This window comes from Paenibacillus sp. MDV22-iso6 (assembly GCF_058408365.1).
On the sequence record NZ_JBZVDZ010000004.1, the window covers coordinates 519,042 to 634,384 of the forward strand.

A 115,343-nucleotide genomic window follows, 5' to 3' on the forward strand; every position below is an offset into this window, starting at 1 on the left:
CGTTTACTCTCCGACTTTGCTCTGGACACCACTGTCCTGACCGCTCTGCTTTGCGCAATGCTTTTTGCGTTTGTGTACGTGCCATGATAATTGAACACACTCCCTTGGTTGGTATGCACTCAATATATCATGTGCAGGCAGACAAGTGAAGGTGATTAACGTGGAACTCTTTTTCGCCGTGATTGCCATTTTTCCACAGGTTCCTGATCGTCTTCCTCAATCAATTCCAGTGCTTCTTCCATTCTTCTGGATTTAAACAGCATGATCAGGTCCATCAGATCTTCACGGTCCAGCAGCTTCACCCCGTTGACCGCTGCTAGCGTCCGGCATGCTTCCGTATATCTGGCTGAGGTGAGCACGATGGATCGATCTGCTTCATAATAACGCATGGACGTGTAAATCTCCTGTACTGCGCTGAGTCCAACCGGATGATTTGCTCCGTAACGCTTGGCCTGAATGACATTACGTCTGCCTGCTCTATCCACAAATACAAGGTCCGCACCAAAATCACGGCTGCTTGTAGTCTTATGTACTTCGGCATAACCGAGTTGTTGGAATAAATGATACAGGTACAGTTCAAATTCCGATCCATCCTGCATTTTATCGATATCCTTAATCGTAATCTTACGCGGATTGGCCTCACTTCGTATGCGCTGCCCTCGCCGAATTACACGGCGAATGATCCAGGCAATGAGCAGTAAAAGGACGATAACGCCTATACCCACAGTGGTCATATTTTCATTCCAGTTCATGTCTGTTCTCCTTGTCGTTCCTCTAATCTGTCAGGCTAATCTCCCTCTTAGCCCTCGTCACCCGACTAAATATAGCAGACTTCTCTCGTAACAGAAAGAAGATGAATTCCCTGTAACCCTCGAAATTCTCCAAACAACATTAATATTACACCTCAATCATAAAAGGTTACAGACACTCAGGTTGAATTTCACATGTGTGAAATGGTAGAATTCAACAATCGGTTCTATTTTGAATCGAAGAAAGGTGGTTTATAACTTGCATACATCCAACAAACGAAAGTCCAAAACATGGGCTGCGCTTCTTCTCAGTGGCACGCTCCTCTTCAGCCTGCATACACCAAGCTACGCGGCCGCAGAACAAAATGCACCCTTGCCTAAGCCTTCATGGACATCATCTTCTCTCTCACTCACCCAAGTGAATACGGAGAAAGACGTTATCGTCAACGAAGTGAACGCAGTACCTGCGAAAAATCTGGTGTATGTGCATTCTTCCCAGCCCGTGACCAAAACAAGCAGCAATACGAAGCTGGATTGGCAGCTAGATTCGCTTCAGGCGCTGGATGCCACGACCGGACAATTGAAATGGAACGTTATTTTCCATGAGAAAAGTGGTCCTTATACAACCTACTCCAATTCGCTATATACCAGCAACGGCACAGCTTACGTATATATGGAATATTCGGATGGAACCAAAAAGGTATACTCGTTCAATACTTCCGGCAAAACCAACTGGGTCAAAAACGTGAGTAATTCATCATCCATGTACCTTCTGGACGACGATACGTTATTGATCGCTTCGAGCCCTGGTGTTCAATCGAACGGTTCCGTTCGTTCAGCCATCTCGCTGTATGACAAAAAGGGAAAACTGATTACGGAAAAAACAATCAACGGTGCTGTACTCAAAGCAGGCAGTGATCGAATCGTAGTCGATGCAAGCAAACAAACCAAAGTGGGCAGCTTCTGGCAGCAGGCCGCTAATCCCAAAGTGGTAATTTACGATCGTACGCTGAATCGTCTTTCCTTCTATCAGTTCCCGAGCAATGCCAACACTCTGGGAGACGGTGGCGGTGAATCACTGGCCATTCTGGAAGATGGCTCCGTGATCATGCGTGCCAATTTTGCCAACACGGGTAACAAGCTGATGGGCTTTGGCACCGATGGCAAACTCGCCTGGGGCCGTGCGATTGCCGGTGATGCCTATGTTCAGACCGCAGGCAACAGTTACACTCTGTTTACAGGCCAAAAGCTGGAGCTGTACACCATGAAAGGCCAAGTGACTGAACGTACATTTAAGGAAGAGCAGCCTATTCTCATGCAGGTTGATCGTACACAGGACGGGCAGTATAAACTTGATTTCGCCAAAAAAGGTTATATTCTCGATCCGCAAACATTGGATACAGTACATGAATATACGTTTGCATCCTCTCCTGGATTGCTCGATGGGTATTCAACGTACAACGATCATATTATTTATCAGATCAATGACGATGCATTATCCAAGTATGTATTGAAGACAGCCTCAGCTAAATAGTAAATGGAGCGCTCTGGTTGACCGACTAACGGTTAACAGGGCGCTCTGTTATTTCACACAACGATGTAGAGTTCTCCCAACAACGCAGAGAACGTAGATAAGTTCTGTAGCCATTGAGATAACATTCTCTTAATCATTGAACAATCAAAAAAAGCTGGGGAAGTTCCTGTTGGAACTCTCCCGGCTTTTTCAATAAGATCTGATGCAATTTGATCTAATGTAATGGAATTAATTATTCCAGTTTTCTTCAATAAATTCATCCCGTCCGGATTCCGCACGGTCTTCTTTGTAATGCTTCTCATTTTTCTTGTGGTAATCCTGGTGATAATCTTCTGCCGGATAGAACACAACTGCATCCCGAATCTCCGTCACAATCGGTTGATTGAACCGCCCGCTTGCTGCCAGCTCCTGCTTGGACTGCTCTGCGAGCTCACGTTGACGTTCATTATGGACAAAGATCGCTGTCCGGTACTGACTGCCACGATCCTGAAATTGCCCTCCATCATCGGTAGGGTCCGTCTGGGGCCAGTATAGCTCCAACAAACGTTCATACGGAAATACCTCTGGATCAAATGTGATTTCAACGACCTCGACATGACCGGTCTCCCCGGTTTTGACCTGCTCATATGTTGGATTATCGACGTGACCGCCGGTATAGCCTGATACAATACCATGAATGCCTGGTTGCTCTTCAAATGGTGTAACCATACACCAGAAGCATCCGCCGGCAAATGTAGCTTTTTCCATGCACACTCATCCCTTTCTGTTGTACCTATATCTTAAAACAAAAAGAGGTTGATGGAAAGCCACGTCCGTGGACTTCCATCAACCTCTTCAGAAGCATCTGTTATATCAACAGTTATTCAAAGTGCGTGTTGCCGACTAACTGTATATTCAAGAATTCTTGAATTCGTTACCCGCGGCTTCGGCCCATAGAACGGAAGATCAAGCTCACGATTGCTACAAGTACGATGGCACCGATTAATGCCGGTACTATGTAGAATCCGCCCATTTCTGGACCCATATCTCCCAGGATTACTCCACCTAACCATCCGCCGATAAAACCGGCAATGATGTTACCGATAACGCCGCCGGGAATGTCACGACCAACAATCAGACCTGCCAACCATCCAATGATACCACCGATAATTAATGACCATAACCAACCCATATCATTCACCTCTAATTAAAGTTTTTGTTGTTGTCTGTCTACTATTAACCGCTACAGAAGCATTTAAACAATTGGCATGAAAATTGTTGTATATTACCTTTTGTTCATATGCCCTTTTCTCTGTTCTACAGCCTATAACAAGGCATTATAAACAGATTGCGTCACTTCCGGGCATCTTACACAGTTCAAGACTGCGTTATGTACCTCCCAAAAGTCATTGTATGTTGATTCAGACAGCCTTAGTATAACCAATTGAGGTGAGAATATTTTAATGGTTATATTCGATTAATAAAAACCTGCACGGCCTTTACCTGGCTGAGCCAGCCAGTTATGTTTATGGCTCTTGTCCAACTCTCCTCGCATCGACTGAATGATCTGCACAATGTCTGTCTGGCCATTCTGGTGCCATTCCAGCGCTGCGCTGACATACAGCTCTCCAAGTTGAGCAAGAGAAAAGGTATCCGTCAATCGTGCAGCTTCCAGCGTACCTTCTTCCCCTGCGAAGACATCAAAGCCGCGTTGGTTCAAATATTGCAGGCGCAGCCCTTCGTCCGGTAGCGGTATTTCATAAGCCCGATCAAACCGACCGGCACGGTTCATGAGCCCTGGGTCTATTTTCTCCGGATAATTCGTGGTGCCAATTAGAAAAATGCCCTCTTTGGACGTTGCCCCATCCAATGTATTCAGGAAAAAGGAACGAACTTCATCTGGCATGGAATCGATATCCTCAATAATCAGTACCATGGGAGCCAAACGTTTGGCTGCTTCGAACACTTCACGCACCGATTCACTGTTTGTGTATTCGGTAATTTGCCAATATGCCGCAGGCCCCGGTATGCTTCCCGCAATGGATTTTACGAGGGTCGTTTTTCCGTTTCCAGGATGGCCGTACAGCAGGATGCCACGTTTGTAAGGAATATCATAGTCCCGATAAAAGGAACGATCTGCCTCGAAAAACTGGTCCAACGAACGGAAAATATCCTGTTTAATTTGCGGAGAAAGCACGACCTCATCCCGCCCCACAGAGCGGGTAATGGATTCCACATGACGATCACTGCCATTGCGAGCATCTGTGTACACCGTGACTTTTTTCATATTTTGCTGCCGTTCCCGTTCCCTTACACTGCCCAGAAATTGCTTCAATTCCTCTTCTCCTGTAGCAAAAACAAAATCCTCATTGTATATCCCATTCTCCCGGAAGAAAGGAATGCGGACGAGAGCCACGCCCCACTGCGGATAGGCAAATACATTGTTGCGAATCGAATAATGTACCCCATAGGTTGGTGCATCTCCATCATCCTCATAATGCAGTGTACGCAGCTCCAGATCTTCGAAAATCCGGGCAACCAATTCCACTTCCGTACTGTTGCTTTGCAGATCTTCTTTTAACAGATCCCAGTATTCACTGTTTGGATCATCGCTTGCATAGAGTTCATAACGAACGCCGTATCGATTGCCAAGCGCTTCAATGATGCCGCGAATCAAGCGGGCATATATGGCATAGCCTTCGTTTCGGATTTGACTGTCTTGTTGCTCCTCATAGGAATAGATGACTCTATTATGATTCAATTGTTCTTTCTCTATCGTCATTACTTAGCTCCCTTCACAGCGGCAAGTGGTTTACATTTGGCTACAACTTGAGCCAGACCTGCGCCGGTAACACTATCAATAATTTCATCGACATTTTTATAAGCTTGCGGCGATTCATCAATAATCGATTCAAGCGAACGCTGGTTCACCACAATCTCATCTTCAGTTCCCACGCCCAGCGCCGAGGCAAAATCCTCCACGGTAACCAGGCGCTTCGTTGCTGTACGCGAACGAATGCGTCCTGCCCCATGACAAATCGAATAATAGTTATCCTTCCCCTCGGGTTGACCTACCATGATATACGAAGCCGTCCCCATTGAACCGGGTATAAGCGCGGGATGACCTGTTGCCAGATATGGCTTCGGATTATCCGGATGACCAGCAGGTAATGCACGTGTAGCTCCTTTGCGGTGTACAAAAACGGAACCTTGATCCGAGTGCGATTCCTCCCATGCATAATTGTGCATCAGATCATAGAGGGTTCGAAATTCGCATTTTGGACCAAACACATCCCGAAAAGCTTCGCGAATTGCATAAGCAATCAGATGGCGGTTCACCACAGCATAATTCAGTGCAGAATACATCATATTGACGTAATGGAGACCTTCCGCATGTTCAAGCGGAGCAAAAACCAGTCTTGGATCGGATGTCCCCAGACCATTTCGCTGCATCACTTTCGCAATCGCTGATGAACTAGTTTGGCTTACATACCCACCCCAAGCCCGGGAACCGGAATGAATCATGACAACAATTTGTCCATCATACAGACCCCAGGCTTCCGCAATCTCCCGATTTTCCTCCGCAATCTCAATCGCTTGAATCTCGGCAAAATGATTGCCTCCACCCAAAGTTCCTAACTGGCGATGAGCCCGATGCCAAGTCATATCCGGTACCAGATTCAACACTTCCTCATCAAAGGCAAATTTGCTGCTCTCTACATGAGTGATGGAAGTTGATTTTTTGGGTGTATAGCTGTCCGGGATATATTTTTTAGGTAATCCATGCAGACCCTTTCGCACAATATGCTCCAAACGAATGTCCGAGTAATGACCGCGCTGATTTGCCTCCATCGGCAGCACTTTCTCAATGGCTTTCACGAGTTTACGGCGCAGCTTCACATCCTTCAGGTCGTCCTTATGCAAATTGGTCATATGCACCCGCATGCCACAGCCGATATCACTGCCTACGATGGATGGAGATACATAGCCACTCTTGGCATCCCATACCGCCGTTGTACCGATGCAGGTGCCTACACCGACATGCACGTCAGGCGTATAGCTCATATAGGAGATGCCCGGGATTTGAAGATTGTTGTTCGCCATCTCAAACACCTTATAGTCCAATGACGAGAATAGTTGTTGTGCCGCATATACCGTTAAGTCCCCAGCAGGCAATTTGACTTCATGTCGGTAGCCACCTGTGAGTTCATTTTGAGTCGTAAATAAATTAGGTTGTGTATTCATAAATGTTTATTATTCCTTCCTGTACGTTCAGCTAATTCGGTTCATTTCAAAATTGAACCTAACGTTATTCCGAATTCATATCCATATTCAGTACAACAAAAAAGAAGCCACGGACAGTTCGCCCGTGACTTCTTCATGACAATAACAGAAAACAAAAGCAGCATGAACATGCCGCATCTGTTCTCCATTGCTATATACGCCGAGAGTAGCATATCGATTAATAACGTTCCAAGGATAAACGATATGCATCTTCCCCTATGTCGCCCGTATGAGGCCAAAGAGACGATGAACTGGATATACAATTGTGTCTGTGCTTCGTAGTGTCTTTGTGAATTTCAAATCATAACCAACCATCATATCTCTCGACCTCCCTTCATTAATATTATGTTTATATTAAGCGGACTCGTTTCGATGTGTCAACCCTTTTCTTGGAAAATTCCCTATTTTTCATATGCATTAGATTTAACTTCGTGCCAATAACTTATATAAAAAAAGCAGGGTCTGTAAGGAACAGACCCTGCTTACTCATGCATATCATGAGATTAGATATCGATTATTGATGGTACATGTTTTGACAGATTTGAATTTGCATCTTATCATTTCCCTGCTTGTTTTTCCAATTCTTCCACAGGATTTTCATCTTCTTTTTCAGGCACCTTGGAAGACAGGAACCAACCGCATACTGCAATCGTAATCAGCACAATGTAGAATCCAAATTTCCAAATTTTATTTTCCGGGAAATGCTCATCCAGAACGCCCAGTGAAGGGTGTGCAAGTGTAATAACAGCCAACTTAACCCCAACCCAGCCGACGATAACGAAGGCTGCAACTTCAAGCCCTGGACGGGAATGAAGCAACTTAACGAAGAAGGAAGCCGCAAATCTCATGATGACGAGACCGATAAATCCGCCGAGGAAGATGACGATAAACTGGCCACCGTCAAGTCCACCGATCGGAGGAAGACCACTTGGCGGCAAGGCAACAGCCAGCGCCACAGCTGCGAGAATGGAATCGACCGCGAACGCGATATCTGCCACTTCCACCTTGAATACAGTCATCCAGAAACCAGATTGTTTTTTTTGTTTTTTGGGAGCGGAATCAGCCGCTTCATCTGTTTTGTTTCGGCTACCCAACACCTTTTTGACAATGTGGTTAATGGAGATGTACAACAGGTACAGGGCACCAATCGCTTGAACCTGCCATACGTCCACGAGGAACGAGATCAGGAACAACGAACCCAATCGGAAAATAAACGCTCCCATCAAACCATAAAATAACGCCTTTTTGCGTTTATCATCAGGTAAATGCTTAACCATAATGGCAAGAACCAATGCATTATCCGCTGCAAGCAATCCCTCCAGGACTACTAATACGACGAGAACCCACCCATACTCCAATAATAATGACAAATCCAAAATTGACTCCTCCTTAGTATCCTTATGATGTACAAAAAAAAGGACCTTTACCATTACTGGTAAGGTCCTTTTTATTCACAAAAAGAGACCTTTACCCAGTATGAAAACTTGGTAAAGGTCTCGCTAACAACAAAATTGCTGCCAATAAAGCCGGGGATATAATCCCGAACTGACGACTTTACTGTGAAAGCTACTCCCCTTTAACATCAGGAATATTTAGTTTTAAGTTGAAACAAGTTCAATAATCTGTTCTCATCATATTCATAACGATAAGCAAAGTCAAGCTTTATTTGCCTGACTACGATCCAGCTTGCGAAAGACCAGCAAATCATAGATGAAATTGCCTAGCGGGATAAATGAGACAAAAAACAAAGCAATTGGACGACGTAAACGCCATTTTTGCGTGGTATAAAGACTGACCATAAATAATAAATACATCAGAAATAAAAAGCCATAGATGTTGCCAAACCACGTGACTGCCTGAGGCATGATTCCTGATTCCCTTAATGGAAAAGCAACAAATAACAACAGCACATATGAAAGCCCCTGCAACCACAACAGCAGTCGAAAGCGGCTGAGTGTTGAATGTAACATTTTTTTCCTCCTGCTTCTAAATACGCGCAACGATTTCACTGCACCCCGTACAGTATATCACAAAAACGAAATTTCCCCTCACGCGTAGTTCCACAGGAGCCAAATCCACCCGATGCACATAGGATATATGACCAAAGTAGATTGTTACGAATATGGACAAGGAGGAGCCTGTTGATGAAAATAGCCCTGATAGCGCCTGAAAAATTGCCAGTCCCAGGTAACGGATCAGTCGAAATCTGCCTCCTCGGCATTGCTCGCGAACTTGCACTCCGTCACCAGGTGACGATCTTAAGTCGTCAGATGCCCGGCCTTGCCATCACAGAGCAATTAGATGGCATTACGATCCGTCGTGTACCAGCAACCAGTCCCAGCGAGTACACAAGGGCAGTGATCCGTTTTCTGAAAATTCAGCCCTTCGATTTGATCCAGGTAGACAACAGACCTCATAGTATGGCTGCAATTAAACGCGCCTTCCCTTCGTTACCTGTGGTGCTCTATCTTCACTCGTTAACCTTTGCACAACCAGGTCCTGCAAGATTAGCGCTGTTAAAAAAAGCGAACTGGATTGCCGTCAACAGTCAATCTCTCAGACAAAGGCTGGGTCGCCGATTTCCATCCTTGAAACGACGGATGGGTGTTGTACCACTTGGCGTGGACCTAAGCCGCTTTTTGCCTGCAGCTAAAGGAGAGCAGCAGCAGCTACGGAAGCAGTTCGGTATTTCAGGGCCATTCTCCATTCTGTATGTAGGCCGACTGATTCCGGGCAAAGGGGTGGATGTGCTGATTCGTGCCGTAGCTCTTATTCAGCAGCAGGTACCCATGCAACTGATCATTGCAGGGAAAGGACCTCCAGTTTACGTCAGCAAACTGCGACAGCTTGCCCGAAAATTAAAGGTTGATGCCACCTTCCGAGGTCAAATCGCCCATGAACGTATTGACCGTTTGTACAGGGCTGTGGACTGTCTGGTGTGCCCTTCCCAACAACATGAGGCCTTCGGGCTAGTTAATGTTGAAGCTATGGCTTCAGGACTACCCGTCATTGCTTCAGACAATGGAGGCATTCGTGAAATCATTGTATCGGGGACTAATGGATACCTTGTGAGACAGTATCACAACCCCCGAAGTTTCGCTGCTTACCTGTCTAAACTCGCAGACAATCCTTCTCTCGCTCGTTCGCTTGGAGAAGCTGGCCGTGCCAGTGCAGTTGAACAGTTCAGTTGGGCCCAGACAGCCATGCATCTTGAAGCAGCTTATACAAGACTCATCCGCGCATAAATCTTGTTGCGCTTGTGATTTCGTTAGGCTTTTTCACGTGACTGCCAGTCTGCAATAAAACTATCCATATGCGGAACAGGAACGTACATCATTTCAATTAACTCCACAATAATCATATCTTTCATGGCAAACCTCACTTTAGCGCAGGTTTGTTGGCGGAAAGCATCATAGATTCCCGAGCCTGTCCAGCAACCATGAGGAGCGAGCAGCGGATTATTAACAATATATCCAACCGTCCCAATGGGTGGAACCACTACCTTGATGGCTCGAGAGTCCACCCGATTGTCGGGGTCTTTGACCAGAAACAGGATATCGCCTACATTTAAAGCTTCTACACCATGATAATGTTCCATTCCATACATGGCTGCAAATAATTTGGTACTCATCGAAAAAGCTCCTTTTACACATTTTTTTGATTTTAGAAGGGTTGAAATTATTGATCTTCCGCATAATGCTTCATCCACTCTATGAGTTGTTTACGAATTTCTTTACGATATTCGCGGGGTTCAAGAACCTCCGCTTCGGGGCCAAATTGATATAACCATTTCAGGAATTCACGACTACTGTTCAGCGTTACTTCAAATAACAATCCGCCATCAGGCAAATCAGTCATTCGTGGACGAACAAACATTTCTTCTTCTTTTATGTAGGGGGCCACCTCTTTACTGAACCTTACTTTAAAATGAATCAGTTTATCCCCACGATCAATGGACCACGTATTTTTCATGAACTGCGTTATGTTGAAATCACCCATAACAAAATGGGTATTGGTCTGGATAACGTCCAGAAAGCGACTGATCCGAAACAAACGTACTTTCTTCAGCAAGTGGCAATAACCAATCAAGTAGAAACGCTGATCGCGCGGAATGAGGTAATAGGGGTCAATGTCGCGGACCGTTATTTCATTTTTCGTAAGCGTATGATATTGGGTTCGAATCGTTTGTTGATCCAGAATGGCTTCAATGACTGGAATAAGTAAATTGGGATACTTCCCTTCTTCCCGGTATGCAGGTGTACCCATACGAATAATGCCTGCAATATTTTCTACAATGTCACTGTTTCTCGATTTCATTTTGGTATGAGCTGTCATCACCTTGTCAAAAGCTGAATCAAATTCAGCCGGGAGTTGCGAAGTATCCACCACGGATGGAAGCATCGAGAATACCATCGCTTCCTGTTCGGTAAAATCCAGAGGATACATGGCAAATTCACCAATGAACCGATATCCCTTGCCATAACCTTCATTCATGATAGGGGCAACCCTGTCCAAAATTCGGAGATCGCGATAAATCGTGCGCACAGTGGTACCGCATTTCAACGCCAATTCTTTGGCGGAAATTCCGGGATTCGCTTGTATAGCCTGAAGTATACGCAGAAGACGAATTAATTTCTCTGTCATGTAGTTTCTCCCCTTCGATATTTTATCGGCAAGGAAAACTAGTTCCTTTAGTCCGGTACTAAATCTTTAGTCCCAAACTCACTTTCGCAATTTCACCTTATGTATATAGTTCAATCGCACTTATTCGGCTTATTAAATATACTTTCTCTTACTTGCTTGCGTAAAATATTAACCTCAAGTCCTTATACCTACGCCTGATAGCCTATTTGGCATTCAAAAAAAAAATAAAAAAGTCTTGTCTCTTTGAGCAGAGACAAGACTTTTTCGCTTGGTTATTTGTGCAAATGCAATAATTTAGTCAGCACATTGACCATATGGTCGCACAGATCAGGGATATCTCCCATCTGATCTTCATTCACACTACGGTCAAAATGTACTTCAGCAGTGACGGCGTAAGTTGCTGGCTGATCTTCAAATATATAATGAATATGCTGCAATTTTCGTTGTTCCGGCCAGCTCTCTTGTAATATGGGGCTAATCGCCGGACATTGAGTCTCAGGCTCCTTAACAACCATTCTGAACCGCAGCCGCAAACGGCAACCTGATGGACCACCTGGTGTCTCCAAAATCTCAGCCGCGAGATCCTCAAGCGATGTGCTCAGTACCACTTCGCCAGTTACCTCAGGACAATCTCTCAGGCAGAATTGCAGCACGAACTCTCTGGACATACGAGCCATCTCAAGCTGATCCTTCCGATCTGTTATGGAAATAAGTTCATCCAAATTATCGAGATCATATAGGTAATTTTCGAAGCCTACTTTCAAATTGTCATAAATCGTCGGATCAAACATGTTGCGAAACCTGCTTTCTTGTGCAAATTATTCCAAAGTGCATTGTTGCTGCTCCGAATCATAGTATACTGTAACGCTACTTCACGCAAACAGGCAACGTTATCATACCGAATAGCTCGACTATGTAGCCATCTGTCATAAGTCAAAACGACATTCATTATCGCGCATCTCCAGCGACTCCACTTGTCCATTTCCAATATAAAAAAGCCCGGTCGTGATGACCGGGCTTGGTTGAGATACAGAATAATAAATATTCTGACTCCCTATTCTTCTTTAGCTGGTTCTTCTGGTGCTGCTGGTGCTGCTTCATCAGCAGAAGCCGTAGGCTCTTCCTCAGCCGCTTGTGGCGGCATCACGGAAGCGATGATGGAATCACCTGACGTCACCAGAGTCAGACCTTTTTCGAGCTTGATATCTCCAGCTGTCAAACGATCACCAATTTCCAGTCCGCTAACATCCACCTCAATGGAGGTTGGCAGATCAGCCGGAAGTCCTTCGACCTCCAGTTGAGTTTCCTGTGTCTGGAACACACCGCCTGCCTTGGAGCCGGCTGCGGTACCTTGGAAGTCGATCGATACACTAACGCTGATCGGCTTGTTCTTCGAAATTTGCAGGAAGTCCACGTGCAGCAGACGTCCGTTACGTTCCTGCTGATCCTTGATCAGCACTGGAACCGTTTTGCCACCCTCAAGATTGAGGTTGAACATCTCGGAGCGACCTGTACGTGCTACTTTCAGCACTTCTTTTTCATCTACATGTATCGCGGCACCTTCTAATCCCGGGCCATAAACGACAGCCGGAACACGTCCGCCTTGTCTTAACAGGCGCAATGCTGCACCTTTCTTTTCAGTTCTTGGTGTTGCCGTAAGTTGAGCCATTTTTCCGTTGGATTTCATGATTGAACATCCTCCTTCAAGGGATCCTTACTTTATATTTGTTAGGAAGCGATAAGCTTCTCTCTTAGACCAGAATGGCCTTTTCGTGCGTGGCCGAATCTGGGGCCATATCTATATTTACCCCAATGAAAGACCATCTCAAACACTAACATGTACAGTTTTTTTTATTTTTCGGGTGAAAATGGTTCTTTCTGATGAACAAAAAAGCAGCCGGAATACCTTCCGACCGCTTGTTAAGCCTATATTTTTCAACCATTTGTATGAAGTTATAACCTGGCCAGCTAAGCGCTGTTACGATCATCCTCTACATCACTTTCACGGATAACCTGCATCTGATCCGACCCACTCTGAACGATAATGTGCACATCTCCGTCTTCAGGACCGATATCAACATAACGATCTCCGCAGGTATCTTTGGCTTCCCATTCATTCAGCCGAATGATTAAGCCCAGATGATGCAGTCCTGCAGCCACCCGAAAACGGGCTTCTGCTGCATTGCCTACTCGCTCAAAGGAGACCGCTCCATCCTCCATGCCTGTGCCCCATACCCAGACATCCCATCCCTCATAATGCTGATCTTCCCGTTCATATCGGAGAGTCACGATTCGCGATATTGGTTTGTGGATTTTGATATTCAGCGATGCCTGAATTCCTCCAGCCTCCGCGATAATCTGGGTAGATCCTGGTGTTAAAGCACGCACAATGCCTGCTGTACTAACAGCTGCATGATCCAGATGAGATGAGCTCCACCGTATATTCATACCTTGCAAAGGCTGGCCGAATTGATCCAGAACCAAGGCGCGGAATCGACTGACACGTGTTGTGTACATCACGGATTCCCCGATAATTTCAATTCGTTCCGGATGGAGATGATCAACCTGCAGCGTACACTCTGTGGTAATCGTGCCACATTGGACGCTAATCGTGGCTTCTCCGGTCTCCCCCGTATGAATTGTCCCATCGGATTGAATCGCAATAATCTGTGGGTTCGAAGAGCCCCAGGTCACAGATGCGTTCTCCACCACATTACCAAAATGGTCTCTGACCGATGCTCGCAAACCGGCAATCTCTCCGACACTGTACACAAGACGCGGCGAATGAATCTCAATCACAGCGGGTTCAGCACCGCCAGCATACTCCGTGTCGTACATTACCATCAGTGACCATCGTTCTACCATTGCGGTTCCGCTCACCGTCTCAATGAGATCTGTACCTGCCTGGTGATCATTCACCACGATATGCCAGTCACCCTCCGGCAGACTCACTTGCTGCTGCTGACCTGTTCCGTTGTAGATCACCACGATCTGATTCCAGGTATCCTGATTCGCTCCGTGATCCAGTGTAAATGCAACCACATTTCCTTCTGCTCGCATCATGCGAAGATGATTCCTTACCTGCTCGGCGTTAATCATGCGAAAAGCCGGATGTGTGCGGCGTAGATGAATCAGGCCCCGATAATAGTCAAAAACAGGTCTGAATCGAGCTTTGTTAGCCCAAGTGATCGTATTCACGGCGTCCCCGCTGCGATAACTATTGTGATCTCCTGCTTTGGATCTCAGCATCTCATCTCCTGCATGAAGAAATGGAATCCCCTGTGAGGTAAGTAGAACCCCTGTTGAGAGCAAGGAACGACGGACCATCTCATGATCAAGTACATCATCCGCATCGACATAACGATAAGGGTCCGCCGCTTTAACCGCCGATTCCGCACTGCCTCCTTCTACGGGCTGCCCGTCTCTCCATACCGGGTAACCGAGATCATGCCTGAGGTACATCGTTGTTGCGATTTTGTCCCACAGGTTGAGATTATCATGTGCCGTCACATAATTGACGGATTCCACTGGTGAAGATGTAAAATCATCCAGCGCTCCTGCTACACCCATGGCAATTTCGTACTCCCTACCGTCTGCTCCGGTAACAAAACCTTTGCCGATACCATCACTATCCCCTTTGATGGCACTGCGGAAATGATCGTTAAATACAGCAAATCCCTGACCGCGTTGTGTTCCTTTTAACGTTTTCCGATCCAGAGGTGAATCTCCGCCTGTCCACGGCTCCCCGTAGATCAGAAAAGCCGAATCAATCTGTTCTCTCAGCTCACGGGTCACTTCGTTCATCGTGTCTGTATCAATCAGACCCATGAGGTCGAATCGAAACCCGTCCACATGATATTCCTCTGCCCAATACAGGAGAGAGTCCAAAATATATTTTCGTACCATGGGGCGCTCCGTAGCCAGTTCATTGCCTACACCCGAGCCATTGCTCAATGTGCCGTCCTCACGGTAACGATAATAATAACTTGGTACAATTCGTTCAAAAGGTCCATCATCCACGCTGTACGTATGGTTATAAACCACATCAAGCACGACACGAATGCCTTGTCGGTGCAAGGAATGAATGAGAGCCTTGAACTCCCGAATTCGAACCGCAGGATCACGTGGATTGGTGGCATAGGAACCCTCCGGCACGTTATAGTGCTGCGGATCATACCCCCAGTTGTATGGCAATTTGGCATTCGAACCGGCGTCCGTTGTCGATGCCAATTCATCCACCGTCTGATAATCCGCTACAGGCAGAAGATGCACATGCGTGATGCCGAGTTCGACAAGATGATCTACTCCGATGGAGTTGCCGCCTCTGTCCGTCAACCCGGAAGCTGTAAATGCCAAATATTTGCCCTTATACGGAATATCGGCATGGGGGTCGGAGGAGAAGTCACGCACATGTAATTCATATAGAACTGCATCTGCCGGACGTAGAAATACGGGCTTCACATCCTCTTCCCAGTCCACAGGATTGGTTGTATCCAGATCAATTATGGCTGTTCGCTGTCCGTTCGCCGATACAGCACGAGCGTAAGGATCGGGTGCCACTGCAATATGCTGATCATCATGCGTAATGTAATACATATAATAATGTCCGGCCCAATCCCCTTCAAGCTGCACACTCCATATTCCATCCGGGTCACGGGTCATCGACCGTTGCTGTCCGTCATCATGTTCGGTTACTTTACCACTTTCATCATAATGTCCCTCATCATCAAAAATGAGTATAGAAACCTGCTGAGCTGTAGGTGCCCACAGCTTAAATGTGCTTGCTGTACGCGTATATGTTAAGCCAAGATCGTTGCCTTCATAACGAAAAGATGTCCATTCCGGCATCGTTCCCACCGCCTTTATATCCATTGATTTCGTGTTGTCCCGATGTTACGGAGCGAGACGTCATTTGTCAACCCGGGGTTGTCTGTACTCAACATATCGGTTGAGCAGAGGCTTTCAATTAGCATATTGAATGTGATGCAAATCTACATAGCAATCGCTTTCAAGATACAGCATATGTAAACAAGCGCCATAGATTGACAGCATTTGTACCTGTCCTGATGAAAAAAAGACGGGAGAAAACAAAACACCCTCGTCCCACAATGGAGAAAGGGTGCAATAACGTTCATTCACCTGAATACATAACTGTCATGGATATAGCGGGAATGCTGACCTGACCGTCCTTGGCCGTACGCAGCGTCTCGGTACCAGCCTGCCCCTGCTCTACGACCACATTCCATGTACCTGAAGGAACGGAGGTTGTACGGATTTCTTTGGAAGCATTATATATAACGATTATCCGTCCCCATGAATCTCCGACAGCCGTTCCTGCCAGTTCATAGGCCAACAGCCCTTTTCCTTTTTCAAGCAATCGAACATGGTGCTCAATCTCTTCCCGGGTGCGAAGACGAAAAGCAGGATGCTCGCGCCGAAGACGGATCAGACCACGATAATAATCATGAACAGGTTTAAACTGCTGCTTTTGCTCCCACCGAATGGCATTGACTGAATCCCCACTCTCATGACTGTTGGCATCACCATATTTACTTCGCAGAAATTCATCTCCAGCCGCAAGCAAAGGAACCCCCTGGGAAGTCAATACGATGCCATTAGCAAGTAGACAACGCCGGACCGTTTCGTTCTCCAGTATACGATCCGGGTCAACGTGCAAATACGGCTTCGCCTGCTGTACAGCCTCTTCCACGTTGGCGCTGCCTTTCACACGACCATCCTCACTATATGTGATAAATCCCAGTGTATCGTGCAATCCTTGTGTCTGGGCGACTTTGTCCCACAGGTTGAGATTATCATGTACGGTTACATAATTAATTGTTTCAGATGGGTTATCCGTAAAATCAGTAATGGCTCCCCGTACGCCTGTCCATATATCATCTTCCTTTCCCTCCGCTCCAGTAGCAAATCCGGTTCCCGTTCCATCACTATCGCCTTTGATCGTTCCACGGAGGTTATCGTTAAATACAGCAAATCCGGCTTTACGCTGTGCTCCCTTAAGTGTCATTTGATCCCCAAGGGGTGATTCCAACGCTCCCCAGGGTTCACCGTATAAGAGAATGGATGGAGAAACCTCGGCATGCAGTTCTGCTGCGAGCTCTTTCATTGTTGTCGTGTCGATCAGACCCATCAGGTCAAAACGAAACCCGTCCACATGGTATTCCTCTGCCCAGTATCGTACGGAGTCGATAATGAACTTACGCACCATCGGGCGCTCCGTAGCCACTTCATTGCCTGTACCAGATCCATTGCTGTACGTGCCATCCGGATTCTGACGGTAGTAATATCCTGGAACAAGCTTCTCAAATGAACTGGCTGCCGTATCAAACGTATGATTGTACACCACATCCATAATGACTCCGATCCCCTTCTCATGAAGGGCGAGTACCATCGATTTGAACTCTCGAATTCTTGTCTCCGGCTCATCTGCACGGGATGCATAAGAACCTTCTGGAACGTTGTAGTGGAGCGGATCATAGCCCCAGTTATAACGTGAGCAATCGGAAGTCCCGTCATCTTCCTTCGATTCGTCCACTGTCGCAAAATCAAAAACCGGTAGCAGATGTACATGAGTAATTCCCAGCTCAGCCAAATGATCGATCCCCAGTGTATTCCCGTTTGAATCGTGCAAACCTGTCTCGGTAAAAGCAAGATACTTTCCTTTATGCCTCATGCCGGATGACTCATGGATCGAGAAATCGCGCACATGCAGCTCATATAAGACCGCATCTACCGGGCTCGCCAGTTTTGGACGAATATCCTCATTCCAGCCATTCGGGTGGGTCTGTTCCAGCCTGACGATGACTCCCATTTCTCCATTCATGGTCACAGCCCGTGCATAGGGGTCAACCGCTATCTCCTGCCGTCCGTCCTCAAAGGTGGCTCTGTACATATAACGATAACCGCTCCACTCACCTTCGAGCTTTAGGGACCAGATGCCCTGATCCTGTTTGTTCATTGGTATTTCTTTCTGTTCGTCCTGATTCTTCTGTTCATTGGGACTTCCCCCTGTTGAAGGCGGGTAAATCAGCACATCCACCTGCTTTGCGGCAGGAGTCCACACTTTGAAACCACAGGCTTGTGGTTCCATCGTGACACCCAGATCTCTTCCTTGGTATGTATCTAATACGTTTAATACGTCTAACTTGTGATGGTCATCAATCATGCTGTATATTCCCCTCTCGATGAGCAATAAAATGAATGTGAACAAATGCTCCTTACCTTTTATACCCCTTCTGTCACCTAACCATAATCTCGGGGATGAAAAAGAACATAAAAAACAAGCCATGCTTCACGTCATTTCACGCAAAACACAGCTTGTTCTTCAAATTACTTCCCGTTTAGCTGGGCATAAGACGCTTCAAATTCGGAAATGAGCTGTTCGCCACCGGATTTTCTCCAGTTCGCCACTTCCTGCTCCCATCCAGCATCATCGATTTTGCCCATAATGTATTTGGTCTGTGCATCCCAGATCATCTGGTCCAGCTCCTGGCCGCGCTCAGTATAGATGGCAGAAGACAAGGTCAGCGCCGGATTTGGAATGGCATACTTCTCATTCTCACGTGCCATCTTCGTGCCCTTCATACCGATCGGTACATCGACAAGCTCAGGCACGTTATAACCTTCAATGCTTAACAGATTGTCACGATAAGGCTTCACTTCACGCTGATACCCGTCGAAGTCCTTGAACTCGGTTTTGCCATCCGAAGTCTTCGTATAGTGCACGTCTTCCAGACCACGCAGCTGAAGCGTACTCAGTGGTTCGTCCATCAGTTGATCCAGGAACGTCAGCACCTGTTTTAACTGTTCTTCGTCCGGTACGGAAGCTTTGGGAATGACAAGCATGCCATAGTTCCCTGGTTCCCCGGCAATTCGAATGCCATCCGGTCCTTGGAACGGAGCCACATCAATCTCGCCATCAGGCACGTTTGGTGTCAGCCGCTGTTGAAACGACTTTCCGTTCTGAGCAACACCGTTCAGCTTCATAGCTACAAGACCCGAGTCGATTTTTTTGTCCGCATCAGAAGGGTCCAGCGCTGGGAAGTCACTGTTGATCAATCCCTCACTGAACAGACGCTTGAACAGCTTCATCGTGTCCACATATTCTGTGGTGAGGAATTCAGGGGTAAGTTTACCCGCATCGTCCACACCCCACTTGTTCACCCCACCAATACTTACGGCGATCCGTGTCAGCGGAGAGGATACACCTTCGTTGTACTTTTTGAACAATACTGTTCCATACGTATCTTCCTTGCCGTTACCATCAGGATCATCCTTGCGAATGGAGCGCATCACTTCGTACCAGTCATCCAGCGTTTTTGGTACATCCAGCTTCAGTTTGTCAAACCAGTCCTTGCGGTACACCATGGCTGTACGCCCAATATCGCGGAAGTTGGGTACCCCGTAGACCTTTCCTTCGATCTTGATATTGTCAAAATATGCCTCGGATTGGGCAGACAGGTTCTTATAATCCTTCAGATAGGGTCCAATTTCCCAGAACAGCCCCGTTTTGGCTGCGTTAAATGTTGTGGGTACATAATTCACACGCATGATGGTCGGCATCTCGCCCGAAGCTACCATGACATTCACTTTATCATCAAAAGCAGACTGCGGAATCCACTGTACACTGACATCCGTATTCGTATATTCCTCAATCTTTTGTTCAATCCCATTCTCCTTGGCCGGCACATCACCAACCTGCATCAAAGAAATCGAAATGGGAAGCTTGCCTTCCCCTGCCGCAGGCGCTTTTTCTCCCCCACAGCCTGCAAGCAGCCCGGCGGACATTGCACCAACCACGACCAATCCGCCTAAACGGGACATCCGACCTTTTGGACTCATGAACCATCTCTCCTTTGGTTAACCAAATTGTTCACATTTTGCCTCATTTGATTAAATCGCTACGGGTACACAATATAGACGGACTGAACCGTTCCGACCTATATTGTGCTGATTTGAAGTCGCTCCTTGGATTGATGCAAAACGCCCCATGAATGCGCTATCATAAATAAGTCTGAAGAAAAGAACTAGCGTGTCGCCAGTTCTATCTCCACTCCTGCCAAAATAAATGGAGCAACCGATTTCGGATCATTAATCCGAATGGATTCAGTTACATAATACTCGTACGACCCGTCACGATACGGGGTACCGCCCAGACCTGCCCCACCGTTACACTGCGTCAGGGACAATACACCTTCACGGTCCGTTTGCAGCAGATGCAGCAGCAGACCCTGATACCCCTTTTTTGCGATAGCTTTAAACTTGCCACTCAGATAACCCTTACGTACGCCCTTCGCAAGTGCATACACAAACATTGAGGTTCCCGAAGCCTCCAAATAATTACGCTCACGCCCCGGCTGATCGAGCAAATGAGGCCATAACCCGGACTGTTGGTCCTGTACATGTACAAGTGCATTCGCTACACGTTCGAAAATCCCCACAATCTGACCCCGCTGCTCATGATCTACAGGCAGATGATCCAATGTATCCACTACCGCCATCACATACCAGCCCATCGCCCGGCTCCATACATGCGGAGAGCATCCGGTTTCTCCCGAGCTCCAGCGCTGTTCCCTGCTCTCATCCCAGGCATGGTACAGTAGACCGCTGCGTGGATCACGTGTACGTTTCTCCACCAGCAGTAGCTGTAATGCCGCCTTGTCAAACCACTTCTCCTCACCAGTAACCGCACCATATTGCGTCTGGAACGGCGTGGCCATATACAGCCCATCCAGCCACATCTGAAACGGGTAGACCTTCTTGTGCCAGAATCCGCCTTCACTCGTACGAGGCTGTCCCTTAAGCTGTACCATGAGCAAATCCGCGGCTTTACGGTACTTTTCTTCGCCCGTTTTGTCCAGCAATAGGAACAGCGATTTCCCCTGGTTAATCTGGTCCAGGTTATATTCCTCAACCGCATAGGAACGAATCGAGCCATCTTCCTGAATGAAGTTATCCATCAGTTCATGAATGTAATCGAAATATTTCTGTTCTCCGGTATGGGTGTACAGCTCTTCCAGCGCTTTCAGTAGACAACCATTTTCATAATGCCAGGTAGGGTACAACTCATGATTGCGATAACTTCCCATGAACTGTTCAGCCATCCGTACCGGTGTGAATTGCAGGGTTTCTTTCATGATGTTCCTCCGCTTCCGGCTTTTTATTTAGCCTGTTTTTTGTAGTCTTCGGCATATTCCTCACGAATTTTGGTACCGCCCGCATTGCCCCAATTCTCGATCTCCTGTTTCCAGCCATTTTCATCGATTTTGCCCATAATATATTTGGTCTGCGCATCTGCAATCATCTGATCCAGATCTGCCCCACGATCGCCATAAGTAGACGAATACAAGGTTAATGCAGGGTTTGGCACAGCATGTTCCGCCAGTTCTTTGGCAAGTTCCGTACCCTTTTCACCGAGTTCGGTATCTTTCAATTTCGGTACGTTGTAACCTTCTACGTAAGGCAAGTTATCACGATATGGCTTCACTTCACGCTGGAACGCATCGAAGTCGCTCATCTCCACCTGGTCCTCGCCAGCCTTCTTATAATGTTTGTCTTCAATACCACGCATCAGCAGCGTTGCCATCTCCGGGTCCATCAATTTATCCAGGAAAGACAACAGGTTTTTCAGCTCTTCTTCCGATTTCACCGTCGCTTTCGGGAAGGCCAGAATACCGGAGTTACCCGTCTGCCCCGCCACACGGTCGCCATTCACACCAAGCAAACCTGCAATGTCTACTACGCCATCCGGGTCATTCTTAGAAAGACGCTCTTGCTGGCTCTTCCCGTTCTGGGCGACACCGATACGCATGCCGACAACACCTGTATCATATTTCTTCTCCGCTTCTGTGGAGTCAAATACGGCAAAGTCCTGATTCAGCAGTTTCTCGCTATACAAACGTTTCAGCAAATCCAGCACCTGCATATATTCCGGTGTCATGAATTCCGGCGTAAAACTGCCGTCATCTTCTACCTTCCACTTGTTTGGTGCACCAAAACTTACGCCAAGACGTGTAGTGAAGGAATATTGATCCTCGTTATACTTTTTGAAAAGCATGAGTCCAAACGTATTATCCTGACCGTCTCCATCCAAATCGGAGGTCGCCAGCGTCTTGATCGTTTCATACCATTCATCCGGTGTCGTTGGTACCTTGAGATTCAGCTTATCAAACCAGTCTTTACGGTAAATCACCGTTGCACGGGCAATATCAGAGAATACGGGTACCCCGTAGATTTTGCCTTCCACCTTGATATTGTCAAAGAAACGCTCGTTCTGTGCAGACAGATTTTTATAATCCTTCAACAAAGGTCCAACTTCCCAGAATACATCGTTACGCATCGCACTCGTTACGGTTGGGTTATACTGCACTTTCACAATTTTGGGCATATCGCTGGATGCAATCATGACATTGATTTTGTCATTATAAGCCGAAGCCGGAATCCACTGAATGTCTAGTTTGGTGTTCGTATACGTCTCAATCTTTTGCTGGACCTCATTGCCTTTGCTCGGTACGTCGCCCACCTGTGCTATTGCAATGGACACATTCTGCACGCCGCCCTCGGCATCCTGACCTTCATCCGATCCGCATCCTGCCAGCAGGCCTGTTACCAATGCCAGTGTGCTCAAGACAGCTACGGCTTTCTTTTTTGTTGCTTTCATTAAACGAAAACCTCCCCTTTTTTATACAGTCATGAACCCGTTTTGATGTACAACCATGCGCAATTTCAACCTTTTACCGATCCCAGCATCACTCCTTTGGCAAAGTGTTTTTGCAGGAATGGATACACCAGCATGATTGGAATCGTGGAGAACACGATAACGGCCATGCGTATGGTGAGCGGCTGAATCTCGGTCTCTTCGATACTGGTATCCCCGATCCGGCTCTGAGCCAGGATGACAATCTCACGCAGCCACACTTGTACGGGCCACTTTTCACTATCGTTGATATAAATGACAGCGTTGAAGAAGCTGTTCCAATGAGCCACCGCGTAAAAGAGAGAGAATGTAGCCATTGCTGGCATCGACAAAGGCAAAACAATACGGAACAATACGCCCACATCGTTACATCCATCGATTTTGGCGGCATCCTCCAGTTCATCCGGAATGGCTTGGAAGAAGTTCTTAAGTACGATCAGGTTGAACGCACTAATCGCGGTAGGCAGCATCAAAGACCATAATGTATCCGTCAGGTGCAATGATTTTACGACAAAGTAGGTTGGAATCATCCCACCGCTGAACAGCATGGTGAACAGTACACCCAGCAAGATCGGCTGGCGTCCACGCAAGTATCTTCTGGAAAGCGGATACGCCATAAGCGAAGTGAACAACAGGTTAAGCAGTGTTCCGATTACAGTGATATAAATGGATACACCCAGACTGCGAATCAATGTGTCTGTAGAGAAGATGTAACGGTAAGCGGCGAGGGAGAATTCTTTTGGAAAAAGAATGAATCCTCCCTTGGCCACTTCATGCGGACTCGTAAACGAGACGGCCAAAATATAAATGAACGGGATAACGGTCACGATTCCGATCAAAAGTAGAAAACCATGATTGAGGATATCAAAGATCCGGTTGCCCCACGTTTTATCCTGTTGCATCTTAATGTTCACTCCTGTCTGGTGAAGAACGTCTGCTGCCAAGCGTTAGTAGACGCCTTCCTCCCCGAATTTTTTGGCCATCGTGTTGGCACCCAGTACAAGTGCCAGTCCGACCACCGACTTGAACAAACCAACAGCAGCACTATAACTGTACTGTGCCTGTGTGAGACCTTTGGTGTAGACGTAGGTATCAAATACCTCACCCACATCCCGGTTCGTCGGCGTGAGCATCAGGAAGATCTGTTCAAAGCCTGTATCCAGGAAGTTACCCAGACGCAGAATGAGCAAAATAATGATTGTACTGCGGATGGCAGGCAACGTAATATGCCATGTCTGACGCCAGCGATTGGCACCATCCATCCGTGCAGCTTCATAGAGCTGTGTATCTACACCGGAGAGTGCCGCTAGGAAAATAATCGTGCCCCAACCTACCTCTTTCCAGATGGATTGTCCAACAATCATCGTTCGAAACCAGCCAGGCTCAAGCAGGAAAGCCACTTTTTGTCCCGTCAGGTTATAAAGTAATTCGTTAATAGCGCCGCCCTCGGTTGTGAACAGCATGTAGAACACACCAACCACAACAACCCAGGAAACAAAGTGCGGAACATATACCAGCGTCTGTACAAAGCGTTTGAATCGTTCACGGCGAACTTCATTCATCATGAGTGCCAATACAATTGGCAGTGGGAAGAAGAACACCATATTATAAATCGCTAGCAAAAACGTATTCCGGAACAAAGTCCAGAACTGCGGTTCCCCGAAGAAACGCTGGAAGTGCTTAAACCCTACCCAGTCGCTGCCCAGAATGCCCTTGTAAGGCGTGTAATCCTGAAAAGCCATCGTAATACCGTACATGGGTATGTATTTGAAAATAACAAAGTAAAGCACGCCCGGTATCAACATAATATAGAGCCACCGGTTTTTGATGATGTCCCTCCACAGCAGGTTTTTGTCACTGCGGGTAGCGGGTCGTGTCCGAGCCGCCGTTTCGGCTTTCATAGTGTCTTCCTCCCCACATTGGAAACGATTACAAAATATCACTTCCTGAATTCATGTCTTCATTGTGGAGGATAAATGGGTAACTGGCTATCGTCTCATTTTAGCTTCTTGTTTTCCCTTATGCAGCAAGGGTTTAAGGCATTTGTAATTCTGGAATGCTCCCCTGAATGAACCACATTTAACCTCCGATATTCCTGTCTTAACTCTGCTGCAAACGCAGAATAAAGGCTGACCTTGAAACAAAGAAAAACCTGCCTGCCATGGCAGGCAGAGCAGGTTGCTTTTATCGCTGCTGCTCCCGGTATTTTCCGGGGGTAGTTCCCGTAATTTTACGAAATGTACGGATAAAAGCAGTAGGGTTGGTGTAATTGAGTTTCTCGGCAATCTCCGATATTTTCAGGTTGGTCGTCTGCAGCCAGGTTTTGGCTTTTTCCATCCGGTATTCGGCAAGGTATTCCGTAAAGTTCACACCAGCCTCCTTCTTGAACACACGGCTCAGATAGACTGGATGAAAATTCAGTTCTTCTGCGCAAGCTTCCAGCGACAATTCGCGATCATATCGCTCCTCGATCAGCCGAATCATGCGCCGGGCAATATTCAGATATTGAGATTCTTCCTGTTCACGCCAGAATCGAATGACAGGGTGAAATAAACATTTGCGGAACCAGTTCGTCATTTCATCCAATGTGGATAACTTGAGTAGTCGAGCCATAGAGGCCTTTTCGCCCAACACTTCCGCAACATTCCCACCCTGCTCCTGTACAAGCTGATACACACGGGACAACAGTTGAACCATGATAACGGGGTATTCGCTGAAGTGCAGCTTCTTGTCTGCAAGCAGACCGAGGTATTGCTTAAAGTACGCATCGGTTTTCTCCTCGTCCCCTTGCTTGAGTGCAGAAGCCAACTGGTCTTCAATCATCCTGAGCTGTGTATATAACGCTGCCTCCGTCTGACCTCGCGGCTGAATATCCTCGTAATGCAAAATAATACGGCTGCCCAGACTTACCCTGCCTTGCAGAGCCTCACGACTCTCCTGGTAAGCCCGTGGCGAATCACCTATTGCAGAATAGGAACGACTAATACCGATACTTACAGGCAGATTCAGATAGGTCACAACCCGCTCACGGATCAATTCCGCTTGAGTGTGCATCCACTCTTTTAGCTGTACTTCATCATCCAACACGGATGCCAATACCGTAACCTGGGCGTCATCAATCATGACAGGTGCAAAACGAATATCAGAGGGCAGCAGCTCACCGACCATATTGTTTAACGCAAACAGCAGCAGATCCCGGTCCTGCTCCTCATACCTTGTCCCTTCAAGGGTATCGATCTGAAGTGTAAGTAGCCCAAGTCTGGACCATGAGGTTGGAAAATCGTATAACTGACCCTGATATCTGAAGTCATCTTCCGATATTTTGCCTGTAAGCAGTTTTGTCATAAAAAATTCCTGCAAATGAACATGCTGGCCCTTCATCTGCTCACGCATCGTCTTTTCCGAGCTGAACAAGGTCGATAATCGCTCTTCGATGTATATAAATTCATCCTGACGGCGTCCCGACGGAGCCAATGGAGAATCCAGTCCTTTTGTAAACTGCAGAAGTCTGGAAATGGGAGAATACATCTTGCGACTGCCGTAGATGGCTACTAATCCCGTCAAACATAACATGACTAATGTAGCCACTCCCGTAACCAATGCAATTTTCTGCGATTGGGCGGTTATCTGACTCAGCGATACAACGGATACATACAACCAACCATTGAGTGGGGACTGCCTGTAGCTAACTGCCACCTGACTTCCCTCGACCTCTGCACTGAAGAAACCCTCCGACTGTCCTGTCGTTTGTACCTTTTCATGGATTTCCTGATTTAGCGTGTCGTATTTCCCGTCTTGTTCTGTATCGTTGAGAAAATATTTTTGCTCCCGATCAAGGACGTACATATCCCCTGAATTCGGATTTCGACTTAGAAATGTACTTAGCTCTGTATCGGCTATGTCTATAACCAAAAATCCCTTGGGTTTCACATTCGTTGGTATCATCGGAATCTTGAATACCATGCTTACCACGTTGTCGGATGAAATAAGAGTAGGTGCGTGTTCTGGCGTTGCTTCACCAACTCCCGCCGATACCGGCACACTTTCTTTGGTTGAACTCACATTTTGCGTTACCCAGAACAGGCTGTTTGTATATTTCAAATAAGAGCCTATCCGGTCCCGAATACTGAAATCATCCAATTTTCCAAAGGAACGCATCGAAACGACCCAGTCTTCATCCAGATTCACGAGATAGGCCTGATCGATATTAGTAACCGATTGCAGATTATTAAATCCGGAAGTCAGATCACGAATTTCCTGAAATTCGCTGCTGTCCAGCGGTTTTTTCATCGCTTGTAATACCAGTGGAGAATTCACATATTGGATGGACGATAATTGCAGGCTGCGCAATACTTGCTCTACCCGCATTTGGGTCTGATGCAGAATCTGCAAATTACTCTCCCGGACCTTCTGTTCAATGTCACGTGAAGCAATCGAATAGGAGACTGAACCAATAACAATGACCGGAAGGGCTCCGAGAATCATGGTAAAACAGAGCAAACGCAGCAGGTATTTAGGCAAAAAGAGCATCCTCCTTTGTGCATTTTGCGTTATTTGATCGAGAACGATTTCGGAATCACTACCCGATCTAATGCAAAACGTATGTATAATATCGCTTTCATTGGATTAATTTACTATTGTTATTTTAAAACCCATTGTTATTCAAGTCCACTATTTATTATTGAAGGTTGACTTCAAGGCAATTTCCAGTTTATATTGGTTGCATATTCCTCAATCAAAGGAGAGATTTTGATGTCGGTGAGCGTTCTTAACTAACTAGTTTCATATTCAGGAGTTTGGCCTTCGATTCACTTGTGCCTTGTGGCATACGTGTATTTCATGATGCGCCATTACCCTGTACTTAGTTAAGAACAGCGGATATCATAAATCGCCTCCGGGATTGTACGTGTCCGGGTCTATTTCCGCGCTGTGTTCAGCGTGGATTTTTTTGTATAGACCTATAACGGGCCCTACTTTCCCGTACGTTAAGGGCGGAGAATGACGTTTGTTCATTCTCCGCCCTTTTTGCGTTTTCCGGGAATATGTCCCATCGCTTTAACCGAAATTCCATTTTATATCCAAGGAGAGATCAAGCATGAATGAAAAAACGTTAACCAGTCTGGGTTATCCCCAAATTCAAAAAAACGTTGCAGCCTGTGCCCTATCCTATTTGGGCAAACGTTACGCAAGAGACATGAAGCCAATGGTGGACGCTTCTCTGATTCAAATGCGGCTGGAAGAGACCGCTGAAGCGGCTGCTTTGATTCGTTACGGTGCCAGTGTGCCCATTCCTTCACTGGATGGCATGGAGACCATCATGGATCTGCTCGGCACCGGTTATTTATTTACGGAACGTGATTTCAGCAATCTCGCCCAATTTCTGCGCAGCTGCGCACAGCTTATGAAATACATGGAGGGCAAATCCGAAGTGGCCCCCACAGTTAGTCGCTACGCTTCATCCATGATATGGATGGAATCCCTGCTCAGCGAGATTGAACGCTGTATCCATAGTGGACGCATTCAGGATCAGGCGAGCAAGGAGCTGATACGTATTCGTAAAAAAATGACGGTGAATGAGGAACGCATGAAGCGCAAGCTGGATTCTCTAATAAGCAAACACCGCTCCATCATGCAGGAAAATGTGATTAGTCAGCGTGGTGGAAGAACCGTGCTGCCCATTAAGAAAGAATTCCGCAAACACGTTAAAGGCAGTGTGCTGGATGAATCAGGAAGTGGCCAAACCGTATATATTGAACCTGCTGAATTAGTAGGTCTGCAAATGGAGCTGTCTTCACTGCAAGCCGAGGAATCACGGGAGGAGATGAAAATTCTCGGTGACTTAACCTCCTTGGCAGAGTCTTATAATCGTGAAATTTCGTTAAATACGGAAACGGTAGGGATTCTGGATTTCCTGTTCGCCAAAGCGAAATATGCAGCGACCATGGACGGACGAACTGTAAGCGTCAATGCCATTGGACGTGTTCGGCTTCATCATGCCCGCCATCCGTTTATGGGTGCATCCATGGTTCCGCTTGATTTTGCGATTGGTCAGACTTATTCCTCGCTAATCATTACCGGGCCGAATACGGGTGGCAAAACGGTTGCACTCAAAACATTGGGTCTGCTCACATTGATGATGCAATCTGGTCTGCTTGTGCCTGTCGCTGAAGATGGCGAGATGGCCGTGTATCATGAAATTGCTGTTGATATCGGCGATGGACAGAGCCTGGAGCAAGCACTCAGTACCTTTTCTGCACATATTCGCAACATGATTGGCATCCTGGAGCAAGCCGATTCATCGACACTTGTGCTTATTGACGAGATGGCCTCCGGTACCGATCCCGGTGAGGGAGTGGGACTCTCGATCGCCATGCTGGAGGAGCTGCACAGCCGTGGAGCTACCGTTATCGCTACAACCCATTTTGGGGAAATCAAACATTTTGCAGCATCCACGCCTGGATTTGAGAATGCAAGAATGGAATTTGATACGGTCTCTCTTCAACCTCTTTATCGATTGCGGATCGGAGAAGCCGGGGACAGCTATGCCTATTCCATTGCACTGAAATTGGGTATGCCACAGCGTATTATTGAGCGCTCCAAGCTCATTTCAGATCAGGGTGTCTCGCAAAGTGTCTCTTCCACCTCCTCTCCATCCGTGCCTAACGTAAGTTCAACGTCATCGCAAATAAACAGCACGGTTGAACAAGAACAATTGAATGAAGCAAGGAACACGATAAAACCTATCAGCCCGTCCGTACAGACTGGAACTAGAAAGCAATCTGCTGATCGGCCTGAAACATTAGAACCCGCGCCCCCTGCCAAAGCATTCCGAAAAGGGGATCGCGTCTATGCAGCTTATCTGAACCAGTCAGGCATCGTATGTGATGTGGAGGACAGTCGCGGAAATATCGGAGTCATGCTGCGTGGACGTAAAGTCAAAATTCATAAGAAACGTCTAACTCTGCACATCTCCGCAGATGAACTATATCCGGGTGACTATGACCTCGACATTGTGCTGGAGTCCAAAGAGAACCGAAAGAAACGCAAACTGATGAGTCGCAAGCATGTGGAAGGACTGAAAATTGAATTGCCCCCTGAAGAATAACCACAGGATTGATATAATGGGTTGAGTTGCTATACTTTAATAAACCTATCGATCGTTCGTGGTTAGAAATTTATCGGGGAAGGAAGACTCGTATGTCTGTTGAGCAGGATACAAAGAAAGTCACTCCAGAAGTTCTTGTATGTCCTTTATGCGGTGAGGCCAATGGCTGCTCCTATGCGGCTGGTCGTCCTCATTCAGAATGCTGGTGTAACCGGGCTGTGTTCCCAGAAGGGGTATTTGACCCCATTCCGGCAGAACAGCGCAGGAAGTCCTGCATCTGCGAGGCATGTCTGGATACGTATAAAAAGAAGACAGAGCAAAATAAAGAGCCCCACAGTTAACCCTGTGAGGCTCTTCTTCAATCAATATTATTTTGTATTGAAATACAGAACGTTACTTCTGCATTTGTTGATAATGCGCTACAGCCTGCTTCAGTACAGGATGACTCTCATCCATGGACGTATACTGGCTGAGTGCTGCTTCAATCCCTTTTTGCTGGATCGTAGTCTGGAGTTCCACCGCTTCCGGGTCTTCGGATACGTCAAACTTGCAGGCAGCGGCCATACCCATCGCCAAAAGTGTTGTCTCCGTTCCATACTCGTAAGCCTGGAGAGCTGGGCGAACCAGACGGTCATTCGGGGACAGTTTCCGCAGTGGAGAACGTCCTACACGAGTTACCTCATCCGTCAGATGCGGGTTAACGAACCGTTCCAATATTTTGGCAATGTACAACTGATGATCGTCGGCATTGAATCCAAAACGCTTCACCAAAACGGCTCCGGTTTCCTGCAAGGCACCATATACGATGGATTTGACTTTTTCATCGGCAATAGCCTTCTGAATTGTATCAAACCCATTCACATATCCAATATAAGCGGCAATACAGTGTCCCGTATTTACGGTAAACAGCTTCCGTTCGATATAAGGCTCCAGATCATCCACATACATTACACCCTCAACCGGTTTGAACGCAGGGGCCATTTGTGAACGGTCAACAACCCATTCATAGAAAGGCTCTACCTGTACATGCAATGAATCTTCATGATGCTGAATCGGCACAATCCGATCTACGGCAGAGTCCGGGAAATACACGTACTGATCCGCAAGCAGGCGAGTCCGCTCATCAAGCAGGCCATATACATGTTCTTTCAGCTGAGTGCTGGCTCCAATTGCATTTTCACAGGCAATAATGTGAAGGGGCTGGAAGACATCGCCCGTTCCCAATCTGGACGTAAGTCCTTTGGCAATACCGGGAGCAATATGTTTCAGAATGTTCACGCCCACTGCAGTTGTGATCAGTTCAGCTTCTGCAACATTCTGAGCAACGGTATCCAAATTGGTTCCATCGATTGCACTCACACCGGTAACTGTCTCCAGGTCTTTGGCCTCGTTAGCCAGTTCAACCGTATACTCTCCACGCTGCTCTAGAGCCTTAACCAGCTCCTGATTAACGTCGGAGAAAACAACATTGTAGCCTGCACGGGACAGAATCAAACCGATAAAGCCACGTCCAATATTACCTGCTCCAAAGTGAAGGGCCTTCATAGTTCCATTTCACTTTCCAAAATAGTGATGACTTCTTCGGCGGTTTGAGCATGACGCAAAGCTTCCATGTTCTCTTCCTCGGCGCAGATGACTGCGATGCTGGTCAGGATCTCCATATGTTCTCCACCTTGAGCGGCGATACCAATGACCATATACGCTTTTTCTTCCCCAAAATCAACACCTTGCGGGAACTGAATGACGGAAATGCCTGTGGACAGGATGAATGATTTGGATTCCTTCGTGCCGTGTGGAATCGCAAGTCCGTTGCCGACATACGTGGAGACAATCTCTTCACGCTCCAGCATTTTGTCGATGTATTCAGCGGTGATATGTCCCGCGTCTTTCAAAATTTGACCTGCCATACGAATCGCTTCGTATTTGTCCTGAGCCGTTGCATTCATGATGACTTTATCTTTAGTTAACACACTCATGTTTGAATACCTCCAATTTCGGTTTTGCTGCGGTAAAATCCCGCAAGTTCTTGGGACAAGTAATGAATAAGATCATCCCGGTTGCCTTTTTCAAGTAATGCAATCATTTCTTCCTGCAACAATAGCGCACTGATTTCACTCAGTACCTCCAAACTTTCCTTCGATAACTGTCTGGGTCCAAGCATCAAGAGCACATGGCTGACACCTGCCGGGTCTTCCGGCGTGCGTAGAAGCGGCTCTGTCAATTGGAACAGCGTAATTGAAGGACTGTGAATGCCATCACTGCGTGTATGAAACAGAGCGAGGGAAGTTCCGGGAATCTTCTGACTTCCAACAGCTTCACGCTCCTCCAGCAGCCTGGCAATCTCATCTGGATTATTCAATACACCGGATTGATGCAAAACGCTGCACATGGCGTAAGCCGTTTCTAAAAATCCGATCTCCTGATTATCCAGCGGGAACACCTGAAACTTGCCGATTATCTGTACGATTTCAATCAGGGTCGCTTCCAGTCCAACCGGATCGGAAATTCGTCCTGTTGTCCCTGAGTCTGCTTCAGGTGGGGGACTATGTTCCCGCTGAAGCGTCGTTGTCCTGATGAAGTTTCTTAAACGTTCACTTTCTTCTGCCGTCAGCAGTGGGCTTACCTTGTAGTATTGATGTTTATCCATCGGCAGATCCACGGTAGAGAGAACCAGATCATATTCCGTCTTCGGTATACGTGCGGCTTCATACCAGGACACGCTGTCCACAATCCGAATTTCGGGAATTTCCTTGGACAGACGGCTCGATAACATCCGTGAAGATCCAATCCCACTCGTACAGACGACGACAGCCCTGATTTCACGCTTCAGCACCCGCAGCCGTTCAATGGAAGCACCGAAGTGCATTACCAAAAATCCGATCTCCTCATCCGGCACATCCGTATTGGGCCAAGCCTCTCGCACGGCTTTCTTTACATCCTCAAACAGTGATTCATAATCCTTGCGGATCTGCTGAAGCAACGGATTACGGATGAGCTGCCGCCCATCCATTCGTTCCAGCACCGGCTCTATATGGGCAATCAGACCTTCACGAAGCAGACGATCCTCATGGAACGAATAATGAGTTTTCTCCTGCATTCGATCTGTAAGAGAACGAACCATGTCGAGTAAGACCAGATCGTCTATGGGCAGAAGACGCGAGGAATGAATCGATTGCTCGATTTCAACTAGCAGCCTGTGAAAATAAGCCTGCTCCTCGCCGACAAACTCCAGCCCAAGCTGGGCAGATAGAACGCCGCACAACCGTGAAGCCAAATATTCCGGCACCTTCCGCTCATCTTGCAGTGGATTCCCAACGTCATTTTTGTCCTGTTGTGTGCCCCGACCTATGCCAAAACCTTTGCGAATCCGCACAACCGCTACAGACAATTGGATCAGCAGCTTCATGTATTGACGTTCCGGGATATTTTCCAACCACTCAATATCCGGCTGCCATAATGCATTTTCGACCGTAAGTACATCCTCATGCCCTATCATTTCCAGAAGTTTGCTGTTTACTTTGGAAACTCCCTGCTCCGCTTGTCTACCGAATAAATCGGATTCATCCAGATATTCAAGAGCGAGCGCGGAAATAGCCATGCGATGAGCCAGCTCGCTTCCATTGATCTTGACCCCATATCCACGTCTGCGAACCAGCTTCAATCCAGCCAGCTGAATGCGTGGTTCCAGATCGTCCAGATCATTGCTTGCCGTAGACACGGTTACCTTCAGATCTGAGGCCAATGCAAGCAGCTTCACAGGCTCGGATTCATCCAGCAAAATACAAAGCATGAAGAGTTTACGCTCTTCGGGCGTAAACTCCACATATTCGTTAAGCTCAAGTTGTTGACGCAATACGGCCAAATCATCGGAACCGGGATCAATTCGAACCCCGGTTCCCGATTTTTTTTCCAATCTCATGCCAAGGGGCTCAAGCCATTGTTCAATCATCTGCAACTCTCGATGTACGGTACGAGTGCTTACTTTGACCACAACAGCTATATCGCCAGCAGTTACCTCATGAGGATGCTCCAGCAGGAACTCCACGATCTCACGCTGTCTCCTTGTAATATTACTCATCAGGAGTCGGATTTGAGGCGCTCCACCAGTGCCTCATATTCAGGACTCTTCAGGAAGTTATCGATGGAAATATGCTCTGCATTTGGAGCCACGGATTTGGCCCGGTCAGTCAATGTTTTCTGTGTGATGACGATGTCGGCATCTTGTGGAATCTCACTGATCGCCGTGTTGGTTACAGCGACATCCACACCGGCTGCCTTCATTTTCTTCCGCAGAATCGAGGCACCCATGGCACTCGAACCCATACCTGCATCACAGGAGAATACAATTTTATTGATATCCGTTTTTACTGCCGAAGAAGCAATATCGGCTGCACGGTCAGCTTCACGATTGTCTTTATCAACGGTGAGGTTACCCGTTTTGCCCTGATTTTTCATATCTTTCATGCGGCTGGAAGCACTATCCAGATCTTCGTCATCCTTCTGTTTACCTGTTTTGAGCAGTATGGATGCCACGAGGAAGGAGATAACCGCAGCTACGGCTACCCCGGCAAACATACCAAGATATCCGCCCTTAGGTGTTAACAATGAGTAGGCAATGATACTTCCCGGTGACGGTGCAGATACCAAACCAGCTCCTGTCAGCATGAAGGTCAATGTACCCGCCACACCACCAGCCATCGCAGCCAGAATCAGTATCGGTCTCATCAGAATGTAAGGGAAATAAATCTCGTGAATCCCGCCAAAGAAATGAATGATTACAGCACCTGGAGCGGAAGATTTGGCTGATCCGCGACCGAAGAAGCAGTATGCCAGCAAAATGCCGAGTCCAGGTCCTGGGTTGGATTCAAGCATGAATAATACGGATTGCCCCAGTTCTCTTGCTTGATCCGTACCAATCGGTGTCAGAATCCCATGGTTGATGGCATTGTTCAGGAATAATACTTTTCCTGGCTCAATGATCAGGTTGACCAGCGGGAGAAGACCAGCGTTCATCAAAGCTTCTACCCCAGCCGATAACACCTTGCTAATCGCTTCAACGAAAGGCCCGATGCCTTTAAGGGCTAGAAGGGCCAAAATCCCACCAATAATACCAGCGGAGAAGTTGTTAACCAGCATCTCAAACCCTGATTTGATTTTGCCATCGACAGCTTTGTCAAATTTCTTAATGACCCAAGCTCCCAATGGTCCGGCAATCATGGCGCCAAGGAACATTGGAATGTCACTGCCGACAATAACCCCGATGGTCATTATTGCACCGACTACACCACCACGTTGGCCGTGTACCATGGTACCGCCTGTGTAACCGATAAGCAAAGGCAGCAAATATTTGATCATTGGATCAACCAGCAATGCAAAATCTGCGTTAGGGAACCATCCTTTTGGAATGAACAATGCCGTAATCAAACCCCAGGCGATAAATGCACCCATGTTCGGCATAACCATACCACTCAGGAAACGTCCAAACTTCTGAACGCCGACCCGTATTCCTCCGCTTTTTTCGGACTTTGCGTCCACTGAACTCATATTGAAAACCTCCTCAACATATTAAACCTTAATTCCACTGAATTTTGACAACGATGATCCAGACGAACAAAGGTACAAATCTTCAATAAATCTTAATTTACAACCATATCGTAAATGAAAACGGTATCTTCTACAACGAAATGAAAACCTACTTCCGTCATGAACGTTGATGACAAGATTTAAATTTAAAGGATTGTCCCATGTTTGAACCTTGTATATGGAATGGAACCTGTTATTCCCTTTCATGTATCATACCCACGAAATGCCCCATTTTAATGACAAACGAAATTGTAAATTTATTCTATTTGAACGAGCTGTTTCTATCTCAATTAGAAATATTGATGAAACACGTTAATTGATATTCATTCCATCCCTTTCGTCTGTTAACAACGAAAAAGCGCAATTGCCTCACCCTGTCCCAGGTGAGGCAATTGCGCCTAAGTATTCTCCGAATGAGCTGTATCACCATCCGGATCTATAATCAATCGATTCATTTTTATTACGTTAAACGAACTTTTCCATTAAGCTGAAACTCCGTATCTAGCGGAAATTTGCACCTTAATATTATTCCGTATGTTTACGATACGCATCCGCGTTCATCAATGTGGAAAGTGCTGCTGTGAGGTCGCCCTCAACACGAATCTCGATCATCCAGCCTTCCTCATATGGGGAGTTGTTAACCAGCTCCGGGGAATCCTGCAATGCATCATTCACAGCAATAATCGTTCCACTGACAGGAGAAAACAAATCCGAAACGGTTTTGACGGATTCAATCGTTCCAATGCCGTCTTCCGCTTTTACATCCGATTCAAGGTCAGGCAATTCTACAAACACAATGTCACCCAGCTGATGCTGCGCGAACTCGGTAATGCCAATACGTACGGTATCCTCCCCTACGGTCTGCACCCATTCGTGCTCTTCACTGTACAGGAAATCACTTTTCAATTCGCTCATCGATATCCGCCTCGCTTTTCATTAATGAGTGCATGCGTTTCTTTGACCTTAACCTTTTTCCCAGAACATAGCGTATGATATTTTCGATTCAAATGTCAAGATACCTCACAATTTATTTGTTTTTCTTCCTTATATGCCTGTAACTCAAATGGACCCTCCCTACATATAATGGTGAATATTAGAAAAGTAAGCGCACTCTTTATAAATAGACGTACATTTTAATGTTAATTAAAAATTTCATTCGGATTTTTTGTTCATATCTATGATATCGTTCTTGACATCAATAGACGATTCAGGCTTTAATGAGAGTAGTAAATGTGTTTAATTGGTCTATGCAATACCCGCGGATGAATGTAAAGGGAGAGATTACCCTTGACACCCGAATCAGGGTGTACATGCGGTAACGCCGAAGGAGTAAGCCACCGACAAGCGGAGGTGAATCTCTCAGGCAAAAGGACTTTTACGGGACGCAACTCTGGAGAGCATCTAATCGCCCTGTATGGGCGTTATGATCACCCAAGGGGAAACCTGCTGCATCATTCGGCGGGGTAACTCTCAGGTACCAAGGACAGAGCCTAAGAATACAGCGTGCTTCTGGCATGCCGATTCTTTGGCCTGTCCTTTTCCTTTTTCCCAAAAAAACGAAAACAGGTTATAGAGCGGCGCTGCCTATAGCGTCCTTACCTTACTTTTATAATAAAATATGATGCCAGATTCATTGATCCACGGTTACACACTCGGCCGGTTGACGGCCCATGACGAGGTGATTGGATGTCCGATTTGCTTAGAACCCCACTCTTTCCACTCTATCAGCAATATGAAGGCGTACGATGCATTGATTTTGGTGGCTGGGAGCTCCCGGTACAATTCAGTGGAATTCAGAAAGAGCACGAAGCGGTAAGAGAACGTGCCGGATTATTTGATGTATCCCACATGGGTGAATTCACCGTACAAGGTGAACACGCAGAAGCTTTTTTACAGTACATGACCACCAATGATATAACAACACTCGTTCCCGGTCAGGCCCAATACACGTTAATGTGTTATCCGGATGGCGGCGTGGTCGATGATCTGCTGATCTATAAACTGAAAGACCAGCATTATATGCTGGTAGTTAACGCCTCCAACATCGACAAGGACTGGGCATGGCTGCAACAGCACATGACGCCAGGCGTAACGATGACCAATGATTCGGATCAAACGGCGCTGCTTGCCCTGCAAGGTCCGCTGGCAGTCGATATTCTCGGAACGGTGACAGATACCGATGTGTCTTCGATTGAGCCTTTCCGATTTGTAGCAAATGCGAAGGTATGTGGCGTTACATTGCTGTTATCCCGCACCGGATATACCGGTGAAGATGGCTTTGAGCTCTATGTTCCTGCGGAACAAGCCGCTGCGGTCTGGAACGGATTGATGCAAGCCGGAGAAGGTCACGGACTCGTTCCGACTGGACTAGGCGCCCGGGATACGCTGCGCTTTGAAGCCAAGCTGCCCCTGTATGGACAGGAATTGTCTGCAACCATCTCACCGCTGGAGGCTGGCGTAAGTATGTTTGTGAAGCTAAATGCAGGACCGTTTATCGGACATGAAGCCTTGTTGCAGCAAAAAAATGATGGGCCTGCCCGAAAGCTGGTCGGCATCGAAGTGCTGGAGCGCGGCATCCCTCGCCCTCATTATCCCATTTACGCCGAAGGCGTGCAGATTGGTGAAGTGACCACAGGCACTCAGTCGCCTACGTTGAAACGCAATCTGGGGCTGGCCTTGATTGATAGCAAATATGCTGCACTGGGTACCCCGCTGGAGATTGAGATTCGTGGCAAGAAATTGAAAGCCGAGGTTGTGAAGACCCCTTTTCATAAACGGACACGTGCGCCAAAGACACCTACTCAAGGAGCTGATCAAGCATGAGCAAGCATCGCTACATTCCCATGACCGAGCAGGATCAGAGTGCCATGCTGGCAACCATCGGCGTGGAAACGATTGAGGATCTGTTCCATGACATTCCACAGGAGATTCGCTATCAGGGCGAACTGCCTGTTTCCTCCAAACTGGATGAATACGCACTGACACGTCATATGTCGAAGCAAGCGGCAGCGAATGCCAACTTCGAGACACACGCCAGTTTCCTGGGTGCAGGCATTTATGATCACCACGTTCCCTCCGTCATTAATCATGTCATCTCCCGTTCCGAGTTCTATACAGCCTATACACCTTATCAACCCGAGATCAGCCAAGGAGAATTGCAGGCGATTTTCGAGTTTCAATCCTACATCTGTGAGTTGACAGGCATGGCTGTAGCCAATGCCAGCATGTACGATGGTGCAACTGCATTTGCGGAAGCAGGCAATCTGGCCGCAGCGGCAACCCGCCGCAAACAACTGATTGTGTCACGTACCGTGCACCCCGAATCCCGTCAGGTATTGCAAGCTTATGCTCACGGCCTCAATCTGGAGATTGTTGAGATTGGATATCAAAATGGTGTAACAGACTGGGATGCCCTGCAAGCCGCCGTGTCCGATGACACCGCAGCCGTCATGATTCAAAGCCCGAACTTCTTCGGCGCCGTGGAAAATGTAAAACAGGCCGCAGACCTTGCGCATGCGCACAAGAGCCTGCTCGTGGTCAGCGCCAACCCGCTATCGCTGGGTCTGCTGGAAGCCCCAGGCAAGCTGGGTGCTGACATCGTCGTTGGCGACGCGCAGCCCCTTGGCATCGCCGCTTCACTCGGCGGCCCAACATGCGGATACTTCGCCGTATCCCAGGCTCATATGCGCCGAATTCCTGGCCGAATTGTAGGCCAGACAACGGACCGCAACGGCAAGCGTGGTTTTGTACTCACGCTGCAAGCACGGGAACAGCATATCCGCCGTGAAAAGGCGACGTCCAACATCTGTTCCAACCAGGCGTTGCTCGCGCTGAGCGCCTCTGTATATATGTCCATTATGGGTAAACAAGGCATGATCGACGTTGCTGATTTGAATTTGCAAAAGAGCCATTATGCCCTTAATACGTTTACCGCAATTCCAGGCGTCTCTCTTACGTTTACCGCCCCTACGTTCAATGAGTTTGTTATCCAACTGCCTGAAGGAACAAATGTGGAACCACTGCAACTGAAATTGCTCGATGCAGGTTTCATTGGCGGGTATGAACTTGGCCGTGATTATCCCGAGCTCGCCGGACATATGCTGATTGCAGTTACTGAACGACGCAGCAAGGAAGAGATCGACGAATTCGCACGTGTATTGGAGGGATCGCTGTGACTCAGGAAACGACAACAAAGACAACTACGACGACATCAGCACAAGGACAATCGGAAACGGTAACCTCTATCTCCACTTCGGGCCAACCTGAAACTATCACAACAGACACTAACCAGGCTGCCTCTCCAGCACCGGAGCAATCGTTGATTTTTGAACTCAGCAGTCCGGGTCGGGTCGCTTATTCGTTGCCCGAATGCGACGTTCCCCGTCAAGCTGTGGATTCCCTGATTCCCCGGGAAATGCTTCGGTCGGAAGCAGCAGCATTGCCTGAGGTTTTTGAAGTTGACGTCATTCGCCATTACACTGCCCTGTCTCGTCGTAATTTCGGGATAGATAACGGATTCTATCCGCTGGGCTCTTGTACGATGAAATATAATCCGAAGATTAATGAGGATGTGGCCCGTTACAACGGGTTCGCCAAAATTCATCCATATCAGCATGAATCCAGCATTCAAGGTGCACTTGAACTGCTCTACACGTTGCAAAATGACCTTGCCGGACTTACCGGGATGGACGCCGTTACGCTGCAACCGGCCGCTGGTGCACATGGCGAATGGACCGGGCTCATGATGATCCGTGCTTACCACGAAGGTCGTGGTGAACGGCGTACGAAAGTCATCGTACCCGATTCTTCTCATGGGACCAACCCGGCAAGTGCAACCGTAGCAGGTTTCGAAACGGTAACGATTCCTTCCCGCGCAGACGGTCTGGTAGATCTTGACGCACTTCGCGCAGCTGTTGGTTCGGACACCGCAGCGCTCATGCTGACTAACCCGAATACACTCGGACTCTTTGAAAAAGACATTCAGGAGATTGCCTCCATTGTGCATCAGGCAGGTGGCTTGCTGTACTACGATGGAGCCAACTCCAATGCCATTATGGGCATCACCCGACCTGGCGATATGGGCTTCGACGTGGTGCATCTGAACTTGCATAAAACGATGAGTACTCCGCACGGCGGAGGTGGACCTGGTGCCGGCCCGGTTGGTGTGAAGAGCCGCTTGATTCCATTTCTGCCGAAACCGATGGTCATCAAAAATGATGAGGGTATATATGCATTGGATCGCGAAGGTGATCAATCCATTGGCCGGGTCAAAGCTTACTATGGTAACTTCGGTATTCTGGTCCGCGCCTATGCCTACATTCGTACTTATGGACCTGAAGGCTTACGCCGGGTATCTGAATGTGCGGTGCTCAACGCCAACTACATGATGGCCCGTCTCGCACCTTACTACGAGATTCCGTATCCAGGCGTGTGCAAACATGAATTCGTTATGTCTGGCCGGGGGTTGAAACAGTATGGTGTACGTACACTGGATGTTGCCAAACGATTGCTTGATTTTGGGTATCACCCGCCAACCGTGTACTTCCCGCTGAACGTCGAGGAGTGCATCATGATCGAACCAACCGAAACCGAGAGCAAAGAAACCCTTGATGGGTTTGTCGATACGATGATTCGCATTGCCAAGGAAGCAGAAGAAACGCCTGAACTGGTACTCAATGCCCCTTACGGCACACCGGTTACCCGTCTGGATGAAACAACAGCAGCCCGTAAACCTGTACTGAACTGTGCTTGCAGTTAAAAGCTAACCTCTAATAAACTAATGAAAACATATTCAGTCGTTGATAATCATTAATAAATGCCAAAAACAGCCGCATTTTGCTTTCTGCGCGGCTGTTTTCTTTATTGCTTATTAACCTGTCAGCTTTATTTTATCTTCTCCGGTCTAGGGCTTCCAATTGGCCCGTTCCTTCTTGCCCAATCGCGGACAGGTGTAACAATAGGAGCGACCTTGTCGTAAATATTGCAAGCAACAGACGTTTTTGATCGCAAGTCTCTTCGTAGGCTCCAGCGGATGATCAATCATCCGAACCCTGACACGAAGCGGATTCTTGGCCAGACCAAATACATCAGCTTCCAGACCATTTTGCAGCACCAGTTCATCAGCGGCAAACTGACGCAAGAGAGCTTCATCGTCTTGATACGTATTATGAATATTCTCCCTGTAGTTTTGCAGAGCCGTTGGCAACTGCCCCCACAACATGCTGACATGCAACCCAGAAGCTTTGGACAAACACTCCATGAGGGGACGTGCAGTCTGACTGTAAAAACGTCTTAATTCTGCTTCAAGCCAGACCGTTCTTTCCTCCGAATCCTTCGGAGCGAGAGTGACATCCATGTTCTCAAGTTGAAAAGCAATTCGTGTATACCCGGTTTCCTTCATCAAATGTATACTCAGATTGGCTAGCGAAAAATTCGGAGCTGAATCATGGACGGATACGGTATATTGCAGCGCAGCTGCCACATCCCCGAACCAACTGGTGAAATAGGCTGCGGCAACCGTTAGATCCTGTCCCTCGATTAACTGTTGATAGGCGGACAAAAAGCTTCTCATTGCCTCCGGATCAACAATAGATTCTCCACATAGCGATGCCACGGGTACACCATTCAGTTCCTGTACAAGATTAAAGTGCTTCCCCAGTTCCTCACGAATCCGGTCATTCATCATTCGCCGAACAAACGATTCAGGTCATCCAGCATGGAAGTAGCCGCATTGGGTCCATACCCGCCAAACCACGAATCTGAAGCCACCTGGAATACCTGATTATTTTTAACAGCCTTCATGTTTTTCCAAATCCCCAAGGTCTGCAGATTGTTATAGATCTCTTCATTATCATTGATAAGGATAATGTAATCCGGATCGATTTCTGGCAACTTTTCATTAGACAATACTTCATAGCGACTTTCAGCGCTTGTCACGGGGAAAACAGCCGGTCTGGAGAAACCGAAATCATCATAAAGCCATTTGTAGTCCATGTCTCCGTAATACCGAATATCATTTCTTATCCGCAATACCATGAGTGTCTTACCCTCTGCTTTGGCGTGAACTTTTTGGATCGCCTCAGCTTTATGCGTTTCATAGGTTTTTATCACTTCTTCTGCCTTTTCGTTCAGACCAAAGGCCGCCGCGGTAGCTCGAAATGCCGTCTGCCAATCAGGTGCCACATATCCATTCTCAAGCATGGCCGTTGGAGCAATTTTGGCATAATTCTCGTATTGCTCTTTGCTGTTCGTATCCGTCACAATCAGATCTGGTCCAAGAGAGAGCATTTTCTCTACACTGACCTTACCTTGATCACCGATGATAGCCACATCATTCAAGAATGGCTTCAAATATAACGGAAAATCTTCGTTCTGTGATTTTACTGTAGCTTGTGGCGTCATGCCAAGTGCAATCAGGTGATCCGTCAAATATGTCACTGTGGAAGCGATATTTTCTGGCTTTTGTGGTAATGTCTGCTCACCATTTGTATCCTTAAATGTAAACGTGGCATCTTGGGACTCTTCCGAAGCCGCTTGTTCCTGTTTCGTCGGTTCTGCCTCAGACGAACCTGACTTCTCTTTGTTGCCACAGGCCACAATCAATAATAGCACCGCAAGCAAAACTGCTGTTAACGTGAAGTAGCGTTGATTTCGTTGTTTCATTTTCTACAGATCCCCTTATTCATTCGTTATTCTGTTATTTTGTCTTCTGCCGTTCTCTCATTTCTCATTACACGTGTGCTTGTGATCCAGCCCTTTTCATTTCTTAGATTCATAAAAAACGAACTTCCATGCTGTGGAAGACGTATGAGCGCTTTGCAGTTCGTTGTATCCAACGAAGCAGGGATGGACTCCCATCTTGCGGTTCTCCAATTGCGATCATCCACGCACCAATAAAGATTGGCCTCCAGGACAGGAAGGCATGAATCATACCGAACGACAAACCAACCGTCCTCGTGCTTCTCCTCACATATTTCAATAAGCGCAGGTTTCGCTTTAACGATACTGTCTGCAAAAGCGAAGACCCCCTCGCATGCCCATGCCTCCTTATAAGAATGTCCAAGACCCGGATGAAGGCTTAGTCTGCTTTTGTTGTTCGGATGGCACTCCAGATGCTGCTCAAAAGACTTGTTAAATATGGTCAACGGAAAATGGGTATCATTACTACCGTTAAGCCATAACATCGGCAAGCTGCTTTCCGACAGATATGTGGATGGATCCCATAATAGACGAACACGTTCTGCCTCTGCCTCCGGCATCGATGCAAAGCTAAGCCCATAATAGGAACCCGGTTCATGCAAATACCCACAGCCATAAACGGGCATGGCAAAAGAAAGCCTGGTGTCTAACCCCGCAACCAAACTTGTGATGATGCCTCCCCATGAAATTCCTGTTATACCTATGCTCTGCTTGTCTACACCCGGAAAAGAGCGGAGCAATGAATGAGCCAATATTACAGCGGCTACGGCATGATACATCCATTGATCTTCAACAGGCTGTTCGTAATCTGCAAATACACCCTGTTTCTCAGGACCACTCCATGAATGTGAAGGCCATTCCATCCGTTCGGTGTGCTCCTCATCCCCGAATGGAACATGCCCTTCCAGATCCATGGCTATCGCAGCATACCCTCGTGCCATCCATTCTTTCACCCAACTGCTAAAAGCTGTTCCCGCACCACCGTGAACCAAAATTACCGCGGGAACTTCCTCGTTAGGAGAGACCGGACGCGGGATGCCGTAGTAGCCAAATATGCGAGTAGCACGACCTTTATATGACACACCCTCATAGAAGCAAGCATGTACGCCGGTATGTTGATCTTCGGAAACCGGGTATAATCGAGGTGCTTTAAACAATTGCTCTAGATTCCAAGGCGGCTTTCCAGAAATGGAATGTCACCTCCTCTTTACACTGATAATGATTTTCTTTCTCAATACGTATCATATCATTCATTGCTTCAGCTAAACATGGATATATAAACGGAGTGAACTGGACTTTAGTCAGCCAAATAACCGCATAAAATAGGATAGCGCCCGATCATGCGACCAAGCTGAATACTCAAACAATTTTTCTGTCCCCACCTCGTACACATGTCCATGCCGAACCGCTGTCAAACGATGCCACTGCTCACTGGCCTGAAGCGCCTTCCATTCCCGGGCCGCCTGCTGCGTGGAATCTACCATGATAATCAGCATATCTGCGTCGTATTTTTCCAGAGCTTCTTTAGTCACCGATTCAAAAACATTGATGTCATCGAGACGATGCGTAGCTGCCAATCTAAAATCATCATAAAGGACCGCGCCAGCATTGCGTTTGCCATATATCCGATATTCCGAATCCGTGATACGCCATATGTTGACGGTAGCTCCACCGATGTTACGTCTTACTTTGCGGTAGACCGCTTCCGCCTTGCCATCATATTCTGACAGCCACACCTCCGCCTCTGCCCGATGCTCCATGACTTCTGCAATCATTCGAAGCTGCTCGCGCCAGTCTGCGGATAACCAAGGGATGGCAACTGTCGGCGCAATCTGCTCCAGCTCTTTTCGCGCCCGCTCGCCCAGAATGTCAGTGCAGAAAATAAGCTCCGGCTCCGACGCACGCAATCGATCCACATTTTCTTGCCAGATCTGCCCTTCCCCCAGCTCATAAGAATGCAGACGAGTCATTCGGTTGTATAATTCGTGATTTGGATAAAAGGCAGCAGCTTTCGGAAGCAGGCCAAGTGCCAGTAAACTGCCCGAGATTGGATCAGAGACACTTGCGATACTATATCTGCGGCTTTTGACAAAAGCATTAGGCGAAAGTCCCATCTTCTGTTTGAATCTGCGGCTAAAATAAAATTCATCTTCATAGCCGACTCGGACCGCGGTCTCTTTTACACCATCACCTGACAAAAGGAGCTCCTTGGCCCGTTTCATTCTGACATCCATCAGATAGGCCGTCGGGGTCTTTCCTGTATATTGCTGAAATGCCCACGAAAAATACCCTGGACTCAGGCCAGCAAGCTTGGACAATTCATCTCGTTTTAACTCATGATCCAGATGTTCATTCATATAATCGGCAACACGGGCAATCGCAGAAGCGGTAGACTCAACGCTTTCCGGCTTGGCCTCCGCTTGAACAAGTGAAGTCATCAAACCGTATAATGCGGCCTGTCTATTGAAGTGTTCCTCGTCACCAGCGACCTCCAGTTGAAGCAATCGATCACAAGAGAGCGCGAGTTGATGCGGATCTTTGCACCAAAACAAACCCTCCATGAAAGCATGGGTAGCGGTCATCTGCTGTTCTCCGCCATATTCGTATACTTCGAAACGGACCATACAGCCTTTTAACGCCTGCTCATCTGCCGCCAGCTTGAACCTCTGTCCAGGAGCCAGCAAATAGACTTCCCCTTCATTCAATCGGGATATGTGTTCGTTCGATACCAAAGTTCCTGAGCCACTTGTACAAAGAATAGCGAAGTGTTCCGCTGTCGCTGCATGAACAATTTCTCCATTCCAGGACACTTCAAACGAATCGATACTGCTATATTTAAGCATCTTGCCTGCCTTTTTTTCATTGACCTTCATGGTAACCCTACTTTCTCCCTCAGCATGATGTCCATTGATTGAATTGTTCGAATATCTTAATGATAATGATTTTCAACCAAGATACAAACGGAAAAATGTAACTTCTCTGCAGAATAGTGATATCGGCCCAAAACAAAAAAAGCCGGTATCTGCTGTAACAACAGATACCGGCAAAATCGCTGCAAGACTGCAGCTTTTTTATCGGAAAAAGAAACCCTTAAAATCGGGTGGAACCCCCGTAAAATTACATTACGCTTGAATGCTTTGAACCAATTCAACGACTTGTTCAGCCGTTTGCATATCGAGTGCTTTGGCAGCAAGTTCTTGCATGTCTGCACGGGACAGCTTGGTGATCTGACTGCGAGCTGGCAGAATAGATGTTGCGCTCATGCTGAACTCATCCAGTCCGAGACCGAGTAGCAATGGAATTGCTGTTTCGTCTCCGGCCATCTCACCACACATGCCAACCCATTTACCTTCACGATGCGCTGCATCGATAACCATTTTAACCAAACGCAAAATAGCTGGGTTGTAAGGTTGGTACAGATATGCCACTCGTTCGTTCATACGGTCAGCAGCCATCGTGTATTGAATCAGATCGTTCGTTCCGATACTGAAGAAATCCACTTCTTTGGCAAACTGATCCGCCAGAACTGCAGTCGAAGGAATTTCGACCATAATTCCGAGTTGAATGCTGTCAGAAACAGCAATACCTTCAGCAACCAGCTTCTCTTTCTCTTCGAGCAAGACAGCTTTCGCTTCACGGAATTCACCAAGTGTTGCGATCATAGGGAACATGACACGCAGGTTACCATGTACGCTTGCACGCAGCAATGCACGCAATTGAGTACGGAAAATGTCCAGACGGTCCAGACACAGACGAACTGCGCGGAAACCGAGGAATGGATTCATTTCTTTTGGCAGGTCCAGATATGGAAGCTCTTTGTCTCCACCGATGTCGAGTGTACGAACAACAACAGGTTTGCCTTCCATTTTTTCCAGTACAGCCTTGTAAGCATTATACTGAATGTCCTCGGAAGGAAGCTTGTCTCTGCCCATGTACAGGAACTCGGTACGGTACAGGCCTACAGCCTCGCCGCCATTCTCCAGAACACCAGCAACATCATTCGGTGTACCAATGTTGGCTGCCAGTTCCACATGAACGTTGTCCACCGTTACCGTTGGCTCATCACGCAGTTTTCTCCACTCCGCACGTTGTGCATCGTATTGCTCCTGTTTGGAACGATACTCAGCAATAACATCATCCGTTGGATTAACCAGTACGTGACCGTCCAAACCGTCAACGATAATCATGTCACCTTGTTTCGCTTGAGCCAGAATGTCCTTGGTTCCAACGACAGCCGGAATTTCAAGCGAACGAGCCATGATTGCAGAGTGAGAAGTACGTCCACCAATATTGGTTGCAAAACCTTTAACATATTGACGGTTCAGTTGAGCCGTGTCGGAAGGCGTAAGATCCTCCGCAAGCACGATCACTTCTTCACTGATCTCAGCAGGACTCATGAATTCGATACCAAGCAAGTGATTTAGCACACGTTTGGTTACATCACGCATATCCGCAGCACGTTCCTGCAGGTAAGCACTCTTCATGTTTTCGAACATTTCAATAAATTGCGTTGCTGTTTCGTTCAATGCGAATTCCGCATTAATCTTATCATCTGCAATTTTCGCCTTAACCGGATCAATCAGTTCCGGGTCATTCAGAATGAGCAAATGCGAAGCAAAAATCTCAGCTTTTTTCTCGCCAAGCTCTTGTAAAGTACGCTCTTTGATCGCCTCAAGCTCAGCCTGGGACTTGCCCAGAGCTGAGTCGAGTTTCGCGATCTCTGCGTCAACGTCGTTGATTTCGCGTTTTTCTACAGAGTAATTGGGATGCTCCAAGATAAACGCCTTGGCGATAGCAATACCCGCCGAAGCCGCGATCCCAGAGACATTAAGCATTAATTTCGCCCAGCCCTTCGTTAACCATAACGTCTGTCAGAGCTTGAAGAGCTTCAGCTTCTCCTTCGCCTTCAACGATGATGTTGATGGTGTCGCCTTGTTCCAGACCAAGGGAAAGTACACCCAGGATGGATTTCAAAGTTACTTTTTTACCGTTAGCTTCTGCAAAGGATTCTGCACCTTTGAATTTGTTTGCTGTATTAACCAGGGCTGTCGCCGGACGTGCGTGGATACCATCTTCGTCTGTAATTCTAAATGTTTGTTGCATCACAATCATCTCACTTTCAATAATTTAATTTAGGCATTGCATATATTTACACTTGCTTGCCATCGTCGTAACACTTCTTATTTTATCTCAATAATCGGCTGATCGCCAATTTTCAGTAACCCACTTTTCGTTAGCGTTACTGTCGAGCCTTCTGGCAGGTTGGTGAAAATGATCGGAGAGATGATCGACGGAGCATTAGCTTTCACATACTCCAGATCCACTTCCATAATCGGCTGTCCTGCCGATACCAGGTCGCCTTCCTGCACAAGCACGTTAAAGCCCTGGCCTTTCAGCTTCACCGTGTTGACACCTATATGAACAAGCACTTCCTTGCCTCCGTCAGACATAATGCCCACGGCATGTTTGCTTGGAAATACGTTAAACACCTTACCATATACAGGAGAAGTAATCTTGCCATCATGAGGCAGAACAGCAAAGCCATCGCCTGTCATTTTCTCAGCAAAGACCGGATCAGGAACGTTTGTGATATCCATCAATTCGCCGTTAACTGGCATAACGATGTCTTCCGCAATAATACGTTCACCTTCTTCACCTTGCGCCTTTTCCTGTTCAGGAGCTGGCTTAGCCACAGCTGCTGGAGCTGGTGCCGGTGTCCGTCCTGCAATGATATCCTGCATTTGAGATTTAATCGTATCTGAACGTGTACCGAAGATGGCCTGTACATTATTACCCACTTCAAGTACGCCAGATGCACCCAATTGTTTCAAACGATCTTTATTTACACTGGATTTCTCATTTACTTCAATCCGCAAACGAGTAATGCAGGCATCCAGATGTTTGATATTATCTTGCCCGCCGAATGCAGCAAGAATATTGTGAGGCAGATCATCCGTTGAACCTGAGCCTCCACCGCCCGAAGCAGTTTCAGGAGTTGCCTCTTCACGACCTGGTGTTTTCAGGTTGAATTTGCGAATGATCAATCGGAATCCGAAATAGTAGATCACTGCAAGAATCAAACCTACGATGATAACATCCCACCAAGGCGTGCGGTTCGGGATAATCCCGAAAATCAGGAAGTCAATGAATCCACCGGAGAATGTCATCCCGATTTTGACTCCAAGAATTTGCATCGTCATGAAAGACAAACCTGCAAAGATACAGTGTACTGCAAACAGGATTGGCGCTACAAACAGGAATGAGAACTCCAGTGGTTCTGTAATCCCTGTGAGGAACGAAGTCAGCGCAGCTGATCCCATGATCCCTGCAACATACTTTTTGTGCTCCGGTCTTGCTTCATGGTACATCGCAAGCGCCGCAGCTGGCAAACCGAACATCATGAACGGGAATTTACCAACTTGGAACGTTCCCGCTGTAAGGTTCACACCATCACGCAGTTGATTGAAGAAGATTTGCTGGTCTCCACGAATGACATCTCCAGCTTTGTTCACATATTCACCGAACTCAAACCAGAATGGTGAATAGAAAATGTGATGCAGACCGAACGGAATAAGTGACCGTTCTACCACTCCGAAAATGAACGCCGATAATGTCGGACTTGTATCTACCATGAAGTGAGATACAGCATTCAGCCCATTTTGAATTGGAGGCCAGATGATCACCAGAAGCAACCCGATTAAGAGGGAAACGACTGAAGTGATAATTGGGACAAAGCGTTTACCTGCAAAGAAACCAAGGTAAGACGGCAGTTCGATTTTGAAAAATCGATTGTAACATAGCGCGGCGGTAATACCTATGATAATACCTCCGAACACGCCAGTACTCAATGTAGGGATACCCAAGATGCTGGCATAACCGGGTACTTCACCGATCATGGCCGGCGTAACACCAACAGCCGTACCCAAAGTCACATTCATGACCAGGTAACCGATGATGGCCGCAAGACCTGCGACACCTTCGCCTCCGGCCAGCCCGACAGCTACACCGACAGCGAATAGTAATGCCAGATTATCAAATACGATCTGACCCGCATTCATCATAATCGTCGCGATCGAGCTTACCCATGGGGTATCTAGCGCTGTAGCATATTGCAGAAAATCCGGATTTACAAGCATGTTACCGATCCCGAGCAACAAACCTGCTGCTGGAAGAATCGCTACGGGCAACATGAGAGCTTTACCTACTCTTTGCAATACACCAAAAAGCTTTTTAAACATTGCGTCGTATCCACCCTTTCTTTTAAATTTTTATGTTGTGAAGCAAGCAAGGGAAAACAAAAAAGGCACGAGTTAACAAAGCAAATTGGTCCAACCTTCGGGTATAGCATACCCGGTATAAGGTAAGAACAATCACGCTCTAGATAACTCATGCCTGATCGAATCAGTAACACGTCGTTTGTGTTTATTCAGTTGCTTGATTACGGAGACCATTGTAGCACCACTTCAAAAACGATGCAAGCCTTTACACGAAATTTGTCGAATCAGAATTCCAATGATGGAATTTTTTCACTTACTCTCTTCTTCTTTCCTTTGATTCAAGCGCTGCAAATGAATGGTCAAATAACCTACTTCCGCAGGATACACTGGGAGATTCAACCTTTTTTCCATCACCTTCGTTAGCTTCCATGCAAGCGAGTACATTCCAGGATATTCCAACTTCAACAGGGAATCCAATTTGTGGATTTCTTCCACTTTGTCTCCCCGACGGACACGCTCTAAGGCAAACCGAAGATGAGTCAGTAACCGGGAATAATCCAGTGACTCGGTCTCAAACGAATAATCCAGTTGGGTGGACACCAGGCTCACCAAATCAGTTATCAATTGCGAGTGCTCGCGAACTTGGGAAATATTTTGGTTGGTCATGGCACTGTAGATGTGAAGCGCAATAAAACCGATTTCATCCATTCCCAGATCTACGCCCAGTTTTTCTTTAATCAAACGAACCGCATATTCACCCATACGATATTCGTCAGGATAAATTTCACGGGTCTCATATAGAAACGGATTCTGGATAACAATCCCTTGTTCTTTCCGTTTTAATGCAAAAGAAATATGGTCGGTCAGTGCGATATGAATATGTTCGTTTAAAGGAACGTCCGTACGTTCTGCAATATACGTAATGACTTCGTTAATAATTTCGATCAATGCTTCATCCACTTGTGGAAGAAGCTGTTTATACTGCTCCTGCTCCTGCTGGTTTCTCAAAATGAACATCTTCTCCACAGCCATCAGAGGAATAATATCATTCGTTTTCCGATTGAAGCCGATGCCTTTACCAATCACGACAACTTCTCCATGTTCAGGATGCTGTGCAATAATTACATTATTATTTAGCGCTTTGGCTACTTGCAGGCTACTCAATATTTGCACCTCTTTTTCACACCATCTTAGGTGTGATTCAGTCACACCCTAGTAAGAAAGAAAAGACATCCGGAAGCGGGCAAACCGCGCCGGACGTCTCGCTTAAAAAGTAACAAAAATTCGCCTTAAGGTCAATAGAGCATGACTGCTTTATAATTCGTTGTCTTACTCGTCAACTCCAGCTTTTTCCACAATCTTATCGATTATAGAGGGAGTCGTTACAGGTTCACTCTGTTGGATAGCAACCGGTGCTGTTGTTTTAGGTTTGGTGAGGCCTTTAATTAACTGCTCCACATCAATGCCGGAAACGCTTTTGAGCATCTCAGGGGCCGTCGCCATGAGCTCAGTTACATAATTGCTTACACGAGTGGCGCCTTCACCTTTACCTGTGTCCACAACAGTCAGTTTATCAATCGCAGAGATCGGCTCCGCAATTTTACCAGCAAGTTCAGGCAGCATTTTGACGATGATATCGAGCACGGCAGCTTCGCCGAACTTTTGGAACGCCTCGGCCAGTTTTTCCTTCGCTTCCGCTTCTGCAAGTCCTCTCAGACGAATAACTTCTGAATCCGCTGTACCTTTAGCGAGTTCTGCATCCGCCATAGCCTGCCCTTCAAGACGCTTCTGCTCCGCAGTAGCTTTCGCATGCGTTTCAATGGAGTACTGTACTGCATCGGCTTCACGCATTCTTTTGGCTTTATCCGCTTCGGCAGCCTGCTCCACCGCATAACGATCCGCTTCTGCCTTTTTCTTCACTTCAGCATCATACTGCTTCTCACGTACGATAATTTCTTTCTCTTGCAGATCAATCTCACGTTCTTTACGAACGAGTTCAACTTTCATTTCTTCCTCCACCACGGTTTGTCTCGCACGCGCTTCGTGGATATGGTAAGCCTGATCCGCTTCTGCTTTAGCAGTATCCTGATCCCGCTTAAACGTCGCTACTTTCAGTTCCTTCTCTTTTGCAGCTTCAGCGATATTCGTATCACGCAGCAACTCGGCTTTTTGCCCTTGCTCTTCTGCATTGGCCTTCTGAATACGTGCATCCCGCATCGCTTCCGCTTCCGCAATTTCAGCATCACGCTTGACGGCTGCTATCCTCGGTTTACCGAGGGCATCCAGATAACCTTGTTTGTCACGAACATCTTTGATGGTAAAAGAGACAATTTGCAGTCCCATTTTTTTCAGATCCCTGGCAGCTACACCTTGAACCTCTTGCGCGAAGCGATCGCGGTTACGGTATACTTCTTCCACCGTCATCGTTCCGAGGATGGCCCGCAAATGCCCTTCCAGAACTTCCTGTGCTTCGCCTCTTAACGATTCTACCGGCTTACCAATGAATTGCTCGGCTGCAGTAGCCACGTCTTCTATTGAGCTTCCGACCTTGATAATGGCGACACCATCGGCAATGACCGGTACGCCTTGTTCCGTGTATACTTCCGGTGTGGAAACGTCCAGCTTATGGGACAACAGTGAGATAAACTCTGACTGCTGGAATACTGGCAAGATAAATGCGCCGCCTCCACGAACAATTTTAATTTTGCGTCCGGAGTCATCGTCGGAAATATTTTTACTTCCAAGGAATGAACCCGTAACGATCATGGCTTCATCCGGCCCAACCGTCTTGTACCTCGCCCAGAACGCCAAACCAAGAATCAGAATTACACCGACAACAATTGCAGGAACCAACAACACATCCAAATCCAGATTATTCATTCCACATCTCTCCCCTTATTTATACATGACTGCTTACACTGCTAACGGCGGTTAAACTACCTTAAACATCTTTAAGTACATCTTCATCCCATTCCGATACACGCAGCACACCTTCGGTTACATCCACAACTACAACACGCGCTCCCGCCGCAATGGGACGATGTTCAAAGCTGGATGCCGTGTGCACCGTATTACCGGCAGCAATCTTGATCATGACTTCACCAAAACCTTTTTCTGGTACCGGAATGGTGATTTCTCCAATTTTCCCGGATAGCTCTTTCATGGAAAACGCAATGGAAACGTCACTGTTACGCATCGGCTTGATATATGCAAAGAATACCAGCATGGCTGCAGCAATACCTATAAGCAGGGATAGTATCAGTGCCGAAATCGCACTTATCGAGCTATAACGTGTCAGCATAATACCGGCTCCGCCAAAGGTTGTTATAGAACCAGCCAGCACAACAGGTTTGAAAAAATCAAGGCCTGGCAATTCAAAGGCCCCGTCCAGCAAGCCATCAATCAAGTCACCTAGCACAAGGCTGACGACTGCAAATATGGCCCCTCCGATTAGACACCCCCAATAGATTGACTCCATTCCCCGTTCCTCCTCTCTTTTGCCGCAATTCCATCCAACTGGGCATTCCTCATGTAAATAAATACGTAGCAAGGTGCTGTTATGTTTCAAAATCTTTCCTCATTTGGTTCCTAGACCCGATAATGGTTATTCTGGTTGCAAAATGGTCCAGTTCCTGGAACATTCTCCAATTCGCTCTTATTCACAACAAAAAAACCGCAAATCTCCGTTAAAGGAGACGTGCGGTTCCAGAACACATCGCTGTGTTTTTATGTTTTATTCTTATAGAGAAGCCTTGTAGATAGATACAACGTCTTCACGTTGCAATTTTTTGAAGTTACCAAATGGGCCGAAGAGCATGGCTTTGTCAGCCATCACTTCGATTTGGCTGTCATCGATATCATAATCAGCCAGACGGTTAGGCGCACCAATGGATGTCCAGAATTTGCTCAACGCTTCGATGCCTTCTTCAGCAATCTGTTTGTCCGATTTACCTTCAGGATTAACTTCGAACACATTGATCGCGAGACGTTTGAAACGATCCACATTGACGTCCACATTATGCTTCATCCAATGCGGGAACAGAATCGCGAGCCCTCCGCCATGCGGAATGTCATACACTGCGGATACCGCGTGTTCGATATTGTGAGTAGCCCAGTCACCAGCGAGACCCATGTTCAGTACACCATTCAATGCCATCGTTCCGCAGTACAGAATCGTTTCACGCAGTTCATAGTTCTCCAGGTCTTCAACCAAACGAGGGGCTGCATCCATAACTGTGCGCAGAATCGTCTCACAGAATCCGAGTTGAACCGGTGTGTTGGCATCCAGATGGAAGTAATGCTCCAGTACGTGGGACATCATATCAACCATGCCATAAACCGTTTGGTCCAGAGGAACGGTATATGTATTTACCGGATCAAGAATTGAGAACGCAGGGAACGAATACGCGCTGCCCCAGCCCAACTTCTCCTGTGTATCCTGATTCGTGATAACCGAACCGGCATTCATTTCCGAGCCAGTTGCAGCCATTGTCAGCACGGTTCCGAGTGGAAGAGCATCCTGTGCTACGGCTTTGCGCTGAGCAAAGTCCCACATGTCGCCGTCATATTTAGCACCTACGGCAATCGCTTTGGCACAGTCCAGTACACTGCCGCCGCCTACAGCGAGGATCAGGTCAATGTTATTCGTTTTGCAAAGGTCTACGCCTTTGTGAACCGTCGAAAGACGTGGGTTCGGTTCTACACCAGCCAACTCCGTAACCTCAGCTCCAACTTCCTCCAGCAAACCGATCACCTGATCGTACAAACCGCTGCGTTTGATACTGCCGCCACCATATACAAGCAGAACCCGTTTGCCGTATTTCGGTACTTCGGTTTTCAGTGCTTCCAGCTGACCTTTACCGAAAATCAATCGGGTTGGATTATAAAATTGAAATGATCTCATATCTATGTCGCCTCCAATGGAGTTTAGAATTTTTTAGTGCAACTCCAATTATAGTACCCCGTTTATAGAAAAACAAATCCATAGTCACTCACTTTATAACAACCCGTTAATCTGCAAGTGGGCTCGAAACATCTCGCTTGTTGAAGGCAAATCTTCAGCATCCACCCAGGTTTCTGAGGCCCATAATCCAGCCTGTTTGAATGCCCGCGGACAATGGATAAAGCACTCTTCCACATCCACAATGACAGCCGCACCAATCGTTTTACCGGTCCAGCCCATACTCGCGATAAATTCTTCATCCTTGGTAATGGACGCTGTACCATTAATGCGCAGCACTTCATTCAGACCCGGAATCAAAAAGAGCATGCCAATACCAGGGTTAGTCAAAATGTTCAACAAGGAGTCTATCCGCCGATTGCCTGGGCGTTCGGGATAGATGAGCCGGTATGTATCATAAACTTTTACGAATCCCGCTCCATCGCCCCGGGGTGACACATCACTTTTCCCATCACGATCGGACGTGGAGAGGAAAAATAATGGTGATATGGATAGAAAGTTCTGAACATGTGAATCCACAAATGAGATTGCCTTGTTACGCACATGTTCATGCGGTTCACCCACCATGCCTTGCAGTTCCTCAGCATCTGTGATCAACGGAATATCCAATGCCTTCTTTTCCATATTATTAACCCCATTTCCTCAATTCATTGTGGTACTCTAGGACTTCCCTCTATTATAACTGGCTCGGTAGTTCATTCCAATGCACACAAATGTCAAGAACGACAAGAACACCCGCTCATGATTGGGCGGGTGTTTTGGTTAGTTGACTACTATTCGGTGTATCCCATGCTGCTTACAAAACGACGGAAGGCTTGACGTCCTGCCTCATCATATTTGTATACACCTGCATGCTCCAGTATCTCGGCGAATTTCAGGCCTACTTCCTGCTGCACGAGCGCGACAGCTTGCTCCTTGTTCAGGTTGGGACCGAAACGTTCGATCAGTTCTTCTGCCCAGCCCAGATGTTTGTTCAACACATGTTCGGAAGCTTTGGCCGCCTCAGCAAGTTTGGTATCCCCAGCAAGAATATCCGCGATGCTGTCCAGCTCTTCTTTCAAACGACCTGGCAGAATTGCAAGGCCCATCACTTCGATGAGTCCAATGTTCTCTTTTTTCAAATGATGCATTTCACGATGCGGATGGAAAATCCCTTCGGGATGTTCATCATTCGTACGATTGTTCCGCAGAACGAGGTCCATCTCATATCCTCCGTCTGCACTGCGACGAACGATTGGAGTCACTGTATTGTGTGGAATCTGTTCTCCGTCAACCTCACTGAAGGCCTCAATCTCCACCGTAGAATCGCTGTACACCTTCCATGCTTCATAAACGGCATTCCCCGCTTCGAGCAACTCTGCAGGATCGTGTGAAGCCAGCCGCAGAACGGACATTGGCCATTTCACAAGACTAAGCGTAAGCCCCGGCGAACCAGCATGGCGGAATACCGCCTCTGGCTTCGCATTTTGAATGGCAAAGGTATGGCGTCCACCCTGGAAGTGGTCATGAGTCAGGATGGAGCCGCCAACGATAGGCAGATCGGCATTGGAACCGATAAAGTAATGCGGATATTCCCCCACGAAAGCCAGCAGCCTACGCAGCGTATCCTTGGTTAATTTCATCGGCACATGATCGTGATGGAAAATAATGCAGTGCTCGTTGTAGTACACGTATGGCGAGTATTGGAAGAACCAAGGTTCGCCGTTCAATTCCAAAGGAATGACACGTAGGTTTTGACGGGCCGGGTGGTTGACCCGTCCCGCATAGCCCACATTTTCACGACAAAGTTGGCATTTCGGATATACCGGAGGCGGAAGCAGCTTTGCCATCGCGATTTCCTTTGGACTTTTCTCCGGCTTGGACAGGTTGATTGTAATCTCCATATCTCCATAAGCTGTATCCTGTGTCCAATACACATTCTTGGAGATACGGTCCATCCGAATGTAGTTGGAATGAATTGAAAGCTCATAAAATTGCGAGGTAGCCGCCTCAATGCCTTCAGTCTGCTCCGTATGACGGAATGCGCGCACCACCTCAGATGGACGTGCCATCAATTGACCCATAATTTTTGCATCGAGCAAATCACGGAACGTATCGCTATTTTCAGGAATAAGTCCAATGGTGAACCCATAATCAATTAACGTATCCAGCAATGGTTGGGGTCCATCCAACACCGTCTCGTTCAATACTCCAGCATACGGCTCGGAGAAACCAAACTGTTCTAGCAGTAGATTACGGCTGTAATCCCGATCCGCTTCTTCAATCAATTTGTTCTGCAAGGAAAATGCTACCAGACGTTCAATGGCATGCAGTGCTTCCTGCTGCTCCGGTGTCCGCTCTGTGGCACCTGCTGCAAGTTGAGTCTGTGACATATCGATGTTCGCCTCCTAGTTTTTTCCGTAGCCGTTAGGGTGGGACTGATGCCAGCTCCATGCGCTTTGAATGACATCTTCCAGATTGGTCCATTTTGGATTCCAACCCAGTACGGATCTTGCTTTGGCAGACGAAGCCACCAGTACAGCTGGATCACCCGCACGACGTGGTTCCTGTACAACCGGAATATCCAGTCCGGTTACTTTCTTAGCCGTCTCAATAACCTGTTTAACAGAGAAGCCTTGACCGTTGCCCAGGTTGAACACGTTGCTGTTCTCCCCTTTACGGAGATAATCTACGGCCCGCAGATGCGCATCCGCCAGATCACTTACGTGGATGTAATCACGTACACAGGTTCCGTCTTCTGTCGCGTAGTCGTCACCGAACACGGCGATGTGTGGACGTTGTTTCAATGCCGTTTGCAGTACGAGTGGGATAAGATGACTCTCCGGCTGGTGATCTTCACCGATTTTGCCGCTATCATGGGCTCCGGCAGCATTGAAGTAACGAAGGGAGACGTATTTGATTTCCTGTACTTTATCGAACCAGGACATCATGCGCTCCATCATCAGCTTGGTTTCACCATATACGTTCGTAGGCTCTGTGCGATCGCTCTCTTCAATCGGCACTTTCTCCGGCTCGCCGTAAGTAGCAGCCGTGGAGGAGAAGACGATGCGACGTACATTCGCTGCATTCATCGCTTCCAGCAGGCACAATGTCCCAAACACGTTGTTGTCATAGTATTTCACGGGATCTTTCATACTCTCGCCAACCAGTGAGTTAGCCGCAAAGTGGATGACTGCATCAATGGAGTTCTCAGCGAACAGCTTCGCCAGAAGTTCCTTGTCACGCAGATCACCTTCATACAATTTTCCGCCCAGCAGAGCTTCACGATGCCCTGTCTGCAAGTTATCCAGTACAACTACCTCTTCGCCACGCTCCAACAAAGCCGCTACCGTATGAGAACCAATATATCCTGCTCCACCTGTCACCAAAATCGCCATCTTACTTCGCCTCCTTCAATTCTTTAACGCCATCGCCTACTCCGCATACATAGAACTCGCCTTTGAGACTGGTACGTGCTTCATATGCCGCTCCAACTTCGCTTACAAAACGCTCTACATCGTCTTCATGCACAAGAGATACCGTACATCCACCGAATCCTGCACCAGTCATCCGAGCACCCAGAGTGCCTGGAATACGTTGAGCCTCTTCAACCATCACGTCCAGTTCTTCGCAGCTCACTTCATATAGATAACGAAGGGATTCATGAGAAGCATTCATCAGCTTGCCGAAGGTTTCCAGATCGTTATCACGCAGTGCATCCACCGATGCAAGTACACGTGCATTCTCTTCCACGACGTGCTGGGCACGCTGTCTTACCTTCTCATCTTTGATGTGATCCTGCAGTGTAACGAATTGTTCAGGTGTAAGTTGCGCCAGATAGTTCAGTGCAGGCAGTTGTTCTTTCAAAATGGCAAGTCCTTGCTCACATTGGGAGCGACGTTCGTTATAAGCCGAGTCCACCAACCCCCGACGTTTGTTCGTGTTACCAATGACCAGCTTGTAGGCGCCGGTACGGAATGGCACTTTTTCATATTCAAGGGTGTCACACATCAGCAGGATCGCATGATCCTCTGCTCCATTAGCTACAGCGAACTGGTCCATGATGCCACAGTTGACGCCAACGAATTCGTTCTCTGCCTTTTGGGACAGCAGCGCAAGTTGAACCGTATCAATATCATTCACACCTTCAAGCGACTGGATAGCAAACCCGGTAAGAACCTCCAGCGATGCGGAAGAGGAAAGTCCTGCGCCGTTCGGAATTTCTCCATGATAGAGGAAGTCATAACCTTTGGTTACTTTTATGCCTTTGCCTTGCAGTTCAACCATGACGCCTACCGGGTAATCCGTCCATTCCCCTGTTTTCTCTTTTCCAATCGAGGGCGTATCCAGCGTTCCTTCATAGGACATATTCGTGGAAGCCAACTGCAACTTGTTGTCCTCACGCTCACGGATAATCAAAGTGGTACCGAATTCAAGCGCTGCCGGAAGCACGTACCCCCCGTTATAGTCAATGTGCTCACCGATCAGATTCACCCGCCCAGGGGCATGGAACACACGGATGTCCGCTCCACTCTCTCCGTACTTGTCAATAAACTTTTGTTTCAATTCATTTATGTTCATTGCTGCTGCACCCCATCTCAATGTTGTTGGTTTTCTTAATGTTATTATACAAGAAGGCGGTTCCTCTTGAAATGCAACCATGTGTGTTCCATATGGATAAATGTGACCTTTCGACGTATAATGAATGGAACATCTAGGAAGGAAAGGAATGTCATCATGACTGAACAACGTAAGGAAGGTCTAACGGGGGATCCGATAAAACAAATTCCGGAAACCTCTGGCAAAAGTGGAGCACTCAGCTACTCGGTTGCCTCCAATCCTGTTTATTATGAAAAAGGGGCATTGCATGTCCTCTTTGCAGGGGCAAGCCAGACCCTTCCCGGTCACGCCCTTGGCCCGAAGCTATACGATTATTATCTATTGCATTATGTAGAAAAAGGAGCCGGTACGTTCCGTACTGAACTACATACCTACGAACTATCCGCAGGAGATTGTTTCCTTATTCAACCAGGGCAGCTTGTAAGCTACCAATCCCATGCCCGGAATCCCTGGCAATACCGCTGGATGGCCTTTACCGGCAGCCAGACTGCCAAACATATAGAGGAAGCAGGTTTCCGTCCGGAAAAATCCGTCTTTCATGCCGGTCCTTCCTGCGGTATTTCCGATTGGTTATCCGTGATGCAGACGGCTTTTGCCGAGCGAAAAGAAAGCTCTCATTTTACATCGCTGGGTACGTTATATATGATTCTAGCCGAGGCACAAAATCACCTTTCTCAGGGGCAAACCTTAGTACCAGGTGAATCTTCCATACGACGAACTGTAAAACAGATGATTCAATACATGTCTACTCAATATGCCTACCCTGTCTCGATTGAGCAAATGTCGGCCAGTCTTGGCTATAACCGTGCTTACCTGTCCCGCATTTTCAAACAGGAAACCGGACTATCACCAGTTACCTACCTGCTTAAACTGAGGATCGATAAATCGCGCCAACTGCTGCGGGAACGTCCGGATCTGTCCATTGAACAGGTATCGGCCTCCGTGGGGTTGCCAGATGCGCTGTATTTCTCCAAACAGTTCAAGCGATTCCATGGGGAAGCCCCTAGTCTGTACCGGGAGAACATTCTTAACAGGCCCTTGCATCAAGCGACACGCCAAGTACCACCGAACCAGCGATAATACTGTAATCAAAAGTAGGATCTCCTATCGCCTAGGTCAGCATAAATAATAAAAGACAAAAAAGGTGCATCCCGCCATTATGGCTAAGATGCACCTTTTGAACTTTATTTATGATCCGGTTCCGGACGAAGAATCGATTCAATGCGCTCCAATTCCTCTGAGGAGAATTCCAACTGGCTGAGAGCAGCCACATTCTCTTCAATCTGCGAAGGACGACTTGCACCAATCAGCGCAGAGGTTACTTTGCCATCACGCAATACCCAGGCCAGAGCAAATTGGGCCAGACTCTGACCACGTGATGCTGCAATCTGGTTCAGAGCACGCACTTTGCGCAATGTCTCTGGCGAGATGTTGTTCTCATTCAGAAACACAGACGGGCCCTTGGCACGTGAATCTTCTGGAATACCGTTCAGATATTTGTTGGTGAGCACGCCTTGTGCCAATGGACAAAAAGCGATGCTGCCTGTTCCATACTCATCAAGTACATCCTGCAGCCCATCCTCAATCCAGCGATCCAGCATTGAATATTTGGGTTGATGAATCAACAGAGGTGTACCCAGACCTTTGAGAATCTCGGCCGCCTGCTTCGTCTGTTCTGCAGGATAGTTGGAGATGCCGACATACAATGCTTTGCCGGAACGAACAATATGGTCCAGCGCCATCATGGTTTCTTCCAGAGGTGTTTCGGGATCATAACGATGAGAATAAAAGATGTCTACGTAATCGAGACCCATGCGCTTCAAGCTCTGATTGAGACTGGAAACCAGGTTTTTACGAGAACCCCACTCACCGTAAGGTCCAGGCCACATATAGTACCCGGCTTTGGTGGAGATGACGAGTTCATCTCGATATGGCTTCAGATCCTGTGCCAATACCTGACCGAATAACTGCTCTGCCGAACCTGCCGGCGGACCATAATTGTTGGCAAGGTCAAAATGCGTAATGCCCAGATCAAACGAACGGGTAATCATATTTCGGCCGTTCTCCGCATTATTAATGCCACCAAAATTATGCCATAACCCAAGTGAAATCGCTGGCAGTTTCAAACCTGAACGTCCAACGCGGTTGTATTTCATTGTTTCGTAGCGTGCATCGCTGGCTACGTAGACCATCATGAATCCCTTCTTTCCCCAGGTTCCGCCTCTAGTTCCCGGTCCGTATGCCGGAGAATGCGGTTATTCGGACAATGTCGACTTACGTTTAACCAAAAAGCTGGTCCACCTTATTCATTACCTCACCAATAGGGTCTGTAATCAGCAAATCAGCTCGCCTGTCGTAAGCCGTAGGTGTAGCGTTCAGCAAGACCGTGTGTTTCCCTTGAAAGTACGTAATCAATTGTGCGGCAGGATACACCGTTAGTGAAGTTCCACCAACCAGCAGCAAATCTGCCGAGGACAGTGCGTCAACCGAACGATATAATATCGTCTGGTCCAGTTCTTCTTCATACAGCACGACGTCCGGCTTGATCACGCCACCACATTCAGTGCAACGAGGAACCGTATCTTTTGCCGTAATAATGTCATCCAACCCGTAAAATCTCTTGCAATCCATACAAGCGTTTCGATGGATCGAACCATGAAGCTCCAGGACATTGCTGCTGCCAGCCTTCTGGTGCAACCCGTCGATATTTTGCGTGATAACCGCCTGAAGTTTTCCTTCCTGCTCCAATCTGGCGAGCAGTCGATGGCAGCCGTTGGGCATCGCATTGGGATGAAGCATTTTGCCTCGATAAAAATCATAAAAAATATCAGCATGCTGATCAAAAAAATGTCGGCTCAGCAGCTCTTCCGGTGGGTAGGGTGAATGCTGCTCTGTCTGGTATAAGCCAGCGGCAGAGCGGAAGTCGGGAATCCCGCTTTCCGTTGAAGTTCCGGCCCCTCCGAAAAAAACAATATTTGAACTTTCCTTAATCCAGGCAGCCAGTTGTTCTGTTGCGTTCATCCTCTCTCCTCCTTTATGAGATCACCCCTGTGAAGAATATTCAGAGATGATTTTTAACTCATCATAATTTTGGATAATTGCATTGGCGTCATGTAAATAGTGGCTTCTCTGGATTTCTGGACAGAAACCAATTCTATAGGACACCCCTGCGTTACGTCCCATCTGCATATCCCCATTGCTGTCACCGATCACCACACCCTCCTCAGGAAGAATATGTAATTCCCGGCAAGCCAGAACCGCAGCCTCTCCATCCGGTTTGCCCCGAGTCACCCGGTCACTGCCAACAATCGATGTAAAATATGACCGGATTCCCATCCACTCCAGATGTTCCTCGGCAGCAGCTGTGCTGTCCGAAGTGACCACTGCCATCGGAATCGATGCTTTCTGGCAGCTCTGCAAAAATGCATTTAATCCAGGCAGTGGTTCAGCCATTTTTCTCTGCCGTACCTCATCCATGGCGACACTGGAAAAATGGCGGATCGTAGTGATTGCTTCGTTCCACGGCATGCCTGCGGCATACAACTGCCCAGCAAGCAAACCGTTGCTCTCGTCCACCGTGGCAATAGCTAATGGCCCTTGAAGATCATATCCGATCAGCTGACCTTCGCGATTGCGGACCGTACCGAGAACTTGCTCACGCTCCACCGTGAACGAGGCACCAAGCTCTGACAGCTGTGATTCCAACTGATTCAGCAAAGACTCCGCCCACGGCCCCCATAGCTGTAAGAAATCCAGCAGCGTTCCATCCTTATCAAAAAGAATACCTCGGCAGGTAACTTGCTTACCACGGATTTGAAGCATAGACATACGTATCACCCCCAGTTCCCATCTGCTATGGATTCGTTCCATTCACCGTTGAAATTGCAGCTTACTTGATTGTATCCAGCCAGCCCACAGTCGTTTTAACCGTTTGAGACAGTTGTTCCTCTTCACTGACCCCAGCTTCGCCGTCACCGCTCTGGTGGCCATAGTCACCAAACTGCGAATGGTTACCACCTTCAATGGTGTAATACACCGTATCTTCTGGCAAATATGCCCGACCATTCTGATACTTTGTTGCATTCACAACTTCGTCATTCGTACCCAAGATGGATAACGCGGGTATCCCCAGTGACTTCACACTGCCTTTTTCATCCGGATAAGATGCGAGGAAAAAGATGCCCTGAAGTGCATCTGGATGGGAAGCCGCATAACGTGCTGCCATTGATCCACCAAGAGAATGCCCTCCCATAACAAATTGTTCATCTGGATAGGCTTTAATAATATCATCTGCAAGATTCTGCTTGATTACCGCCAGATTAAAAGGCATTTTTGCAATTATGGTATGATGTCCTGCTGCCGCAAGTTCATGGGCAAGAGGTGCATAACTTTCCGGTTTAACCAATCCACCTGGATAAAAAATAACACTCACCCCAACAGATTTGTCCGGTACAAAATCAATCCAGTTGTCTTTTTCAGTTACAGTCACCTGATTTGCAGTTTCCATGGCTGTCTGAGCCATCTCCTGTGGTCCATAAGGCGTAAACAGCTTCCAGGCCACAAACCCACATCCAATGACAATGAGCGCCAGAAGAACGAGCAGGAATTTCCCGATGCCCCTCTTCTTGCGCCCTGTATTATATCGGTTTCTCAACGTTCATCACCTTTCTGCACTTCCGCAGGTGCCGCGGCTTGCAGAACGGGAGCCTTCATTCCTGAGGCTCCCCTTCTTCATCATTCATCGCTATTCAGCCTTGGCCTTGCGGTAAGCATCCATATATTGTTCCGCTTTGCGGCGAACATGACTCAAGTCCCCCGTCTTCACTGCTTCCGCTGTAAGGTCCGAGCCAATACCTACAGCAACGGCGCCTCCCTTAATCCAGTCACCTAGATTGGACAAGGACACCCCACCAGTCGGCATGAAATTCGCTTGTGGCATAGGTCCCTTCATCGTTTTGATAATGGACGGATCGTAGAGATTACCGGGAAACAACTTCACAATATCCACGCCAAGTTCCAATGCACGTTGAACATCCGCAATGGTCATCACCCCTGGAAGAATCGGAATCCGGTACAGGTTGCAGATTTTCACAGTGTCCGGGTTCAGGGAAGGACCCACAACAAACTCGGCACCTGACATAATCGCGGCACGCGCTGTCTGAGGTTCAAGTACTGTTCCAGCTCCAATAATGGCAAATTTCTCTGGATCTTGTGTGTTCCAATGGTATACACGGCTTAATTTCTCGATGGCTTTGAGGGCACTAGGCACCGTCATCGTAATCTCGATAATCTTGATGCCACCCGCGATGGCTTGTTCGGCCATGGCGATAACCTGATCAGCAGAATCTGCACGCAGAACCGCAACAACCCCACTGTCCGTTATTTTTTGTAGCAGCTGAAGCTTCTTCATTTCATTCTCTCCCTTGTCAATGTGGTTGTCTATTACAAGCCTTACATTAAAGAACGAAGATGAGACATATATGATATCAGCAGCGACTAGCGCTCAACATGAGCTACATTGTTCAGCTTGGCCTCGACCTGCTCCCACGTCGGGAGCGCCTCCCAATCGCCAACAGCCTGTATTACCATGGAACCGGTCAAATTCCCGAGACGGGTCGCCTCCTGCGGAGAATATCCTTTAATAAGGCCGGACAAAAAGCCCGCACAGAATCCATCTCCTGCCCCAACCGTATCCAGGACATGATCTGCCTTGAAGTACGGAACTTCCGTTAGGGTACCATTCACCAATACGTAGGTCAAATCAGGGCCGCCCTTCACGATACAGACTGCATTCATAGCGGACAAACGCTCAAGGACTTTTTGATCATCTTCTTCGTTATACAGAAGTTTCATCTCGTCCAGACCCGGCAAGAAATAATCCGCTTGCTCAGCCAGACGAAGCAGAACAGGACGCGCTTCTTCAGCTGACCACAGTTTAAGACGCAGATTCGGATCAAAACTCACTTTCACACCAGCCTGCTTAGCTATATGTATAGCAGCTTCAACAGTAGCAAGTCCCGACGCGCTTATTGCTGCGGTGATGCCTGTAACGTGAAGGATTTGCGCACCCGCAATATAATCCGTGTCCAGGTCTTCAGGAGTAATCGCACTTGCAGCGGATAGCTTCCTATAATAGTGCACCGAGGCTTTCCCGGAAGCGTTCTCACGAATCATCAAACCAGTGGGCTCTTTGTCGCTCATCCTTGCTCTGGATACATCTACACCTTCACCACGAATTGCCTTCAAGATCATGTTACCGATCGGATCATTACCCAGGCGGCCAAACCAGCCGCTGGTATGCCCAAGCCGGGATACACCAATAGCCAGATTACTCTCTGCGCCGCCAAATGATTTGTCTAAAGTCGCTGCATATTCGAGACCTCTTGTATCCTTTGCTGTCAGCAAACCCATGCTTTCGCCAAACGTAACAATTTCAGGGCTAGGGCGGGTATTCGTCGACATGAATTCTCCCCTCCTTATATTTACAATTTCTCATCTTCTTTCCCCATTGTCAGCCTCTATGCAACCGTTGTCAATCCCGGAGCGTTCATTTTGTTGTCACAGCTTTGAGAAAGGATAGCGCTTACTCTTGTGAAATATATCACAATTAATGTTACACATCCATATTACCCTTATTACAGAAGCAGATTGCAATCGCCAAGGGTTATCAGGGGGGCTACAACATGAACAAACCGACCATCATTCACAAAGATCAGGATTCCTTTTTTTACAACTTGCGCTTCATGCTCATTGTCTGTGTACTAGCAGGCAATGCTCTCGAACCAATCAATACGCGTTTTGCAGGAGCAGAGGCTCTGTTTCTGTGGATATATACGTTTCACATGCCGCTGTTTGTATGGGTAACCGGCTACTTCGCCAGACATTCACTCAAAGGTACATCTGGCCGTAACGTGCTTAAGCAGATTGCATTACAATACCTTCTGTTTCAGTCTCTGTATGCAGTAATGGATTTCACCGTATTCCACACACCGCATATGCGTTTGTCTTTCTTTGCACCTTATCTATTGCTCTGGTTTCTGGCAAGTCATTTCTGCTGGCGGCTTTTGCTTCGTCTTACACTCTCCTGGAAGCCGATCTATAGATTACTGGGTGCCGTGATGCTGGGAGTATGTGCCGGATATTTACCCTTTGATGGTTTCTGGTTGAGCTTCAGCCGAACGTTTGTGTTCCTTCCTTTCTTTGTTATCGGGTATGACTACGGAGCGTCCATCCGCTCCCATTTGCGATCCGGCTGGGGCCGAAGAATTGCAGCTACGTTATCTGCTGCTCTTCTTGGTTGGATTGGACTCGGAGGGTTCAGCATTTCACCTGGCTGGTTACTGGGAAGCATGACTTATGCAGAGCTTGGACATCATGAGTGGTTTGCAGGAATTTACCGCCTCGGAATCTATGCACTTGAAATTGGATCAGGATCATTATTTCTCGCCTGGGTCCCTTCATTAACATCCAGATTGACTGAATTGGGACGACGCACTCTGTATGTGTTCCTTTTACATGGATTTCTCGTTCGCTTGGCGGTCTGGTCCGGGGTTTACAACTATCTGGAGACCAGCTTGTATATTCCGGTGATTGTCTCCATTGCGTTACTGTTCGCTATAACGCTGGCCCACCCAGCCGTCCGTCATGCCTTTCGCCCTCTCATTGAGCCCGATATTTCCCGCTTTCACTTCAACCATCAGGGGGTATTAAAACGTTCAGCATCCTGGTTTAGATAAACTGAAATCCTGCTCCTTTCCATTCAAATCGACTTGTTTCAGGCTGGAAATGTTGTGGTAAGTAGGAATACGCGCTACAACAATCTACTTATGATATAAGGAGTGATTTGTAATGGCACGTCCACAGACGTCTGAACACAAAATGAGTCGCGAGGAAGCGGGTAGATTAGGTGGCAAGGCTACATCCAAAAAGCATGATCGGAGCTTCTACCAAATGATAGGTAAAAAAGGTGGAGAATCGACTTCAGATGCGCATGATTCTCAGTTCTATAAGGAAATTGGACGCAAGGGTGGAGAAGCAACTTCAGAAACTCATAATAAAGAATTCTATCGGGAGATTGGCCGCAAAGGCGGGAGCAGTTAGTCTATCCCCATAGGTAGCGGTGAAAGATCACCTGATGCAGTGCATCAAATCAAGAAAGCTTCATTCCACTAATGGATTGAAGCTTCTTTCTATTGAATTGTAGAATTATGACGACGGTTGTGATAGACTCTATAGAAAAACCGGGTTGTTCACGGGTTTAAAGCAGCAAAGAACTTCACAAACTACGGGAAGCTCGAAACCAGTATCACTGGTCAATTTTTTTAGAGTACGGATGAAATTAAACGACAGATGCACTGCCATTTATATTTCCATTCATGTTGCTCAATATTATAAATTTGGGGGGAAATACACCATGTCAGCCAAGAAGATGCGTTCCGATATGATCAAAAAAGGTTTTGACCGTGCACCGCACCGCAGTTTGCTCCGCGCAGCGGGCGTTAAAGAAGAGGACTTTGGCAAACCATTTATTGCCGTTTGTAACTCTTACATCGATATCGTGCCCGGCCATGTCCACCTGCAGGAATTCGGTAAAATTGTAAAGGAAGCTATTCGTGAAGCCGGTGGCGTTCCATTCGAATTCAACACCATCGGAGTTGACGACGGAATCGCCATGGGACACATTGGTATGCGTTACTCGCTGCCAAGCCGTGACATTATTGCGGATTCCGTGGAAACCGTTGTATCTGCACACTGGTTCGACGGCATGGTATGTATCCCGAACTGTGACAAAATCACACCAGGTATGATGATGGGCGCACTCCGCTGTAATATCCCTACCGTGTTTGTCAGCGGCGGTCCAATGAAGGCAGGTCGTGACAGCAATGGTAAAGCTCTGTCCTTGACCTCCGTTTTTGAAGGCGTAGGTGCTTATCAAGCTGGTAAAATCGATGATAAGAGCTTGCTTGAACTTGAACAGTTCGGCTGTCCAACATGTGGATCATGCTCCGGTATGTTCACTGCGAACTCCATGAACTGTCTGGCTGAAGCGATGGGACTGGCTATGCCAGGTAACGGAACCATCCTGGCTGTTGCTCCTGAGCGTCGTGAGTTTGTTAAACAATCCGCTAAACAACTGATGGAACTCATCAAATTGGATCTGAAACCACGCGATATCGTTACTGTAGAAGCCATCGACAATGCTTTTGCACTGGATATGGCTATGGGTGGTTCCACGAATACGGTACTTCATACATTGGCACTGGCTCATGAAGCAGGCATCGAGTATCCAATCGAGCGAATCAATGAAGTTGCTAACCGCGTTCCTCACTTGGCCAAATTGGCACCTGCTTCCGATCTTCACATCGAAGACGTTCACAATGCGGGTGGCGTAAGTGCAGTTCTGAACGAATTGCTCAAGAAACCAGGTGCAATTCATGGCGACTGTATCACGGTAACAGGTAAAACGATCCGTGAGAACGTTGAAGGTCAGGAAATCCAAGATACCAATGTCATCCACCACCTGGATAACCCGCATTCCGAAAAAGGCGGCTTGGCTGTATTGTTTGGTAACCTTGCACCACAAGGCGCCATCATCAAGGTTGGTGCTGTTGACGCTTCGGTTGGTGGATATCACAAAGGTCCTGCTATTTGCTTCGACTCCCAGGAACAAGCGCTCGAAGGCATTGCAAACGGCAAGGTAAAAGAAGGACATGTTGTCGTTATCCGTTATGAAGGACCAAAAGGCGGACCAGGTATGCCTGAGATGCTCGCTCCTACTTCCCAAATCGTAGGTATGGGCCTTGGTGCCAAAGTAGGTCTGATCACCGACGGACGCTTCTCTGGCGCATCCCGCGGAATCAGTATCGGACATATCTCTCCAGAAGCTGCTGAAGGCGGTCCAATCGCTTTTGTTGAAGAAGGAGACATCATTGAACTTGATCTGAACAACCGCATCATCGAATTGCATATCAGTGACGAAGAATTCGAACGTCGTCGCGCAGGTTGGAAAGGCTTTGAACCGAAAGTAAAAACCGGTTACCTCGCTCGTTATTCCAAACTGGTAACGAATGCAAGCAACGGCGGCGTACTGAGTATCTAATTCAAGTATGAGATATCCGGTGAATTTCTATATCGGAAACATAAATAAAGGGTTGCTCTTCAGCCGACTTCGGCGAAGGGCAACCCTTTTCTTTATTCATTTCGCAATCAGTTTCGTTCAGGTACAAGATCCTGTTCAGGAACCAACAATTCCTCAGAGGGATGTTCCGCCGTTGCAGCTACCAATGCGTGCTGACCATATCGATCCAGCAACACGTCAAGAGGCATGGCAATCATTTTTGGAACCAATTGTTCGGATCGCTGCTTCAGACGTTTCGTTCCTGCCGGATGAATGACGCTTAGCAGCAGTTTCAGATACACTTTGGATGCAGAACTGAACGGCCCAGGAGCCAACTCCCGAACCGTAAACCCGAATTTCTCCGGTCCCCGGTTAATCATGCTCACACCGTATAGAGCCTTGGCTGAACGAAGTTCAGGTTCAAGTGCGACCTGCCGGGCCAAATCAGGAAGTTGCTGTTCCATGGCCCGAATCATGCGAATGGCCAGATGCATACTTGAGCGTGAAGTCATACCTAGATCGAAAAGCTTTTTATTATCAAAATGAAGTTCAATAACCGGATCTCCGTTACGAATCACATGCCCGTCATTCATTTCAACCAATGCTCCATGATATACGCGGGAGCGGTAATGCAGCAATGGGTCCTCCGGTGACGCTGTATGCAGATGGTATACCCAATGAAACAACTTCTCCCACCCTAGCCACAAAGCAACAACCATCCGTTTCCAAGGTGATAAATGTGTTTGTGGTTGATTTGTACTTTTAGGTTCGCTCACCGTAACGCCTCCCATCAACGTATCGATGCGTACACTGTGCAACTGCTGCCTGTTTGCCTCCTGCAATACGACTTCGAGCGCCTGGAGCATCTGCTCCGGCGCGTGTGCATCAGCGCCGAGGGTAGTCCCTCGATCATGCAGCAACATGACCTCTCCGCCCCTTAGCTCCTTCAACATTCGTTCTGTCAATTTCTCAACGCCTACACTACTTCTCCAGTCCTCAAACATGGACGACCACAGAATAATCCGACGATCTTTTTTACTGAAAAAATCAAACAGATTCATAATCCCCCACGGTGGACGATAATAACAAGTTCTTACCCCCGTAACCTCCTGAATAATCTGACCTGTTCGTTGAATCTGATCTCGAACCGTACGCGGTCGCATCAACCAATTCGTTTTGTGAATATAATTATGAATTCCGAGAAGATGACCTTCCTCATGTATACGCTGAATGAGTTCGGGATGACGGGCTGCATGCTCCCCGACTACAAAAAACGTTGCCTTTGCCCCATACTGGTGTAGTAAATCAAGCAATCTGGGTGTGTATTCCGGGTCCGGCCCATCATCAAAGGTTAAGGAAAACTCCGTCTCACTTCTCCCGCGCCTGAACACACGAAAACCGAAAAATCTGCTAACTAAACTCGGAATAAAGGCGTAAAACGATGAAATGTACAATAACCACAGTAATATGCTCTGAAGTAAATTTGTCATGCTACAAACTCCCCGCTTCTCTTGCTGAATTACCGTGCCATAATATAGCACTAACCAAAATAAACCGCCTTTAATTTTATCATAATTCAGCCTTTTCTTGAATCCTCTTTTCCCAAAAAGATAGCTATCGTGTACAATAAATGCATCCTAATTTTTACCTTAATGACCAACAAAGGAGCCCTGCCCATGCTGCCGCTTTACAAAAAATATGGGCGCACCGTCTTTGACATTGCGCTGCTCGTATTAACCGTGTACTTTATCATGTACGGATTCAGTCGATTATATCAATTGGCTGCGCCAGTTTTTCTTTCATTTATAGTGTATTGGATGATCGAACCCCTGGCAAGATTTCTGCACCGCAAAGGATTGCCCAAAACCTTGGGCGCCGCTATTTCGGTTTTGTTGTTTCTTGCTGTTATTGTTGCTGCCTTTTTTGGATTGGGATTAATTATCGTATCCCAAATTTCTAATTTGCAGGATAATTTTCCTTATTATATCGAGATGGTCCAGCGTGAATTCACCAATCTGGTTTATTTTATTCAGGACAAGTCCGATGCTTTACCTGACGGAATAATCGAGAAGGTTAGTGACTATTTTGCTACACTGACCGGATTTCTGTCCAAATGGGTGACCAGTGGTGCACAAATCGTCATCGGTTTTCTCAGTTCATTTTCTTCCTTTATTACTAATTTCGGGATTGCCATTATTCTCGCGTTCTTTCTCAGTATCGAGATTGAATCCTGGCGGAAATTTGCCCGGGCCAAAACACCAAAAACGTTGAAGCTGGCTCTTGAATTTATGCGTAATCATGTGTTCAAGACGATCCGTTCGTATTTGAAGGCCCAAATGATTATGATGCTGATTACTTTTGTATTGATTTATGCAGGCTTGTTGATTCTTGGAACTGCCAATGCCTTCACCATCGCAGCCATCTGCGCCGTTTTTGACCTTGTGCCTTTGCTGGGTGTTCCAGTTATATTCATTCCGTGGATTGTGTATCTGTTCATTGTGGGGAATAGTAGCCTTGCGATTGGCTTAATTGTAGTCCTTGCTGTAACCATGCTGACACGCCAACTGCTGGAGCCCAAAATATCGGGTAATTCAATCGGAGTCTCTTCCGCATACTTGATGCTTTCTTTTATGCTGATCTCGCTCTCCGTCTTTGGTCTGGCCGGTGTGGTATTGTCTCCGGTGCTGCTGATTCTGCTCAAAGAACTACTGCAACAAGGATATCTCCAGCAATGGATTCACTTGCCGAAGGATGAATTCGAATCCTCCCCATTAGTGATGGACACACCGGGTAGCACCACCTCTGGTATGAATACTGAGCCTTCGGTGCAAGAACCTGCTCCTCCCGGTAATCATGAGGATTCAGCCAAATAGTCCATCACTTTTCTGAACATCGCCGTTGCTTGATGACGGCTGCTTGGAGCAACGTTTTGGACAAGGACAGCTACAGCATATTTGGGTTGTTCCGTAGGTCCATACCCGATAAACCATTGATGGTTACGTTTCTCTCCATGCTGCTGTACCTGTGCTGTGCCTGACTTCCCTGCCACCTGCCACCGTGCATGTTGCAGGGATTTTCCCGTTCCGTCACTGACAACCTTCTTCATCCAAGATAACAGTTGATGCGCCGTAGCTGGAGAGATCCGTCCTGCCGAAGATGGTGAATCATGCATCGGCATATCCAGCATCGTATCGCCATCGGCATATCGGATACGCTGAACAAGGCGTGGAGCACTCACCTTGCCATCATGCAAGAGCGTAACGATCAGATTAGCCGCTTGTAATGGAGTCACCAGAACGTCCCGCTGACCGATAGCCGTCTGTACCTTGGCTCCTTCATCCAGAGGAGAGACGGATGGCAGTCTCACTCTTCCTGCGTCCTCATGATCAAAATGATGCAGTACCGTCATTCCTGCGATTTGCTTTCCCTCCCAGCCAACTGGACGTGCCAATCCCAAAGCATCTGCCGTACGTTCCAACTGCTCCATACTGAGCCGACGAGCAGTTTCAGCAAATACAATATTGCAGGACTCGGCAAACCCTTGCTCCAGATTCAATGTCCCATGCCCATGCTCCTTCCAGCAGGACAGACCATATTTCCCCCACTCGCCACCACAATGAAAAGTCTCCCCTTTGGATACTGCGTGATATTCCAGCGCGGCCGCTGCTGTAACGATTTTGAATATGGAGCCCGGTACAGCCCCCTGCACGGCACGATTCGACCAAGCCGTTTGTTTAGGGTCTACATGCTGCGGATTATAGAACGGTGCCGAAACCATTGCACGTACGTCTGCATTGGCTGCATCCAGCACAACGATAGCTCCTTCCTTCATTCCGGACTTCTTCACAATCTGCTCTATCCCTTGCTGCACATCGATATTGATCGTCGTCTCTGCATGCAATGGATAGTGTGTATTGGAGGGGGCAATCACGCGTGGCTGGATATCCGGAATAACTTCTCCTGAACCTGTAACCATGCGTGTTAACAGAGTAGGCCCAATGCCCATCAATAAAGGCTCCATTGTTCTTTCCAACCCAGCTGCTCCAGATTTCATGGCAAAAGGCTGCTTCACCTCATTTTTGTGACCCGACTGCACATTCGAGAACCCAGGCTGTTCAGCAAGATAACCCAACCATTGCATGCCCGTAGCTGCTTGTCCATAACGTGTCATGAGAGGATACACACTCGCTCCGTCTGCCTTCAATTCACGTAGTCGGGTAACCTGAGAATCGGCCAACGTACTCGGCTGGTTGGCACCTGCTGTCCAGAAATGGGGTGCGTTCCCTTGATTCCATTCCTTTTGTAACGACTTCACATCAGTATGTAAGAGAGCCGCCAATTCCTTAACTTCCGAATTTGCCATTGTGGATAGATATGCATGACTTGTTTGATCTGAATGTGGAAAAAGGACCAACCCCCATTCCAGCTTGCCTGTTAGGGGTTGCCCCTTATAATCGGTAAACTGTCCTCGTCCCGTATCCAGTACCACTCCACGCTCTCGCTGCAATACAGACATTTCACGAACGGTACGTTGAAATCCTGGCATCGTGCGGTTGATTTGAATGCCCTGAACCCAAGCCAAACGAATCATAAGCAAAATAAACAAACCCGTAAGAAGAATACATGTAATATAAATGCGCCGCTTCAGTTGTACATGCATCAGGACACCCCGTTCAGCGTTTTGGCATAGTATTCTACATTCAGAATGGAATTATTCGGCAACAACAAGAAAACCTGTCCCTTATTAGGGACAGGCTTCTCAAATGAAGCAAACAGGTTCAAATTAGACTGTAAAGCGAGACAATGTATCTTTCAATTCTGTCGATACATTCTCTAGTTTTGCTGACAAATTCACCAGTTGGTTGCTGATATTTTGTTGTTCACTGCTCAAGGAGGCAACTTCCTGGGACGTTGCAGAAGATTGTTCAGCTACTGCGCTGACATTACTCATCGCTTCGGACAACGTACCTTGAGATTGATTCAAATCTCCGATTGAGCCGGTGACCATGCTCAGACTCTCAACAAAAGCACCCATTTGTTGCTGTACTGAAGCAAATATTACATTGGTATCTTTTACGGCATCCATCTGTTCCTTAAATAATGGATAAGCTGCAGACAGTTGATCTACCGTCTCATTCATTTCGGTCATAATCTTGTCTGTAATGTCGCCGACCATATCAATGGACTGTCTTGATTGTTCAGCCAACTGACGAACCTCATTTGCTACCACCATGAACCCGCGTCCAGCTGTACCAGCACGAGCGGCTTCAATTGTTGCATTCAAGGAGAGAATGTTCGTTTGTTTGGTAATATTCTGCATGACGTCAAGCACCTTCAGAACAGAGGATGTGCTCTCTTTCAAGGAATCCACTTTGTTCACCAACGCACCAATCATTTCTTCTGTCTTCTGTGTTTTGGTCATCAACTGGTTCAGATGCTGTGTACCTGTCTGACTGGATTTCTCTACATGGCGGGCTGAATCACCCATTTGTTCATTTGCGGCGACCACACTCTCCATCTGACGGGAGATATTGTCGGTCAATTCGTTTCCACGCTCCGCTTCTGTTGCCAAACTGCTTGCTCCACCTGCAATTTCTTCAGTGGCAACGGCAATCTCTGAAGCAGAGACTGCTGTTTTCTTGGATGCACTGCTTAGCTCAGAAGCAGTATCCAATACTTCCTGTGCAGATCGGTTGGTTTGCTCCACGAGTTTCGTAATTTGCTCCATCATCAGATTGAATGCAGCCGATAATTGGCCAATTTCATCCTGGGAGCTATAAGGTGTACGCACCTTGAGGTTCCCTTTTGCACCTTCTTGCATCAGATCTTTCAATTTGCCCATTGGGCGGGCAATCATACGAACCATCCAAATACCGATCAGTATCGCAATAACGGCATCAATCAATGCCATCCACAAAGTCAGTGTAAGAATACCCTTGGCATCTTTCACCAGGATCGAAGTTGGAACCATCCCAATCAGTTTCCAATCGGATGTATCCATGGTGCTGTATGACGCCAGCATATTGGTTGAATTTCCATCCACCGTATACTCCGTATTCGTGCTGCCGGATTTTTCTTTCAACTCTTTTATAAAAGCCAAATCCGTATCTTTTCCTGTACGATCAGCAATCGTTGAAGCTACAACCTTGTTGTCCGGAGCAATGAGCTGGAGGACTGCGCCTTCACCCAAGTCAAGTGATTTCAATTGCTGCTCCAGAACCTCCAATTTCAATTCAATGATTAACACATAGGACTGGGTTGTCCCTTGCAGGTTCTTCATTGAACGGGCAATTCGGAACGTTGGTGTGCTACCATCCTCTTTGACTTCCGTTGGAAGCCAGCGATATCCACCTGCTTGTACCAACTCGTCGTACCAACTCTCATTCCGAATGTCGCCCATGGAAGAACTGCTGTTACCTGTGCCCATTGTAGATCTTGTTTCGTCTGTAGGCACAAGATAAATCGCTTCCATAGATTTATTCGTAAAAGCAATATTCGATAATTGTTTGTTGATGGAGCTTGAATTCACAAACGTATCATATGCTGACAAATTCTTATCAGACATCTTTTGAAGCAAGGACTGCATTTCCGGATCGAAGAAAATTTGTGTAGATGTGTCTACAAACCGTTCCAGGATAATGTCCATTTTTTGTTTGGTTTGTTCAATCGTTTCCTGATTTGATCGGGATGCATTCTTCTCAATCGTATCTTTGGCTTTAGCATAGGATAATAGACCTAAACCAATAACAAAAAACATGATTCCTACAAAAAAGACCAAAAACAGCTTAACGCCTACCGATTTAACCGGATTAGCCTTCTTAATCTGTGTAAACGTGGTTCCCCCAACATCTTTCCAGTTTTGATTCTTCAACTGGTTTTTGGTCTTGTTCCACCCTGACCTCAGATTACCTGAGTCTAATTTAAAAGCCTTTCTGCTTGAAGTATCCCCTGTCTTACTTTTCATTACTTTTTCTTTCTTTACTTTCTGAACCTTCTCGGGCTTAACCTTCTCGGGTATTTTCAACTCTTCCCCACTGTCCTTCTGCTTCTTTTGAACCAATCCCATTCACCTGCCAGTAATTTACTTGTTGGATTTTTCTTTCTCTCCCCTATAAATATGTAGTATTCGACAGCTTTCTCCTTTCCCCTTTCGTTTTTTCGAAATTTATTACAACTTTTTTCCTATTTTTCTATAAAAAAAAGACCCCCATATACCGATATACGGAGGTCAAATTTGTAAATTTTATAACACTATATTGTTAAAACATAATATTATTTTGTTAAAAACTAGGCATTTGAACCTACTTCTTTTTTCTCATCATATCAAAGTAGGAAACAGGTTGATCCACCTTCATTTTTACACGCTGTAACGGGTGACGAGCTGCATCGAGCACATTGCCTTCTTCATCCTGCAGTTCCCCAACCACTTGTTTGAAAAAGTGGCCTCCCGGACCGAAAAATTCGATTTCCTGTCCAGGTTTGAAATGATTACGCTGTTGAATGGTCGCCATTCCTGTAGCCGCATCATAGTCCATCACCAATCCAGCAAAGTCAAAAGGTACCGCTTTTTCTTCCGGTTCATAGATGTGGTCCTCATGATCCGGTGTATCATAGAAAAATCCGGTATTCAGTGGACGATTCGCTGCCTTGTTCATTTCCTCTACCCACTCAGGCTTCAATACATAGTTCTCCGGGTCAGCCATATAAGAATCAATAGCTTGACGATATACGTTAACCACGGTAGCCACGTAGTGAATCGACTTCATGCGTCCTTCGATTTTGAAACTATCCACACCAACATCAATCAGCTCAGGAATATGCCCAATCATGCACAGATCCTTCGAACCCATGGAAAAAGAATTGTCCTGCTCCTGAAATAGGGGTAGCTGGTTCTCTCCCAATTTGAATGGTGCAGGTGCCTGCAGTTGCATTTCTTCTTCGCTGACCCACACGGTATCTTCCCGGGCATCTTCAAAGAGATCATACTTCCAGCGGCAGGATTGGCAGCAGCCACCCCGGTTGGAGTCCCGATCCGTAAAATGGTTGGACAACACACAACGTCCGGAATATGACGAGCACATCGCTCCATGAATAAAGGCTTCGATCTCGATATCCACATTGGCTTTGATTTCTTCAATTTCTTCAAAGCTTGTCTCACGTCCGAGAACGACGCGTGGAAGACCTTCATCCTTCCAGAACTTCACAGCTTGCCAGTTCAGAGTGGATTGTTGTGTACTCAAATGCACTTCCAGACCCGGTACGGCACGCTGAGCCACTTCAATAATTGCTGGATCTGCTACGATAATAGCTGCAATTCCTGCATCATACAAGTTTTGCAAATACGCTTGAATGCCTTCGATATCTTCATTATGCGCATAAATATTGGTTGCCACGAAAACTTTGGCTCCATATTTTTTGGCGAATTCCACACCCTCGCGCATCTCTTCAAAGCTAAAGTTATCCGCGTTGGAACGCAATCCGTATGCCTGTCCACCGATATACACAGCATCTGCACCATAATGGATTGCAAATTTAAGTTTTTCCAGGTTGCCCGCCGGAGCGAGCAGCTCCGGTTTGTCCAGACGGTTACGTTTACCCGAGAACTTCCGCTGTACCGCCACTGTTTCCATGTTGTTCACCTCGTCTATTAATACACCTGTTCTTTATAGAAAAATCCAAACGACAATTCCCGTTCAGGGTCCTGCAACTGACGAACCTCGTCCAGCCATTCTTCACAAAATGCATAAGCATCGGCATCAGCTGCATAACTGTCCAGAGCTATACGGTATGCACGTACAACAGCTTCGTTATACGCAAGCGATTTTAACATGCCTTCGATTTTGAAGCTGTGTACCCCGGCCTCCATCAACAGATGAAGATCTTCGAGAATACAAATATCCTCCGAACTCATGATGTGAGTTCCGTTCAGATCTTCATAGATCGGGAACTTCTCATCCCGGCGTTCAGCCTCGATCAGAAATAAACCACGCTCTTTACCCAAATGCCCCTCTACAGGACGCCCCTGATGGGACATATAACTTTGCACCAGACTCCGTTTGGAATGATAAATGTTCGTCATGCCATGTACCTGAACCTGAGCTTCCACCTTCAGAAATGGAACCATCTCTGTAAGCTCGTCCATATTCAGCTCCCGAGCAAGCACGACACGACTCGCTCCTTTAGTTCCCCAGTAGTTGGCTGTTGCATAGTTGGTCGATGTCATCTCAGCGTTCCAGTGCAGCTGGATATGCGGAGCATGCTCCTTAATAGCGGCGAGCACAGATGGATCGTTGAACTCCACCCCATGTACACCGACTTTACCCAGTGCTTGAACATATTCAGGTAATTCCTTTAGCAGCTCGTTGGACATCAGATTGTTCATGGACACGTATACACGAGCCTGATGTTTCACTGCAACGGCAACGACCTCTGCTGTTTCTTCCACACTGAAGCTGCCGGGAAGACGCATGCCGAAGCGATCATCCCCAATTAACAAAGCATCTGCTCCTGCTTGGAGCAGCACCTCTGCCTCTTTCACATTTGCCGCCGTAACGAGCAGTTCATGTTTCGTACTCATATACATCCCCTCCGCTTATTGCGCAGCCTTACTTTTGGCTATATTTTGCTGATGTTCCTTATACGTTTTGGCAAACAGATGTCCAGACGAGCCATCCTTTTTCGTCACATAGAACAGATACTCCGAAGCTTCCGGATTTAGCGCTGCCTCAATGGACGGAAGACTTGGACTGGCAATTGGACCTGGTGGCAAGCCTTTATTCAGATACGTATTATAGGGACTTTGCACCTTTAGATCCTTGAAAAACAACCGCTCCTTCGGCTTGTCGAGCAGATATTGCACGGTAGCATCAATCTCTAGCTTCATATCCTGATTAATCCGATTGTAGATTACACCTGCAACCAGAGCACGTTCCTCATCCACTACAACTTCTTTCTCCACCAGTGACGCAATGGTCAGCAGTTCATGCAGGGAAAGGTTCTTCTCTTGGAGCTTGGCTTCCAAATCAGGAATGGAATTAATCTTGGTCTGAAATTCTTCCAGCATCCGTTGCATCACATCATGCGTGGAACTTCCCTTTTTCAGCTCATACGTTTCCGGGAACAGATACCCTTCCAATACGTAGCGAAGTTCTTCATCCACTGGAATATTTTTGACGATATCTACATCAAAGGCCGAAGGATCATTAGCCAGCTTGATGAATTCATCTCGATCTACGACATGCTCATAAGAAAGCTTACCCGCCATTTGCAGAATGGTATAACCCTCCGGAATCGTAAATTTCACCATTTCCTCCGGCACAACTTCGCCACTACTCAACTTGCTAACAATCTCATCATATGTCACGCCAGGATTCATAGAATATGTACCCGCCATGAAATTAGAACCTAGGTTTTTCCACTTTAAATACCCTTTAAATGTTAACCCGCTTCGAATGAGGCCTTCCTCTTGAAGCCGATCCGCGATTTTCGAAGTTCCCGATCCGCTCTTAATCTCGAATACGACCGGTTCTGTAGAAGCTTCCACGGGACGCATCATACTCCATACGTAACCGCCTGCGCCTCCGGCAAGAACTACAATGATAAGCAGTATGACTACTATTGCTTTCCCTTTCAAAAAAGAAACAACTCCTTTACACAACCAAAAAGAGCGGACTTCTCCGCCCTCCCGGTTTCTTCAATTTGAAGCTGATTAATCTTCGTCAATGGGGAGTGTACATTCATCATACAGTTCCGAGATGTTCTCCCACTCATCATCATCGTCAATCGTAACTAATTCCGGCATGATCTGGCCTTCACTTCCCGGTAAAACCCGCAGAAGTTCAACTTCGTCATAAGGACGTAATGAACTGCGGAGCACCGCATACTGTTGGCCCTTCACTTCAAACTCAGCCAACAGGTCATACGGATGCGATTTACCGTTCTCTTCTTCCAGCTCAACGTGAGCACCAAAAGCCAGACGCAGCGAATCTGTCCATTTCAAGTCTTCGCGGCTGTATTCTGTCATTTAGTTCGCTTCCTCTTCATCTTCTGCAAGAAATGTATTAAACGTCTCCTCGACGATATCCCATTCGGCATCATCTTGGATGACGAAAAGTTTAATATCGTCGCCCTCTTCTTCATAACGGAATGCATAAACATCCGTCTCTCCATCTTCGGGTTCAACCGGAGCAACCATCATGTACTTGGCCTCCGAACCGTCCACTTCGAATTTCATGATGACTTCGAATTCCTCTTCATTACCCTCGTCATCCGCAATGTAAATAATCTCCGATTCTTCTTCCATACCCAGTTGATCTTCAGCCATTGTTGATCCCCCTCACCTTTTACTATTGGCATCCAAATAATTTTGCAAAATCAAGCTTGCGGCCATTTTGTCCACAACCTGCTTGCGTTTTTTGCGACTGACATCCGCTTCAAGCAACGTTCGTTCTGCTGCCATGGTTGTCAGCCGTTCATCCCAAAGGTGAACAGGTAAATTCAGTTCGCCCCGCAGGCGGTCGGCAAAAGCGATGCATATTTCACCACGCGGCCCTACGGTGCCGTTCATGTTTTTGGGAAGTCCGACTACGATCTCGCCAATCTCATGCTCACGCACAAGTTCAGCAATCCGAACGAACTCACCTTCATCCCGGCGGCGTTCAAGTACTTCCAATCCCTGGGCAGTCCAACCGAAGGCGTCACTAGCGGCAACTCCGATTCTTCGGTCCCCATAGTCCAAACCTAATATTTTCATCCATGCTCTCCCATCCTCAAGCCTGCTTAGGTCGATTAATAATCGCCTTCTCAAGCTTCAGGCTGTCTTCTGTCGGTTCATTTCCCGCTGCCTGCATAGCTGCATCACAGCGGAAGCGATGTACATTACCGGTGATTGGCCAGATAAGAACGAACAAGCTCTTCAATCAGCTCATCACGCTCTTTTTTACGGACCAGACTGCGTGCATTGTTGTGACGAGGGATGTATGCGGGGTCTCCAGAAATCAGATACCCGACAATCTGGTTAATAGGATTATACTCCTTATCCACCAGTGCATCATATACCGTGAGAAGAATCTCTTTGGAGGATGCTTCCTGCTCGTCGGCTTTCACATTAAATTTAACCGTCTTATCCATGGAGTCCATTGATGACACCTCGCTCCTGCATGAACATGGGGACCATGTCCTGCCGAATTGATTTCTGCTTATATAATAACATATTCTGACTGCCACAAGTAAACAAAGGATAAGCCAATTGTGTTTTTTGCTTGTCCTTTACTGGCTTCAGCATATTGCATCATTCGATTCCACTCGCTCTTGGGTACAAAATATAAACGAACAGAACCATTTCGATTTATATTTTGAAGATTGAAAGCCGCTCAATGGATTTATGCAATATGCCCGCTAACCAGTGAAACCGCCAGTTTCAACGCTTCATCCAGCTTGCTTGCATCCTTGCCGCCGGCTTGCGCCATATCAGGACGTCCGCCACCTCCGCCGCCGCATACTGCCGCAACTTCCTTGACGATTTTACCTGCATGCAGCCCTTGTTTTACTTGTTCAGCAGGGACAGCTACAACAAAATTCACTTTGCCGTCAGATGGAGCACCCAGTACGAGTACTGCATTAGGCAGTTTTACTTTCAATTCATCAGCCACTGTACGCAGTGCATCCATGTTCGGAGCATCCACACGAGCTGCAAGCAATTGTGTATTTCCTGCTTGTACCACTTGATCTGTCAATGCGCCTGCTTCCATGGCACTCAGTTTGCTTTGCAGTGATTCAGTCTCTCTCGCAGCTTCTTTCAATTGCTGATTCAGACCTTCAATGCGTTTAGGAACATCCGCCACATTTGCTTTGAGCAGGGATGCGGATTGTTTGAGCAATTCAAGCTGACTTTCTACATACAGATACGCGCCACGGCCAGTCACAGCTTCGATCCGACGTACGCCGGAGCCGATTCCGCTCTCGCTCACCAGCTTGAAGATACCAATCTCTGATGTATTGTTTACGTGACAGCCACCACAAAGTTCCAAACTATAGTCTCCGACTTGTACCACACGTACGATATCGCCGTATTTTTCACCGAACAGTGCCATTGCACCCATTTCTTTAGCTTCATCAATAGCTTTCAGTTCAATGTTTACGTTCAGACGATTCCAGATCTGTTCGTTTACCTGACGCTCGATCTCTGTTAATTCTTCCGGCGTAATACTGCCGAAGTGCGAGAAGTCAAAGCGCAGACGTTGAGGCTCTACGAGTGATCCTGCCTGATTGACATGCGTTCCGAGCACATCTTTGAGCGCTTTGTGCAGCAAATGAGTTGCGGTATGGTTTTTGATAATATCGCCGCGTTTGGACGCATCCACTTCAGCTTTAATCACATCACCCACACGCAGTTCACCGGACTCTACAGTCACCAGATGTACGTGTTGTCCCAGCGGAGCTTTGAACAGACCTTGCACTTTCGCCGTTACACTGGCTCCGCGCAGCAAGCCCTGGTCACTCACTTGTCCGCCACTTTCCGCATAGAACGGAGTCTTATCAAGGATGACCTGGCATGTCTGTCCTTCGCTTACGGAGTCTACCAGTGCGTCACCAGCAACGATGGCTACCACTTTTGCTTCCGTCAACAGGTCATTATAACCAACAAACTCGCTTTTAACCGCAAGATCGGCAAGCGGTCCGCCTTGAACCTTCATGCTCTCGCTTTCTTGGCGTCCTGCACGTCCCAGCTCACGCTGCTTCTGCATCGAAGCATCAAAACCTTCACGATCTACCGTCAGACCATGCTCTGCTGCATAATCTTCTGTCAGGTCAAACGGGAAACCGTACGTATCATATAGTTTGAACGCTTCAGGCCCGCTAATAACCGTACGTCCTTCGGACTTGGCTGTGCCGCTGATATCCGCAAGAATAGCCAGACCATCTGTGAGTGTTTCGTGGAAACGCTCTTCCTCGGTTTTGATCACTTTAGCGATAAACTCCTGTTTGTCCACGACTTCCGGGTAGTACATACCCATCACTTCACCAACAGTCGTTGTCAGTTCATATAGGAATGGACGGTCCAGTCCCAGTACTTTTCCGTAACGTACGGCACGGCGGAGCAAACGGCGAATGACATATCCGCGTCCTTCATTACTTGGCAGAACGCCATCACCCACAGCAAAGGCAACGGTCCGAATGTGGTCGGCAATGACTTTAAGTGCAACGTCAATCTCTACGCTGTCATTATATTTCACACCGGCAAGAGCCGCTGTTCTTTGAATCATTGGTTGGAACAGATCTGTGTCAAAGTTGGAATCCACATTTTGCAGAATGGATGCAAAGCGTTCCAGACCTGCGCCTGTATCAATATTTTTGTTCGGAAGCGGTGTATAGCTACCGTCCTTGTTGTGATTGAACTGGGAGAATACCAGGTTCCATACTTCGAGGTACCGTTCATTTTCCCCGCCTGGATACATCTCGGGATCATTCATGTCGTTGCCATAAGCTTCGCCGCGATCATAGAAGATTTCGGTACAAGGTCCACACGGACCTTCGCCGATATCCCAGAAGTTCTCATCCAGTTTGATGATACGCTCAGCAGGCAAGCCTACTTTTTCGTTCCACAGTTTGAAGGCTTCTTCGTCTTCCGGGTATACCGTTACGGAGAGACGTTCCGGATCAAAACCGATCCATTCTTTGCTTGTGAGAAATTCCCATGCCCAAGTAATCGTCTCTTCCTTGAAATAGTCTCCGATGGAGAAGTTACCGAGCATTTCGAAGAACGTATGGTGACGACGAGTTTTACCGACATTTTCAATATCGTTTGTACGAATACATTTTTGGGAGTTGGCAAGACGTGGATTCTCCGGTTTCTCCCGACCGTCAAAATACGGTTTCAACGGTGCCATACCCGCATTGATCCACAGAAGGGATGGATCATTATGAGGTACAAGCGATGCGCTTGGCTCGATTTTGTGACCTTTACTTGCAAAAAACTCTATCCATTTGGACCGGATTTCACTGGCTTTCATACGGAGTGCCCCCAATTAATTATAATAGTCCGGTGCGTATTCGCTCCGGGTTGTTAACAAGTAAAAATAAACACAAAAAACGCCCCTGATAGTCAGGGACGATTGTAATCGCGGTACCACCCTGGTTATTGCTGTTCATCCGCAGATGAAACAAACAATCTCCTCGTTGATGCGAAATAACGGTCGCTCCCGGCAGGGTTGTCCTGCACTCCGAAATTAGCTTTCCGCCGCTTCAACTTTCAAGACTCTTCCAGCCATCGGGCTCAGATTACATCTGATCCGAAGAAGTCTATTCTCTGAGGAAAGGAACCTCGGCGTACTTCATTTCATCATCGATTTCTTGTTCTAAACATACCCCTCCATTATATCGATATGCCTATATGGTGTCAACGCACCCTTTAGGACCAGACTGTTGCTACGATTAGTCCGTTCTTCTTTTGATGTAATAGGCAAAAAAGTGCTGCACAATGACCTTCAGAACAGCAAAAACTGGCACCGCTAGAATGAGACCTACTATGCCCGCCAGTTCGCCTCCCACAAGGAGCGCGAAGATAATCGACAACGGATGTAAATGCAAAGTCCGCCCTACCACCTGAGGGGAGATGACGTTGCTCTCCAGCACCTGGCACAGTGTGTTCACAATGACAACGAAGAGCACCATTTTGAACGATACCGTAGACGCCATCACCACTGCAGGAGCAGCTCCAAGAAACGGCCCCAAATAAGGCACGATGTTAAATACAGCGACAATGCTCGCGAGCAGCAGTGCATAAGGCATATCAATGACCATGTAACCAATGTAGGCAAAGATGCCCACAATCACACAGACGATAAATTGTCCGCGAATATAGTTTCCCAAGGCCGTGTCAATCTCTTTCATAACCGAAACAATGGCCTTGCGCCGTGAGCGGGGCAGGTACGCCACAATCGTACGCTCGAACACCTCAAAATCTTTTAACATATAGAAAATGAGAAATGGCACGATAAACACGTTGAACAACACATTAATGGTTGTCCCGATATTATCCATCAGCTTCGTGATCCCCTGGGTCAGCCGATCCTCCATCTGGAAAAACCAGCTGTTCATACCTGTACGCACACTTGGCGGCATCAATTTGTGATCCATATTGTTCATCAGACTCTGAGCACGCATCGACAGTTCAGGCATATGCTCGTTCAGTTCCTCCAACTGTTCAATCAACACCGGAATGACATTCATCAGGATGACCCCGATACAGGTTAGGAAAAAAGCATAGATTAACAGCACGGCAATGGTTCGAGGGACTTTGCGCCCTCCCAGCATGCTTACAATCGGATTGAGAACATAGGATATGATGAGGGCCACGATAAATGGTGCCAGCACTGTTTTCAAAAATCCATATATATGAAGCAGTAATGGCCGCAGCAGCCATATAAAATATAGAATAATCAATCCGAGTAGCAGCCAGATGGCATAACGGAACAGCTTGTTTTTGGTTAATTGTTCCACTTGCATCTCTCCCTTTTGGACTGGCTCTGAAAGTCAGTATATGTAAGGAAGGGAATATTTATTAACACACAAAAAAAGCGTCTCCTTCATAACGAAGGAGACGCATCTTGTGATCCGGGTTAGCATATATTCATACAAGTTCCCTTGAACCACTATGTAACCGCAGCTATATACATATGTCATCATTTCATGACAACATTCAATGACAGTCTTTGTCATGAAACCGCATATAGAAGAAGTTATGCTTCTTACTAAGAAGAAGCATGAAGATGAGGGAAGTCTTGCGGCAGCTCTTCCCCGAAGAACAGATCATCGAGGGAGCTGAGCGTGCCATCTTCTTCCACTTGGTATACGGACATTTTCTCACCGTTCACTGTTAATTCGATAAAGCATCCCCAGCAATAAAACTGGTGGGAACCGATTTTCCCAATATCTTTGGAACTACAGTTTGGACATTTCATATTCATTCACCTATCCATTAACAGAATGAATGGCATTTTCCAAGCGCTGTTCACTCAGCGGCGGCACCATAATGGCACTTTCCCCAATAGACATATCGCTTGTACATGGCAGCCATTTGCGGCCCTCAATCAAATCGGACACAAAACCGTCCGTAATTTCAATCCCTATTATTGTATTTCCCAACTCCTGGTCAAAATAAACATCAGAGACACGTCCAAGCAGCAAACCTTCTTCGGTGAGCACGGACATCTCCTTCAATTTAGACTGGCCGAGGAGGTACGTGTGTTTTATGTCGTCGGCTCCCGTTTTGCGGACAGCCTGTTGATTACGGATCATGACGGCATCTTCGCCGTAGGCAACGATATCTTGCCACTGCACGATTTTGACATGACTGGTAAACAGGCCTTTGTTTTCAAGTTCAATGCCTTCAATTTTCCAATCGTCATTCACAATGAAATCCTGGATTTTACCGACCTGCTTCCCATCCTCAACGTCAAAAACGGCAAGTCCGATCATTTCCTGAAGCTTCATCGCAGGGTCCCCCTCATCTTCTTATCATTAAATAGTCGCGGCGCTATTGCTAGGTATGCCCAAAGTTGATGAGTGGCAATCAGACGCCGATCATCAAAACCGCTTCTATCCAACCGATGAAATGGAACTTCTTCCCTCCTTCTGTTCCATGTGCAAAGAGCCCCTTAGGCTCTATTACGCAGTCGCCCAAGAATGGTTCCAATTTTTTCGGCGGTTATCATGATTTCTTCCGTAGTATTACCCAACCCCCAGCTAAAACGAATCGCGGAATGCAAAAATGTCTCCGGCAGCTTCATCGCTTTGAGTACATGGGATACTTCGAGGGAACCGGAAGTACATGCCGAACCGCTCGCAACTGCGATGCCTTCCATATCCAGATTCATGAGCATCGTCTCTGTGGAAACTTCCGGAAAGCTGATGTTCAGGATATTGGGCAGCGTAAATTCCGGATGTCCGTTGACATGAAAATGCTCCGCCCCTACATGCTGCTCCAGTTGTTCCAGAAGTACTGATCGCAATGCCAAATCATGTTCACGGCGCGCATCCGCTTGTTCTCCTGATATTTTCAACGCCTCCGCAAAACCAGCGATACCCGCTATATTCTCGGTACCCGCCCGTCGTTGCCGTTCCTGAAGGCCACCATGAGATCTCGCTTCCAGTACAATTCCGCGTCGTACGTATAGTGCACCCACGCCTTGAGGGCCATTAATTTTATGAGCAGAGAAGCTGATCAGATCCACAGGCAGTTCCTTGCAGGAAATTTCCTGGGTGCCAAGAGCCTGAACTGCATCGGTATGGAACAAAATATCATGTTGACGAGCTAGTTCACCAATTTCGCGGATAGGCTGAATCGTACCCACTTCATTATTGGCATACATCATGGTGATCAGCACTGTATCTGGCCGGATGGCATCTTTCAGCTCTTCCAGACGTATTCTCCCGTACTCATCTACAGGCAAATAGGTCACGTCATAGCCTTGTCGCTCCAGCTCCTGACAAGTATGCAGTACCGCATGATGCTCAATGGCCGTTGTAATGATGTGCCGTCCCCGTTCATTTCTCGCTGAAACTGCGCCAAATATCGCCAGATTGTCACTTTCCGTGCCGCCTCCGGTAAATACGAGTTCATCTGGGAAACAACCCAAAGACGCCGCAATGACATCCCTTGCTCCACTGACGGTCCGTTTGGCTTCACGCCCAAAGGCATGGATACTTGATGCATTGCCATATTGCCCTGTCATAACTTTCATCATCGCTTCCGCGACTTGTGGGTGCATAGGTGTCGATGCGGCGTGATCCAAATATATTCTTTTCATTGATTTCACCCCGTTATATGTTGGACTTCCATATTTTCAAACCATTAAAGAAGCTTGTTGCACGGCTAAAGCCCCCAAATATGGGGGCTTTAGTGTGTCGTCTGTGATGCTCATCATCAACTATATTAGATATAGAACATGTAGCTGTCTTTTTGCTCCTGATCCTGGAATGTAATCAGATCCTTCAGCGTTGTTGAATCCAATACTTCTGCAATGCCATCACGGATGCGCAACCACAAATCGCGCTTCGCCGGATCATCTTCCTCCGTGAAATCCACTGGAGAGATTGGACCTTCCAGTACACGAATAACATCCCCTGCCGTTACGGTAGCAGGATCGCCTGCCAGAATGTAACCGCCGTAGGCGCCACGGATACTCTTGACCAGTCCTGCATTACGCAGGGGAGCGATCAATTGCTCCAGATAATGCTCCGAGAGCTGGTTGCGCTCGGCAATACTTTTCAAAGATGTAGGGCCTTCGCCTGTTCTGGCTGCCAGCTCCATCATGATTGTGAGCCCATAACGGCCCTTTGTCGATATTTTCAAAGGAGTCACCTCTTTCAATTTTCGAAAAAACAAGTTGTAAAACATAAAATAACAGGATGTGGTCCAAGACCGTCTTTCTAGGATCCGCCACAGCGGGATATGAAAAATACAGACCTAGTCCCTCTAATCCTCCGTATTCCGATCATAACCCTCAGCTAATGTTAACATATCTGCATGCTTTATGGAAAAAAAAGATTGACGAAATTCCAAAATGTGCGCCTGTGGTGGACACTATCCAAAGTTGGCCGGGTGTATCGTAACTTGAGTCCGGTTATGCTAGAATAAGAAACGAAACACATTTATATAGAGAAATGGTGATAACGATGTCCAAAACAATTGAAAATACACGGGTCGTCGTTGGCATGTCCGGAGGTGTCGATTCTTCCGTCACCGCACTGCTGCTGAAGGAGCAGGGTTACGATGTCATCGGCATTTTCATGAAAAACTGGGATGACACGGACGAGTTCGGCCACTGTACTGCTGAAGAAGATTCAGAGGACGTACGCCGGGTTTGCGAACAGATCGGCATTCCTTACTACACTGTCAACTTCGAGAAAGAGTACTTTGATAAAGTATTTTCCTATTTCCTTGATGAATATAAGTCGGGTCGGACTCCGAATCCTGATGTCATGTGTAATCGTGAGATCAAATTCGGCGAATTCCTGAACAAAGCACTGGATCTCGGCGCTGATTATGTGGCTACAGGCCACTATGCTCGCCTCATTGAAGAAGATGGAACGTTCAAACTGCTGCGCGGTGTGGACAGTAACAAAGACCAAACGTACTTCCTCAATGCACTGAATCAGAACCAGCTGTCCAAAGCCATGTTCCCGATTGGTCATCTTCCAAAACCGGAAGTGCGCAAGATTGCAGAAGCAGCTGGCCTGTACACCGCGAAGAAAAAAGATAGCACAGGTGTCTGCTTCATCGGCGAGCGCAACTTCAAAGAGTTTCTGAGCAACTATCTTCCTGCCAAAGGTGGAGACATGGTTGATATTGCAACCGGAGAAGTGAAGGGCCGTCATGATGGTCTGATGTACTATACGCTTGGACAACGTCAAGGTCTCGGCATTGGCGGTTCCGGTAATGGTGAACCCTGGTTCGTGGCAGACAAGGATTTGGAGAAAAATCAACTGCTTGTCGTTCAAGGCGATGCACATGCAAGCCTGTATTCAACCGGTCTGACTGCAACAGGTGTAAACTGGATCGCAGGTGCAGCACACATGCCTAACGTACCATTCCGTTGTACAGCCAAATTCCGCTATCGTCAGCCGGATCAGGGTGTAACCCTGACATGGCAGGAAGATGGCAGCGTGGATGTACAGTTTGACCAACAGCAAAAAGCGATCACGCCAGGTCAAGCCGTTGTGTTTTATGATGGAGAAGTGTGTCTCGGCGGCGGAACGATCGATCAGGTTCAAAAAGTGCCTGTACCGGCGCTGCAATAGATTCAATAACAGAAATGAATCCTTCCCCATATGGATTTTGCACAATACCCTGTATTCCTATAACAAAAGCCATCTTTCATGTATACCATGACGGATGGCTTTTTTCCTTCTTTTTCCTGCAAAAAAAATAATTATTTTCACTTATGCAGCCAGCCACACTCCTGCAAAAGAAGCCGCAACCCCCAGCAGTACCGAACTGATGACGTATAAAACTGCTCTTAAGTAACGTTCCTGCCCCATCAGACCGAGGGTCTCATATCCAAATGTAGAGAATGTGGTATACGCTCCGCAAAATCCAGTCCCCCCTATCACCCAGACTTCGTCAGGGATTGAAGCTGACTGATGCCAGCCATAGAGCAATCCAAGTAACAGAGAACCACTGATATTAATGACCCATGTCCCCCATGGGAAGGCCGTTCGGAGCGAACCGGATATCCATCTACCCAAACTGTAGCGGAGCACTGCACCCAACATTCCTGCAAGACCAATCCAGATGATCATGGTGCAACACCATCCTGCGTCGGTTTACCCAGCATTCGCTGTCCAACTTTAATCCCCAATGCACACAGCAATAATCCTGCAAATACACTCACAACGAGGTATATAACAGCCTTACCCCACATTCCTCCCTCGGATAAACGGACCATATCGAGAGTAAAGGTGGAGAATGTGGTGAATGCCCCAGTAAATCCCGTACCAATTGCAAGACGAAGTTGAGGCGTTATTTTACCTGGAACAGCTATGGTGAAGAACCAACCCAAAAACAGGCTCCCGATGGCATTGATCAGCAGCACTGCCCAAGGGAAGCCCTCATTGGCTGCTGGCATCCATAACTGTATCCCATATCGGCATAATGTACCCAAAATCCCACCGATTCCAATATAGAATATTTCTTTCATCGTACAAGCATCTCCCGGGTCATGGATCTTACAGCTCTCTGCGCCGCTGCTGGTTTAGACGAATCTTCGATTCATTGCCTTGTTCCGTTGCTTCATAGAAAATACGGCGTGAGAGCTGTTTCGGTAAATATTCCTGCTTCACATAATGGCCCGGATAATTGTGCGGGTATTGGTAGCCTTCATGTCCCAGCTTCACTGCACCGGAATAATGGGTATCCCTCAGATGAAGAGGGACTTCAGCCGATTTCACCTCATCAATGGCATTCATCGCTTTCGAGATCGCAGTGTACACCGCATTGGACTTCGGACTTTCAACAGCAAACAGGATTGCTTGGGCAATGTTCAGCTTGGCTTCAGGCCAGCCATTATTGCGATAAGCATCCAGCGCCCCAATGGCCTGGGTCATCGCTTGCGGATTCGCAAGTCCAATATCTTCACTGCTCGCTGCAATCAGACGACGTATAAACGTCATCGGGTCCATGCCCAGCTTCTCTACCGCATACAAAAACCAGAACAGTGCTGCATCACTGGAACCCCGGATACTTTTATGAAATGCCGACAATACATCATATTGTGTCGATTCATCTGCCTTCACAATCGGACGACGAATAGATTCTTCAGCTACATCAAGCGTAATGTGAATCGAGCCGTCCTTCTCTGGCGGTGTAGTCAGTGCAGCAAGCTCCAAGGCGTTCAGCGCACGCCGAATATCGCCATTTGCCATCGTCGCAATATGTTCCAATGCCTCCTCGTCTGCCTGCAGATCCATGAATCCCAAACCTTTATCCACATCCGTCAGTGCCCGGCGCATCGCAATCAGGGAATGCTCTTTGTTCAAAGACTCCAGCTGAAACAGCGTGGAACGGCTCATCAAGGCCCCATTCACATAATGAAAGGGATTCTCTGTCGTTGCGCCGATAAAAATGATCGTGCCCTTCTCTACTGCAGGCAGCAGTGCATCCTGACGTGAACTATTAAAGCGGTGTACTTCGTCGAGGAACAAAATGGTTTTTGTTCCGTACAACTGCTTGTTCGTTTGCGCCTGCTCGATGACTTCACGTACATCTTTGACAGAAGCATCCACCGCATTCAGACGGACAAACTGTCCTTGGGTATGCTGGGAAATAATATGTGCCAGTGTCGTCTTGCCACATCCCGGAGGACCATAAAGCAAGATAGACGAGATCTGATCCGCTTCGATAGCGCGCCGAAGCAATTTCCCCGGTCCAATAATGTGTTCTTGCCCAATATATTCATCAAGACGCTCTGGCCGCATGCGGTCAGCGAGCAGTCTTGCTTGAGGTTCTGAATCTTGCTGAAACGAAAATAAATCCATTGCTCATCACTTCCTTAACGGATTGCCTTTACTTGTTCCTTATTAAATTCTGATTAATCGCTATTCTCTATCATATCATACTCCCGCGGCAGCATACCCATAAATGCGCCAAGCGCACTGCTGACAAAAGCATCCTTGCGCGTAATAAAATGAGTCATCATCCGATTCATGCCTGCCGGGAGTGTGTGCTTGCGCAGTGATCCATTTTCGATCTGATGCCGAATGACGATTTCGGGTAACAGTGAAATTCCCATACCGGATGTAACCCCGCTAATAATCGCTTCAAGGGTTCCAAATTCCATAATGACCGGACGGGTTACACCGCTAGCCGATAACCATTCCTCCAAAATCTGACGATACGAACATCCCATGCTGTAGACCAGAATCGGTTTACTGGTGAGTTCTTCATCTTCTGGTCCCATACCAGAGGAGACAACGAATAGTTCTTCATCGAATACGGGAGTAGAAGCAATATCAGGGTGATCACATGAACAACCGATAAACGCCCCTTCCAATTCATACCCAATAACCTGATCCATAAGCACTTGAGAGTTACCTGTATTCAAAGATAAGGAGACAGCCGGATGCTGTTTATAATATTTCGCAAAAAGCTCAGGTAAACGTACTGCTGCGGCAGTCTGCGTGGAGCCTATGCGTAGTGGTCCAGAAGGTTCAATTGTAGAGCTCAACGCTTTACCAGCCTCATCGAGCAGGCATACAATTTTATCCGCATACGTCAGCAGCATCTCACCTGCTGGAGATAACGTCATCCCCCGATTATGACGGATAAACAGTAGTGTCCCTACTTCGGATTCCAGATGTCGTATCCTTGCTGTGACATTGGACTGCACGTAACCGAGGCGCTCCGCAGCTCGGGTTAGATTCCCTTCTTGTGCGACACATTGAAATATCCTTAAATCCCCACTTTCCACAGTAAACCTCCCCCAATAAAACGATATCCATTCTGACATCATTTAAAATGATATCTAATCCATTAACAATCATTATACAGTATAGCTGCTTCGAGCTACAATCGGGGTAATCAGAACACAGCAACTTACTACTCGCTGAGTTCACTTAAGGAGTGTTAATAATGATGAACTGGACGAACACTGTAGTTTTGGTAACCGGAGGTGGTACGGGTATAGGCCGAGATACCAGTATACTGCTCGCTAATCGTGGAGCAACCGTTGCCGTCAATTACTCCCGTTCCCAGGATGAGGCCGAAGAGACTGTACAACATATTCTGAATGCGGGAGGTCAAGCTTTTGCAGTTCAGGCTAATGTGGGTTCAGATGTCGAGGTTCGTCAAATGGTAGCCTTTATCATTAATAAAGTTGGCCCTGTGACCGCACTCGTAAATAACGCCAGCATTACGCATCATATCCCAATGAAGGATCTGGAATCCGTAACGGATGATATATGGAATGAACTATATGACGTTAATGTTAAAGGCATGTTTTACTGCGCACGAGCTGTAGCGAAAGGAATGCAGCAGGCAGGTCAAGGCGCAATCGTTAACCTAGGCAGCATAGCTGGCAGCACAGGATCTGGGTCCTCCCTTCCTTACGCAGTTTCCAAAGCAGCAGTACACGGTTTGACGAAGTCTTTGGCACACTCGCTATCCCCCGATATTCGGGTTAACGCTATCATTCCGGGTGCAGTCGCAACCCGATGGTGGGCAGGAAAGGAAGAACAAATGCATCGTCTGGGTGGTGAATTATTGTTGCAGCGAATAGCGGCAAGCGAAGACATTGCACATATGATATGCGCCGCGCTAGAGCAACCCTCCATGACCGGGCAACTGATTACAGTAGATAGCGGTCAGACGTTATGATTATGAGCATGGGAAGCGAAGTGGAGGAATCCTGATGAAGCCTTTAAAATATACGCTCCTGATCCTTGTTACAACTCTCATCATGGGAACCTCGTTTCCCGTAGGAAAAATCGGTATGATGTATGCTCCTCCCTTTTTGTTAATGGGACTTCGCTATATATTGGCAGGAGCATTACTAGCGTGGATCATCAGAAAACGTCCCATGCCTGTGGGGTGGAAACAGTGGATGCAAATCGCCGTAATCGGTCTGTTCCAGTCGGCGGGAGTAATGGGATGTGCCTACTACAGCATGAACTGGATTAGTTCGGGAGAATCCGCCATTATCACGTTTACGAATCCTTTGCTTGTCATCATCCTGAGTGCTGCTCTATATGGTGTGTCCTATCGTTTTAGCCAGTGGACCGGTGTGGTTCTCGGATTTGTCGGAGTGGCGTTAACCTTTGGATTCCATCTGAGTATGAGTCCTGGAACGTGGATTGGCTTTGGCGGCGCTGTCTCTTTTGCTGTATCTACGTTGCTCATTAAACGCTGGGGAGCTGCTCATGATACATTCGTACTTACCGCTTATCAAATGCTCGCTGGAGGCGCAGTACTGCTTCTACTGAGTGTGTTTACAGAGCAGCCTCATTTTATCGTAAATACAACATCCATCGTTGTCCTGGTATGGCTGACCATTTTCTGTTCCATCATTCAGTTCACCCTCTGGTTTTATTTGCTGCAAAACACAGATCCGGCCAAAACCAGTTCCTTTCTTTTTCTGGCACCGCTGTTTGGACTGCTGTCGAGCTTCGTCTTGTTGGAAGAGCATGTCGGCTGGATTGTGGGTGCAGGTGGGGTAATGATCTGTCTGGGGATTTTCCTGGTTAACCGACGTCCCGTCAGTCATAACTCAGCTTTGGATAAACCGGGTTTGACCCAACGTACACCTGCAAGTTAACTAGCAGAAGAATAACAGCGAAACTTTAGGTGAGCCACTCGATAATAATACTCATCTGAAAAGTACAAAAAAGAGCATGGTGCTTTAACAGCGCCATGCTCTTTCTATATTAATGCTATGTTCAACAACAAGGTTTCACTCTGCCTCGCTGTCAGGCCAACCCTGAATGGCAACAGACTCGCCTTCCAGATTGTGGGTTGCAGCAGCATAGTCTGGCAATGGGCCGTCGTGGAATAACCACAGTTCGTGCAATGCCCGTGTACAGCCAACGTACAACAGCTTCGCATCACCCGCATTGGGCAAATAGTGTTTCTCATCGCTATCCGCTACGATAACTGCATCAAACTCCAACCCTTTCGACAAATAGACAGGTAAAACGGAATGACCGCCTGTGTACTGTTTTTTGCCGCCGTCAATCAAGTTCAGATCCCAGCCTGCGGCCTGGAGTTCATGGTGAAGCTCCTTTGCCTCACGCAGGGTACGGGTCAGAATAGAGACTGTGCGATAGTCTTTGACCGTCAAGAGCTTCAGAGCCTGTTCGAGGCTTGCTGTGCGCCCTTCTACCCCATAGGACAATGTCCGTACAGGATCACCACTCCGGAATACAGGAATTGCCGTAATACCGCTTTTGACGCCCCGCTCCAGAATCGTATTGGCATAATCGATAATTTCCATTGTCGAGCGATAACTCCGGGTCAATGCAAAGTATGCATTCTGTTCCTCGGGAAACAGCGAACTCATCTCTTCCCACGCGTGAACACCACGGTACTCATGAATGCCTTGGGACAGATCCCCCAGTATGGTGAAAGAATGCCCTTTGACAAACTGATCCAATAGCGCCACATGAAAAGGAGAAAAGTCCTGCGCTTCATCAATGACGACATGATCGAATCGCTCGGAGCCTTCAATATCATGAACCAAGGTATGAATGTACACCAATGCAGGCAAATCCTCTTCACGGATGATATCCTGCTTCAGATCTGCAGCCGTTTGCTTCATCACCAATTTGGGAATAAGCCCGCTGAGCGAGGCAGGTACCGAACCGCCTTTAACAACCTTAAACAGCTGTTTGTACAGCGTAAGCGGTTCATATTGAGGCCATTTTTTGGCGTAGGCCTTCTCACGGGTTGCCGCTTTCTTCTTACGCTCTTTGCGAACAGCTTCCGGGGAAGGTTTCTTGAGTTCCATCTCAATCCAGCGGTGAATACGCGCCATAACTCGCTCTTTGCGTTTCGCCAGCGGATAATGTTTGTACTCATCCCCGAACCAGTTCTCAATCTCGGCTTTGCTGAGCACTGCACCATCCCATGGGCTGAAGTCCATATCAGGTACGGATTCCTCTTCCATCCCGGATAGCCACTCCCCAATCAGTTCCATGAAGCGGATCGAGCCTTTATAACGCCCAGGCACATCATCATTGAGTTCAGGACGTGCATCCGGCGTTTCAAACCAAGTGTTCAAAGTCTCCGACGTGTCTGCCAAAGGCAGGTCCAGCCCCAGCAGGTTCATCGCCCAATCCGGGAATGTACGCTGTTGGATGTCCCCTACACCGAGCTCCGGGAGTACATCGGATATGTAATCCAGGAACATGTGGTTGGGTGCGAAAATAACCATTTTCTCCGCTGATACCTGTTCCTTGTATTGATATAGCAAAAAGGCAAGCCGATGCAGTGCGACAGTTGTTTTACCCGAACCGGCCACACCCTGAATGATCAATGCGGTGTTTCTCGCCGCACGAATGATCTGATCCTGCTCCGCCTGAATGGTGGATACGATATCACGGAGCTTGTTGTCCTTGTTCTCTCCCAATCGATACACAAGGAATTCATCCGATACAGCTGGCTGGTCACTGTCCCGATTGTACGTATCCGCTACACGTTCCAATATACGCTGCCGAATAACAACGTTTCGTTTCAGATAAACCAGGCCCTCAATAAGTCCCTCTGGGGCTTCATACGTTGCGGAGGCTTCCCCTCCGGTAAATGAGTAAAACAGGCTTGCGACAGGAGCACGCCAATCGATGACGAGCGGATGCTCTCCCACCTCTTCGCGGTCTACGCCGATTTTGCCAATATACAGCGGTTTCCGTGCACCACTGCCCTGTTCTTCGAAATCCAAGCGTCCGAAATAGGGTTGCTGCGCGCTCTTGGACAAGGCGGTGCGGCGCTCTTCACGTCCGGCCTCCAGCACTTGCTCTGTGAAGTCGTGGCCGGTGTATACCGGGATATTCTGCAGCCGTTCCAGCTGACTGTCCACTTCCTTCATCGTTCGCTCTAACCTGTACTCTTCTTCTTGATAGGCACTTTGAAAGCTGTCTGACATGTTTCAGTTACCTCCTAAGAATATGTTTTGCTCTGCATAGTCAATCGCTGACGACACAAAAGGATACCCACTATATCATATTGATGTATAAAAAGCTACAGTAGCCTGGATAGCAAAATGAAAGAAACCGCTGTTCCTGTTCTGGAAAGAACAAAAGAACAACGGTCATTATTTAAATCATGCCGGCTCAGAATCCGGCTTCCCATCCTGTGCCACAAACTGTTTCTGTGCCAGTTCACGGTATACCGAATGGTTGCTAATTAGCTCCGCATGTGTTCCGGTTCCCGTAACATGTCCCTGTTCCAGAACAACAATCTGATCAGAATCGACAACGGTGGACAATCGATGTGCAATAACAACCGTCGTTCGTCCTTCCATCAGATTGGACAAGGCTTGCTGTACCTCATGTTCCGAGGTGCTGTCCAGACTGGACGTCGCTTCATCCAGCATCAGAATATCCGGGCTGCGCAGCAGTGCACGAGCAATAGCGATCCGTTGACGTTGACCACCGGAGAGCTTGATTCCGCGTTCTCCCACTTCTGTATCGTAGCCCTGAGGCAGTTTATCAATAAAAGCGGAGGAATAAGCCATTTCTGCCGCCTGTCTAATTTCGTCCATACTCGCCTCACGGCCCAGCCCGTATGTCATGTTTTCCTTAATTGTGCCTGCCATCAGAGGGCTCTCCTGTGATACATATCCAATCTTGCTTCGCCAGGAGGCTAATGAATAATCCGTTATAGCTTGTCCACCATACGATATACTGCCCGACCCCGGAAGATAGAACTGTTCCAACAGGGAGAACAGCGTTGATTTCCCACTGCCGCTTGGCCCAACAATGGCCGTCACTTTACGGGCCGGAACGGTCAGATTAATTCCATGCAGTACCTCTTCCCCTGTTACATAAGAGAAGTGCAGGTTGTTAAATGTAATTGTCTCATTGCCCTTAGGAGCTATTGCTGTGCTATGACGAGGTTCTTCTTCATGTGCCAGAATGGCCTGAATGCGTTCTGTCGCACCGACAACCTTTTGCAGACGTGAGTACAGTGTCGTAAATTGCCCCATCGGCATAATCACTTGGAACAACAACAGAATGAAGGCGACCAGTTCACCCGGAGACAGCAAGCCAGAAGCTACCCGCATGCCGCCAACACCCAGAATAACAACCAGTACAGCCGTCATGACAAACGTAAAGAGTGGACCAATCAACGCCAAAATCCGCGCTTCCTGGAGTCCAAAAGCAAACATCTTCCCAATACGGGAATCGCCTGCTTCCGCCTCCTGTTTCTCCGTACCATAAGCTTTCACCAAACGAATCTCGCCAATGACTTGGCTGAGCACCGAAGTAAGACCTGCCATTTCGTCCTGCTGCTTTTTGGAGATTTTGTACATTTTACGACCAACAGGCAGCAGGATGAGTAGCGTTAGCGGCACCAGACTCAGAATAATGAGTGACATGACCCAGTCCAGATAGAAAAGCAACGCTACCCCGCCCACAACCGCAACGATATTGGATACAAAAGAAACGAGATAATCCGCAATTAGCGTCATAATCTGACTTGTATCATTCGTGATTCGACTCATCGTATCACCCGTACGATTCCGGTCGAAATATGGCATCGGCAAGGATAACACCTTGTTCCACAGCTTCGTTCGCAATGTCGCAACCACCCGTTGACCTGCATAGTTCAACATATAAATGCTGATGCCTGAAGCGATGGCCTGAATAACAAATGCCCCCAGCAGCAGGAAAATAACGGACTTGTTCAGCGCAGACATCGTGAGCCCATCAATCAGGCCTTTGGTCATCAGCGGAACAATCAGTCCGGCTGTCGTCTGAATAAGTGTCAGGATCAACGCTATGATCAGAATAAGCTTCGGTGGATTTGTGGCAGCAATCAGCTTCACAAAATCCTTGAATCCCTTTTTTCCTATTTTCGATTCAGCTTGACCTGCCTGTTGTTGCTCTTCCATTTCCGTTCCCCCGTTCTCTCCTTGTTCACCAGAGATCATACGTACGAACTACATTACGTTTCCTGTCTTTTACAATATCCCATGCAGCACGAAATTGGCCAAAAACAGGATGGCAATGCCATACATGACTTTAGGCACCTGTTTGCCCTGACCCGCCGCCAGCTTCGCCACCGGATACGCAATGAATCCAAATGCCATACCGTCCACGATGCTATACGTAAATGGAATCATGACCATGATCAGAAAAGCCGGAAAAGCTTCCGTGAAATCACTGAAATCCATATCCTTCACACTTTGTACCATCAAGCCGCCAATAATGATCAAAATCGGTGCAATAGCACTGTCCGGAATATAACCCAACAGCGGAATAAAGAAGAACGTTGCACCAAACAGCACTGCGGTAACCAGTGGAGTCAAGCCCGTCCGCCCACCTGCTGCTATGCCCGCTGTTGTCTCCGCCGCAGCTACAGTAGGACTACTGCCAAAAATTCCAGCAAAAATATTGGAGATCGACAGCGCCCGCAAACTGCCTTTAAACCTCTGGGGGCGACCAATAAGATGGGTTTGGGCTGTAATCAGTCCGATGTTCTCAAATACAACGATCAGCAACAACAGAAATACTGCAATCCAGAACGATAGATCCAACAGATTTGCGAAGGAAAGCTGGGCAAACAAACCACCATATTGATGCAGTGCTTCTGTGGCAGACACCGGATCACCTGGTTTTACAGCGCCAAGCACATAAGCTAGTCCAGTTCCCGCCAAAATACTTATCAGAAGCCCGCCTTGTACATTGCGTATAAATAAAATCAAGGCGATCACAAGAGTAACACAGGCAGTGATCACTCCAGGATCATTAAAATGTCCGATCGCCACAAATGTGGTCTGGTGTGCGATGACGATTCCGCTTTTTTGCAAACCGATAAACGTCAGGAACAGGCCAATCCCCACCGTAATGCCATGCTGCAGGTTTTTCGGAATGGCCTCACTAATTATTTTATATAACGATGTAAAGGCTACGACCGCAAACAGCACACCGGTGACAGATACAACCGCCAAGGCTTCCTGCCAGCTCAATTTCATCGAATGTACGAGTGTGTAGGTGAAAAATGCATTGATACCCATGCCAGGTACAACGATAATCGGCGACTTACCCCCAAATGCCATCAGCAAACAACCTGCGATGGACGTCAGCAGTGTACCCACCATTGCCGCCTGTAGCGGCATTCCGGCATCGGCCAGAATTGTTGCATTGACCATTACGATATATACCACGGCAAAATAGGAAATGGCCCCCGCCACAATTTCCTTCTTCCACTGGTCTCCTGGCTCCAAGCCAAGTCGTCTGGTCATCCATCCTTGTTTCATTCGTTCCGTTCCCCTCTCTCTATGTAAGCCGAACAAATGTAGTTATCAGTTACCATCATTTCGCACAGCACCACATATCATACACGCTTTTGGGATTGAAGTACATCACGTAACCCTGACATTTGTTAAGGTTTTGCGCATGCAAAAAAAGCGCAGGTACCTTGTCGGCACCTACGCTTTTCCTTCACAACAGATTACTGCTGTTTATTCTCTACAATTTCGATCAGTTCCTTGACGACCACACTGACCATGATCAGTCCGGCTACCGGAGGAACAAAGGCGTTACTCGCTGGTGGCTGTTTGGCCTTGCGAATTTCCGGCGCATTCTCAGGAACGATTTTCTGTGTTACATCTTCGCGTGGTTTGAGCGGCTTTTCGGTTGAAAAGACCACTTTCACACCTTTTTTAATACCGTCTTTGCGAAGTGTCGTACGGACAACACGAGCAATCGGGTCCATGGTCGTTTTCGAAATGTCCGCAACCTGGAATTTCGTCGGGTCCATTTTGTTTGCCGCACCCATGCTGGAAATGACCGGAATCTTACGTTTCAGGCATTCCTTGATAAGGTGGATTTTGTAAATGATCGTGTCGGAAGCATCCAACACATAATCCAGCTCATACTTGAACAATTCCTCATACGTTTCTTCCGTGTAAAACATATTCAGTGCAATCGCGTCGCACTCTGGATTGATGAGCTTCACCCGTTCCACCATCAGGTCTGCTTTTTTCTGACCAACGGTCGTGGTCAAAGCATGAATCTGACGATTGATGTTGGTGATGTCTACCACGTCTTTATCAATCAGAATGATACGGCCAACACCACTGCGGGCAAGAGCTTCCACTGCAATACCGCCCACGCCGCCGATGCCGAGCACAGCTACTGTACTATTTTTCAGGGCGTTCAGACCTTCAGGTCCGATAGCCAGTTCTGTTCTTGAAAATTGATGGAGCATTGAGAATCGATGCCTCCTTTATTTCTTTTCCGCCACCGGTTTACGGGCTACGCGGATGTGAAGTTGTTCCAATTGGGAGTTATCCACTTCAGAAGGTGCATTCATGAGCAGATCCGTTGCACTTGCCGTTTTCGGGAAGGCAATCGTTTCACGCAGATTCGTGCGACCTGCCAGCAGCATCACCAGACGGTCGAGACCAAAAGCGATTCCGCCGTGTGGTGGCGTTCCATATTCAAATGCTTCGAGCAGATATCCGAATTTCTCGTTGGCCACTTCCGGAGAAAGTCCCAGAGCAGCGAACATTTTTTCTTGAACATCACGTTTGTAGATACGCATCGAACCGCCGCCCACTTCATAACCATTCAGAACAAGGTCATAGGCTTGAGCGCGAATTGCACCTGGATCTGTGTCAAAAAGATGCACATCTTCGTCTTTAGGACGTGTGAACGGATGGTGTTCTGCTACATAACGTTTGGCATCTTCATCGTACCCAAGCAATGGGAAGTCCACAACCCATGCAAATTTGAATTTGCTGTCATCAATCAGGCCCAGTTGACGACCGATTTTCAGACGAAGTGCGCCCAGTACATCTGCAACCACTTTTTTGGTGTCAGCAGAGAAGAGCAACAAGTCGCCTTCTTCAGCGCCAGTACGTTCTTTGACTGCTTCGATCTCTTCTGGCGTAAAGAACTTCACGATTGGCCCTTTGAACTCGCCATCTTTGACTTGAATCCATGCCAATCCTTTTGCACCGTAACGCGCTGCGAATGGTCCGAGGTCATCGATTTCTTTACGGCTCCATGTACCACAGCCTTTGGCGTTCAATACTTTCACTTCTCCACCTTTTTCAATGACAGAAGCAAATACTTTCACACCACTGTTCGCTACGATATCGTTCATTTCAACCAGTTCCATACCAAAGCGCAGATCCGGTTTGTCTGAACCGTATTTGCCCATAGCATCTGCATACGTAATCCGTTGGAAAGGCAGTTCCAGCTCAATACCTTTCGTTTCACGCAGCAATTTGGCCATCAGTTCTTCCATCATTGGCAGCAGGTCATCCTGTTGCAGGAAGGAAGTCTCGATGTCGACTTGGGTGAATTCCGGTTGACGGTCCGCACGCAAATCTTCATCACGGAAACAACGAGCGATCTGATAGTAACGCTCAAGTCCGCCGACCATCAGCAATTGTTTGTAAATTTGCGGTGATTGCGGCAGGGCGAAGAATTCACCTTCATGCACACGGCTTGGTACGAGATAATCACGTGCACCTTCCGGGGAGCTCTTGGTCAGGATTGGTGTTTCTACTTCAACGAATTCTTCTCCATCCAGATAATCACGGAACACTTTGGATGCTTTGGAACGCAATTTCAATGTTTCAAACATTTCCGGACGACGCAAGTCCAGGTAACGATATTTCAAACGAAGGGACTCGTCGACTTCCACACCATCTTCGATGAAGAATGGAGGAGTTTTTGCCGCGTTCAGTACTTCAATCTCGGTAATTTGCACTTCGATTTCGCCTGTAGGCAAGTTTTTGTTTACGGTCTCTTCGTCACGTTTAACCACTTTACCAGTTACTGCGATAACGTACTCGCTCCGCACTCTGTCAGCGATTTGCAATGCTTCGCCAGAGTAAGCCGGGTTGAAAACAACTTGTACAATTCCGCTGCGGTCACGCAGATCGATAAACAGTACGCCCCCCAGGTCACGGCGGGTCTGTACCCAGCCGTTCAATGTTACGGTCTCACCGATGTGTGCGGGTGTTAATGCGCCGCAATGATGACTTCTTTTCATAACCAAACTCCTCTTATGTGAATTTCCGTTCTGTATGGGCGGGCAGAGCCCGCTATTCAACAGTGCGGTTGCGTGAAGACGATTTTATTCAAATGGCATGTTATTACCTCTGGCTCTCCAACTTCCGATTAATCGGAAACATTGGTGAACCTCCGTAATTTTGCCGGATCAATTGTTGCTATTTTACAGTTTCAAACTCGTGCTTATTTACTTCCGCGTATAGCAGATACCAGATCATCCAGCTTCACCGTTTGTTGTTCACCTGTATCCATGGACTTCAGGGCAATTTCCCCGCGTTCCAGCTCATCATCACCCAGAATGGCAGTGTAACGGGCTTTGAATCGGTCAGCAGATTTCATCTGAGCTTTCATCTTGCGACCGAGATAGTCGCGTTCGCCGGACAGACCCGATTGACGAAGCTTAAACAGCTGACGGTTGACTTCACGATCGGCAGCTTCACCGAGAGCAACAAAATATACATCCAGTGGAGCAAGGGAACTAACATCAATATTCTGGTGTTCCAGAATCAGTTGAATACGCTCCAGACCAATACCGAAACCAATACCAGGCTGATCCGGTCCACCGATATCTCCAACGAGACCGTTGTATCTGCCGCCACCGCCGACTGTATCAATTGCGCCAATGCCTTGAGCTTTCAGTTCAAAAGCAGTCAATGTGTAGTAATCCAATCCGCGTACCAGACGATTGTTCACCGCATAATCTACGCCGAAATCATCCAGATACTCTTTCAGCTTGGCGAAGTGGTTCAATGATTCTTCATCCAGGCTATCCAGTATGGACGGTGCCCCTACGAATTTGTCCTGATCAACTTTGCAGTCGAGCACACGCAATGGATTACGTTCCATCCGGGATTGGCAGTCCTTGCACAGGCTATCCTTCATCGGTCTGAGGAATCCAAGCAATTTTTCGCGGTATTCTGCACGGCTAGTTGGGTTACCCACCGAGTTGATCTCCACTTTGACATCTTTCAATCCCAGTTCTACACACAGTTGATACCCAAGCGCAATGACTTCAGCATCAATCGCTGGATCAAGGGCTCCGATAGCTTCTACACCGAACTGGTGGAACTGACGCTGGCGACCTGCTTGCGGACGTTCATAACGGAACATCGGACCGATGTAATAGAGCTTGCTCACATCCGGTTCGCCATAAATTTTATTTTCCACATAAGCGCGGACAACACCCGCTGTCCCCTCCGGACGAAGGGTCATGCTGCGGTCCCCTTTATCATTGAAGGTGTACATTTCTTTTTCAACAATATCGGTTGTTTCCCCAACGCCACGTACAAATAAAGAAGTCTGTTCGAAGATCGGTGTGCGAATCTCGCGGTAATTATAACGGCGACACAGATCACGCGCTTTTTCCTCTACGAACTGCCACTTTTCCACAACACCAGGCAGCAAGTCTTGCGTTCCAGTCGGTTTTTGAAAAGCCATCTTTCATCCCTCCAGCATCTATTTTTCTCTGTATAACAAAAAAATCCCTCGCCCTGTCACTGTATACACAGCAAACAAAGGGACGAGGGATTGTGTTTACACATTCACCCGTGGTACCACCCACATTCCGGAATCCCTGACACTTTCGCCGTTCAGGTGATCATGTAATGATCTAAGGTTGCTCCAGGCAATCCGATCAAACAGATCATTCCGCTCTACGTATAACGCACGCCCTGCGCAGGCCAGCTAATAGCCATCAGATGTAAATCTAATGTGTTCGCTGTCTGTTCTCGGGGAAGTCATTCGTCCGCTCATCAAGAGAATCCTTACAGCCAAGGGATTCTTCTCTGTTCATGTGGGCACGGAGTACTTGGTCCCGTCATCAAATCATCAAGTTATATCGTTTAAAGTTATTATATAACGTTTAAAGTTAATTTATTTTCTGATTGTAATGAACCGCAGTGCTAAAGTCAAGGGCTAACACAAAAAGATAGCACTAGAAAAAAATTCTCACACGTCGTACGGGATGCTAAGTCCACAGAAATCAAGGCTAATAGAAGCTGGACTCATCAAATGAATTCCAACTTCTATTGCCTTCTTATATCTCTATTGTTTCAGCATCCACTTCAGCAGATCCGGCACATTCGCCCATAGACGGGAGTGCATAATGACATATTCAATCGCTTCGTCGGAATTGCCCATTCCGACAAAATCAGGGAGGTTATACGGCAGCTGCTTCAAACCCAGCAGATAATCAGGCACATGGTTGTTCACACCCCGGGCCACACGGTACAGCATTTTGAGCTGGGAGGTGATTCCGTTCTTCTTATACTCCAGAATGATCTGGTCATAGGCAAAGGCGGCTGCAGCGTCACCTTTCCCATACTTCTCCATCAGTTGCTCTGCCTGCTCCAATTGGTTGCTGTACAAATACACAGCAGCGAGCAGGTAACGCGCTCCGGTATTGTCTTCCGTATTAAGCTCCAAAATATGCTCCAGGATTTGTGCCGCTTCGTTGGTATCTCCACCAAACCAGCAGGATTCGGCGTAGCTTTTGCATATCCGGATATATGGACGAGTCTCATGAAGCGCCCAGAAGTCCCCCTTGTTCTTCTCAAAAAACAGTTCGCCCAATTCGCGTTCGCCAGCAGCGATTCCGGCCTTGAGGTAAGCTCGTGCATCAGACTCATTGTCCGATTCCTCAGCCAGAATACGATACGCATCAGAGCTGTCAGAATACATCTCCAGGGCCGTTTTCGCCAGCTGTATTCTGCGTTTGGAAGAACTGGCTTCCATCGCCTTATGTAGCAGAGCCTGCGCTTTGTCCTTCGATGTACCTGGGCTGTTCAGAATCATCAGCTCGTCCGTTTCGCCACCCATGCCGTATTCTTCGATGTATTCGAACATCTCCTTAACCTTTCGGGAGATCGTTGATGTCGTTACCTCATATTTATCTGACAGCTCAGCCTTCGAAACATTGAAGCCGTATTCCTCAGACAGCAAGTACTCGATTGCAGCAAAGAACGAGCCTGTCTTCTTCACAGTAGGGCGGGTCTGACGGGAATAGCCATTCCATAGCAACAGAGCTTCCAATATCAGCTCCCGCTCGTAATGGTTCCTCATGTTCTCAATAAGCTGCAGGGCCAGCTGTTCGTGAGCCTGATGCTCCCATTTCAGTTCGCGCTCCACCATCTTTTTCAGTTTGGTCAAGGTCAGTTTGCTCTCAGGCTGAATCGAGACTTCCTGGACATGCTGCTCCGTTGATATCAGCCCCAGTATGGATTCTACCGCAGAAGGCTCCTTGCCCAAACAGCATTTCTTATATTTTTTCCCGCTTCCGCACGGGCATAAATCATTTCTTCCAACCTTACTCAAAACTAATTCCCCCTTAAATCTGTCACTAGCCATTCGCATGAGAACACTGTTGCTTTAGCATTATAGGTGTCATTTCTCAAACGAGGCATTCTATATAACTTACAATTTCTAGCATCAAGCAGAAACGGTTGCCGCCCTTATATAAGGGCGGGGCCGTTTCAGCGAGTATATGTTCATCTAGAATATAACGATCACTCTGGCGATGAATTCCTCATACTCTCGATCATAGGATTGGATTTGCCTGAGCCCAATCGCTGGAAGCTTGATTTACCGTCCAATATAGCCCAACTATGAAAACAATGCGCTTCAAAATACATTAACCCATTTCTCTATTCTAGCAAAAAATTTAAATAAGGGGTAAGCTTCGCCCAAAACATATAAATTCTCATTTCAAAAAAAAAACCTGCACACGGTGTGCAGGCTCAAAGGATATATAAAAAAAGGGGGTCATGTGTGTTATTATAAACGGGCTATGTTAAAGGCTTATGTAACTAATATTACAGTAATATTACAAAAATGATAGCGCTTTATAATTTGTTGTTTTCTCCTTTATAAAAGCCCCTGCAGATGGCCCTGACATGGAAGTCAGACCCTGCAAGGGCTTCATACTACATATTAATTCAATTCTTCCACATAAGCTTGGTTGGAACGAAGTTTATGAACGATTTCCTCATAATCCTCATCCCTTACTTTGGCAGACAAAACATAATGCAGATCGTCATAGTCAGCCGAGGACACATCCGCAGCATTCAACAGATCGCCATCCTCATTGACATTATCTCGTGAACCTCGCTCCGTATCACGATCCACATTGCTGACGACCGGGATTACATTTTCGCTGGCGGGAACCCCAGGTGCTGCACCCACTCCCATGGCTCCATTGGTTCCTACGCCACCCGCTGTGTTATAAGGCACCAGAGGTACCATAATCCGTTTGTCTCTGCCAACCGCGCTATCCAGTTGCCCTACCTCCAAATGCTCTGTACGGAACGTCTGAAGTGAGGTTCTTGCCCCCTCTGCCTCGTCCTCGGTCCGAAAATACGCCTGAATATGTTTTGTCATGTCAAACCCTCCTTTATCGGAATAAATGCATTGGTGTAACGAAAACTCAGAAGCTTTGAGCTTCAATCTTCATTTTAATCAGTAATCACATTATCGTACGGTCCGCCCCAAGTCATTAAATGACTTTTAACAACTCGCGGACAAATGCCGGTTCATCGGCAGGCGTACGGGATGTAATATAATTTCCATCTACAACAGCTTCATGATCCTTGAATTCTGCCCCAGCGTTCACCATATCATCTTTGAGCGGAGGATAGGCTGTAATCGTACGGCCTTTCAACAGATTCGCACTTGCCAGAATTTGCGGACCGTGGCAGATCGCCGCGATAGGTTTCTTCGAACTGTTGATCTCCGTTACGAATTTCAGGATATGTGCGTCTGTACGCAAATTTTCAGGAGAAGATCCACCAGGAATGACAACTGCGTCGTAATCCGAAGCCGAGACCTCAGCGATCGCTTTGTCCGAAGTATAGGAGGCTTTACCACCTTTACCTTTCAGCGTCTCTCCTGCTTTCAAGCCGATAATTTCCACGTCGTGTCCGGCTTTTTTCACCTCATCATATGGAACCTGCATTTCCGAATCTTCAAAATCATTCGCCAATAAAAAAGCAACTTTACTCATAACGTATGTTCTCCTTTCCGTGTTCGAAATTTCTTGAAATCGGGTATTCGCAGAAATTGTTGGTGTACATTTCTTGTTCATTGCCCGTAATAAATACTGAACCTGGCACGCCATCGTGCCTCGTTCTGTTATTACCCTAACCAGAGCCGTTTATAACATGACGAGCCTGTATTATTTTGACTTTGATCAGACCATCTGATTCAGCTACAGTTAAGTTCCATAACAAAAAAAGCCCTGATTCGATGATCGAATCAAGACTTTTCATTCATTCCAAATGGTCAGCACTCAGTCACGCGGAAGACGGCTCTGCTCCCCTTTGTCCGAATCCTGAAGGGCCCAAACCGTTGTTGTACACTCGGCAGCAGCGCGGGCAAGCTTAAGGGACTCATACAGGTTTCCAGGCAGAAGCAAAGGTTCTATTCGGGAACGTGTTTCCTTGACGGATTGGCGCATAATGGGTGGGATACTCCTTTGATCATCTTATGTTAATGAACCGAATTATCCCTCATTATGGCCTGTTCCCCAACCAATTATGCATGCGTTTCTTGACGAATAGGGCTTTCGAGCATTAAAGTCACCGGTCCCCAATTCGTGAAAGTCACATCCATCATCGCTCCGAAACGCCCGGTTTCCACCTGAATTCCTTTATCACGTAACAGCTGATTAAACGTTTCATACAACAATTCTGCCGCTTCAGGTCTGGCTGCAGCTGCAAAGCTTGGGCGTTTTCCTTTGCGACAATCTCCGTACAATGTAAATTGTGATACAGATAATACAGCCCCGCCCACATCAATCAGACTGAGATTCATCTTTTCCTGCTCATCTTCAAAGATACGAAGTCCAGCGATTTTGTCTGCCAAATATATGGCATCCTTCTCCGTGTCCTCATGTGTAATTCCCACGAGCAACATCAATCCGGCTTCAATTCTTCCCGTCAGTTCTTCTCCAACGGTCACCTGAGCCTCTTTACAGCGTTGTACAAGCACCCTCATCTTACAGGCTCCTTACTGCATAATTCGATGCACAGAATAGACATCTTTCACTCGTTTGATCCGTTCCACAACCGAATGCAGATGCTCCGTATTACGAATCAGAATTGTGACATGCACCAATGCTAATTTATTTTTATCTGTACGTCCGGTGACGGCAGATATATTGGTTTTACTTTCCGAAACAGCCTGAAGCACTTCATTGAGCAAGCCGTTGCGATCATGGCCCGTAATCTCAATATCCACACTGTAGTTGGCTTCAATATTCTCTTCCCACTCGACTTCAATGACGCGAGCTGCTTCTTCCCCATCCGTACTGGACGGGATATTTGGACAGTCCGTTCGATGCACCGAAACCCCACGTCCACGTGTAACATACCCGATAATAGCATCCCCTGGTACAGGGTTACAGCAGCGCGCAAAACGTACAAGCAAATTGTCTATACCTTTGACACGGATGCCATTCGTCGGACGGTTTTTGCGTTCAGGTGCAGGCTTCAGCTCACGCATTTCGGAGTTCAGCTCAAGCAAGCTGGATTCTTCCTGCTCCTTGCGAAGTTTCTCCGTTGCTTTGGTCACGATCTGTGCAGCCGTAATACCACCGAATCCAACAGCTGCGAGCATATCCTCAATATCATTGAAGGCATACTTTTTGGCTGCTTCCTGCAACTTATCGTCCGTCATCCAAGCAGATGGATCAAGTCCCATGCGCTTGAGTTCACGTTCACAACTGTCGCGTCCTTTTTCAACGTTTTCTTCCCGCCGTTCCTTCTTGAACCATTGCTTGATCTTCGCTCGTGCGTGAGAGGATTTAGCAATTTTAAGCCAGTCCTGGCTCGGTCCGTAAGAATGTTTGGACGTCAAAATTTCAATGATATCGCCTGTCTTAAGATGATAATCGAGTGGAACGATACGACCATTTACTTTGGCACCAATCGTCCGATTACCCACCTCTGTATGGATTCTATATGCAAAATCCAATGGAACAGATCCAGTAGGCAATTCGATAACTTCACCTTTTGGCGTGAATACAAACACCAGATCCGAGAAGAAATCCATTTTAAGCGATTCTACAAATTCAGACGCATCCTGCGCTTCATTTTGAAGTTCAAGAATCTCGCGGAAAAACGTAATTTTATCTTCAAAATTATTTCCGTTTCCGTTCGCAGCCCCTTCCTTGTAGGCCCAGTGGGCAGCAATACCGAATTCAGCGGTGCGGTGCATATCCCAAGTCCGGATTTGGACTTCAGTCGGTTCCCCATTCGGACCTACGACCGTGGTATGCAGCGATTGATACATGTTCGCCTTTGGCATCGCGATATAGTCCTTGAAACGTCCAGGCATCGGTTTCCATAACGTGTGTATAATTCCGAGGGTAGCATAACAATCCTTGATGTTATCCACAATAATACGAATCGCAAGCAGATCATAAATCTCGTTAAACTGTTTGTTTTTCGTTGTCATTTTTTTGAACACGCTGTAGATGTGCTTAGGACGACCCGACAGATCTGCCTGAATTCCCATCTCATCCAGCTTGCTCGTAATACCGTCCATAACCGTATCAATATATTGCTCACGTTCCGCACGCTTTTTGTGCATCAGGTTTGCAATACGATAATATTGCTGCGGATTCAAATAACGGAGGGCTATGTCCTCCATTTCCCATTTGATCGCAGAGATACCCAGACGGTTCGCAATCGGACAGAAAATCTCCAACGTTTCATATGAAATCCGGCGCTGGCTTTCTTCCGACTGAAACTTGAGTGTCCGCATATTATGCAGACGGTCAGCCAATTTGATCACGATGACACGGATGTCCTGCGCCATGGCGATGAACATTTTGCGGTAGTTCTCGTTCTGCTGTTCTTCCTTGGAGCGAAACTGAATACGTTCCAGCTTCGTCAAGCCGTCAACAAGCATGGCACACGTATTGCCGAAATGATTGCGGATTTCTTCAAGTGAAACCGTAGTATCCTCTACTACATCATGAAGAAGCGCTGCAATTATGGAGATGGTGTCCATCTGCATGTTTACAACAATATCGGCAACCGCAAGCGGATGCAGAATATACGGTTCTCCCGATTTTCGCGTCTGTCCATGGTGGGCCTGATCAGCAAATTCGTAAGCTTCACGTATGCGCACCAGATCGGGTTCTTTGATATATGCCCCGGCCTTCTCGAGTAATTGCTCTATGCCCATTCTGATCTGTTCCGTGTCCTTTCTATACAAAATGGAACCCGTGACATAATATCAACACAGGTTCCCCGTAAAAGTAATTTCCTATAATTATGACGCTTCGCCCGTTTCCCGTCAACTACTGACGAATAAGAGCACATATCCAATTTTTTTATACGATATGTGTCATTCCTTAAAGATGTTGCCAGATATTCAACAAAGGTCGGAAATCATCCTCATTTACTATGTATTATTACCGTTATTTGCCGAAATAGAAGGATCAATTCTCAAAATAAAAATGGTTCCACCATGCTTAGTGGAAAAATGTTATTGCTAAATGAAGAGAAACTCTGTACTATATTGAAGATTTGTGTTTCGGAAAAAAGGAGATGAATATTCATTGCAACGTGAAATTCAGGTTAATCAAAAAATGCCGCTTGGCTCAGGGTCGCTGCTGAGTCTCCAGCATTTGTTCGCCATGTTTGGCAGTACGGTACTCGTGCCAAACCTGTTCGGTGTCGATCCAAGTATGATCTTGCTTATGAACGGTATTGGAACATTGTTGTACATACTCATGTGTAAAGGAAAGATTCCGGCCTATCTTGGGTCAAGCTTTGCTTTTATCGCACCTGTTTCTTCTGTGTTAATCGCACACCCTGATAACGGATACTCCATGGCACTTGGAGCGTTCATCGTAACGGGAGTTATTTTCTGCATTGTAGCTCTCATCATCAAGTATGCGGGAACAGGCTGGATTAATGTGGTTTTCCCGCCAGCGGTTATGGGTGCCATTGTTGCCCTAATCGGTCTTGAGCTTGTCCCTGTAGCAGCCGGAATGGCTGGGCTGATCAATTCAAACCCTGCTGAGAACCCAGATTGGGTACCTCAAGCCAAACCAATTATTTTAGCCATGGTTACTCTTGGTATCACTGTTATTGGTGCAGTAACCTTCCGTGGGTTCCCCAAGATCATTCACATTCTAATCGGGATTGTATCCGGTTACGTGCTTGGATACTTTATGGGTGAGGTAAAAACCGAGAATATAGCGAACGCTGACTTTATCTCGCTGCCTACCGTAACGACACCTACATTTGACTGGTCTGTCATATTCACCATTTTGCCTGTGGCACTCGTTGTCATTGTTGAGCACATCGGACATCTGCTTGTAACGAGCAGCATTGTGGGCAAAGATCTGTCCAAGGACCCAGGTCTGCATCGCTCCCTGCTCGGAAACGGCGTTTCAACTATTCTTTCCGGTTTTGTAGGATCCACACCGAATACAACTTATGGTGAAAATATTGGTGTTATGGCTCTGACCCGGGTTTACTCGACGTATGTTATTGGCGGCGCTGCCGTTATCGCAATTGTACTTTCGTTCTCAGGTACGTTCTCGGCACTTATAGCTAACATTCCCGTTCCGGTTATGGGTGGTGTATCTTTGCTTCTGTTCGGAGTTATTGCGGCATCCGGTTTGCGTATTCTGGTCGAACAGAAAGTGGATTTTGCCAAACCGACCAACCTGTTGCTAACTACCCTTGTACTCGTCATCGGACTTAGTGGTACTGAGATCACGTTTTATGGTATTCATCTCAAGGGAATGGCTCTGGCAACCATCGTCGGAATTCTGCTGAGCTTGTTGTTTAAATTATTTGAAGTACTGGGTTGGTCGAATGATCAAACGGAGAAACAGCCTTTAACCGAGAAAACTCCGGATTGATTTCTTACCGATCGGTCTGAACGAACAATGTTTATTCATTCTTCATTTTATACATCGTACAACGCAAAAAGCCTGCTCTCTAACCTTTACGGGTTGAGAGACAGGCTTTTTTTTGCAAATAGTTAATGCTGTATATTATTTCCCGGGAAACGGGAGATCCAGTTCACGTGATTTAACAGCAATGAATGCCGGAATTCTAGTAGTTCATCAATGTAAATACATCAATTCCTGGCAATTTTGCACGTCCATTCAAATCAGACAGCTCAATCAGGAATGCTGCACCTACAATCTTGCCACCCAATTGTTCAATCAGGTTAATGGAGGTAGCAATAGTTCCGCCTGTCGCCAGCAGATCATCCGCAATCAGGACATTTTGTCCTTTTTCGATCGCATCTGTATGCATAGCAAGCGTATCTTTGCCATATTCAAGATCATAACCGACTTCGATCGTCTCTCCAGGCAATTTTCCGCTTTTACGGATCGGAGCAAAACCGACACCCAGAGCGTACGCCAGAGGAGCGCCCACAACGAATCCACGTGCTTCAGGTCCGGCAATAACGTCAATTTTGAGATCCGAAACCATTACTTTCAGCTCATTGATCGCCTTGCGGTACATTTCTCCATCCTTCAACAATGTCGTAATGTCTTTGAAGCTGATTCCCGGTTGTGGAAAGTCAGGAATGACACGAATATAATCTTTAAAATCCAAAATAATCTCCTCCTAAAATAAATAGCACAACTTCTATCTAAGATACGCCCTTCATCCGGGATATCATCCATTGTGTCAGCTGAGGGGTCGATGCATCCAGCATCACCTGCTCTGTCTCGGCCATGCTCTCCAGCGCCTGATAACGACGCGAAGCGGTTAGCTCACGCTTGGGTGGGTTATCCACAAACACAATCTTTCCAGCTTCTCGGGTAATGAACGATAACTCCTCAAAAACATCCAACATCATGGTAATCATGCGCGGCGAGCAGCCACACTGACGACTGAGCACAGGAGTGATCTCTTGTTCCTCCACGGGTTCAGCTCTCCATTTGG

95 protein-coding genes, 1 pseudogene and 2 riboswitches (2 of these 98 cut by a window edge) are annotated in these 115,343 nt (G+C 47.2%); of the genes and pseudogenes, 16 read left to right on the forward strand and 80 right to left on the reverse strand.

The features are described from left to right. Together brfA and AC4PM4_RS14405 are read right to left on the reverse strand one after the other, a co-directional pair. On the reverse strand, window positions 1-85 hold the start of the coding sequence (brfA, locus tag AC4PM4_RS14400) for a ribosome rescue factor BrfA (RefSeq protein ID WP_063565252.1). It extends 140 nt beyond the left edge of the window; the window shows 85 of its 225 coding nt (coding positions 1-85); it begins with the start codon at window positions 83-85; the stop codon falls past the left edge of the window. A 70-nt stretch (window positions 86-155) separates the two neighbouring features. Beyond that, window positions 156-752, reverse strand: a complete 597-nt coding sequence (locus AC4PM4_RS14405) for a restriction endonuclease (RefSeq protein WP_491613910.1) — start codon at window positions 750-752, stop codon at window positions 156-158. Window positions 753-1,008: 256 nt separating this feature from the next. Here AC4PM4_RS14405 and AC4PM4_RS14410 point away from each other — a divergent pair, with 256 nt between their 5' ends. Further along, entirely contained in the window at window positions 1,009-2,283 is a 1,275-nt protein-coding gene (locus AC4PM4_RS14410) for a hypothetical protein (protein WP_491613911.1), read from the forward strand. A 228-nt stretch (window positions 2,284-2,511) separates the two neighbouring features. Here AC4PM4_RS14410 and msrA read toward each other — a convergent pair whose 3' ends face one another. From msrA to AC4PM4_RS14440, 6 genes are all read right to left on the reverse strand, one after another. Then, window positions 2,512-3,030 (reverse strand): peptide-methionine (S)-S-oxide reductase MsrA, encoded by a 519-nt coding sequence (gene msrA / locus AC4PM4_RS14415; protein WP_090953770.1) that lies wholly within the window; start codon window positions 3,028-3,030, stop codon window positions 2,512-2,514. 166 nt (window positions 3,031-3,196) lie between these two features. After that, window positions 3,197-3,454 (reverse strand): GlsB/YeaQ/YmgE family stress response membrane protein, encoded by a 258-nt coding sequence (locus AC4PM4_RS14420; protein ID WP_017686880.1) that lies wholly within the window; start codon window positions 3,452-3,454, stop codon window positions 3,197-3,199. Between the two features lie 285 nt (window positions 3,455-3,739). Further along, window positions 3,740-5,044: an AAA family ATPase gene (locus tag AC4PM4_RS14425; protein WP_079697428.1), complete on the reverse strand. Its 1,305-nt coding sequence runs from the start codon at window positions 5,042-5,044 to the stop codon at window positions 3,740-3,742. After that, window positions 5,044-6,507 (reverse strand): RtcB family protein, encoded by a 1,464-nt coding sequence (locus AC4PM4_RS14430; RefSeq protein ID WP_072734726.1) that lies wholly within the window; start codon window positions 6,505-6,507, stop codon window positions 5,044-5,046. Before AC4PM4_RS14430 ends, AC4PM4_RS14425 begins: the two co-directional genes overlap by 1 nt. Before the next feature lie 596 nt (window positions 6,508-7,103). Then, the gene (locus AC4PM4_RS14435) at window positions 7,104-7,922 is read right to left on the reverse strand and encodes a TerC family protein (RefSeq protein WP_079697430.1); all 819 of its coding nucleotides are present in this window, start codon (window positions 7,920-7,922) and stop codon (window positions 7,104-7,106) included. A gap of 279 nt (window positions 7,923-8,201) precedes the next feature. After that, window positions 8,202-8,516, reverse strand: coding sequence for a DUF3817 domain-containing protein (locus AC4PM4_RS14440; protein WP_269054412.1), 315 nt, complete (start codon window positions 8,514-8,516; stop codon window positions 8,202-8,204). 174 nt (window positions 8,517-8,690) lie between these two features. Between AC4PM4_RS14440 and AC4PM4_RS14445 the strand changes: the two genes are divergently transcribed. After that, window positions 8,691-9,791: a glycosyltransferase family 4 protein gene (locus AC4PM4_RS14445; protein WP_269054413.1), complete on the forward strand. Its 1,101-nt coding sequence runs from the start codon at window positions 8,691-8,693 to the stop codon at window positions 9,789-9,791. A gap of 23 nt (window positions 9,792-9,814) precedes the next feature. Here AC4PM4_RS14445 and AC4PM4_RS14450 read toward each other — a convergent pair whose 3' ends face one another. From AC4PM4_RS14450 to AC4PM4_RS14505, 12 genes are all read right to left on the reverse strand, one after another. Then, the gene (locus AC4PM4_RS14450; RefSeq protein ID WP_063566897.1) at window positions 9,815-10,177 is read right to left on the reverse strand and encodes an HIRAN domain-containing protein; all 363 of its coding nucleotides are present in this window, start codon (window positions 10,175-10,177) and stop codon (window positions 9,815-9,817) included. A 47-nt stretch (window positions 10,178-10,224) separates the two neighbouring features. Beyond that, window positions 10,225-11,190: a helix-turn-helix transcriptional regulator gene (locus AC4PM4_RS14455; RefSeq protein ID WP_079697431.1), complete on the reverse strand. Its 966-nt coding sequence runs from the start codon at window positions 11,188-11,190 to the stop codon at window positions 10,225-10,227. A gap of 272 nt (window positions 11,191-11,462) precedes the next feature. Next, window positions 11,463-11,981, reverse strand: a complete 519-nt coding sequence (locus AC4PM4_RS14460) for a hypothetical protein (protein ID WP_400346158.1) — start codon at window positions 11,979-11,981, stop codon at window positions 11,463-11,465. 263 nt (window positions 11,982-12,244) lie between these two features. Continuing rightward, the gene (locus AC4PM4_RS14465) at window positions 12,245-12,877 is read right to left on the reverse strand and encodes a 50S ribosomal protein L25 (RefSeq protein ID WP_063566894.1); all 633 of its coding nucleotides are present in this window, start codon (window positions 12,875-12,877) and stop codon (window positions 12,245-12,247) included. A 281-nt stretch (window positions 12,878-13,158) separates the two neighbouring features. Next, on the reverse strand, window positions 13,159-16,038 hold the full coding sequence (gene pulA, locus AC4PM4_RS14470) for a type I pullulanase (RefSeq protein WP_491613912.1): 2,880 nt from the start codon (window positions 16,036-16,038) through the stop codon (window positions 13,159-13,161). A gap of 283 nt (window positions 16,039-16,321) precedes the next feature. Then, a complete protein-coding gene (gene pulA / locus AC4PM4_RS14475; RefSeq protein ID WP_491613913.1) occupies window positions 16,322-18,373 on the reverse strand; it encodes a type I pullulanase in 2,052 nt (683 codons plus the stop codon). Between the two features lie 164 nt (window positions 18,374-18,537). Continuing rightward, window positions 18,538-20,049, reverse strand: coding sequence for an extracellular solute-binding protein (locus AC4PM4_RS14480; protein ID WP_491613914.1), 1,512 nt, complete (start codon window positions 20,047-20,049; stop codon window positions 18,538-18,540). Window positions 20,050-20,234: 185 nt separating this feature from the next. Further along, window positions 20,235-21,344: a glycoside hydrolase family 88/105 protein gene (locus AC4PM4_RS14485; RefSeq protein WP_491613915.1), complete on the reverse strand. Its 1,110-nt coding sequence runs from the start codon at window positions 21,342-21,344 to the stop codon at window positions 20,235-20,237. A 23-nt stretch (window positions 21,345-21,367) separates the two neighbouring features. Beyond that, the gene (locus AC4PM4_RS14490) at window positions 21,368-22,867 is read right to left on the reverse strand and encodes an extracellular solute-binding protein (protein WP_491613916.1); all 1,500 of its coding nucleotides are present in this window, start codon (window positions 22,865-22,867) and stop codon (window positions 21,368-21,370) included. A gap of 65 nt (window positions 22,868-22,932) precedes the next feature. Continuing rightward, on the reverse strand, window positions 22,933-23,805 hold the full coding sequence (locus tag AC4PM4_RS14495) for a carbohydrate ABC transporter permease (protein ID WP_024633116.1): 873 nt from the start codon (window positions 23,803-23,805) through the stop codon (window positions 22,933-22,935). Window positions 23,806-23,850: 45 nt separating this feature from the next. Next, window positions 23,851-24,804, reverse strand: a complete 954-nt coding sequence (locus tag AC4PM4_RS14500) for an ABC transporter permease (protein ID WP_063566889.1) — start codon at window positions 24,802-24,804, stop codon at window positions 23,851-23,853. A 283-nt stretch (window positions 24,805-25,087) separates the two neighbouring features. Beyond that, on the reverse strand, window positions 25,088-27,424 hold the full coding sequence (locus AC4PM4_RS14505) for a helix-turn-helix domain-containing protein (protein WP_400346168.1): 2,337 nt from the start codon (window positions 27,422-27,424) through the stop codon (window positions 25,088-25,090). Between the two features lie 574 nt (window positions 27,425-27,998). Here AC4PM4_RS14505 and AC4PM4_RS14510 point away from each other — a divergent pair. After that, complete coding sequence (locus tag AC4PM4_RS14510; protein WP_491613917.1) at window positions 27,999-30,008, forward strand: endonuclease MutS2; 2,010 nt, start codon at window positions 27,999-28,001, stop codon at window positions 30,006-30,008. 92 nt (window positions 30,009-30,100) lie between these two features. Then, window positions 30,101-30,349, forward strand: coding sequence for a cysteine-rich CWC family protein (locus tag AC4PM4_RS14515; RefSeq protein ID WP_079697440.1), 249 nt, complete (start codon window positions 30,101-30,103; stop codon window positions 30,347-30,349). 52 nt (window positions 30,350-30,401) lie between these two features. On the opposite strand, the gene AC4PM4_RS14520 is transcribed toward AC4PM4_RS14515, so the two are convergent. From AC4PM4_RS14520 to gcvH, 5 genes are all read right to left on the reverse strand, one after another. Further along, window positions 30,402-31,553 carry a mannitol-1-phosphate 5-dehydrogenase gene (locus AC4PM4_RS14520; RefSeq protein WP_400346172.1) on the reverse strand — a complete coding sequence of 384 codons (1,152 nt, stop codon included), beginning with the start codon at window positions 31,551-31,553 and terminating at the stop codon, window positions 30,402-30,404. Further along, the gene (locus tag AC4PM4_RS14525; protein WP_024633110.1) at window positions 31,550-31,984 is read right to left on the reverse strand and encodes a PTS mannitol transporter subunit IIA; all 435 of its coding nucleotides are present in this window, start codon (window positions 31,982-31,984) and stop codon (window positions 31,550-31,552) included. The genes AC4PM4_RS14520 and AC4PM4_RS14525 overlap by 4 nt, the downstream gene beginning before the upstream one ends. Then, on the reverse strand, window positions 31,981-34,086 hold the full coding sequence (locus AC4PM4_RS14530) for a BglG family transcription antiterminator (protein WP_491613918.1): 2,106 nt from the start codon (window positions 34,084-34,086) through the stop codon (window positions 31,981-31,983). Before AC4PM4_RS14530 ends, AC4PM4_RS14525 begins: the two co-directional genes overlap by 4 nt. Next, window positions 34,086-35,552 carry a PTS mannitol transporter subunit IIBC gene (locus AC4PM4_RS14535; RefSeq protein WP_079697443.1) on the reverse strand — a complete coding sequence of 489 codons (1,467 nt, stop codon included), beginning with the start codon at window positions 35,550-35,552 and terminating at the stop codon, window positions 34,086-34,088. The genes AC4PM4_RS14530 and AC4PM4_RS14535 overlap by 1 nt, the downstream gene beginning before the upstream one ends. A 564-nt stretch (window positions 35,553-36,116) precedes the next feature. Then, a complete protein-coding gene (gene gcvH, locus AC4PM4_RS14540) occupies window positions 36,117-36,506 on the reverse strand; it encodes a glycine cleavage system protein GcvH (RefSeq protein WP_063566882.1) in 390 nt (129 codons plus the stop codon). Window positions 36,507-36,853: 347 nt separating this feature from the next. After that, window positions 36,854-36,976, forward strand: a riboswitch (glycine riboswitch). 3 nt (window positions 36,977-36,979) lie between these two features. After that, window positions 36,980-37,080: riboswitch (glycine riboswitch) on the forward strand. A gap of 197 nt (window positions 37,081-37,277) precedes the next feature. Here gcvH and gcvT point away from each other — a divergent pair. From gcvT to gcvPB, 3 genes are all read left to right on the forward strand, one after another. Beyond that, window positions 37,278-38,414 (forward strand): glycine cleavage system aminomethyltransferase GcvT, encoded by a 1,137-nt coding sequence (gene gcvT, locus AC4PM4_RS14545; protein WP_491613919.1) that lies wholly within the window; start codon window positions 37,278-37,280, stop codon window positions 38,412-38,414. After that, the gene (gcvPA, locus tag AC4PM4_RS14550) at window positions 38,411-39,766 is read left to right on the forward strand and encodes an aminomethyl-transferring glycine dehydrogenase subunit GcvPA (RefSeq protein WP_063566880.1); all 1,356 of its coding nucleotides are present in this window, start codon (window positions 38,411-38,413) and stop codon (window positions 39,764-39,766) included. The genes gcvT and gcvPA overlap by 4 nt, the downstream gene beginning before the upstream one ends. Window positions 39,767-39,861: 95 nt before the next feature. Continuing rightward, window positions 39,862-41,349, forward strand: a complete 1,488-nt coding sequence (gene gcvPB / locus AC4PM4_RS14555; protein ID WP_072734812.1) for an aminomethyl-transferring glycine dehydrogenase subunit GcvPB — start codon at window positions 39,862-39,864, stop codon at window positions 41,347-41,349. Window positions 41,350-41,493: 144 nt separating this feature from the next. Here gcvPB and AC4PM4_RS14560 read toward each other — a convergent pair whose 3' ends face one another. The 15 genes from AC4PM4_RS14560 to AC4PM4_RS14630 all read right to left on the reverse strand — a co-directional run bounded on the left by AC4PM4_RS14560 (window position 41,494) and on the right by AC4PM4_RS14630 (window position 60,026). Beyond that, window positions 41,494-42,276 carry a hypothetical protein gene (locus AC4PM4_RS14560; protein WP_143021569.1) on the reverse strand — a complete coding sequence of 261 codons (783 nt, stop codon included), beginning with the start codon at window positions 42,274-42,276 and terminating at the stop codon, window positions 41,494-41,496. Then, on the reverse strand, window positions 42,273-43,253 hold the full coding sequence (locus tag AC4PM4_RS14565) for an ABC transporter substrate-binding protein (RefSeq protein WP_090809516.1): 981 nt from the start codon (window positions 43,251-43,253) through the stop codon (window positions 42,273-42,275). Before AC4PM4_RS14565 ends, AC4PM4_RS14560 begins: the two co-directional genes overlap by 4 nt. Before the next feature lie 26 nt (window positions 43,254-43,279). After that, entirely contained in the window at window positions 43,280-44,446 is a 1,167-nt protein-coding gene (locus AC4PM4_RS14570; protein WP_491613920.1) for an alpha/beta hydrolase family protein, read from the reverse strand. Window positions 44,447-44,590: 144 nt separating this feature from the next. Then, window positions 44,591-46,162 carry a helix-turn-helix domain-containing protein gene (locus tag AC4PM4_RS14575; RefSeq protein ID WP_072734744.1) on the reverse strand — a complete coding sequence of 524 codons (1,572 nt, stop codon included), beginning with the start codon at window positions 46,160-46,162 and terminating at the stop codon, window positions 44,591-44,593. Window positions 46,163-46,411: 249 nt separating this feature from the next. After that, window positions 46,412-48,124, reverse strand: a complete 1,713-nt coding sequence (gene ptsP / locus AC4PM4_RS14580) for a phosphoenolpyruvate--protein phosphotransferase (RefSeq protein WP_063566874.1) — start codon at window positions 48,122-48,124, stop codon at window positions 46,412-46,414. Next, the gene (locus AC4PM4_RS14585) at window positions 48,117-48,392 is read right to left on the reverse strand and encodes an HPr family phosphocarrier protein (protein ID WP_024633102.1); all 276 of its coding nucleotides are present in this window, start codon (window positions 48,390-48,392) and stop codon (window positions 48,117-48,119) included. Before AC4PM4_RS14585 ends, ptsP begins: the two co-directional genes overlap by 8 nt. 77 nt (window positions 48,393-48,469) lie before the next feature. Then, on the reverse strand, window positions 48,470-50,527 hold the full coding sequence (gene ptsG / locus AC4PM4_RS14590; protein WP_491613921.1) for a glucose-specific PTS transporter subunit IIBC: 2,058 nt from the start codon (window positions 50,525-50,527) through the stop codon (window positions 48,470-48,472). Between the two features lie 288 nt (window positions 50,528-50,815). Beyond that, window positions 50,816-51,670: a glucose PTS transporter transcription antiterminator GlcT gene (gene glcT / locus AC4PM4_RS14595; RefSeq protein WP_491613922.1), complete on the reverse strand. Its 855-nt coding sequence runs from the start codon at window positions 51,668-51,670 to the stop codon at window positions 50,816-50,818. A gap of 165 nt (window positions 51,671-51,835) precedes the next feature. Continuing rightward, window positions 51,836-53,386, reverse strand: a complete 1,551-nt coding sequence (floT, locus tag AC4PM4_RS14600; protein WP_491613924.1) for a flotillin lipid rafts scaffold protein FloT — start codon at window positions 53,384-53,386, stop codon at window positions 51,836-51,838. 61 nt (window positions 53,387-53,447) lie between these two features. After that, a complete protein-coding gene (locus AC4PM4_RS14605; RefSeq protein ID WP_063566870.1) occupies window positions 53,448-53,984 on the reverse strand; it encodes an NfeD family membrane protein in 537 nt (178 codons plus the stop codon). A 261-nt stretch (window positions 53,985-54,245) separates the two neighbouring features. Further along, the gene (locus AC4PM4_RS14610) at window positions 54,246-55,409 is read right to left on the reverse strand and encodes an iron-containing alcohol dehydrogenase (protein ID WP_491613925.1); all 1,164 of its coding nucleotides are present in this window, start codon (window positions 55,407-55,409) and stop codon (window positions 54,246-54,248) included. Between the two features lie 93 nt (window positions 55,410-55,502). Next, a complete protein-coding gene (locus tag AC4PM4_RS14615; RefSeq protein WP_491613926.1) occupies window positions 55,503-56,090 on the reverse strand; it encodes an MSMEG_1061 family FMN-dependent PPOX-type flavoprotein in 588 nt (195 codons plus the stop codon). A gap of 149 nt (window positions 56,091-56,239) precedes the next feature. Beyond that, a complete protein-coding gene (locus AC4PM4_RS14620) occupies window positions 56,240-57,838 on the reverse strand; it encodes a UDP-glucose--hexose-1-phosphate uridylyltransferase (protein ID WP_274568245.1) in 1,599 nt (532 codons plus the stop codon). Between the two features lie 15 nt (window positions 57,839-57,853). Continuing rightward, window positions 57,854-58,843, reverse strand: a complete 990-nt coding sequence (gene galE, locus AC4PM4_RS14625) for a UDP-glucose 4-epimerase GalE (RefSeq protein WP_063566867.1) — start codon at window positions 58,841-58,843, stop codon at window positions 57,854-57,856. A gap of 1 nt (window position 58,844) precedes the next feature. Next, a complete protein-coding gene (locus tag AC4PM4_RS14630; protein WP_491613927.1) occupies window positions 58,845-60,026 on the reverse strand; it encodes a galactokinase in 1,182 nt (393 codons plus the stop codon). Between the two features lie 156 nt (window positions 60,027-60,182). Between AC4PM4_RS14630 and AC4PM4_RS14635 the strand changes: the two genes are divergently transcribed. Next, window positions 60,183-61,145, forward strand: coding sequence for an AraC family transcriptional regulator (locus AC4PM4_RS14635; protein WP_063566865.1), 963 nt, complete (start codon window positions 60,183-60,185; stop codon window positions 61,143-61,145). Window positions 61,146-61,249: 104 nt separating this feature from the next. Here the strand turns inward: AC4PM4_RS14635 and mgrA are convergent, their stop codons facing one another. From mgrA to AC4PM4_RS14665, 6 genes are all read right to left on the reverse strand, one after another. Continuing rightward, entirely contained in the window at window positions 61,250-62,257 is a 1,008-nt protein-coding gene (gene mgrA / locus AC4PM4_RS14640; protein WP_063566864.1) for an L-glyceraldehyde 3-phosphate reductase, read from the reverse strand. Window positions 62,258-62,345: 88 nt separating this feature from the next. Beyond that, window positions 62,346-63,086, reverse strand: coding sequence for an NAD-dependent protein deacylase (locus tag AC4PM4_RS14645; protein ID WP_063566863.1), 741 nt, complete (start codon window positions 63,084-63,086; stop codon window positions 62,346-62,348). A 21-nt stretch (window positions 63,087-63,107) separates the two neighbouring features. Then, window positions 63,108-63,893 carry an HAD family hydrolase gene (locus AC4PM4_RS14650; RefSeq protein WP_491613928.1) on the reverse strand — a complete coding sequence of 262 codons (786 nt, stop codon included), beginning with the start codon at window positions 63,891-63,893 and terminating at the stop codon, window positions 63,108-63,110. A gap of 61 nt (window positions 63,894-63,954) precedes the next feature. Then, window positions 63,955-64,719, reverse strand: a complete 765-nt coding sequence (locus AC4PM4_RS14655) for an alpha/beta fold hydrolase (RefSeq protein WP_090809499.1) — start codon at window positions 64,717-64,719, stop codon at window positions 63,955-63,957. Window positions 64,720-64,809: 90 nt separating this feature from the next. After that, entirely contained in the window at window positions 64,810-65,475 is a 666-nt protein-coding gene (locus AC4PM4_RS14660) for a bifunctional 2-keto-4-hydroxyglutarate aldolase/2-keto-3-deoxy-6-phosphogluconate aldolase (RefSeq protein WP_063566860.1), read from the reverse strand. A gap of 86 nt (window positions 65,476-65,561) precedes the next feature. Continuing rightward, a complete protein-coding gene (locus AC4PM4_RS14665) occupies window positions 65,562-66,527 on the reverse strand; it encodes a sugar kinase (RefSeq protein ID WP_063566859.1) in 966 nt (321 codons plus the stop codon). Window positions 66,528-66,748: 221 nt separating this feature from the next. Here AC4PM4_RS14665 and AC4PM4_RS14670 point away from each other — a divergent pair, with 221 nt between their 5' ends. The 3 genes and pseudogenes from AC4PM4_RS14670 (at window position 66,749) to ilvD (ending at window position 70,164) form a co-directional block, all read left to right on the forward strand. Next, window positions 66,749-67,801: an acyltransferase family protein gene (locus AC4PM4_RS14670; RefSeq protein WP_491613929.1), complete on the forward strand. Its 1,053-nt coding sequence runs from the start codon at window positions 66,749-66,751 to the stop codon at window positions 67,799-67,801. 112 nt (window positions 67,802-67,913) lie between these two features. After that, a pseudogene (locus tag AC4PM4_RS14675) lies at window positions 67,914-68,162 on the forward strand (KGG domain-containing protein); the annotation flags it as partial. 316 nt (window positions 68,163-68,478) lie between these two features. Continuing rightward, window positions 68,479-70,164: a dihydroxy-acid dehydratase gene (ilvD, locus tag AC4PM4_RS14680; protein WP_063566857.1), complete on the forward strand. Its 1,686-nt coding sequence runs from the start codon at window positions 68,479-68,481 to the stop codon at window positions 70,162-70,164. 107 nt (window positions 70,165-70,271) lie between these two features. Here the strand turns inward: ilvD and AC4PM4_RS14685 are convergent, their stop codons facing one another. Then, on the reverse strand, window positions 70,272-71,672 hold the full coding sequence (locus tag AC4PM4_RS14685; RefSeq protein WP_491613930.1) for a polysaccharide deacetylase family protein: 1,401 nt from the start codon (window positions 71,670-71,672) through the stop codon (window positions 70,272-70,274). Between the two features lie 186 nt (window positions 71,673-71,858). Here AC4PM4_RS14685 and AC4PM4_RS14690 point away from each other — a divergent pair, with 186 nt between their 5' ends. Then, window positions 71,859-73,055, forward strand: coding sequence for an AI-2E family transporter (locus AC4PM4_RS14690; RefSeq protein ID WP_491613955.1), 1,197 nt, complete (start codon window positions 71,859-71,861; stop codon window positions 73,053-73,055). Here AC4PM4_RS14690 and AC4PM4_RS14695 read toward each other — a convergent pair. The 15 genes from AC4PM4_RS14695 to cymR form a co-directional block, all read right to left on the reverse strand. Beyond that, window positions 73,034-74,842 carry a peptidoglycan D,D-transpeptidase FtsI family protein gene (locus AC4PM4_RS14695; RefSeq protein WP_491613931.1) on the reverse strand — a complete coding sequence of 603 codons (1,809 nt, stop codon included), beginning with the start codon at window positions 74,840-74,842 and terminating at the stop codon, window positions 73,034-73,036. The two genes, AC4PM4_RS14690 and AC4PM4_RS14695, sit on opposite strands and share 22 nt — an antisense overlap. A gap of 123 nt (window positions 74,843-74,965) precedes the next feature. Then, entirely contained in the window at window positions 74,966-77,248 is a 2,283-nt protein-coding gene (locus AC4PM4_RS14700; RefSeq protein ID WP_491613932.1) for a methyl-accepting chemotaxis protein, read from the reverse strand. A 235-nt stretch (window positions 77,249-77,483) separates the two neighbouring features. Then, entirely contained in the window at window positions 77,484-78,812 is a 1,329-nt protein-coding gene (locus AC4PM4_RS14705) for a peptidase U32 family protein (protein ID WP_064635863.1), read from the reverse strand. Between the two features lie 17 nt (window positions 78,813-78,829). Continuing rightward, a complete protein-coding gene (locus AC4PM4_RS14710; protein ID WP_491613933.1) occupies window positions 78,830-79,759 on the reverse strand; it encodes a peptidase U32 family protein in 930 nt (309 codons plus the stop codon). Window positions 79,760-79,774: 15 nt separating this feature from the next. Next, on the reverse strand, window positions 79,775-80,815 hold the full coding sequence (gene mltG / locus AC4PM4_RS14715) for an endolytic transglycosylase MltG (protein WP_491613934.1): 1,041 nt from the start codon (window positions 80,813-80,815) through the stop codon (window positions 79,775-79,777). A gap of 75 nt (window positions 80,816-80,890) precedes the next feature. Next, complete coding sequence (locus AC4PM4_RS14720; protein ID WP_024633076.1) at window positions 80,891-81,205, reverse strand: DUF1292 domain-containing protein; 315 nt, start codon at window positions 81,203-81,205, stop codon at window positions 80,891-80,893. Next, window positions 81,206-81,505 (reverse strand): DUF1292 domain-containing protein, encoded by a 300-nt coding sequence (locus AC4PM4_RS14725; protein ID WP_024633075.1) that lies wholly within the window; start codon window positions 81,503-81,505, stop codon window positions 81,206-81,208. A gap of 12 nt (window positions 81,506-81,517) precedes the next feature. Next, a complete protein-coding gene (ruvX, locus tag AC4PM4_RS14730) occupies window positions 81,518-81,934 on the reverse strand; it encodes a Holliday junction resolvase RuvX (protein WP_063566850.1) in 417 nt (138 codons plus the stop codon). 125 nt (window positions 81,935-82,059) lie between these two features. Continuing rightward, on the reverse strand, window positions 82,060-82,320 hold the full coding sequence (locus tag AC4PM4_RS14735; protein ID WP_024633073.1) for an IreB family regulatory phosphoprotein: 261 nt from the start codon (window positions 82,318-82,320) through the stop codon (window positions 82,060-82,062). A gap of 242 nt (window positions 82,321-82,562) precedes the next feature. Further along, entirely contained in the window at window positions 82,563-85,193 is a 2,631-nt protein-coding gene (alaS, locus tag AC4PM4_RS14740; protein ID WP_072734757.1) for an alanine--tRNA ligase, read from the reverse strand. 421 nt (window positions 85,194-85,614) lie between these two features. Then, the gene (locus AC4PM4_RS14745) at window positions 85,615-86,682 is read right to left on the reverse strand and encodes an AI-2E family transporter (RefSeq protein WP_063566848.1); all 1,068 of its coding nucleotides are present in this window, start codon (window positions 86,680-86,682) and stop codon (window positions 85,615-85,617) included. A gap of 251 nt (window positions 86,683-86,933) precedes the next feature. Then, window positions 86,934-87,143, reverse strand: coding sequence for a YrzR-like zinc ribbon domain (locus AC4PM4_RS14750; protein ID WP_024633070.1), 210 nt, complete (start codon window positions 87,141-87,143; stop codon window positions 86,934-86,936). Window positions 87,144-87,153: 10 nt separating this feature from the next. Next, a complete protein-coding gene (locus AC4PM4_RS14755; RefSeq protein ID WP_024633069.1) occupies window positions 87,154-87,675 on the reverse strand; it encodes a PRC-barrel domain-containing protein in 522 nt (173 codons plus the stop codon). Window positions 87,676-87,839: 164 nt separating this feature from the next. Beyond that, window positions 87,840-88,991, reverse strand: coding sequence for a cysteine desulfurase family protein (locus tag AC4PM4_RS14760; RefSeq protein ID WP_491613935.1), 1,152 nt, complete (start codon window positions 88,989-88,991; stop codon window positions 87,840-87,842). Between the two features lie 125 nt (window positions 88,992-89,116). Then, complete coding sequence (gene cymR, locus AC4PM4_RS14765; RefSeq protein ID WP_063566846.1) at window positions 89,117-89,536, reverse strand: cysteine metabolism transcriptional regulator CymR; 420 nt, start codon at window positions 89,534-89,536, stop codon at window positions 89,117-89,119. A gap of 323 nt (window positions 89,537-89,859) precedes the next feature. Here cymR and mnmA point away from each other — a divergent pair, with 323 nt between their 5' ends. Then, the gene (gene mnmA, locus AC4PM4_RS14770) at window positions 89,860-90,984 is read left to right on the forward strand and encodes a tRNA 2-thiouridine(34) synthase MnmA (RefSeq protein ID WP_063566845.1); all 1,125 of its coding nucleotides are present in this window, start codon (window positions 89,860-89,862) and stop codon (window positions 90,982-90,984) included. Window positions 90,985-91,125: 141 nt separating this feature from the next. Here the strand turns inward: mnmA and crcB (AC4PM4_RS14775) are convergent, their stop codons facing one another. From crcB (AC4PM4_RS14775) to AC4PM4_RS14790, 4 genes are read right to left on the reverse strand one after another with little or no spacing between them, the layout of a single operon-like run. Next, window positions 91,126-91,485: a fluoride efflux transporter CrcB gene (gene crcB, locus AC4PM4_RS14775; RefSeq protein WP_491613936.1), complete on the reverse strand. Its 360-nt coding sequence runs from the start codon at window positions 91,483-91,485 to the stop codon at window positions 91,126-91,128. Further along, on the reverse strand, window positions 91,482-91,883 hold the full coding sequence (gene crcB / locus AC4PM4_RS14780; protein WP_491613937.1) for a fluoride efflux transporter CrcB: 402 nt from the start codon (window positions 91,881-91,883) through the stop codon (window positions 91,482-91,484). The genes crcB (AC4PM4_RS14775) and crcB (AC4PM4_RS14780) overlap by 4 nt, the downstream gene beginning before the upstream one ends. Before the next feature lie 28 nt (window positions 91,884-91,911). Further along, window positions 91,912-93,219, reverse strand: a complete 1,308-nt coding sequence (locus AC4PM4_RS14785; protein WP_072734760.1) for a replication-associated recombination protein A — start codon at window positions 93,217-93,219, stop codon at window positions 91,912-91,914. A gap of 53 nt (window positions 93,220-93,272) precedes the next feature. Next, entirely contained in the window at window positions 93,273-94,151 is an 879-nt protein-coding gene (locus tag AC4PM4_RS14790; protein WP_491613938.1) for a LysR family transcriptional regulator, read from the reverse strand. Window positions 94,152-94,315: 164 nt separating this feature from the next. On the opposite strand from AC4PM4_RS14790, the gene AC4PM4_RS14795 reads away from it, so the two are divergent. Further along, window positions 94,316-95,056 carry an SDR family NAD(P)-dependent oxidoreductase gene (locus AC4PM4_RS14795; RefSeq protein ID WP_400346409.1) on the forward strand — a complete coding sequence of 247 codons (741 nt, stop codon included), beginning with the start codon at window positions 94,316-94,318 and terminating at the stop codon, window positions 95,054-95,056. Window positions 95,057-95,090: 34 nt separating this feature from the next. Continuing rightward, window positions 95,091-95,993: a DMT family transporter gene (locus tag AC4PM4_RS14800; protein WP_491613939.1), complete on the forward strand. Its 903-nt coding sequence runs from the start codon at window positions 95,091-95,093 to the stop codon at window positions 95,991-95,993. Between the two features lie 135 nt (window positions 95,994-96,128). On the opposite strand, the gene AC4PM4_RS14805 is transcribed toward AC4PM4_RS14800, so the two are convergent. The 12 genes from AC4PM4_RS14805 to AC4PM4_RS14860 form a co-directional block, all read right to left on the reverse strand. Next, the gene (locus AC4PM4_RS14805; protein WP_491613940.1) at window positions 96,129-98,315 is read right to left on the reverse strand and encodes a HelD family protein; all 2,187 of its coding nucleotides are present in this window, start codon (window positions 98,313-98,315) and stop codon (window positions 96,129-96,131) included. Window positions 98,316-98,492: 177 nt separating this feature from the next. Continuing rightward, window positions 98,493-100,286: an ABC transporter ATP-binding protein gene (locus AC4PM4_RS14810; RefSeq protein WP_491613941.1), complete on the reverse strand. Its 1,794-nt coding sequence runs from the start codon at window positions 100,284-100,286 to the stop codon at window positions 98,493-98,495. A 69-nt stretch (window positions 100,287-100,355) separates the two neighbouring features. Further along, the gene (locus AC4PM4_RS14815) at window positions 100,356-101,654 is read right to left on the reverse strand and encodes an NCS2 family permease (RefSeq protein ID WP_063567718.1); all 1,299 of its coding nucleotides are present in this window, start codon (window positions 101,652-101,654) and stop codon (window positions 100,356-100,358) included. 194 nt (window positions 101,655-101,848) lie between these two features. Then, window positions 101,849-102,607, reverse strand: coding sequence for a tRNA threonylcarbamoyladenosine dehydratase (locus tag AC4PM4_RS14820; protein WP_063567717.1), 759 nt, complete (start codon window positions 102,605-102,607; stop codon window positions 101,849-101,851). An 18-nt stretch (window positions 102,608-102,625) separates the two neighbouring features. After that, window positions 102,626-104,404 (reverse strand): aspartate--tRNA ligase, encoded by a 1,779-nt coding sequence (gene aspS, locus AC4PM4_RS14825; protein ID WP_063567716.1) that lies wholly within the window; start codon window positions 104,402-104,404, stop codon window positions 102,626-102,628. Between the two features lie 203 nt (window positions 104,405-104,607). Then, window positions 104,608-105,861, reverse strand: coding sequence for a histidine--tRNA ligase (hisS, locus tag AC4PM4_RS14830; RefSeq protein WP_072734765.1), 1,254 nt, complete (start codon window positions 105,859-105,861; stop codon window positions 104,608-104,610). 606 nt (window positions 105,862-106,467) lie between these two features. Then, on the reverse strand, window positions 106,468-107,736 hold the full coding sequence (locus tag AC4PM4_RS14835) for an SEC-C metal-binding domain-containing protein (RefSeq protein ID WP_491613942.1): 1,269 nt from the start codon (window positions 107,734-107,736) through the stop codon (window positions 106,468-106,470). Window positions 107,737-108,351: 615 nt separating this feature from the next. After that, window positions 108,352-108,798, reverse strand: a complete 447-nt coding sequence (locus AC4PM4_RS14840) for a hypothetical protein (protein ID WP_090953838.1) — start codon at window positions 108,796-108,798, stop codon at window positions 108,352-108,354. Between the two features lie 115 nt (window positions 108,799-108,913). Then, window positions 108,914-109,420: a type 1 glutamine amidotransferase domain-containing protein gene (locus AC4PM4_RS14845; protein WP_491613943.1), complete on the reverse strand. Its 507-nt coding sequence runs from the start codon at window positions 109,418-109,420 to the stop codon at window positions 108,914-108,916. A 285-nt stretch (window positions 109,421-109,705) separates the two neighbouring features. Beyond that, entirely contained in the window at window positions 109,706-109,873 is a 168-nt protein-coding gene (locus AC4PM4_RS14850; protein ID WP_157258400.1) for a hypothetical protein, read from the reverse strand. A gap of 77 nt (window positions 109,874-109,950) precedes the next feature. Next, window positions 109,951-110,412: a D-aminoacyl-tRNA deacylase gene (gene dtd / locus AC4PM4_RS14855; RefSeq protein ID WP_491613944.1), complete on the reverse strand. Its 462-nt coding sequence runs from the start codon at window positions 110,410-110,412 to the stop codon at window positions 109,951-109,953. A 12-nt stretch (window positions 110,413-110,424) separates the two neighbouring features. Further along, entirely contained in the window at window positions 110,425-112,608 is a 2,184-nt protein-coding gene (locus tag AC4PM4_RS14860; RefSeq protein ID WP_063567711.1) for a RelA/SpoT family protein, read from the reverse strand. 376 nt (window positions 112,609-112,984) lie between these two features. Between AC4PM4_RS14860 and uraA the strand changes: the two genes are divergently transcribed. Continuing rightward, window positions 112,985-114,301 (forward strand): uracil permease, encoded by a 1,317-nt coding sequence (gene uraA, locus AC4PM4_RS14865; protein ID WP_063567710.1) that lies wholly within the window; start codon window positions 112,985-112,987, stop codon window positions 114,299-114,301. 196 nt (window positions 114,302-114,497) lie between these two features. On the opposite strand, the gene AC4PM4_RS14870 is transcribed toward uraA, so the two are convergent. Both AC4PM4_RS14870 and recJ read right to left on the reverse strand, forming a co-directional pair. Further along, window positions 114,498-115,010 carry an adenine phosphoribosyltransferase gene (locus AC4PM4_RS14870; RefSeq protein ID WP_024633046.1) on the reverse strand — a complete coding sequence of 171 codons (513 nt, stop codon included), beginning with the start codon at window positions 115,008-115,010 and terminating at the stop codon, window positions 114,498-114,500. 37 nt (window positions 115,011-115,047) lie between these two features. Further along, window positions 115,048-115,343: the final stretch of a single-stranded-DNA-specific exonuclease RecJ gene (recJ, locus tag AC4PM4_RS14875; RefSeq protein ID WP_072734770.1), read on the reverse strand. 2,113 nt of this gene lie beyond the right edge of the window; only the last 296 of its 2,409 coding nucleotides appear in the window; its start codon lies beyond the right edge, outside the window; its stop codon occupies window positions 115,048-115,050.

What these genes read in the sequence shown, in the direction of transcription:
- AC4PM4_RS14405 (WP_491613910.1), bottom strand. Translation starts at nt 752, where the DNA reads ATGAACTGGAATGAAAATATGACCACTGTGGGTATAGGCGTTATCGTC.
- msrA (WP_090953770.1), bottom strand. Translation starts at nt 3,030, where the DNA reads ATGGAAAAAGCTACATTTGCCGGCGGATGCTTCTGGTGTATGGTTACA.
- AC4PM4_RS14420 (WP_017686880.1), bottom strand. Translation starts at nt 3,454, where the DNA reads ATGGGTTGGTTATGGTCATTAATTATCGGTGGTATCATTGGATGGTTG.
- AC4PM4_RS14425 (WP_079697428.1), bottom strand. Translation starts at nt 5,044, where the DNA reads ATGACGATAGAGAAAGAACAATTGAATCATAATAGAGTCATCTATTCC.
- AC4PM4_RS14430 (WP_072734726.1), bottom strand. Translation starts at nt 6,507, where the DNA reads ATGAATACACAACCTAATTTATTTACGACTCAAAATGAACTCACAGGT.
- AC4PM4_RS14440 (WP_269054412.1), bottom strand. Translation starts at nt 8,516, where the DNA reads ATGTTACATTCAACACTCAGCCGCTTTCGACTGCTGTTGTGGTTGCAG.
- AC4PM4_RS14445 (WP_269054413.1), top strand. Translation starts at nt 8,691, where the DNA reads ATGAAAATAGCCCTGATAGCGCCTGAAAAATTGCCAGTCCCAGGTAAC.
- AC4PM4_RS14450 (WP_063566897.1), bottom strand. Translation starts at nt 10,177, where the DNA reads ATGAGTACCAAATTATTTGCAGCCATGTATGGAATGGAACATTATCAT.
- AC4PM4_RS14455 (WP_079697431.1), bottom strand. Translation starts at nt 11,190, where the DNA reads ATGACAGAGAAATTAATTCGTCTTCTGCGTATACTTCAGGCTATACAA.
- AC4PM4_RS14460 (WP_400346158.1), bottom strand. Translation starts at nt 11,981, where the DNA reads ATGTTTGATCCGACGATTTATGACAATTTGAAAGTAGGCTTCGAAAAT.
- AC4PM4_RS14465 (WP_063566894.1), bottom strand. Translation starts at nt 12,877, where the DNA reads ATGAAATCCAACGGAAAAATGGCTCAACTTACGGCAACACCAAGAACT.
- pulA (WP_491613912.1), bottom strand. Translation starts at nt 16,038, where the DNA reads ATGCCGGAATGGACATCTTTTCGTTATGAAGGCAACGATCTTGGCTTA.
- pulA (WP_491613913.1), bottom strand. Translation starts at nt 18,373, where the DNA reads ATGATTGATGACCATCACAAGTTAGACGTATTAAACGTATTAGATACA.
- AC4PM4_RS14480 (WP_491613914.1), bottom strand. Translation starts at nt 20,049, where the DNA reads ATGAGTCCAAAAGGTCGGATGTCCCGTTTAGGCGGATTGGTCGTGGTT.
- AC4PM4_RS14485 (WP_491613915.1), bottom strand. Translation starts at nt 21,344, where the DNA reads ATGAAAGAAACCCTGCAATTCACACCGGTACGGATGGCTGAACAGTTC.
- AC4PM4_RS14490 (WP_491613916.1), bottom strand. Translation starts at nt 22,867, where the DNA reads ATGAAAGCAACAAAAAAGAAAGCCGTAGCTGTCTTGAGCACACTGGCA.
- AC4PM4_RS14495 (WP_024633116.1), bottom strand. Translation starts at nt 23,805, where the DNA reads ATGCAACAGGATAAAACGTGGGGCAACCGGATCTTTGATATCCTCAAT.
- AC4PM4_RS14500 (WP_063566889.1), bottom strand. Translation starts at nt 24,804, where the DNA reads ATGAAAGCCGAAACGGCGGCTCGGACACGACCCGCTACCCGCAGTGAC.
- AC4PM4_RS14510 (WP_491613917.1), top strand. Translation starts at nt 27,999, where the DNA reads ATGAATGAAAAAACGTTAACCAGTCTGGGTTATCCCCAAATTCAAAAA.
- AC4PM4_RS14515 (WP_079697440.1), top strand. Translation starts at nt 30,101, where the DNA reads ATGTCTGTTGAGCAGGATACAAAGAAAGTCACTCCAGAAGTTCTTGTA.
- AC4PM4_RS14520 (WP_400346172.1), bottom strand. Translation starts at nt 31,553, where the DNA reads ATGAAGGCCCTTCACTTTGGAGCAGGTAATATTGGACGTGGCTTTATC.
- AC4PM4_RS14525 (WP_024633110.1), bottom strand. Translation starts at nt 31,984, where the DNA reads ATGAGTGTGTTAACTAAAGATAAAGTCATCATGAATGCAACGGCTCAG.
- AC4PM4_RS14530 (WP_491613918.1), bottom strand. Translation starts at nt 34,086, where the DNA reads ATGAGTAATATTACAAGGAGACAGCGTGAGATCGTGGAGTTCCTGCTG.
- AC4PM4_RS14535 (WP_079697443.1), bottom strand. Translation starts at nt 35,552, where the DNA reads ATGAGTTCAGTGGACGCAAAGTCCGAAAAAAGCGGAGGAATACGGGTC.
- gcvH (WP_063566882.1), bottom strand. Translation starts at nt 36,506, where the DNA reads ATGAGCGAATTGAAAAGTGATTTCCTGTACAGTGAAGAGCACGAATGG.
- gcvT (WP_491613919.1), top strand. Translation starts at nt 37,278, where the DNA reads ATGTCCGATTTGCTTAGAACCCCACTCTTTCCACTCTATCAGCAATAT.
- gcvPA (WP_063566880.1), top strand. Translation starts at nt 38,411, where the DNA reads ATGAGCAAGCATCGCTACATTCCCATGACCGAGCAGGATCAGAGTGCC.
- AC4PM4_RS14560 (WP_143021569.1), bottom strand. Translation starts at nt 42,276, where the DNA reads ATGATGAATGACCGGATTCGTGAGGAACTGGGGAAGCACTTTAATCTT.
- AC4PM4_RS14565 (WP_090809516.1), bottom strand. Translation starts at nt 43,253, where the DNA reads ATGAAACAACGAAATCAACGCTACTTCACGTTAACAGCAGTTTTGCTT.
- AC4PM4_RS14575 (WP_072734744.1), bottom strand. Translation starts at nt 46,162, where the DNA reads ATGAAGGTCAATGAAAAAAAGGCAGGCAAGATGCTTAAATATAGCAGT.
- ptsP (WP_063566874.1), bottom strand. Translation starts at nt 48,124, where the DNA reads ATGCTTAATGTCTCTGGGATCGCGGCTTCGGCGGGTATTGCTATCGCC.
- AC4PM4_RS14585 (WP_024633102.1), bottom strand. Translation starts at nt 48,392, where the DNA reads ATGCAACAAACATTTAGAATTACAGACGAAGATGGTATCCACGCACGT.
- ptsG (WP_491613921.1), bottom strand. Translation starts at nt 50,527, where the DNA reads ATGTTTAAAAAGCTTTTTGGTGTATTGCAAAGAGTAGGTAAAGCTCTC.
- floT (WP_491613924.1), bottom strand. Translation starts at nt 53,386, where the DNA reads ATGAATAATCTGGATTTGGATGTGTTGTTGGTTCCTGCAATTGTTGTC.
- AC4PM4_RS14605 (WP_063566870.1), bottom strand. Translation starts at nt 53,984, where the DNA reads ATGGAGTCAATCTATTGGGGGTGTCTAATCGGAGGGGCCATATTTGCA.
- AC4PM4_RS14610 (WP_491613925.1), bottom strand. Translation starts at nt 55,409, where the DNA reads ATGAGATCATTTCAATTTTATAATCCAACCCGATTGATTTTCGGTAAA.
- AC4PM4_RS14615 (WP_491613926.1), bottom strand. Translation starts at nt 56,090, where the DNA reads ATGGAAAAGAAGGCATTGGATATTCCGTTGATCACAGATGCTGAGGAA.
- AC4PM4_RS14620 (WP_274568245.1), bottom strand. Translation starts at nt 57,838, where the DNA reads ATGTCACAGACTCAACTTGCAGCAGGTGCCACAGAGCGGACACCGGAG.
- galE (WP_063566867.1), bottom strand. Translation starts at nt 58,843, where the DNA reads ATGGCGATTTTGGTGACAGGTGGAGCAGGATATATTGGTTCTCATACG.
- AC4PM4_RS14630 (WP_491613927.1), bottom strand. Translation starts at nt 60,026, where the DNA reads ATGAACATAAATGAATTGAAACAAAAGTTTATTGACAAGTACGGAGAG.
- AC4PM4_RS14635 (WP_063566865.1), top strand. Translation starts at nt 60,183, where the DNA reads ATGACTGAACAACGTAAGGAAGGTCTAACGGGGGATCCGATAAAACAA.
- mgrA (WP_063566864.1), bottom strand. Translation starts at nt 62,257, where the DNA reads ATGGTCTACGTAGCCAGCGATGCACGCTACGAAACAATGAAATACAAC.
- AC4PM4_RS14645 (WP_063566863.1), bottom strand. Translation starts at nt 63,086, where the DNA reads ATGAACGCAACAGAACAACTGGCTGCCTGGATTAAGGAAAGTTCAAAT.
- AC4PM4_RS14650 (WP_491613928.1), bottom strand. Translation starts at nt 63,893, where the DNA reads ATGTCTATGCTTCAAATCCGTGGTAAGCAAGTTACCTGCCGAGGTATT.
- AC4PM4_RS14660 (WP_063566860.1), bottom strand. Translation starts at nt 65,475, where the DNA reads ATGAAGAAGCTTCAGCTGCTACAAAAAATAACGGACAGTGGGGTTGTT.
- AC4PM4_RS14665 (WP_063566859.1), bottom strand. Translation starts at nt 66,527, where the DNA reads ATGTCGACGAATACCCGCCCTAGCCCTGAAATTGTTACGTTTGGCGAA.
- AC4PM4_RS14670 (WP_491613929.1), top strand. Translation starts at nt 66,749, where the DNA reads ATGAACAAACCGACCATCATTCACAAAGATCAGGATTCCTTTTTTTAC.
- ilvD (WP_063566857.1), top strand. Translation starts at nt 68,479, where the DNA reads ATGTCAGCCAAGAAGATGCGTTCCGATATGATCAAAAAAGGTTTTGAC.
- AC4PM4_RS14685 (WP_491613930.1), bottom strand. Translation starts at nt 71,672, where the DNA reads ATGACAAATTTACTTCAGAGCATATTACTGTGGTTATTGTACATTTCA.
- AC4PM4_RS14690 (WP_491613955.1), top strand. Translation starts at nt 71,859, where the DNA reads ATGCTGCCGCTTTACAAAAAATATGGGCGCACCGTCTTTGACATTGCG.
- AC4PM4_RS14695 (WP_491613931.1), bottom strand. Translation starts at nt 74,842, where the DNA reads ATGCATGTACAACTGAAGCGGCGCATTTATATTACATGTATTCTTCTT.
- AC4PM4_RS14700 (WP_491613932.1), bottom strand. Translation starts at nt 77,248, where the DNA reads ATGGGATTGGTTCAAAAGAAGCAGAAGGACAGTGGGGAAGAGTTGAAA.
- AC4PM4_RS14705 (WP_064635863.1), bottom strand. Translation starts at nt 78,812, where the DNA reads ATGGAAACAGTGGCGGTACAGCGGAAGTTCTCGGGTAAACGTAACCGT.
- AC4PM4_RS14710 (WP_491613933.1), bottom strand. Translation starts at nt 79,759, where the DNA reads ATGAGTACGAAACATGAACTGCTCGTTACGGCGGCAAATGTGAAAGAG.
- AC4PM4_RS14720 (WP_024633076.1), bottom strand. Translation starts at nt 81,205, where the DNA reads ATGACAGAATACAGCCGCGAAGACTTGAAATGGACAGATTCGCTGCGT.
- AC4PM4_RS14725 (WP_024633075.1), bottom strand. Translation starts at nt 81,505, where the DNA reads ATGGCTGAAGATCAACTGGGTATGGAAGAAGAATCGGAGATTATTTAC.
- ruvX (WP_063566850.1), bottom strand. Translation starts at nt 81,934, where the DNA reads ATGAAAATATTAGGTTTGGACTATGGGGACCGAAGAATCGGAGTTGCC.
- AC4PM4_RS14735 (WP_024633073.1), bottom strand. Translation starts at nt 82,320, where the DNA reads ATGGACTCCATGGATAAGACGGTTAAATTTAATGTGAAAGCCGACGAG.
- alaS (WP_072734757.1), bottom strand. Translation starts at nt 85,193, where the DNA reads ATGAAAGCCAGTGAAATCCGGTCCAAATGGATAGAGTTTTTTGCAAGT.
- AC4PM4_RS14750 (WP_024633070.1), bottom strand. Translation starts at nt 87,143, where the DNA reads ATGAAATGTCCAAACTGTAGTTCCAAAGATATTGGGAAAATCGGTTCC.
- AC4PM4_RS14755 (WP_024633069.1), bottom strand. Translation starts at nt 87,675, where the DNA reads ATGAAGCTTCAGGAAATGATCGGACTTGCCGTTTTTGACGTTGAGGAT.
- AC4PM4_RS14760 (WP_491613935.1), bottom strand. Translation starts at nt 88,991, where the DNA reads ATGAAAAGAATATATTTGGATCACGCCGCATCGACACCTATGCACCCA.
- mnmA (WP_063566845.1), top strand. Translation starts at nt 89,860, where the DNA reads ATGTCCAAAACAATTGAAAATACACGGGTCGTCGTTGGCATGTCCGGA.
- crcB (WP_491613936.1), bottom strand. Translation starts at nt 91,485, where the DNA reads ATGATCATCTGGATTGGTCTTGCAGGAATGTTGGGTGCAGTGCTCCGC.
- crcB (WP_491613937.1), bottom strand. Translation starts at nt 91,883, where the DNA reads ATGAAAGAAATATTCTATATTGGAATCGGTGGGATTTTGGGTACATTA.
- AC4PM4_RS14785 (WP_072734760.1), bottom strand. Translation starts at nt 93,219, where the DNA reads ATGGATTTATTTTCGTTTCAGCAAGATTCAGAACCTCAAGCAAGACTG.
- AC4PM4_RS14795 (WP_400346409.1), top strand. Translation starts at nt 94,316, where the DNA reads ATGAACTGGACGAACACTGTAGTTTTGGTAACCGGAGGTGGTACGGGT.
- AC4PM4_RS14800 (WP_491613939.1), top strand. Translation starts at nt 95,091, where the DNA reads ATGAAGCCTTTAAAATATACGCTCCTGATCCTTGTTACAACTCTCATC.
- AC4PM4_RS14805 (WP_491613940.1), bottom strand. Translation starts at nt 98,315, where the DNA reads ATGTCAGACAGCTTTCAAAGTGCCTATCAAGAAGAAGAGTACAGGTTA.
- AC4PM4_RS14810 (WP_491613941.1), bottom strand. Translation starts at nt 100,286, where the DNA reads ATGGAAGAGCAACAACAGGCAGGTCAAGCTGAATCGAAAATAGGAAAA.
- AC4PM4_RS14815 (WP_063567718.1), bottom strand. Translation starts at nt 101,654, where the DNA reads ATGAAACAAGGATGGATGACCAGACGACTTGGCTTGGAGCCAGGAGAC.
- AC4PM4_RS14820 (WP_063567717.1), bottom strand. Translation starts at nt 102,607, where the DNA reads ATGCTCCATCAATTTTCAAGAACAGAACTGGCTATCGGACCTGAAGGT.
- aspS (WP_063567716.1), bottom strand. Translation starts at nt 104,404, where the DNA reads ATGAAAAGAAGTCATCATTGCGGCGCATTAACACCCGCACACATCGGT.
- hisS (WP_072734765.1), bottom strand. Translation starts at nt 105,861, where the DNA reads ATGGCTTTTCAAAAACCGACTGGAACGCAAGACTTGCTGCCTGGTGTT.
- AC4PM4_RS14840 (WP_090953838.1), bottom strand. Translation starts at nt 108,798, where the DNA reads ATGACAAAACATATTCAGGCGTATTTTCGGACCGAGGACGAGGCAGAG.
- AC4PM4_RS14845 (WP_491613943.1), bottom strand. Translation starts at nt 109,420, where the DNA reads ATGAGTAAAGTTGCTTTTTTATTGGCGAATGATTTTGAAGATTCGGAA.
- AC4PM4_RS14850 (WP_157258400.1), bottom strand. Translation starts at nt 109,873, where the DNA reads ATGCGCCAATCCGTCAAGGAAACACGTTCCCGAATAGAACCTTTGCTT.
- dtd (WP_491613944.1), bottom strand. Translation starts at nt 110,412, where the DNA reads ATGAGGGTGCTTGTACAACGCTGTAAAGAGGCTCAGGTGACCGTTGGA.
- AC4PM4_RS14860 (WP_063567711.1), bottom strand. Translation starts at nt 112,608, where the DNA reads ATGGGCATAGAGCAATTACTCGAGAAGGCCGGGGCATATATCAAAGAA.